100 protein-coding genes and 2 pseudogenes (2 of these 102 cut by a window edge) are annotated in these 115,343 nt (G+C 34.9%); 56 read left to right on the top strand and 46 right to left on the bottom strand.

Features of this window, described 5'->3' with window-relative positions; genetic code table 11:
• From mnmA to A6B44_RS06605, 11 genes are all read left to right on the top strand, one after another.
• A protein-coding gene (mnmA, locus tag A6B44_RS06655; RefSeq protein ID WP_090919230.1) for a tRNA 2-thiouridine(34) synthase MnmA crosses the window boundary here: on the top strand, positions 1 to 1,139 show its 3' portion. The gene continues 13 nt to the left of window position 1, outside the view; only the last 1,139 of its 1,152 coding nucleotides appear in the window; its start codon lies beyond the left edge, outside the window; it ends in the stop codon at positions 1,137 to 1,139.
• Between the two features lie 55 nt (positions 1,140 to 1,194).
• Positions 1,195 to 2,055: an acyl-CoA thioesterase gene (locus A6B44_RS06650; RefSeq protein ID WP_090919233.1), complete on the top strand. Its 861-nt coding sequence runs from the start codon at positions 1,195 to 1,197 to the stop codon at positions 2,053 to 2,055.
• Between the two features lie 70 nt (positions 2,056 to 2,125).
• Entirely contained in the window at positions 2,126 to 2,998 is an 873-nt protein-coding gene (locus A6B44_RS06645) for a DMT family transporter (RefSeq protein WP_090919237.1), read from the top strand.
• A 519-nt stretch (positions 2,999 to 3,517) separates the two neighbouring features.
• Entirely contained in the window at positions 3,518 to 3,958 is a 441-nt protein-coding gene (locus A6B44_RS06640) for a hypothetical protein (protein ID WP_090919240.1), read from the top strand.
• A gap of 120 nt (positions 3,959 to 4,078) precedes the next feature.
• The gene (locus tag A6B44_RS06635; RefSeq protein ID WP_090919243.1) at positions 4,079 to 4,462 is read left to right on the top strand and encodes a hypothetical protein; all 384 of its coding nucleotides are present in this window, start codon (positions 4,079 to 4,081) and stop codon (positions 4,460 to 4,462) included.
• A gap of 370 nt (positions 4,463 to 4,832) precedes the next feature.
• Positions 4,833 to 5,084 carry a hypothetical protein gene (locus A6B44_RS06630; protein WP_090919245.1) on the top strand — a complete coding sequence of 84 codons (252 nt, stop codon included), beginning with the start codon at positions 4,833 to 4,835 and terminating at the stop codon, positions 5,082 to 5,084.
• Positions 5,047 to 5,778, top strand: coding sequence for a barstar family protein (locus tag A6B44_RS06625; RefSeq protein WP_090919247.1), 732 nt, complete (start codon positions 5,047 to 5,049; stop codon positions 5,776 to 5,778). Before A6B44_RS06630 ends, A6B44_RS06625 begins: the two co-directional genes overlap by 38 nt.
• 106 nt (positions 5,779 to 5,884) lie before the next feature.
• A complete protein-coding gene (locus A6B44_RS06620; protein ID WP_090919252.1) occupies positions 5,885 to 6,352 on the top strand; it encodes a hypothetical protein in 468 nt (155 codons plus the stop codon).
• A 79-nt stretch (positions 6,353 to 6,431) separates the two neighbouring features.
• Positions 6,432 to 6,794 carry a hypothetical protein gene (locus tag A6B44_RS06615; RefSeq protein ID WP_090919255.1) on the top strand — a complete coding sequence of 121 codons (363 nt, stop codon included), beginning with the start codon at positions 6,432 to 6,434 and terminating at the stop codon, positions 6,792 to 6,794.
• A 21-nt stretch (positions 6,795 to 6,815) separates the two neighbouring features.
• Positions 6,816 to 7,190, top strand: coding sequence for a ribonuclease toxin immunity protein CdiI (gene cdiI / locus A6B44_RS06610; RefSeq protein WP_090919258.1), 375 nt, complete (start codon positions 6,816 to 6,818; stop codon positions 7,188 to 7,190).
• Positions 7,191 to 7,227: 37 nt separating this feature from the next.
• Positions 7,228 to 7,629 carry an Imm7 family immunity protein gene (locus tag A6B44_RS06605; protein ID WP_090919261.1) on the top strand — a complete coding sequence of 134 codons (402 nt, stop codon included), beginning with the start codon at positions 7,228 to 7,230 and terminating at the stop codon, positions 7,627 to 7,629.
• 508 nt (positions 7,630 to 8,137) lie between these two features.
• On the opposite strand, the gene A6B44_RS06600 is transcribed toward A6B44_RS06605, so the two are convergent.
• From A6B44_RS06600 to A6B44_RS06580, 5 genes are all read right to left on the bottom strand, one after another.
• A complete protein-coding gene (locus tag A6B44_RS06600) occupies positions 8,138 to 9,187 on the bottom strand; it encodes a GMP reductase (protein WP_090919264.1) in 1,050 nt (349 codons plus the stop codon).
• 279 nt (positions 9,188 to 9,466) lie between these two features.
• Complete coding sequence (locus A6B44_RS06595; RefSeq protein WP_090919267.1) at positions 9,467 to 12,283, bottom strand: M16 family metallopeptidase; 2,817 nt, start codon at positions 12,281 to 12,283, stop codon at positions 9,467 to 9,469.
• A 98-nt stretch (positions 12,284 to 12,381) separates the two neighbouring features.
• Positions 12,382 to 15,093 carry a TonB-dependent receptor plug domain-containing protein gene (locus tag A6B44_RS06590; RefSeq protein WP_090919269.1) on the bottom strand — a complete coding sequence of 904 codons (2,712 nt, stop codon included), beginning with the start codon at positions 15,091 to 15,093 and terminating at the stop codon, positions 12,382 to 12,384.
• A gap of 194 nt (positions 15,094 to 15,287) precedes the next feature.
• Complete coding sequence (locus tag A6B44_RS06585; protein WP_090919274.1) at positions 15,288 to 16,679, bottom strand: pyridoxal phosphate-dependent decarboxylase family protein; 1,392 nt, start codon at positions 16,677 to 16,679, stop codon at positions 15,288 to 15,290.
• Positions 16,680 to 16,910: 231 nt separating this feature from the next.
• Positions 16,911 to 18,386, bottom strand: a complete 1,476-nt coding sequence (locus A6B44_RS06580) for a leucyl aminopeptidase (protein ID WP_090919277.1) — start codon at positions 18,384 to 18,386, stop codon at positions 16,911 to 16,913.
• A gap of 210 nt (positions 18,387 to 18,596) precedes the next feature.
• Here A6B44_RS06580 and lptF point away from each other — a divergent pair, with 210 nt between their 5' ends.
• The 3 genes from lptF to dnaE all read left to right on the top strand — a co-directional run bounded on the left by lptF (position 18,597) and on the right by dnaE (position 24,304).
• Positions 18,597 to 19,685, top strand: coding sequence for an LPS export ABC transporter permease LptF (lptF, locus tag A6B44_RS06575; RefSeq protein ID WP_090919641.1), 1,089 nt, complete (start codon positions 18,597 to 18,599; stop codon positions 19,683 to 19,685).
• A 4-nt stretch (positions 19,686 to 19,689) separates the two neighbouring features.
• Positions 19,690 to 20,757: an LPS export ABC transporter permease LptG gene (gene lptG / locus A6B44_RS06570; RefSeq protein ID WP_090919280.1), complete on the top strand. Its 1,068-nt coding sequence runs from the start codon at positions 19,690 to 19,692 to the stop codon at positions 20,755 to 20,757.
• Between the two features lie 73 nt (positions 20,758 to 20,830).
• Positions 20,831 to 24,304: a DNA polymerase III subunit alpha gene (dnaE, locus tag A6B44_RS06565; RefSeq protein ID WP_090919283.1), complete on the top strand. Its 3,474-nt coding sequence runs from the start codon at positions 20,831 to 20,833 to the stop codon at positions 24,302 to 24,304.
• A gap of 44 nt (positions 24,305 to 24,348) precedes the next feature.
• On the opposite strand, the gene A6B44_RS06560 is transcribed toward dnaE, so the two are convergent.
• The 4 genes and pseudogenes from A6B44_RS06560 to A6B44_RS06545 all read right to left on the bottom strand — a co-directional run bounded on the left by A6B44_RS06560 (position 24,349) and on the right by A6B44_RS06545 (position 27,691).
• The gene (locus A6B44_RS06560) at positions 24,349 to 25,194 is read right to left on the bottom strand and encodes a metal ABC transporter permease (protein ID WP_090919285.1); all 846 of its coding nucleotides are present in this window, start codon (positions 25,192 to 25,194) and stop codon (positions 24,349 to 24,351) included.
• Positions 25,187 to 26,038: a metal ABC transporter permease gene (locus A6B44_RS06555; RefSeq protein ID WP_090919288.1), complete on the bottom strand. Its 852-nt coding sequence runs from the start codon at positions 26,036 to 26,038 to the stop codon at positions 25,187 to 25,189. The genes A6B44_RS06560 and A6B44_RS06555 overlap by 8 nt, the downstream gene beginning before the upstream one ends.
• 38 nt (positions 26,039 to 26,076) lie before the next feature.
• Positions 26,077 to 26,808: pseudogene (locus A6B44_RS06550) on the bottom strand (metal ABC transporter ATP-binding protein); the annotation flags it as partial.
• A 1-nt stretch (position 26,809) separates the two neighbouring features.
• Positions 26,810 to 27,691: a metal ABC transporter substrate-binding protein gene (locus tag A6B44_RS06545; protein ID WP_090919296.1), complete on the bottom strand. Its 882-nt coding sequence runs from the start codon at positions 27,689 to 27,691 to the stop codon at positions 26,810 to 26,812.
• A 193-nt stretch (positions 27,692 to 27,884) separates the two neighbouring features.
• Between A6B44_RS06545 and hinT the strand changes: the two genes are divergently transcribed.
• The 5 genes from hinT to tdeA all read left to right on the top strand — a co-directional run bounded on the left by hinT (position 27,885) and on the right by tdeA (position 32,204).
• Entirely contained in the window at positions 27,885 to 28,244 is a 360-nt protein-coding gene (gene hinT / locus A6B44_RS06540) for a purine nucleoside phosphoramidase (RefSeq protein WP_090919299.1), read from the top strand.
• Positions 28,245 to 28,256: 12 nt separating this feature from the next.
• Positions 28,257 to 28,637, top strand: coding sequence for a DUF1425 domain-containing protein (locus A6B44_RS06535; protein ID WP_090919302.1), 381 nt, complete (start codon positions 28,257 to 28,259; stop codon positions 28,635 to 28,637).
• 12 nt (positions 28,638 to 28,649) lie between these two features.
• Positions 28,650 to 29,435 carry a phosphotransferase gene (locus A6B44_RS06530; RefSeq protein WP_090919305.1) on the top strand — a complete coding sequence of 262 codons (786 nt, stop codon included), beginning with the start codon at positions 28,650 to 28,652 and terminating at the stop codon, positions 29,433 to 29,435.
• Positions 29,436 to 29,500: 65 nt separating this feature from the next.
• Positions 29,501 to 30,427, top strand: coding sequence for a tRNA 2-thiocytidine(32) synthetase TtcA (ttcA, locus tag A6B44_RS06525; protein ID WP_090919308.1), 927 nt, complete (start codon positions 29,501 to 29,503; stop codon positions 30,425 to 30,427).
• Positions 30,428 to 30,809: 382 nt separating this feature from the next.
• Complete coding sequence (tdeA, locus tag A6B44_RS06520; RefSeq protein WP_090919311.1) at positions 30,810 to 32,204, top strand: toxin/drug exporter TdeA; 1,395 nt, start codon at positions 30,810 to 30,812, stop codon at positions 32,202 to 32,204.
• A gap of 95 nt (positions 32,205 to 32,299) precedes the next feature.
• On the opposite strand, the gene A6B44_RS06515 is transcribed toward tdeA, so the two are convergent.
• From A6B44_RS06515 to A6B44_RS06495, 5 genes are all read right to left on the bottom strand, one after another.
• Positions 32,300 to 33,298 carry a hypothetical protein gene (locus A6B44_RS06515; protein WP_090919314.1) on the bottom strand — a complete coding sequence of 333 codons (999 nt, stop codon included), beginning with the start codon at positions 33,296 to 33,298 and terminating at the stop codon, positions 32,300 to 32,302.
• A gap of 1 nt (position 33,299) precedes the next feature.
• A complete protein-coding gene (locus tag A6B44_RS06510) occupies positions 33,300 to 34,784 on the bottom strand; it encodes a YeeR family protein (RefSeq protein ID WP_218061363.1) in 1,485 nt (494 codons plus the stop codon).
• Positions 34,785 to 34,850: 66 nt separating this feature from the next.
• The gene (locus A6B44_RS06505) at positions 34,851 to 35,558 is read right to left on the bottom strand and encodes a DUF3944 domain-containing protein (protein WP_090919317.1); all 708 of its coding nucleotides are present in this window, start codon (positions 35,556 to 35,558) and stop codon (positions 34,851 to 34,853) included.
• 27 nt (positions 35,559 to 35,585) lie between these two features.
• Complete coding sequence (locus A6B44_RS06500) at positions 35,586 to 35,909, bottom strand: hypothetical protein (protein ID WP_090919320.1); 324 nt, start codon at positions 35,907 to 35,909, stop codon at positions 35,586 to 35,588.
• An 8-nt stretch (positions 35,910 to 35,917) separates the two neighbouring features.
• Entirely contained in the window at positions 35,918 to 36,814 is an 897-nt protein-coding gene (locus tag A6B44_RS06495; RefSeq protein WP_090919323.1) for a helix-turn-helix transcriptional regulator, read from the bottom strand.
• A 353-nt stretch (positions 36,815 to 37,167) separates the two neighbouring features.
• Here A6B44_RS06495 and A6B44_RS06490 point away from each other — a divergent pair, with 353 nt between their 5' ends.
• The 4 genes from A6B44_RS06490 to A6B44_RS06475 all read left to right on the top strand — a co-directional run bounded on the left by A6B44_RS06490 (position 37,168) and on the right by A6B44_RS06475 (position 41,682).
• Complete coding sequence (locus A6B44_RS06490; protein WP_090919326.1) at positions 37,168 to 38,481, top strand: NCS2 family permease; 1,314 nt, start codon at positions 37,168 to 37,170, stop codon at positions 38,479 to 38,481.
• A 748-nt stretch (positions 38,482 to 39,229) separates the two neighbouring features.
• Positions 39,230 to 40,339: a PhoH family protein gene (locus A6B44_RS06485; protein ID WP_090919329.1), complete on the top strand. Its 1,110-nt coding sequence runs from the start codon at positions 39,230 to 39,232 to the stop codon at positions 40,337 to 40,339.
• Between the two features lie 26 nt (positions 40,340 to 40,365).
• Positions 40,366 to 41,451, top strand: coding sequence for a DNA polymerase IV (gene dinB / locus A6B44_RS06480; RefSeq protein ID WP_090919332.1), 1,086 nt, complete (start codon positions 40,366 to 40,368; stop codon positions 41,449 to 41,451).
• A gap of 15 nt (positions 41,452 to 41,466) precedes the next feature.
• Entirely contained in the window at positions 41,467 to 41,682 is a 216-nt protein-coding gene (locus A6B44_RS06475; protein ID WP_090919335.1) for a tautomerase family protein, read from the top strand.
• 80 nt (positions 41,683 to 41,762) lie between these two features.
• Here A6B44_RS06475 and A6B44_RS06470 read toward each other — a convergent pair whose 3' ends face one another.
• Positions 41,763 to 43,802 (bottom strand): autotransporter domain-containing protein, encoded by a 2,040-nt coding sequence (locus A6B44_RS06470; protein ID WP_090919338.1) that lies wholly within the window; start codon positions 43,800 to 43,802, stop codon positions 41,763 to 41,765.
• Between the two features lie 224 nt (positions 43,803 to 44,026).
• Here A6B44_RS06470 and htpX point away from each other — a divergent pair, with 224 nt between their 5' ends.
• Complete coding sequence (gene htpX, locus A6B44_RS06465) at positions 44,027 to 44,866, top strand: protease HtpX (RefSeq protein ID WP_090919342.1); 840 nt, start codon at positions 44,027 to 44,029, stop codon at positions 44,864 to 44,866.
• A gap of 688 nt (positions 44,867 to 45,554) precedes the next feature.
• On the opposite strand, the gene A6B44_RS06460 is transcribed toward htpX, so the two are convergent.
• The 3 genes from A6B44_RS06460 to A6B44_RS06450 form a co-directional block, all read right to left on the bottom strand.
• Positions 45,555 to 46,040 carry a redoxin family protein gene (locus A6B44_RS06460; RefSeq protein ID WP_090919345.1) on the bottom strand — a complete coding sequence of 162 codons (486 nt, stop codon included), beginning with the start codon at positions 46,038 to 46,040 and terminating at the stop codon, positions 45,555 to 45,557.
• 98 nt (positions 46,041 to 46,138) lie between these two features.
• On the bottom strand, positions 46,139 to 47,209 hold the full coding sequence (msrAB, locus tag A6B44_RS06455) for a bifunctional peptide-methionine (S)-S-oxide reductase MsrA/peptide-methionine (R)-S-oxide reductase MsrB (RefSeq protein ID WP_090919348.1): 1,071 nt from the start codon (positions 47,207 to 47,209) through the stop codon (positions 46,139 to 46,141).
• Between the two features lie 323 nt (positions 47,210 to 47,532).
• On the bottom strand, positions 47,533 to 48,216 hold the full coding sequence (locus tag A6B44_RS06450; RefSeq protein WP_090919351.1) for a 2,3-diphosphoglycerate-dependent phosphoglycerate mutase: 684 nt from the start codon (positions 48,214 to 48,216) through the stop codon (positions 47,533 to 47,535).
• 192 nt (positions 48,217 to 48,408) lie between these two features.
• Between A6B44_RS06450 and envC the strand changes: the two genes are divergently transcribed.
• Positions 48,409 to 49,569: a murein hydrolase activator EnvC gene (envC, locus tag A6B44_RS06445; protein WP_218061406.1), complete on the top strand. Its 1,161-nt coding sequence runs from the start codon at positions 48,409 to 48,411 to the stop codon at positions 49,567 to 49,569.
• A 53-nt stretch (positions 49,570 to 49,622) separates the two neighbouring features.
• A complete protein-coding gene (locus A6B44_RS06440; protein WP_090919652.1) occupies positions 49,623 to 50,438 on the top strand; it encodes a divergent polysaccharide deacetylase family protein in 816 nt (271 codons plus the stop codon).
• A 29-nt stretch (positions 50,439 to 50,467) separates the two neighbouring features.
• Here the strand turns inward: A6B44_RS06440 and cydC are convergent, their stop codons facing one another.
• The 8 genes from cydC to A6B44_RS06400 all read right to left on the bottom strand — a co-directional run bounded on the left by cydC (position 50,468) and on the right by A6B44_RS06400 (position 63,004).
• The gene (cydC, locus tag A6B44_RS06435) at positions 50,468 to 52,153 is read right to left on the bottom strand and encodes a heme ABC transporter ATP-binding protein/permease CydC (protein WP_090919354.1); all 1,686 of its coding nucleotides are present in this window, start codon (positions 52,151 to 52,153) and stop codon (positions 50,468 to 50,470) included.
• 1 nt (position 52,154) lies between these two features.
• A complete protein-coding gene (gene cydD / locus A6B44_RS06430) occupies positions 52,155 to 53,915 on the bottom strand; it encodes a heme ABC transporter permease/ATP-binding protein CydD (protein WP_090919357.1) in 1,761 nt (586 codons plus the stop codon).
• A gap of 47 nt (positions 53,916 to 53,962) precedes the next feature.
• On the bottom strand, positions 53,963 to 57,883 hold the full coding sequence (tamB, locus tag A6B44_RS06425; protein ID WP_090919362.1) for an autotransporter assembly complex protein TamB: 3,921 nt from the start codon (positions 57,881 to 57,883) through the stop codon (positions 53,963 to 53,965).
• A gap of 46 nt (positions 57,884 to 57,929) precedes the next feature.
• A complete protein-coding gene (gene tamA, locus A6B44_RS06420) occupies positions 57,930 to 59,618 on the bottom strand; it encodes an autotransporter assembly complex protein TamA (RefSeq protein WP_090919655.1) in 1,689 nt (562 codons plus the stop codon).
• A gap of 213 nt (positions 59,619 to 59,831) precedes the next feature.
• Positions 59,832 to 60,836 carry a type I glyceraldehyde-3-phosphate dehydrogenase gene (gene gap, locus A6B44_RS06415; protein ID WP_090919365.1) on the bottom strand — a complete coding sequence of 335 codons (1,005 nt, stop codon included), beginning with the start codon at positions 60,834 to 60,836 and terminating at the stop codon, positions 59,832 to 59,834.
• Positions 60,837 to 61,054: 218 nt separating this feature from the next.
• Positions 61,055 to 61,348 (bottom strand): RnfH family protein, encoded by a 294-nt coding sequence (locus A6B44_RS06410; RefSeq protein ID WP_090919368.1) that lies wholly within the window; start codon positions 61,346 to 61,348, stop codon positions 61,055 to 61,057.
• Positions 61,341 to 61,775, bottom strand: coding sequence for a type II toxin-antitoxin system RatA family toxin (locus A6B44_RS06405; protein ID WP_090919371.1), 435 nt, complete (start codon positions 61,773 to 61,775; stop codon positions 61,341 to 61,343). Before A6B44_RS06405 ends, A6B44_RS06410 begins: the two co-directional genes overlap by 8 nt.
• 131 nt (positions 61,776 to 61,906) lie before the next feature.
• Positions 61,907 to 63,004, bottom strand: a complete 1,098-nt coding sequence (locus tag A6B44_RS06400) for a TRAP transporter large permease (RefSeq protein ID WP_246253097.1) — start codon at positions 63,002 to 63,004, stop codon at positions 61,907 to 61,909.
• 16 nt (positions 63,005 to 63,020) lie between these two features.
• On the opposite strand from A6B44_RS06400, the pseudogene idnK reads away from it, so the two are divergent.
• Positions 63,021 to 63,239: pseudogene (idnK, locus tag A6B44_RS06395) on the top strand (gluconate kinase); the annotation flags it as partial.
• 7 nt (positions 63,240 to 63,246) lie between these two features.
• Here idnK and gntR read toward each other — a convergent pair.
• The 6 genes from gntR to znuC form a co-directional block, all read right to left on the bottom strand.
• Positions 63,247 to 64,245 carry a gluconate operon transcriptional repressor GntR gene (gntR, locus tag A6B44_RS06390; RefSeq protein WP_090919374.1) on the bottom strand — a complete coding sequence of 333 codons (999 nt, stop codon included), beginning with the start codon at positions 64,243 to 64,245 and terminating at the stop codon, positions 63,247 to 63,249.
• A gap of 36 nt (positions 64,246 to 64,281) precedes the next feature.
• Positions 64,282 to 65,025, bottom strand: a complete 744-nt coding sequence (gene pgeF, locus A6B44_RS06385) for a peptidoglycan editing factor PgeF (RefSeq protein ID WP_090919658.1) — start codon at positions 65,023 to 65,025, stop codon at positions 64,282 to 64,284.
• Positions 65,026 to 65,033: 8 nt separating this feature from the next.
• Complete coding sequence (locus A6B44_RS06380) at positions 65,034 to 65,423, bottom strand: RidA family protein (RefSeq protein ID WP_090919377.1); 390 nt, start codon at positions 65,421 to 65,423, stop codon at positions 65,034 to 65,036.
• A 41-nt stretch (positions 65,424 to 65,464) separates the two neighbouring features.
• Positions 65,465 to 66,265 carry a class II glutamine amidotransferase gene (locus A6B44_RS06375; protein WP_090919380.1) on the bottom strand — a complete coding sequence of 267 codons (801 nt, stop codon included), beginning with the start codon at positions 66,263 to 66,265 and terminating at the stop codon, positions 65,465 to 65,467.
• Between the two features lie 85 nt (positions 66,266 to 66,350).
• Complete coding sequence (znuB, locus tag A6B44_RS06370; protein ID WP_090919383.1) at positions 66,351 to 67,133, bottom strand: zinc ABC transporter permease subunit ZnuB; 783 nt, start codon at positions 67,131 to 67,133, stop codon at positions 66,351 to 66,353.
• Between the two features lie 10 nt (positions 67,134 to 67,143).
• Positions 67,144 to 67,899 (bottom strand): zinc ABC transporter ATP-binding protein ZnuC, encoded by a 756-nt coding sequence (gene znuC, locus A6B44_RS06365; protein WP_090919386.1) that lies wholly within the window; start codon positions 67,897 to 67,899, stop codon positions 67,144 to 67,146.
• Positions 67,900 to 68,154: 255 nt separating this feature from the next.
• Between znuC and A6B44_RS06360 the strand changes: the two genes are divergently transcribed.
• From A6B44_RS06360 to A6B44_RS06330, 7 genes are all read left to right on the top strand, one after another.
• The gene (locus tag A6B44_RS06360) at positions 68,155 to 69,855 is read left to right on the top strand and encodes a peptidoglycan DD-metalloendopeptidase family protein (protein ID WP_090919388.1); all 1,701 of its coding nucleotides are present in this window, start codon (positions 68,155 to 68,157) and stop codon (positions 69,853 to 69,855) included.
• A 17-nt stretch (positions 69,856 to 69,872) separates the two neighbouring features.
• The gene (gene dsbC, locus A6B44_RS06355; protein ID WP_090919391.1) at positions 69,873 to 70,562 is read left to right on the top strand and encodes a bifunctional protein-disulfide isomerase/oxidoreductase DsbC; all 690 of its coding nucleotides are present in this window, start codon (positions 69,873 to 69,875) and stop codon (positions 70,560 to 70,562) included.
• Between the two features lie 81 nt (positions 70,563 to 70,643).
• A complete protein-coding gene (gene recJ / locus A6B44_RS06350) occupies positions 70,644 to 72,362 on the top strand; it encodes a single-stranded-DNA-specific exonuclease RecJ (RefSeq protein WP_090919394.1) in 1,719 nt (572 codons plus the stop codon).
• A gap of 19 nt (positions 72,363 to 72,381) precedes the next feature.
• Complete coding sequence (locus tag A6B44_RS06345) at positions 72,382 to 73,200, top strand: pyridoxal phosphatase (protein ID WP_090919396.1); 819 nt, start codon at positions 72,382 to 72,384, stop codon at positions 73,198 to 73,200.
• 11 nt (positions 73,201 to 73,211) lie between these two features.
• A complete protein-coding gene (locus tag A6B44_RS06340) occupies positions 73,212 to 74,054 on the top strand; it encodes an undecaprenyl-diphosphate phosphatase (RefSeq protein ID WP_090919399.1) in 843 nt (280 codons plus the stop codon).
• A 12-nt stretch (positions 74,055 to 74,066) separates the two neighbouring features.
• Positions 74,067 to 74,900: a BPL-N domain-containing protein gene (locus A6B44_RS06335; protein WP_090919401.1), complete on the top strand. Its 834-nt coding sequence runs from the start codon at positions 74,067 to 74,069 to the stop codon at positions 74,898 to 74,900.
• Between the two features lie 3 nt (positions 74,901 to 74,903).
• On the top strand, positions 74,904 to 75,425 hold the full coding sequence (locus A6B44_RS06330) for a YcxB family protein (RefSeq protein ID WP_090919403.1): 522 nt from the start codon (positions 74,904 to 74,906) through the stop codon (positions 75,423 to 75,425).
• A gap of 92 nt (positions 75,426 to 75,517) precedes the next feature.
• Here A6B44_RS06330 and A6B44_RS06325 read toward each other — a convergent pair whose 3' ends face one another.
• Both A6B44_RS06325 and rph read right to left on the bottom strand, forming a co-directional pair.
• The gene (locus A6B44_RS06325; RefSeq protein WP_090919406.1) at positions 75,518 to 77,764 is read right to left on the bottom strand and encodes a WG repeat-containing protein; all 2,247 of its coding nucleotides are present in this window, start codon (positions 77,762 to 77,764) and stop codon (positions 75,518 to 75,520) included.
• Between the two features lie 124 nt (positions 77,765 to 77,888).
• Entirely contained in the window at positions 77,889 to 78,605 is a 717-nt protein-coding gene (gene rph / locus A6B44_RS06320; protein ID WP_090919409.1) for a ribonuclease PH, read from the bottom strand.
• A 153-nt stretch (positions 78,606 to 78,758) separates the two neighbouring features.
• On the opposite strand from rph, the gene A6B44_RS06315 reads away from it, so the two are divergent.
• From A6B44_RS06315 to A6B44_RS06295, 5 genes are read left to right on the top strand one after another with little or no spacing between them, the layout of a single operon-like run.
• Entirely contained in the window at positions 78,759 to 79,622 is an 864-nt protein-coding gene (locus A6B44_RS06315) for a YicC/YloC family endoribonuclease (protein WP_090919412.1), read from the top strand.
• A gap of 10 nt (positions 79,623 to 79,632) precedes the next feature.
• Complete coding sequence (gene ygfZ, locus A6B44_RS06310) at positions 79,633 to 80,475, top strand: CAF17-like 4Fe-4S cluster assembly/insertion protein YgfZ (protein ID WP_090919415.1); 843 nt, start codon at positions 79,633 to 79,635, stop codon at positions 80,473 to 80,475.
• 1 nt (position 80,476) lies between these two features.
• The gene (gene yjjG, locus A6B44_RS06305; RefSeq protein ID WP_090919419.1) at positions 80,477 to 81,148 is read left to right on the top strand and encodes a pyrimidine 5'-nucleotidase; all 672 of its coding nucleotides are present in this window, start codon (positions 80,477 to 80,479) and stop codon (positions 81,146 to 81,148) included.
• A gap of 9 nt (positions 81,149 to 81,157) precedes the next feature.
• Complete coding sequence (gene cysB, locus A6B44_RS06300; RefSeq protein ID WP_090919421.1) at positions 81,158 to 82,141, top strand: HTH-type transcriptional regulator CysB; 984 nt, start codon at positions 81,158 to 81,160, stop codon at positions 82,139 to 82,141.
• On the top strand, positions 82,142 to 82,789 hold the full coding sequence (locus A6B44_RS06295) for a hypothetical protein (RefSeq protein ID WP_090919424.1): 648 nt from the start codon (positions 82,142 to 82,144) through the stop codon (positions 82,787 to 82,789). It abuts the gene before it with no gap.
• Between the two features lie 288 nt (positions 82,790 to 83,077).
• On the opposite strand, the gene rsmA is transcribed toward A6B44_RS06295, so the two are convergent.
• The 11 genes from rsmA to A6B44_RS06240 all read right to left on the bottom strand — a co-directional run bounded on the left by rsmA (position 83,078) and on the right by A6B44_RS06240 (position 96,980).
• On the bottom strand, positions 83,078 to 83,926 hold the full coding sequence (gene rsmA / locus A6B44_RS06290) for a 16S rRNA (adenine(1518)-N(6)/adenine(1519)-N(6))-dimethyltransferase RsmA (protein WP_090919428.1): 849 nt from the start codon (positions 83,924 to 83,926) through the stop codon (positions 83,078 to 83,080).
• 90 nt (positions 83,927 to 84,016) lie between these two features.
• The gene (locus A6B44_RS06285; protein ID WP_090919430.1) at positions 84,017 to 84,955 is read right to left on the bottom strand and encodes a peptidylprolyl isomerase; all 939 of its coding nucleotides are present in this window, start codon (positions 84,953 to 84,955) and stop codon (positions 84,017 to 84,019) included.
• Positions 84,956 to 85,049: 94 nt separating this feature from the next.
• Positions 85,050 to 86,477, bottom strand: a complete 1,428-nt coding sequence (gene hldE, locus A6B44_RS06280; protein ID WP_090919433.1) for a bifunctional D-glycero-beta-D-manno-heptose-7-phosphate kinase/D-glycero-beta-D-manno-heptose 1-phosphate adenylyltransferase HldE — start codon at positions 86,475 to 86,477, stop codon at positions 85,050 to 85,052.
• A gap of 129 nt (positions 86,478 to 86,606) precedes the next feature.
• Positions 86,607 to 87,446, bottom strand: a complete 840-nt coding sequence (gene queF, locus A6B44_RS06275) for an NADPH-dependent 7-cyano-7-deazaguanine reductase QueF (protein ID WP_090919436.1) — start codon at positions 87,444 to 87,446, stop codon at positions 86,607 to 86,609.
• Positions 87,447 to 87,544: 98 nt separating this feature from the next.
• Positions 87,545 to 88,171 carry a uracil phosphoribosyltransferase gene (gene upp / locus A6B44_RS06270; RefSeq protein WP_090919439.1) on the bottom strand — a complete coding sequence of 209 codons (627 nt, stop codon included), beginning with the start codon at positions 88,169 to 88,171 and terminating at the stop codon, positions 87,545 to 87,547.
• 130 nt (positions 88,172 to 88,301) lie between these two features.
• Positions 88,302 to 88,694 carry a 30S ribosomal protein S9 gene (gene rpsI, locus A6B44_RS06265; protein ID WP_090919442.1) on the bottom strand — a complete coding sequence of 131 codons (393 nt, stop codon included), beginning with the start codon at positions 88,692 to 88,694 and terminating at the stop codon, positions 88,302 to 88,304.
• Positions 88,695 to 88,710: 16 nt separating this feature from the next.
• Positions 88,711 to 89,139 carry a 50S ribosomal protein L13 gene (rplM, locus tag A6B44_RS06260; protein ID WP_090919445.1) on the bottom strand — a complete coding sequence of 143 codons (429 nt, stop codon included), beginning with the start codon at positions 89,137 to 89,139 and terminating at the stop codon, positions 88,711 to 88,713.
• A 205-nt stretch (positions 89,140 to 89,344) separates the two neighbouring features.
• Entirely contained in the window at positions 89,345 to 90,514 is a 1,170-nt protein-coding gene (locus A6B44_RS06255; RefSeq protein ID WP_090919448.1) for a beta-barrel domain-containing protein, read from the bottom strand.
• A gap of 115 nt (positions 90,515 to 90,629) precedes the next feature.
• On the bottom strand, positions 90,630 to 92,747 hold the full coding sequence (locus A6B44_RS06250; protein ID WP_090919450.1) for an ATP-binding cassette domain-containing protein: 2,118 nt from the start codon (positions 92,745 to 92,747) through the stop codon (positions 90,630 to 90,632).
• Between the two features lie 78 nt (positions 92,748 to 92,825).
• Complete coding sequence (locus A6B44_RS06245; protein ID WP_090919453.1) at positions 92,826 to 94,259, bottom strand: TolC family protein; 1,434 nt, start codon at positions 94,257 to 94,259, stop codon at positions 92,826 to 92,828.
• Positions 94,260 to 94,574: 315 nt separating this feature from the next.
• Complete coding sequence (locus A6B44_RS06240; RefSeq protein ID WP_090919456.1) at positions 94,575 to 96,980, bottom strand: BapA/Bap/LapF family prefix-like domain-containing protein; 2,406 nt, start codon at positions 96,978 to 96,980, stop codon at positions 94,575 to 94,577.
• Between the two features lie 407 nt (positions 96,981 to 97,387).
• On the opposite strand from A6B44_RS06240, the gene A6B44_RS06235 reads away from it, so the two are divergent.
• The 15 genes from A6B44_RS06235 to lpxA all read left to right on the top strand — a co-directional run bounded on the left by A6B44_RS06235 (position 97,388) and on the right by lpxA (position 112,276).
• Positions 97,388 to 97,861: a Z-ring associated ZapG family protein gene (locus tag A6B44_RS06235; protein ID WP_246253096.1), complete on the top strand. Its 474-nt coding sequence runs from the start codon at positions 97,388 to 97,390 to the stop codon at positions 97,859 to 97,861.
• Between the two features lie 332 nt (positions 97,862 to 98,193).
• The gene (gene rpsB / locus A6B44_RS06230) at positions 98,194 to 98,931 is read left to right on the top strand and encodes a 30S ribosomal protein S2 (protein ID WP_090919459.1); all 738 of its coding nucleotides are present in this window, start codon (positions 98,194 to 98,196) and stop codon (positions 98,929 to 98,931) included.
• A 108-nt stretch (positions 98,932 to 99,039) separates the two neighbouring features.
• The gene (gene tsf / locus A6B44_RS06225; RefSeq protein ID WP_090919462.1) at positions 99,040 to 99,888 is read left to right on the top strand and encodes a translation elongation factor Ts; all 849 of its coding nucleotides are present in this window, start codon (positions 99,040 to 99,042) and stop codon (positions 99,886 to 99,888) included.
• A 203-nt stretch (positions 99,889 to 100,091) separates the two neighbouring features.
• Positions 100,092 to 100,805 (top strand): UMP kinase, encoded by a 714-nt coding sequence (gene pyrH, locus A6B44_RS06220; protein WP_090919465.1) that lies wholly within the window; start codon positions 100,092 to 100,094, stop codon positions 100,803 to 100,805.
• Positions 100,806 to 101,125: 320 nt separating this feature from the next.
• Entirely contained in the window at positions 101,126 to 101,761 is a 636-nt protein-coding gene (locus A6B44_RS06215; protein WP_090919468.1) for a LysE/ArgO family amino acid transporter, read from the top strand.
• Positions 101,762 to 101,857: 96 nt separating this feature from the next.
• Complete coding sequence (gene frr, locus A6B44_RS06210) at positions 101,858 to 102,415, top strand: ribosome recycling factor (protein ID WP_090919471.1); 558 nt, start codon at positions 101,858 to 101,860, stop codon at positions 102,413 to 102,415.
• Between the two features lie 197 nt (positions 102,416 to 102,612).
• Positions 102,613 to 103,803, top strand: a complete 1,191-nt coding sequence (ispC, locus tag A6B44_RS06205; protein ID WP_090919474.1) for a 1-deoxy-D-xylulose-5-phosphate reductoisomerase — start codon at positions 102,613 to 102,615, stop codon at positions 103,801 to 103,803.
• Positions 103,803 to 104,531: an undecaprenyl pyrophosphate synthase gene (gene uppS, locus A6B44_RS06200; protein ID WP_090919476.1), complete on the top strand. Its 729-nt coding sequence runs from the start codon at positions 103,803 to 103,805 to the stop codon at positions 104,529 to 104,531. Before ispC ends, uppS begins: the two co-directional genes overlap by 1 nt.
• A gap of 37 nt (positions 104,532 to 104,568) precedes the next feature.
• Positions 104,569 to 105,435, top strand: coding sequence for a phosphatidate cytidylyltransferase (locus A6B44_RS06195; protein ID WP_090919479.1), 867 nt, complete (start codon positions 104,569 to 104,571; stop codon positions 105,433 to 105,435).
• 18 nt (positions 105,436 to 105,453) lie between these two features.
• Positions 105,454 to 106,767 (top strand): RIP metalloprotease RseP, encoded by a 1,314-nt coding sequence (gene rseP / locus A6B44_RS06190; RefSeq protein ID WP_090919482.1) that lies wholly within the window; start codon positions 105,454 to 105,456, stop codon positions 106,765 to 106,767.
• Between the two features lie 51 nt (positions 106,768 to 106,818).
• Positions 106,819 to 109,194: an outer membrane protein assembly factor BamA gene (gene bamA / locus A6B44_RS06185; RefSeq protein ID WP_090919485.1), complete on the top strand. Its 2,376-nt coding sequence runs from the start codon at positions 106,819 to 106,821 to the stop codon at positions 109,192 to 109,194.
• Positions 109,195 to 109,280: 86 nt separating this feature from the next.
• Positions 109,281 to 109,952 (top strand): OmpH/Skp family outer membrane protein, encoded by a 672-nt coding sequence (locus tag A6B44_RS06180; protein ID WP_090919488.1) that lies wholly within the window; start codon positions 109,281 to 109,283, stop codon positions 109,950 to 109,952.
• 21 nt (positions 109,953 to 109,973) lie between these two features.
• Positions 109,974 to 111,014 carry a UDP-3-O-(3-hydroxymyristoyl)glucosamine N-acyltransferase gene (gene lpxD / locus A6B44_RS06175; protein ID WP_090919491.1) on the top strand — a complete coding sequence of 347 codons (1,041 nt, stop codon included), beginning with the start codon at positions 109,974 to 109,976 and terminating at the stop codon, positions 111,012 to 111,014.
• Positions 111,015 to 111,016: 2 nt separating this feature from the next.
• Positions 111,017 to 111,472 (top strand): 3-hydroxyacyl-ACP dehydratase FabZ, encoded by a 456-nt coding sequence (gene fabZ / locus A6B44_RS06170; RefSeq protein WP_090919665.1) that lies wholly within the window; start codon positions 111,017 to 111,019, stop codon positions 111,470 to 111,472.
• Positions 111,473 to 111,481: 9 nt separating this feature from the next.
• Entirely contained in the window at positions 111,482 to 112,276 is a 795-nt protein-coding gene (lpxA, locus tag A6B44_RS06165; protein ID WP_090919494.1) for an acyl-ACP--UDP-N-acetylglucosamine O-acyltransferase, read from the top strand.
• An 88-nt stretch (positions 112,277 to 112,364) separates the two neighbouring features.
• Here the strand turns inward: lpxA and A6B44_RS06160 are convergent, their stop codons facing one another.
• Positions 112,365 to 113,609 (bottom strand): uracil-xanthine permease family protein, encoded by a 1,245-nt coding sequence (locus A6B44_RS06160; protein ID WP_090919497.1) that lies wholly within the window; start codon positions 113,607 to 113,609, stop codon positions 112,365 to 112,367.
• 218 nt (positions 113,610 to 113,827) lie between these two features.
• On the opposite strand from A6B44_RS06160, the gene dapA reads away from it, so the two are divergent.
• Both dapA and guaB read left to right on the top strand, forming a co-directional pair.
• The gene (gene dapA, locus A6B44_RS06155; RefSeq protein WP_090919500.1) at positions 113,828 to 114,718 is read left to right on the top strand and encodes a 4-hydroxy-tetrahydrodipicolinate synthase; all 891 of its coding nucleotides are present in this window, start codon (positions 113,828 to 113,830) and stop codon (positions 114,716 to 114,718) included.
• A 182-nt stretch (positions 114,719 to 114,900) separates the two neighbouring features.
• A protein-coding gene (guaB, locus tag A6B44_RS06150; RefSeq protein ID WP_090919503.1) for an IMP dehydrogenase crosses the window boundary here: on the top strand, positions 114,901 to 115,343 show its 5' portion. Its footprint extends 1,021 nt past the window's final position; only the first 443 of its 1,464 coding nucleotides appear in the window; its start codon is at positions 114,901 to 114,903; its stop codon lies beyond the right edge, outside the window.

Below are 115,343 nucleotides of genomic sequence, written 5' to 3'. Positions count from 1 at the left end.
CATTTGTAAATAATTGCTCACAAGTGACCGCTTGCCAGTTAACTGAAAATGCGACGAAAAAGGTTATCTGTGGAATGTCTGGGGGAGTAGACTCATCGGTCTCTGCGTTTATTCTTCAACAACAAGGTTACCAAGTGGAAGGCTTGTTTATGAAGAATTGGGAAGAAGATGATGATACCGATTATTGTACCGCTGCGGCTGATTTAGCTGATGCTCAAGCGGTATGTGATAAATTAGGCATTAAGCTACATAAAATTAACTTTGCCGCAGAATATTGGGATAATGTCTTTGAGCACTTTTTAAGTGAATATAAAGCAGGACGAACACCAAATCCGGATATTTTATGCAATAAAGAGATCAAATTTAAAGCTTTTTTAGAATACGCTGCAGAAGATTTAGGTGCTGATTATATTGCAACAGGGCATTATGTACGTCGTCGTGATCTTGAGGGACAATCTCAGTTATTACGTGGTTTAGATGCGAATAAAGATCAAAGTTATTTTTTATATACTTTAAGTAAAGATCAAGTAGCTCAAAGTTTATTTCCCGTCGGTGAACTAGAAAAACCTATTGTTCGCCAAATTGCCGAGGATTTAGGTTTAGTCACTGCGGAGAAAAAAGATTCCACAGGGATCTGTTTTATAGGTGAGCGTAAGTTTAAAGACTTTTTAGCCCGCTATCTTCCTGCTCAAGTCGGTAATATCAAAACCATTGGTGGTGAAGTAATAGGTCAACATCAAGGCTTGATGTATCACACCTTGGGGCAACGCAAGGGCTTAGGTATTGGTGGTTTAAAAAATAAATCTGAAGAGCCTTGGTATGTGGTGGAGAAAGATTTAATCAATAATGAGTTGATTGTGGCACAGGGACACGATAACAGTGCATTACTTTCAACTGGTTTAATTGCTCAACAATTACATTGGGTCGATCGTCAACCTATTCGTAAAAATTTACGTTGTACTGTCAAAACACGTTATCGCCAAACTGATGTTGCTTGTGAAATTCAGCCTATTGATGATGATACCATTAAGGTCATTTTTGATGAGCCTCAAATTGCTGTAACTCCAGGTCAATCCGCTGTCTTTTATCTTGGTGAAGTTTGTTTAGGTGGCGGTGTTATTGAAGAGCAGTTAAAATAAATGATAACCTCTATCTGAGTAGATAGAGGTTTGTTTTATAAAAGGAAATATAAGAATGAAAGCATTGGAAAATTTAATTCAGTTATTAACATTAAAAAAAATTAATGAAAATACCTTTCAAGGGGAATCAGAAGATTTAGGTTTACTGAAGGTATTTGGTGGTCAATTGATGGCTCAATCATTAAGTGCTGCAATGGAGGTGGTTGAATTAGAGAGACATTTGCACTCTTTTCATACTTATTTTTTAAGGGCTGGAGATATTCATTCTCCCATTATTTATGAAACAGATATTTTACGAGAGGGAGTAAGCTTCACTGCTGTTAGTATATTAGCAAAACAAAATGATGAAATACTTTGTCGAATGATCGCGTCATTTCAACTGAAAGAAGAGGGATTTGAGTATCAATCCCCAATGCCAAAAGTGGAAGAACCTGCAGCTCTTTATTCAGAAAATGAATTAATTCAATCGATGGCATCATACTTGCCCGAGCATTTAAAAGAAAAATGCCAAGAAGAGCGGCCATTTGATGCCAGAATTAAATATGTGAATAATCCTTTTAAGGGAGTAAAACTTCCCCCAGAGCAGTTTGTGTGGGTAAAAGTAAATGGAAAAGTTGCTTCAGCTAATCAGCGCTTACAACAATGCTTATTTACTTATTTTTCAGATTTTCATTGCTTGCCAACGGCACTTCATCCTCATAAGAAAGGAATAATGCAGCAGGGAATGCGATTTGCCACTTTAGATCACGGTATTTGGTTTCATCGTGATATTGACTTAAATGATTGGATTTTATATGCGTTAGAGAGCAATAATAGCTCAGGAGGACGAGGATTGACGAGAGGACAAGTTTTTGATCAAACAGGTAATCTGTTGGCAACCGTTCAACAAGAAGGAATGCTTCGCTTTTCCTCTTAAAAAGTTACATAAAGTTGATGATTAGAGATTATTTTGTAGGTATTTGTGTTTATGATTAAGAAGTATTGATATGAATTATAAAATCCCCATTTATTTTGTGTTCCTTGCTGCAGTGTGGGGTGCATCTTTTATGTTTATGCGAGTAGGCGCCCCTGAATTGGGTGCTTACGCATTTAGTGGTTTACGAGTGGGGATTGCAGGGTTGATTTTATCTCCTATTTTATTAAAACCAAGCTGTTTCAAAGAATATAAAGAGCATTGGCTGAAATTGTCATTAATTGGTATTCTTAATACAGGTATTCCCTTTATGTTATTTACGCTTGCTACTTATCATTTGACTGCAGGAGTAACCTCAGTGATTAATGCATCCGTTCCTGTAATGACGGGAGTTATTTCTCATTTCTTTTTTAAATATTATTTGTCAAAACAACAGTTTTTGGGGTTGATTATTGGTATTTTAGGTGTTGCTTTATTAATGTTAGATGGATTGCAGGGAGAAGGAAGTATTTGGGCATTTATTTCCGCATTGGGAGCTTGCCTATGTTATGCAATGAGTAGTAATCTAGCAAAGCGATACTTATTTGCTATTAGTCCAATGACAATAGCGGCTTCAGGATTATTAGCCTCAGGGATAGTGATGTTACCGATAGTTATCTTATTTTTTCCTCAAAATACGATTAGTTGGACAGCATGGAGTTCTGTGTTTGCTATTGCGGTGTTATCAACTGCTATTGCAATGATCGTTTTTTATCAACTGATTCAACTATTAGATCCGACAAAGACGGCAATGGTGACACTATTTATTCCAATATTTGGTATTTTCTGGGGCGTATTGTTACTTGATGAAAAAGTATCACTTCAGATGTTATTAGGAACAGTGATAATTTTATTGGGTACTGCCTTAACTATTTTTCGCCGTAAGAGTATTAACGTAAAGAGCTAAAGATAAATATTTAGTGAGAAGATAAAAAATGATGGCTAAAGGAGCTAGTCTTAAAGATAAAATTCAAGAGACAAATGCTTGTGCAACACCACTTTGAGTCATTGCGATATAAGGTGTAATGGATATTTGATCCACGCAAGTCGCTGAAAAAGAATTACTTTTAAGCTGGCAAACCTATATCACTGCTCAGGGTTACATTGACAATAATTTATTATCACAAATGAGGTTAATCAACTCTCTGTTCGTTTATGGCGACCGTTATATAATGAATTTAATAATGTTATCGGTATTAGCTTAACCAGAAATCAGACCTTAAAAATAACCAATGGTGAAAAAACTCTTCATCGAGCAAGTCAAAAACAGCCTACATGTTTAAAGGTAATATTTTGACTCAGAAATAGGCTTGCACTACAATTGCTATAGCAATTATGCTCCGAACCCCAGATGCTAATCACTGCTGACTCAATGGGAGTAGGGGCTTGTATAGGGGAATATTTTTTTGAGCTTGGATTGAGCATAATGAAAAAACAAAATAAAGCACATTTTAATATTAACTTTTTAGATCTGCCAACAACAGATAGCAATGACAAGTTAATGTATATAGATTATTTTTTAAATTATGATCCAAATAAGTGGAAAAAAGGATCTGGTGGGGCTTCATTCGTTTATATTGAAATGGATAAAATATATTCATTGGTTATAAATGAACACTCTAAATATGGCTTCAATTTAATGTATGAACCTTCACATAATGGTAATGGTTGTTACTCATTGGGTGATAGCAGTCTATTAAATGAGTTTATTGAAGATAATGAAGAGAATTTTATGCCAGTTGGGACATATATTTCAGCAGATAAGGCTTGGCTTGTTGTTGAAGATTTTCTTAATAATCCTAAGATAGCATCAAATCGGATTCAATGGGTGAGTGATGATGATATTGAATGGAATTATGATTATTAGTTAATAGAGGGCAATTTTGATCCCCCATTTAAAGAAGTAACACACTACCCCACATTGGATGAACTGGATACTATGAAATAGATTACTAACTATAATCATATTGAATTTCTGGAATAGAGTATGTTAATTAAAAAAGTATATACTGAATCACCAATTGATACATTTAGATTAGAATACAGGCTGTGTAAATATCAAAAGAGAAATGGTTATCTATTATTTTATATAAATAGATTTCAGCCACTAATAAATTCTATACATACTAAGCGGTTGGATCATACTTTGTATGTATTAAAAGGTAGCATAGCATACCAAGAGGATATTGGTGTAGAACACGTTTGCAAAGAAACAGCACTGAATATTAACGAAGGAGAATGTGTGTTTTTACCTCGTGGTAGCTATTACTATTGGGTAGGAGAAGAAGGCGTAGAATTTGTTACAGTAACGGATAATGTACCTCAAAAAATTTATGACGCTATTCAGGTAGAGGACATAATAGTTTTTTAACTTTGTAAACATTATTTTTTAACATCACTAATGAAAAGGGTGAGTGCGATATCATTGATTATTATCCTAGTAGCTTAGTGCAACATGAGTGCACCTTTGATAGTTGGAAGCTTCATTATCAATACGACTTAAAGGGTAAGCTCACAATATATCACTGCTGACTCAATTGGACTTGTGAGCGGCTTGAACAATTTCAGTATGTGACCAATTCGACGAGGTTTGTTGATCCTTTGGGGTTGGCAGGTAAAAATGGACACTGTCCAAAGAAAAAGAAAGTTGAACCAACTAAAGAAAAAAACTCTCTTCACCAAATCCTGTACAAATCCCTGATCTTGCGAGAGCATATGAGGATATCATTTCAGGAAGAGGAATGCCCAACCCTGATGAATTTGGTAATCCCAAAATTTTTAGAGGAGATGGTAAACTTTCTCAATGGGCTGGGGCAACTGAATGGTATGTTCCTAACAAACAGGGACAAAGGCACCCCGAAATGAGGATACTAAGAAAGCCAAACGGTCAAATGGGCTATTCATTGAAACATTATAGAGATGGCGTAAAACTGTTGCTAAGCCCATGGTATCCCGATGGTGGAAAAGCAACAAAACCAATTAGGTTACCGTAACATGTACAAAATTACTTTATTTTTAAAATATGACGATGATGATGGCTATCCAATATATGCACAAAGGATAGTCCAAGAAGATACTATCATTTTGAGGCTGATTGGCTATAAGGGAGATATCAACTTTAAGACGACATTTGAAAGATGCGTGATTGAAGTAAAAAATAATCAGGGAATGTATTCTGAAGTAGAAAGGTGTGTTCAAGTAGATAAACTGGTTGCCCATGAAGACAAAATGTTTTTATACCTTGATAATGATTTTCTATCTGCAGGCTGGCTTGAATATAATATTTTTGAGTACTTAGAAATTTTATCGGATTGTAAAGAAAAAAGATATTGGCTTAATTTAAACGAAGAAGAAAAAAGTAATTGGTGCGTAAGTTGTATGTGTTTTAATAGGCAGCCAGAACTATTCCATGAAGAAGTTGTTATCGATGGTCGTTTCATCGATTCAAAATTAAGCTTTTTATGTGAATTTGCAGAAAGCATTATTGGCATTGGCGGCTATTTTGGAAGTACTTTAGATGGGTTTGAAGATTGTCTAGCTTTTGGCTACTACATGGATCATCCTTTACGAGATACGCTAAAAAATATTACTGTCATATGGAAGCATTTTGATACATGTGAATTTGAAGGTAAAGATGTTGTATTAGAAATATTGGAAGAGCGTGGGGTGACGCTAATAGCAGAGTAGCTTACGTAGATATCATTGCATGCTACAGAGAAAGTTTTAGGTCATAATTAAATAATCCTTATGAGAATATCCGTATATAAATATTAAAAGAACCAGAAGAAAAGCCATGAATATTTTTGTAAATAATACTGAAGTAAGAATAAGTGAAGTATCGTATAGAGAATTAAATTTTGGGCAACTAAGAAATTACACAAAATTATATCCATATAAAGTAAAAATACCAAATAATGAGTTTATTAAAGTATTTAATAATTATTATAATAAATTTGTAGAAGAATTAAGGATAGATGATGCTATGTATGATGACTTTGAACCTCCGTATAAAGGAGCAACAGATTATCCCCAAATAGAAGAGCTACTTTATTTAAATAGTCAACAATTAACAGAGTGGCTTGATTTTTTACAGGATGAGTTGTTTATTTTTTACCTAGCAAAAAAAAATTACAATAATGTAAAATATTTTTTACTTACTTGGGATAAGGTAGAGTTTATTGATGGTGTTTTTGTAGTATCTGGTTTTGCTGATTGTCCTACTCGTACAGTAGCTTATGATGGAAGCATAGGATTGAACTAACACTTTCTCCAAACCTTATAATTCATAGTTTTCCAGCGTCCCCTGAGCAAGTAAAAAAATATATAAAAGGAATAAAAGAATGAGCGATATGTGGCAAAATATTCAAGCTTTAAGAGTAGCCCCCAGCTGGCTAATTGAATACAATGTTTTTTTTGATTATGAACCTATTTCCGAAAATATGGAATGGTTTTATGCATCTTGTCTTTTATCAGCTTCTAGCCAAAGAGACAAAAAGTGTTTTGAACTTGTTTATGAACCCGAAGGTGACCCTGATGGACAGTTTGTAATATACTTTTTTTCCTTTGATGGCAAGAATTATGCCAATACGACCCTTTTGGATATCAAAAAAACAAAAAGTAAAAAGAAAGTAACAACCTTAATTGAAGAGTTTATGTGGGGCACAAAAAAACTAAACACAACAAATAACGCTTACTTTAAGTAAGCTACCAAGAAGAGGACGATAATGAAATATTTGTACGAATTAAAAAATAATTTTGAAAATAAGAAAGCTTTTGACCTTTACTATGCTTTAAAAGAAATCTTGAAAGAAAAAAGAATGAGCTTTAATGAAATAATATTCGAATTTAGTCAAGGTCTTAGTGTTATTTCGGGAGCCTATACTATCTTATTAGATGAAGATTGGGATACGCCTAGTGATTATGGAACAGTGGAAATTTATATTGGAGAAACATCGACCATATTAGATATAGAGACCTATGTATTATTAGTTGAGAGTGTTTGTGAAAATTATCTTAACTACCATCCTGAAGATAAAGAAAGGATAGATAAATACATAGACAAAATTAATGAGCGTTATGCAGAGTTTTTTGATAAGTAGATAAATATGATTAAATTGCAAAATAGAGAATAAAGATATGATTGAGTTTTATGGTTGGATAAAAATAAGAGAATCTTATGATGAGAAAAATGACTCTGATGAGCTGTTATCTGATATTTATAAAAAATTAAATACTCGGCTTTCTGAAATCCAACACAATAATTTTTTTATAGAATTATTGTTCTTAAATGGTGAAGGACGTTTGATTTTTACAGGAGAGAGTAATCATAAATCACAAAGTTGGTATGATTGTTTGTCTTTATGTGAATGGGTGACAAAAAATGCAGTAGGATCCTATGGAGTTATCTATTTTTTTGATGATGAGGATACCGAGGGCTATAATAATCAATTTCAAGTTTTCTCAATAAAAAAAGGAAAATTATCATTAGAAGCAGATAAGCTACTTTCCCCTTTTTTTGAAGAGTTGGAAAATAGATAGCCATTCTAGTAAATCAATAGTTATTATGTGAACTATTAAGAAAAGTAAGCATAAAAATGGTAAATTTTAAACAAAATGTAACCGCTATATTTTATTGATTTTCATATAACCCATTGATATATAAATTGTAGCGACAGAGAATTCCCTGTCTATCTGTGAAATATGAAATGTGTAAATTTTGGCATGAAGGAAAAATAATGCTAAAAAGTCGTTTAAAACCTTATAGAATAAGGCTTTGAGTGGCTTTTTTTGAATGTATTTAAAAACTGTGAAAAATGCAGTAGTAAAAATCTAAAGAAAAATGGAAAATTTAAAGGTAAAAAAAAGTATAAATGTAATATTTGGCATAAAGGACAAAAGTAATGCTATTTTTTAGTACTACTTGAGTAAAGGACAAAAAATATTATTTTTAAACCTTAGAAAGAGTAATTATTTAGAAATAAGCTAAACAGGGAAGGGAAGCAAGGGAGAGATGCCTCCCTTGTTTATCAAGATAAATGATAGAGCATTAACTTTTTTCAAAGTTGTTATAAACCGTATTAATTTGACGGCTTACTTTGATAAAAGTCGTGCGTTTAGGTAAATGTTTTAGTTTGGCTGCACCAACATAAGTACAAGTAGAACGAATACCACCCAGAATTTCTTGAACGGTATGTTTTACTTCACCACGATAAGGAAGCAATACTTCTTTGCCTTCACTCGCACGGTATTCATTCACTTTTCCATAGTGTTTTTTCATTGCATTGCTCGAACTCATACCATAAAAAGTCATAAACTCTTTGCCATCTTTGATCACTACTTCGCCATTTGATTCTTTATGTGCTGAAAGCATTCCACCTAACATCACAAAATCCGCACCGCCACCAAATGCCTTAGATATATCACCGACATTAACACAGCCACCATCAGTACAAACTAACCCACCTAAACCGTGAGCAGCATCAGCACATTCAATAGTAGCAGAAAGTTGTGGCACACCAATACCAGTCATCTTACGAGTAGTACATACAGAACCTGGGCCAACCCCAATTTTGACAATATCAACACCACTTAAAATAAGTTCTTCAGTAATCTCATAAGTGACAACATTCCCTGCCATTAATACTTTATCAGGAAACAGTTGGCGAATTTTTTTGACTTGATTTAAAAAGTGTGCACTGTATCCGTTGGCAATATCGACACAAATCATCTTAAGTTCAGGCACCTTAGCAATAATTTGCTGTAATTTCTCTATTTCAGTATCGCTTGAACCAATTGTGACAAAAAGGTATTTTAGAATAGCTTGATTATTTTTGGCGAAAGCAACCCAATCATCGACATCATAGAATTTATGCACTGCTGTGAATATTTGAAATTGTGCTAAAGATTTCGCCATTTCAAAAGTTCCAACACTATCCATATTCGCCGCAATAATAGGAACACCTTCAATTTCTACTTTACTGTTTCTTGTAGTAAAAGCTCTGTTTAAAGTGACTTCTTTCCTAGAATTAAGAGTACTTCTCTTCGGTTTGATTAAGACATTATCAAAATCTAGGTATTCTTGTTCTTCAATTAGCATAGTTTATCCCAATAAAAAGTTAAAAAAAAATTGTTCTAGATTTGTAACGCAATGATACGATTGGATATGCATAAAATGATAGACATTCAAATTATGAATTGCTTGTATATCGACCGCAATTACTGAAAGAATTTAGCATAAAAAGATAATTAATCAAATAAAAAATATTGTAAATTTACAAATATTTACATTCTTATAAATTACGTTCACACTAAGATAGCAAACGATTACTATTTTAAAAAAGTGGCTACTATCACAACCTCTGAGTAAAGAAATAAATCAATTCTCAGGATCAATTTGTAAAATACAGAGATTATCATTATTCCATAATTTTTTACTTATTGCTTTTATTTGATCTAAAGTGACCGCTTGTTCTAAATGATACATTTCAGATAGATAGTTTGGATTACCATAATAAAGATAAGAGGCACGTAAGCGACTTAACCATATTTTAGGTTGTGTTAATTTTAGTTTTTCTTTTTTTCTAAAATTTATCAGCATTTGGTTTAATTCTGTTTGAGTAATTTTGTCAGGAAACTCCTTTAATACTTGCTGAGATTTTTTCCATAATAATTGAGTACGTGCACTCTCACTACTAAAGGAAAGCATTGAACGAATTCTGTTATTATATGGACTTACATTTGAACTAAAACGTACACTATAAACGCCTTGTTCATCATCTCGTAATGCAATTTGTAGATATTTATAGGTTAATTGATTCGCAAAATGCAGTTGTAAATTGGTTTCTGGTGTTGCAGTTTGCGGTTGCCACGTGATTGCTGCAAAATCAGTACGTTGTTCACTATTTTGATTTAATATGGCTTTACCTGTGCCAGAAATAGGTTCGTAAGGTGTGAATTTTACAGGTTGTTTATCTCTTGGAATACCTGCTAAATATTTTTTCACCAATGGTTTTATGTCTTTTGCTGGCATATCGGCAATAAGGTAATAAGTAACAGGGATTTTTTGTAATACTTTCCATTGAGCAAATAAATCATCCGCTGTTAGGGTATTGATATCCTGTGGCGTAGGTTGTTTATATTCTTGTTTACCATAAAGTAATTTTGCAAGGGCTTCACGTCTTTGGATATTTTTAGCATAAATTGGCGATTTTAACTTTTGTGCTGTTCTAATTTTAGACACCTTAAAACCTTCTTCATCTATTTGAGCAGAAAGTAGCTGTGACTGATACAAATGGAACAACTTATCGATTTTATCTTTTTTTCCTAAACCTTGAATTAACCAATATTTTGATTTCATTTTACGATGAAAAAGTGTAGTTTCATTTTGTTTATGCCAGTCTTTAAGACTGGTTTTATCAAAGCCTTTTGGTCCACTAAACCAAATAAATTTAACTGCTAATTTTGTTTTCCAAGGATTTAGTTGTTCTGCCATATAACCTATCGGTGCTTCAATGGTCATAGAAACATCATCTTTGGCAAGCTTACTTTCTAAATAAACAAATTTATCACCATTGTTTAAATGCCATTCCGTCACAGATTGTTTAGGATAAGTGATTTCTTTTGTTATATCGCCTGCTTGAATTGGTTTAGGCAGTTTAGTGAGTTCTTTTTTCTGTACTTTATAAAGATTAAAAGTATTCAATTTTGCTTTTGCTAAGTTTTGTACTTTTTGCTCTAACTCTTTTGTACTAGGCAACGCTACTTTGGTTAAAGCTGGGGCTTGAAGTTGTAAGATTTTATCTTGTGAATTTAGCCATTGAATTAATCGCTTATTAACGTCTGCTACTGTAATAGTTTTTAAGATAGCCTCCATTGATTTAGCTGATTGTGCAGGTGTACGAATGGGTAAATTGTCAAACAAAAAATAGTGTGCTGTTTCTAATACATTGGAAAATTCATCAGAAAAACCAGTTTTCTTTTTCTCTTGTTTAATTAAGTCTTTCACATCTTTAATGTAATCTTGCATTTCTGAGGCAGTGATAGGGGAGCGTAAAAATTGCTCTCTAATTGTCAGCAATTTATCTGTCGCAAGACTATGTATATTATCTGTAATTTCTGCATTTAGGATCATTCCAGCAGTGTGATGCCCTAAATAGGTTTTGCGTAAATAAATATTAACTAAATGTTCAGGAAACGTTTTTTTTAGTTTTTTTAATCGGTTATTCACTGTTGAAACAACAAAACCATCGACTAAACGCTCTCTCAGTTCATCATCTACACGAGCCAGTTGCTCTTTTTTAGGTTGTGTGATTTTATCTTTACCTGCTATATCTTGAGTATTACGGAAAATAATCGAAACACTGTTACCATTGCTGTCTTTTTCTTGAATTTGAGAAACCGTCCAGCCTGATTTCAATTTAGGTTCATAATAACTTTCATCTCGTTTAGGAAGAGAATGTTGCGGTTTTACAGAGAATTTCTGTTTAATTTGTTTTGCAATCGTTTGGATAGGAATATCACCCGCTACAACCAATAATTGCATATTATTCGGCTGATACCACCGCTTGTGGAATTGTTGCAACACTGCTACTTTTCTTGTCTTAATTCCTTTCTCCGAGCCAATAATTTCAGAGTGAGTATAACGGGAGCCACTACGTAAACTATTCAAATATTGCTTTCTTAAACGTTTAAAAGGACTACTTTGACTACGCCATTCTTCTAAGACAATTTTTCTTTCTTTATCCCAAGCCAGTGACGTGAGAGACGGGTAGAACATCATATCAGCTAAAATATCAAACAACTGATTTAATTGCGCTTTAGCTTTTGGCGGACTAAATGTATAAGTGGTATGTTCATAACCTGTACTTGCATTATATTGACGACCACGCTCCCAACCTTGTTTCATTAAATAATTCCAAGATCCCATAGGGAATTTTTTGCTGCCTTGAAAAACCAGATGTTCTAGCATATGAGCAGAGCCGTATTCATTTGGCATTTCATCAACTGATCCCACTTTTACTCGTAAACGAACATCAATACGATCCCCTGCATTTGGTACTTTAAAAATAAGATATTCTAAACCATTAGCCAATGTCCCTTTTTGATAGGTTATTTTCTCTTTACTTGATTCAGCATTGGCGAATTGCAAGCAACTAACTAAAAGTATACATACTAAATAAATTAATTTTTTCATTATGATTTTATCTTTCCTAATTCTTAAAAAATTCCCTCTTCTATTACAGAAGAGGGAAAAATTTGCAAAAAGATTAAAGAATCTTACCGCTTATTTTATTACCAAGAATACTTCGCACCAAGCCAGAATTGACGGCCAGCTTTGTAACTCACTTTTGTTGCATTAGAAGGACTTGCAGATTCAATGGTTGAATTAAGTACATTTAATACATCTAAGTTTAGTTCTAAATTCGTTTTGCCAATTGGCTGTGTGTATGCAAAGTGCCAATCAAGAGAGAAGCGTTTTTTGAAGTTTTGTTTTTCATAAACATCAATATCTTCACCTGCATATTTACCACATACTGAAGCATAATTATTATTTTCACAATTATCAGTAACATACATCTGATATGGTGCGGTATAATTTAAACGATTTGACCAATTTAAACGGATGCTAGGGAAGTCAAAATTGATGTTAGCAAATAAAGTCCAAGGTCTATTAAAATCAAGAGATGGCATATCTCCTTTATTAATTAATTTACCATCAAAAACAACCTTATCGATTTGTTGCTCTTTTGTTATAACATCATCATAATCTGCTTGCCTTGCTGATGAGTGGTCAATATCAAAATTAGATTTTGTTTTTGAATAGCTCGCTCCTAAATTCCAAGAAATCGTTGTATATTTCGTTTCAAATGGTTTCATTAATCGACCAGTTAAAGTGTAAGAATCAGAGGTGCTACTGCCTTCATTGGTTAAATTATACCAATTTTCTTTATAAGTTCTGATTTTTTTAGTTTTAGGATCAATATACTCAACTTTTTGTTTGCCTGCATATCTGCTAGAAAACTGATCTTTTGCTTTACGGTGTACCCATTTTGCAGTCCATTCAGTGTTTCCAAAACGCTGACTCATACCTAAATTAAATTCATCACTATACGGCGTTTTCAATTTATCTACACCAGATCTTGTCCAATTTGGATTGACTCTATTTGGCACTTTAAGCATAAAGTCATCTTGTGGCTTACTACGATAATAATATTTAATACTTTTTTGTAAATCATCACGTAATGCTGAACTTAACATACTATCAGCATAATATCGGTTTACACCGCCAAAAATACGGGTATTTTTATCGTTGAAAACATTATACGAAGCAGTAAGGCGTGGAGCAATATCAGTGTTACCTAAATATTGATCATAATCAATGCGAATTCCTGGAGTAATTTCAAATTGTTTATATTTAATATTATCTTCAAAATAAACACTATAATGGTTATTGTTTACGACCGTATTTTTTATAGGATAGAAATTTTTTATTTTAATAAATTGTTCACCTTCAATACATGTCGAATCCCCTTCTTTACAAGAATACTTTGGATCTGTAGGTTTCTTAATTTTAGAGGCAGTATAAGTATATAATTCTGTTTTGCGATTAAAGCCTGCTTTTGCAAGATCAGCTTTCCATCCCATACTAAAATTATGCTCAGTATTACCGAATTTAAACGTGTCTATTTGTAAATCTTGTTTTAAAACAAGGCTACGACGATATGTGTCATACTCGCCAAAACCACCTATATCACAATTTAGAGAAATATAATTGTAACTTTTTGGACAAGGAGAGTTTTTATACATTTCTAAAACTCTTTTTCTTTTATTTGTTACAGGATCTCTAACCCAAACATATTTGGCTTTTCCCCAAGAATAGTATTCGCTTCTATCGTGTTTAATTTTATTACCTGATTTTTTCCAAGTAATTTTGGTTGAAAGTGTTGAACTATCAAACAGGTGTTTCCAGTCTAAGGCAATTCGATTACCGCCACCAATATTTGTATAACCAGAATCAGCACGGCTATTGGCAAAATATTTAGAACTGTGGGGAGAGTGCATTAATGATAGTTTTAGCATATCTCTATTAGTAAGTTCATGAGAACCTTTAAGTAAGAAAGTCTCACTATCTCTCTTTTGCTCATTCCAATCTTGACTGCGTCTATTAAAAAATGGGATACGAGAACTTGCTTTATTATAAGAGAACATTACTGCGGTTCTATCATTAACTGGGATATTTACATTTACTGCATAATTATGTTTAGTAAATTTAGGTTGATAGTATAATTCGTCTGCTTTTTTAAAATTTTCTTCATTTTTTTCTTTTTCTTCAGCAGTGTTACCATAAGTATGGAATTTAGTCCAAGCATCACGGGTTGTTCGATAAGAAATGCTTCCTGATATTTTTTCATCAAAACTTGGATCTTTTAACTTGGCGTCAATAACCCCACCAGTAAATTGCCCATATTTAGCAGAAATATTACTATCATAAACCGTTACGCTATCAATAATATCCGAATTAATCCAAAATGACTGAGTACCTCCAGCAGGTAAAACAGCAGGGCTTCTACCATCAGGATTTGCAAGTAATCGACCATTTCCAGATCCAGGATGAATATTATCATTATTAGACATTCCATCAATTAACCAAGCATTATTATAAAAACGTTCTCCGTGAAAAGAGACATTTTCAGGGGAAATTTCCCCTTGAGTTTCTGATACATCTGCAAAATTTTGGAAACGAACATTAGGATTAGATTTTAATAAATCGCTGACTGTCCCATTTTTTGTAGGGAGGCGACTAATCTCAAGGCTATTTAGTTTTTGCGTTCCCATTTGTTGAGCAAAAGAACCGCCATAAACTAAAATAGGAGCAAGTTCAGTACTATTTTGTGCTGTGATTTTAGGGTGATTATCATTCCCTTCTGCACTTGAATTTTGAGCTATTGAGGCAATGGGAGACAATCCAATCATTATACAAATATAAATATTTGAAAATTTCATTAACAACTCCGATAGATTAAAATAAATAGCCTTTATTTTAATGCAAAAAAGAATTATTATCAATAACAAGAAATGTGAAATTAACGCAGGTAGGGTTCAAGGATAGCCTTGAACCCTATTGTTAAACTTATAGAGTTTATGGAATGGTGTCCGATGTTTTTAGCTTCAATGTCATACTTATTGACAAAAAGCTATTACTTCATAGAATCCAAAATTTTATCAATATGTTCTTTTTGAGTATGTTCATTTAAGAAGCAAAATCTTGTAATTGTTTCATCGTGCCAATGTGTTGGCATTACAAATCCTTTGCCTTGTTGATGTAAATTGATAGACCATTCTATATAATCTTTATCTTTCCAACCTATTCTACGGAGCATAACCACAGATAAACTTCTAGGACGAACCAGTTCAACGTAAGGAAGTTCTTTTATTTTTTCTTCGGCATATATGGCAAGATCAATCGCATAATCAACTTTTTTACCATAACTTTCCGTTCCATTGGTGGCTAAAGCAAACCAAAATGGTAAACCACGAACACGACGTGATAATTGAATTTGATAATCAGAAGGATTAAATCCTTTTTGTAATTCTTCAAAAATATCAAGATAAGGCGCTTGTTGAGTATGTGCAAATTTTGCTTGTTCCATATCTCTATAAACAATTGCGCCACAATCATAGGGTGTAAACATCCATTTGTGTGGATCGATGGTTAAACTGTTCGCCATTTCTACCCCGTTAAATAAAGGTCGCATACGAGGAGAGGCCATAGCGCCACCTCCATAAGCAGCATCTACGTGCATCCATATATTGTGAGTTGTACACCATCGTCCGACAGATTCTAGATCGTCAATTACACCTGCATTTGTCGTTCCTGCACTCGCAATAACACAAAAAACTCTTGCTTTATCTTCATCAGATAAAGCATCGAATGTTTCTTGAATCGTTTGAGCCGTTAATTTATCTTCTTCATTAAGATTTGCCATAACAATATCGCAATCAATCACTCTTGCCATAGATTTATTTGAAGAATGTGAACTGCTTGCTGTGATAAGTAATAATCTACTTTTAGCATATTGTGGATTTTTTCGACGGAAATTCTCACGAGCAGTGACAAGGGCAGATAAATTGGCAGCGGTTCCACCACTTGTAAACACGCCAAAAGCAGTTTTAGGCAAATTAGCTAAACTCACAATCCATCTCATTGCTTCATTTTCACAGAAAATGCCACCGCCTCCTAATAACCACTTACATCCATTAATACAAGATGATGAGGTGACTAGATCAAAAAGAGAGGCTGATGGAGAGGGAGATGAGGGAATAAAGGATAAGAATAGGGGATGATCTGTTGGAATGGTTGCTGGGATTAAGTGTTTTTTAAAAAGGGATAACGCATTTTCACTACCAATACCGTCCTTTGTTATTGTTTCGCCAACCAACGCTTTAAGATCTTCTTCTGATTTTGATTCCCCAATATTACGAACAGGAGATGTTGTACGGCGTACAGCAAAACGAGCAACATCCATCATTTCATCCATTAATTCGATATCAATACTATATTTGGATTTTAAATAGCTTTCTTCTTTCATTATTAAATTCCTTATGGATATAAGAATTAAAAGTGTACTAATAAAAAATTTAATTAAGAATTTTTTGGGAATTATATCTATACTCTTAAAGTAATCAATAGAAATATCTTAAAATTAATAACCAATTGATTTCCATTCAAGTATGATTTTGTATTGTTGAAGCGGGTAGATTATTGTTATTTTTTGCAAAATTTATTGAACATCTACCCGCTTAATATTGAACGCTAAGGACTAGCTAGATTTATTGATTAAGAATTGAGTTAATAATGGTACTGGACGTCCTGTTGCTCCTTTAGAAGCCCCCGTTTTCCAAGCAGTTCCTGCAATATCTAAATGCGCCCATTTATATTTTTCAGTAAAGTTGGAGAGGAATACTCCTGCAGTAATAGCGCCTCCAAAACGACTACCAACGTTAGCTAAATCGGCAAAGTTTGATTTTAAATCTTCCTGATATTCTTCATCCATTGGTAAACGCCACGTTTTGTCGTGCGCTTGTTTGGATGCTGTTAATAATTCATCAGCAAAGCTATTATCAGGAGAGAGTAAACCAGTATTTACTTGACCTAAAGCCACCACACAAGCTCCTGTTAAGGTTGCAATATCAATCACACATTCAGGATCAAAACGCTCTACATAAGTTAATGCATCGCAAAGTACTAAACGTCCTTCTGCATCGGTATTTAATACTTCTACGGTTTTACCAGACATTGTGGTTAAAATATCCCCTGGTCGATAAGCATTGCCATCAGGCATATTTTCACAGCCAGCTAAAACACCAATCACATTAAGTGGAAGTTGTAATTCAGCAAGGGCTTTCATTGTACCGTAAACAGAAGCGGCACCGCCCATATCATATTTCATTTCATCCATTGCAGCAGAAGGTTTAATTGAGATACCACCTGAGTCAAAAGTTAAGCCTTTACCCACTAAAACGATAGGTTTAGTATCTGGATTTGAGGCGTTTTTATATTCAATAATTGACATATAAGCAGGATTTTCAGAGCCACGAGATACCGCTAAATAACTGTTCATTTTAAGATCAGCCATCTGTTTTTCATCAATCACAGTGGTGCTGATTGTTGAGTATTCCGTATCAAGTTGTTTTGCCAATTCAGCAAGATAGGCAGGATTACAAATATTTGGAGGACAATTCGCCACATTTTTTGCAAATTTTACACCTAATGTTACCGCTTGAGCGTGAAAAATAGCACGATCGGCTTCTGTTGTGTTATCAGTATTAAAATAAAAGTGGTTTAAGCAGTAAGGATCGGTTTTTTTAGTTTTAAATTCATCATAAGTGTAAAGAGTATCGAGTATCGTTTCAACAGCGAAGCGGACAGCCCAATATTCATTACGATCTTGAATCTTGATATCATTTAAAAATAAGCTGATGGTTTGAACAGTCGTCTTTTTTAGAGTGTTAATTATGGTGCTAATGATCTGTTTATATTGCTTTTCATTCAGAGGATCTTGTTTACCATAGCCCACTAATAGTACACGAGAGGTGATATTTGGAATAAGGTGTAATAAGAAACTTTCACCGATTTTTCCTTTAAAATCGCCTTTTTTCAGTAATTCTGATAAGTAATGTTGTGCTGTATTATCGAGTTTTTCAGCATTAGTAGAAAGTATGCCATTTTCATATACACCGACAACAATACAATCTGCATTATGTTCAAAGTTTAAACATTTTGATTCAAATTTCATTTTATTTTCCTTATTTATTTTTATTGAGAAGATAAAACTATCTCTTTCACCATAAATTGCAAGTAAAAAATGAATTTTAGTGATTTTTTGTCTCTAAAACGGTATTATTACTCAATTATTAGCGGTGGGATTCTATAAAAAATTTGCAAAAAAGTATAACAATCTTACCGCTTATTTTATTTAATGATTTATTTAAACGAGATAATTATTGTGATTTTTAGTCGATATTTAACCAAAGAGATTTTTAAAAGCCAAATTGCGATTCTCTTTATTTTGCTGTTGATCTTTTTTTGTCAGCAATTGGTTAGAGTGTTAAGTTCTGCGGTGAGTGGAAAAATTCCTACCGATTTAGTGGTTCATTTACTGGGTTTGGGTATGCCAACAATGGCACAACTGATGTTGCCTCTTTCTCTTTTTGTGGCGTTATTACTGACATTAGGGCGTTTTTATGCCGAAAGTGAAATTACAGTGATGAGAGCCTGCGGAGTTGGGCAAGGTGTGTTAGTTAAAGTGGCGCTGTTTCTCTCTGTTTTTACTACAGCATTGGCGACTTATAATGCCTTTTGGGTTAACCCTTGGGCGATGAGTAAACAAAGTGAATTATTGGCAGAAGCAGAAACCAATCCTCGTTTTTCAGCCCTTTCTGCAGGGCAGTTTATGTCAACTGGGGGCTATGTACTTTATATTGATAATATTACAGGTAATAGTATTAATGATATCTTTGTTTTTCAACCTACTCAGAAAAAGAAAAATCGTCCGTCTGTGGTTACTGCTGAATCAGGGCAGTTAACAGGTCTTCCAAATGGCGATCAGGTATTGATGTTAAATAACAGTACTCGTTTTGAAGGTACTCCTCAAACAGTTGATTTTAAGGTTTCACATTTTGAAAAATATTCTGCATATTTAGGATATAAAAATGTGGATTCAACGGATAATCAGCTAGAGAAAGCTGGTTTTAGTGAGCTATTAAAAGATAAATCTACTTATGCTCAAGCAGAGTTACAATGGCGTTTAGCATTGATTCTTGCGGTGCCTTTAATGGCGTTATTAGCTGTTCCGATGAGCAGTGTTAATCCTCGTCAGGGACGTTTTGCAAAATTGTTACCTGCTTTGTTGTTATATTTGATTTATTTTTTATTACAGAGTGCTTTGAAATCAGCAGGTGCGTCTGGAAGGGTGAATGCTACGTTATTGATGCCATTGGTTTCTGTGGGATTTTTTGTGTTGGCTACAATATTGAGTAGTTGGGATACTCGGTGGTTTGTTGCATTGCGTCATCGTTTAAGTATTAAGAGGTAGGAAAATGAATGTATTAGAGCGTTATATAGGCAAAACCATTCTTTCTGCCATTATGTTAACCTTATTTGTTCTCGTGGGATTAGGCGCAATTATTAAGTTTGTAGAGGAGTTTCGTCAGGTTGGTAGAGGTACTTATGATGGATTACACGCCGCCTATTATACTTTTTTGATGATTCCTCGAGATATTGAAACCTTTTTTCCTATCGCAGCTTTATTAGGCTCTCTTGTAGGGTTGGGAGGGCTGGCAAGCCGTAGCGAGTTAGTGGTAATGCAGGCCTCAGGTTTTTCTCGTTTTAAGATTGGTGTCGCAGTAATGAAGACAGCATTACCTTTGGTGCTGATTACAATGGTAATGGGGGAATGGGGCGTGCCTCAAACAGAGCAGTTTGCTCGGAATATGCGATCGATTGCTCAAACGGGTGGTTCAATGCTTGCTACAACCAATGGTTTTTGGGCAAAAGATGGCAATAAGTTTGTTTATATTCAACGCATTAAAACAGATAAAGATTTGAGTAATATTTTAATTTATGAGTTTCAGGAAAGAGAATTAAAGTCAGTTTTGAAGTCACCAAAAGCGGTGTATGTGGATAATCACTGGCATTTACAAAATATTGAAAAAGCAGAAATTACACCAACAGGGGTAATAAGAGAGAAAAAGGCAACTCAAGAGTGGAAGACCAGTATTACGCCAAGTAAATTAGGTGTTGTGTCATTAAAAGCAGAGTCTCTTTCACTTTCAGAATTACAAGATTATGTCGCTTTTTTAAAGCAAACAGGACAAGATTCTAAACGTTTTGAAATTACGTTTTGGCGAAAACTTTTTGCACCACTTTCTACGGCTGTAATGATGTTACTTGCAATGTCATTTATTTTTGGACCTCTGAGAAGTAGTACAACAGGGGCTAAGATTGTTTTTGGTATCATTGCAGGATTTGCATTTTATGTTGCGAATATTGTTTTTGGTAACTTAAGTTTAGTGGCTCTGTGGCTACCTATTTCAGTCGGCGCATTGATACCAAGTATGCTGTGCTTATCAGTTGTATGGTGGCTATTGGTCAAAAAAAGAGAGTAGTTTTGATAGTATCTCAAGTGATTTTGTGGATAATTTTTTGATTTATAATTATATTTTTTAGTATAGGAATTTTATGTCTACCCCTCGTTTTGTACATTTACGTGTTCACAGTGATTTTTCAATGATTGATGGTTTAGCGAAAGTAAAATCATTGGTGAAAGAGTGTGTAAATAATAATATGGCTGCATTGGCACTGACCGATTTTTCTAATTTTTGTGGTTTAGTTAAATTTTATAGTGAAGCACAAGGTTCTGGTGTTAAACCTATTATTGGTGCAGATGTATTAGTGCGAGCAACGCCTGATAGTAACGAGTTTGATGAATTAACTTTATTGGCTAAGGACAATGTAGGCTATCAAAATATTACATTGCTTATTTCTAAAGCCTATCAACAAGGTTATGTTGAATTTCCTGTTATTGAACAAGCGTGGTTAGCAGAGCTTAATGACGGTATTATTTTGCTTTCAGGTGGGCGAAATGGGGATATAGGTAAAGCCTTACTTAAAGGAAATGAAGCAGATGCAGATAAAAAAATAGCATTTTATCAGCACTATTTTCCAAATCACTATTATTTATCTGTATGCCGAACTGGTCGAGCAGATGAGGAATATTATATTCAGCAGGTAGTGCAATTTTCACAAAAACATCAACTTCCATTGGTTGCAGTGAATGATGTTTGTTTTTTGAAAGAAGAAGATTTTGACGCTCACGAAATTCGTGTTGCTATTCACGATTCTTTTACTTTAGATGATCCTAAACGTCCTCAGAAATATTCTTCTAAACAATATTTTCGTAGTGAACAAGAGATGTGTGATCTTTTTGTTGATCTACCTCAAGCCATTGAAAATACCATTTATATTGCTCAGCGTTGTAATGTCACAATATGTTTGGGCGAGTATTTTTTACCGAATTTTCCAACGGGAGATCTAACGCCAGAAGATTTTTTAGTAAAAAAATCTCAAGAAGGACTGGAAGAACGTTTAGCATTTTTGTTTCCTGATCCACAAGAGCGTCAAAACAAGCGGTCAGAGTATGACGAACGTTTGCAAATTGAGCTTGATGTAATTAACCAAATGGGGTTTCCTGGTTACTTCTTGATTGTAATGGAGTTTATTCAGTGGTCAAAAGATAACGGTGTACCAGTTGGACCTGGTAGAGGATCTGGCGCAGGATCATTGGTTGCTTATGCGTTAAAAATTACGGATTTAGATCCCCTTAAATTTGATCTTCTTTTTGAGCGTTTTTTAAATCCTGAACGTGTGTCTATGCCCGATTTTGATGTTGACTTCTGTATGGAAGGACGGGATCGTGTGATCGAACACGTATCACAAATGTATGGAAGCAAAGCTGTATCTCAAATTATTACTTTTGGAACGATGGCAGCGAAGGCGGTTATTCGAGATGTGGGACGAGTATTAGGACACCCTTATAGTTTTGTGGATCGTATTTCTAAGCTCATTCCACCAGATCCTGGTATGACCTTAGCAAAAGCCTTTGAGGTAGAACCTAAATTACCTGAACTTTATGAAGCTGACGAAGAAGTGAAATCTTTAATTGATATGGCTCGTAAACTTGAGGGGGTGATCCGAAATGCAGGTAAACACGCAGGGGGAGTAGTGATCGCTCCAAATGCCATTACTGACTTTTCTCCTTTATATTGCGATAGTGAGGGGCTACATCCTGTTACTCATTTTGATAAAAATGATGTTGAATATGCGGGTTTGGTTAAATTTGACTTTTTAGGGTTACGTACGCTAACCATTATCAAATGGGCATTAGAGATGATTAATGCGCGTTTAGCGAAAGAAGGGAAAGAACCAGTTTGTATTGAAAGCATCCCACTTGATGATAAAGTGTCTTTTGATTTGTTGTTGAAATCAAAGACCACCGCAGTATTTCAGCTTGAATCTCGTGGTATGAAAGATCTTATTTCACGATTAAAACCAGACTGTTTTGAAGATATTATCGCACTAGTAGCCCTATTCCGTCCAGGTCCACTTGGATCTGGTATGGTAGAGAATTTTATTGATCGTAAACACGGTCGAGAAGAGGTTTCTTACCCAGATGTAAAATACCAACACGATAGTTTGAAAACGATCTTAGAACCTACTTATGGTGTTATTCTTTATCAAGAGCAAGTAATGCAGATTGCACAGGTACTGGCGGGTTATACTTTGGGTGGCGCAGATTTATTACGCCGAGCAATGGGTAAGAAAAAGCCAGAAGAAATGGCAAAGCAACGTTCGGTTTTCAAAGAGGGTGCAATCAACAACGGTATTGATGGTGACCTTGCAATGAAAATTTTTGATTTGGTAGAAAAATTTGCAGGTTATGGGTTTAATAAATCACACTCGGCTGCTTATGCATTGGTTTCCTATCAAACGCTTTGGTTAAAAGCACACTATCCAGCAGAATTTATGGCTGCTGTGATGAGTTCGGAATTAGATAATACGGAAAAGTTAGTCGGTTTTTATGATGAATGTATCAATATGGGCTTAACCGTGATTCCACCAGATGTAAATTCAGGACAACACCATTTTAGTGTGAATGAAAAAGGTGAAATAGTTTATGGTTTAGGTGCAATTAAAGGGGTTGGAGAAGGTCCTGTTGATGCTTTACTTGAAGCTCGTAAAAAAGGTATTTTTAAAGATTTATTCGATTTAACTGCTCGTATTGATTCAAAGAAAATCAATCGTCGTACGTTTGAAGCTTTAATTATGTCAGGTGCTTTTGATAATTTAGGCCCACATCGTGCTGCTATAATGAAAAATTTAGAGGATGCCCTGAAAGCGGCTGACCAACACAGTAAAATGGAGGCATTGGGTCAGGCAGATATGTTTGGTGTTCTTACTGAAACACCAGAAGAAGTACAAAAAGCTTATGCACACACGCCAAAATGGACTGAGAAAGTGATTTTAGAAGGGGAGAAGAAAACTCTTGGTTTATATATTAGTGGACACCCAGTAGGACGTTTTTTAAAAGAGCTTTCACATTATACTTCAATAAAATTAGGCGAGTTACAACCTACAGCTAAAGGTCAAACAGTTACAGTGGCAGGGTTAGTAATGGATTCTCGTGTGGCAGTAACGAGAAAAGGTAGCCGTATTGGGATTGCATCGATAGAAGATCGCTCAGGTAAATTAGATATTACACTTTTTTCTGACTCTTTAGAGAAATATGGAGATTTATTAGAGCAAGATAAAATTATTGTCGCAACAGGATCAGTACAGTTTGATAATTTTAATGGTGGCTATCGTATGCTCGTTCGTGAAATGATCTCTCTTGATGAAGCTCGTAGCCGTTACGCAAAAAATCTTGCATTAGTGATCGATCAAGAGCAAATTACTCCTCAATTTATCCAAAAACTCAGTGACATTATTACGCCAAATAAAGAAGGGACGTTACCATTACATTTTTATTATCAAAGTCCTCAAGCAAGAGCCTTGATAAAGAGTGGTGTAGAGTGGCGTATAACGCCAAAAAATGAAATGATTGAATCACTCAAACTCTTCTTAGGTGAAACCGCTGTTGAATTTGAGTTTGAGTGATGAATGATGTTTAGTTAGTTTTATTATCTTGCTTAATCATCAGTTTAGACTAACGCCGAAGCTGATACTGATGATTTAATTTTGGTCATTGCTAACACGACTAAAAAGACGATTGCTTGTAAAATCACGATACAAGGTCCTGTTGCACCATCAATATGGAAGCTGATAATGGTACCTAGAACACTGGTTACCATAGAAACCAAAATAGCAATAGTTAGCATTATTTCAAAACGCTTAGAAAGCGTGTAACCAATAATACCCGGTGAAATTAACATTGCGACCACTAAAATAATACCAACTACCTGCATTGCTGAAATAATACTGAATGCTAATAGACTCAGTAACGTGTAGTGTAAAACTCTTGGAGAGAGTCCTGCTACACGAGCATGGCTGGGATCGAAACAGTAAAGTAAAAAATCCTTTCTTTTGATATAGACAATTGCAAAAACCACACTACAAATAATAACGGTTTGTATGGTTTCTGAATAACTAATCCCCAATAAATTACCAAATAAAATATGAGTAAGATGTTGAGAGGTTTTTATTTTACTAAACATTACTAAACCGAGCGCAAACATTCCAGCAAAGACGATTCCCATTGCAGTATCTTCTTTAATACGGCAGTTTTCTTTTATAAACCCAATAGCTGTAGTACAAGCAATACCAGAAGCAAAAGCACCAATTGCGATAGGGAAACCAAAGAACGCTGCCAATACAATACCTGGTAATACTGCGTGAGAAATAGCATCTCCCATTAAAGAGCAGCCTTTTAGGACGAGATAGCAAGACAAAATAGCACATACAATAGAAACAAACAGCGCAGTAACTAAAGCGTGTTGCATAAATCCATATTGAAACGGTTCAATTAACCATTGGAATAAATCAGCCATTATCTACCTCAATTGTTTTATTTTTAGCAATATAGCCATATTTCGGTGAGAAAAAGAAAGCAAGGAGAAACACTAATGTTTGAAAACAAACAATTAAACCACCTGTTGTACCGTTTAAGTAATAACTGATATAAGCACCGATACCACTGGTAAAAATACCGAGTAAAACAGAAATAATCAGCATTGTTCTAAAACGATCTGTTAACAGGTAAGCTGTTGCTCCTGGTGTAATTACCATCGCAATGATCAAGACAGCACCAACAGTTTGTAGAGCTACCACAACGCAAGCACTTAATAAGCTAAAAAACATTATTTTGTAATGAAGCGGTTTTAATCCTACTGCAATCGCTTGTGTTTCATCAAAGAAAATGAGCAATAAATTTTTCCAGTACAATAGTAGAAAAACAAGGCTAACACTAATTACGATTAACATTTGTACAACATCTTCATCTGCAATCCCTAAAATATTACCTAAAATAATATCTTGGACATTTACAGCGGTTGGATTCATTGAAACAATGAGTAAACCAATAGCTAAAAATGTTGTAAAAATGAAACCAATAACGGCTTCTTCTTTTAATTTTGTGACGGATTTTATCCATAAAATGGCGAGGGTCGCTAATAAACCCGACGCAAAAGCACCAACAGCATAAGGAATGCCAAATGCATAAGCAATTGCCACACCTGGTACGACAGCGTGTGACAATGCATCACCAATTAATGACCAACCTTTAAGAATAAGATAAGCAGATAAAAAAGCACAAATCCCACCAGCGGCGGCACTTAAAAAAATGGCTTTTACCATAAACTCATATTGAAAAGGCTCTAATAATAATGTCATCATTTTTACGATCCTTTCTCTTGATTATGAGTCTCAAAAGAACGCAGAGTACCACCAAAAACACGCTGAATATTTTCAGAAATAAAGGTAGATTTTGTGGTTCCTGATGCAATGACCGTACGATCAATCATTACAATGTGGTCACAATAGTGAGGAATGCTTTCTAAGTGGTGGGTTGATACTAAAATTAAGCACCCCTCTTCACGCAATTCACCTAGTAATGCCATAATGGCATTTTCAGTACTGATATCAACACCAGTAAAAGGCTCATCAAGTAAAATAATTTTACTCTGTTGAACCAATGCCCTTGCGAGGAAAACACGTTTCTTTTGACCACCAGAAAGCTCTCCAATTTGACGATCCGCCAACTGCTCAATACCTAATCGTTCCATTGATTGTTGTACAATCTGTTTATCTTCTTTAGACGCTATTCGTAGGAAATTCATATAACCATAACGACCTTGCAACACAACATCATAAACAGAAATTGGAAATTCCCAATCGATTTCTTCTGTTTGAGGAACATAAGCAATTAAGTTTTGTTTTAATGCGTCATTGATAGGTAAATTACATAGGCTAACCGTACCTTGTTGTGGGGTAACTAGCCCCATCAAACTTTTAAATAAAGTTGATTTTCCACTACCATTAGCACCTACTAGTGCGCAGGTTGTTCCACCTTCTAGTTGGAAAGAAACATCATAAATGGCAGTGTGTCCGTTATTGTAACGAACGGCAATATTATCAACTGCAATAGAGGGAAGAGTAGTTTTCATCTTATTTTTCAAATCCTTCTACAATAGTCGTCACCGTTGTTTTTAATAAATCAATATAAGTTGGGACTGGACCATTCGGATTAGAAAGTGAATCTACATACAGAACGCCACCATATTTAGCACCATTTTCTTTGGCAACTTGTTTGGCAGGTTTTGGTGAAATAGTACTTTCACTAAATACAACTGGAATATTGTGTTTACGTACTTTATCAATTAAGTTTTTTACTTGATCTGGAGAACCTTGTTGTTCTGAATTGATTGGCCAAATGTAAGCTTCTTTATATCCATAATCCCTTGCTAAGTAGCTAAAGGCTCCTTCACTTGTTGCTAGCCAGCGTTGAGATTCAGGTACTTGTGATAATTTAGCTCGTAATGGTGCATCAAGCTGTCTAATTTTTTCTAGATACGCTTTCGCATTTTTTTCATAATTTTTGGCATTGTCTGGATCGTATTTTACAAACGCATTTTTAATATTTTCAATATAAACTTCAGCATTTTTTGGGGACATCCAAGTGTGTGGATTTGGTCTTCCTTTATATTCGCCTTCATAAATATCCATAGGTTCGATACCGTCTGTAATTACCACATTAGGTAAATCACCAATATCGTGAAGGAATTTTTCAAACCATTTTTCTAAATATAGACCATTCCATAAGATAAGATTTGCATCTTGTGCTTTCACAATGTCTTTAGGGGTTGGTTGATAGCCGTGAATATCAGCATTAGGTTTGGTAATTGAAACGACAGTAGCACTATCTCCTGCTACATTTTGAGCCATATCTTGAATAACCGTAAAAGTGGTTACTACTTTAAATTTGGCATAACTTAATGGACTAAATAGGCTACCAATAAGTAAACTGGTTAAGAGCAATTTATTTTTCATTTTTTCTCCTTGAATGTAATAAAATAAAACGCTCTTTCACTCTAGTGTAAGTAAAAATGATTGTCAATAAAAAAAGTAGGGGTTTTGTGTATATTTACAGCGCAGTTGTTTTTTTAGACAAGAATTACTTGCTAACTTTATATTTTCCTATGATACAATGTAGCATACACTAACAGCTTAAAAGGAACATAAAATGACAAAAGAATATCAAGAAACAATTTTTAGTAAAATTATCGGTAAAGAAATACCTGCTGATATTGTATATCAAGATGACTTGGTTACTGCATTTAGAGATATTTCACCTCAAGCAAAAACGCATATTTTGATTATTCCGAATAAGTTTATTCCTACGGTTAATCACGTTACAACAGAAGATGAAAAAGTATTAGGACGTTTAATTACAACAGCGGCTAAAATTGCGAAGCAAGAAGGTATTTCAGAGGATGGATACCGCTTAATTATGAATTGTAATCAGCACGGTGGACAAGAAGTATTTCATATTCATATGCATCTTGTTGGCGGTGAACCTTTAGGTAAAATGTTATCAAAATAGGTTGAATATATTATGAGATTAACGCAATTCGTCAAAATCATAGTGTATGTTACGACAGTTATCCTATTGAGTGGCTGTGTCAATAAGGCGAGTGATACATCACTGAGTAGTGAGACACCTTTAATTAATATTGAAGAGAGATTATCGCAATATATTGAGGTAGAATCTAATTTAGAGAGCGTGTTAGTTAAAAATAAGACGGCTGAACCACTTGGGATACTGTATAAGGTATTTTGGTATGGTGAACAGGGAACGACACAACAATCTAATGTAAAATGGCGATCTTTACGATTAATGCCAAAACAAACATCAGTGATTAAACTTAAAAAACCAACATTAGCTAGTGTCAATTATCGTATTTACTTACGTGAAAATGATACCAAAGGAATCTAGGGTAACCCATTGATGGAACAGCAATTATGGCTGAATAATTATTTTAAACAAGCGGTACGATTTGTGACAAATTTTGCAAATCTTACTGCTTGTAGTCAAATTATTGAACTTGAAAACCATCAACGATATATCATACATACCCAAACTGATAGAGCCACAAAGTTAGGCATTAATTATGCTTTGGAATCGCAAATTTTAACCGCAATTTCACCACTTAATATTGCACCTAAGGTGATTTATTGTGATGCTCCACATTTTATTCTGAGTTATATTGATGGCAAAATTCCTACGCAATATTCAGATAGTTTATTAAAAAAATTAGCAGTAAATTTAGTAAAATTACATCAATTTGATGGTTCACAAGCGGTCACATTGTCACAACATTTTGCACATTTAGATATTATTGAGCGTTGCTATTTTTTATATTATCAACTTCCTGTCACAGAGCAGCAACACATTGATTTATCTGTTTTGCAACCTATCAAACCTTTTAGTCAGAGTATTTGTCATCACGATTTACATTTAGCTAATTTTGTAGAAAGCAACAATCAATTATTTTTGATTGATTGGGAATATACCGCCGTGTCTGACCCTGCTTTAGATATTGCATTATTTTTTTATGGTAACAACCTTACTATCGAACAAAAGAAAGACTTTTTAACCCATTATCTGAATTTAATCCATTTTAATGAAGAGTTGTTTACTGCCAAAATAGCAGAGTATCAGCCATCAATTAACTTATTGAATATATTATGGAATAAATTAGCGACAAATGGCATAACTTCTTTGCAAATTTAACGCTCTCAGATTATGATCCACCATATTTTATTTTTTAGCAGAAAGAGTACGAGAAAATCAAACCAATGAGCAATCAAGCAAATAAAAAACAAACCTATAATTTTAATAAATTACAAAAACGCCTTCGCCGTAATGTGGGAAATGCAATCGCCGATTTTAATATGATTGAAGAGGGTGATAAAGTAATGGTATGTCTATCTGGTGGAAAAGACAGCTATACCTTGCTGGATATTTTATTAAACCTCCGCATTAATGCACCGATCCATTTTGATATTGTGGCGGTGAATTTAGATCAAAAACAGCCTGAATTTCCTGAACATATTTTACCTGAGTATTTAGAAGGTATTGGAGTTGAATATAAAATTGTACAAGAAGATACTTACGGTATTGTGAAAGAAAAGATTCCAGAGGGTAAAACTACGTGTTCCCTTTGCTCCCGTTTACGTCGAGGTATTTTATATCGCACTGCTACAGAGTTAGGGGCAACAAAAATCGCATTAGGACATCATCGTGATGATATGTTAGAAACTTTGTTTCTAAATATGTTTTATGGTGGAAAAATGAAGTCTATGCCACCTAAGTTGATGAGTGATGATGGTAAGCAAATTGTTATTCGTCCACTGGCTTATTGCAAAGAAAAAGATATTATTAAATATTCTGATGCAAAACAGTTCCCTATTATTCCGTGTAACCTATGTGGTTCACAACCTAATTTACAACGTCAAGTTATAAAAGAAATGCTACAAACTTGGGATCGCCAATATCCAGGTCGAATTGAAACAATGTTTAGTGCCTTGCAAAATATTACGCCCTCGCATTTGTGTGATACTTCATTGTTTGATTTTAAAGGGATTAAACACGGCGTAAGACTAGAGGGCATTGAAGGGGATATGGCGTTTGATAAAGAAGATGTTGTTACACCTATTTTTAATGAAGATGATGTTGAGCAGTATGTAGAAAGTGGTCTAATTCAATTTAAAGCGGTTTCTTAAGGGTTTTAGAATATTATTCAATAAGCTATAAAAATGGATTGTAGGGTGCGGATTAATAAACGTAGTTTGTGTATATCCGCCCGTTGCTCGATATCAAATTCTCACAACACATTATTAGACATAAATATAGCGGGTAGATCAAATTGAAAATTTACAAATTTAATTTTTTACGTGGATGCAGGGCATACCCTATCTCTATAATGTATTTATATATCAATGAGTTATGCGATAAGTTGACAAAGCATAGCGAGTAGATTAAAGCACAAATTTACACTGTTCAACACTACTGTGAACGTTCGTTCATTTTTCACTAGCCCTTTAAGTCATATTTGTTTAGAATATGCTTTAATTATTTTTAAATACGCTATTTAAAGGACAGATGATGAAAATATCCAAAATCACATTGAGCTTATTTGTTGCCGTTGCAATCACAGGTTGTGCGAATAAAATGAGCCAAGATGGTAGTCTTGAACAAGTTCAAAAAAATTATAACAGTTATAAAGAGATCGTAAAGCAGTATAAAATTGATACTCAATGGTGGCTTGGATATCAAGATCCGCAATTAAATCAATTAATTGAAACAGCTTTAGCTAATAATAAAAATTTGGCAAAAAGTGCAATTTTAGTTAATAAAGCCCTTTATAACGCAAACCTATTGGGAGCAAATTTAGTCCCTACTTTTAGTGCAACAGGGCAGTCTTCAGCCGTAAAAGGAGCAGGGCATTCTGCGAAAAATCCACGCTCAACAGGTACTTCTGTGGTGACACATAGTGCAAATCTCAATTTAAGTTATACCCTCGACCTATGGCAACGTTTATCAAACAGTGCCAGTGCGGCGGAGTGGGAAAAAAATGCAACAGCGGAAGATTTAGAAGCAACTCGTTTGGCTTTAATTAATGCCGTGATTAATACTTACTACAACTTAGCGTATTTTAATGAAGCTATTCGCATTACTCAACAAAGCATTAATAACTATACAAAAATCAGTCGAGTAATGAATAATAAATACAAATCAGGAATGATCACACAACTTAATGTTGATCAATCAATGCAAGCGGTATTACAAGCAAGAAACAGTTTAATTAATTTACAAACAGCACAAAAAACTGCTGAACAAACACTGCGTAATTTATTGAATTTAAAACCAAATGACAGTATTCCTGTTAAATATCCAAATTTATTAAAAGTGAAATTACAAGGTGTGAATACCGATGTACCTGTTTCGACTATTGCAAACCGTCCTGATCTAAAATCTGCTTTATTCCGTTTACAAAGCGGTTTTAAAAGCCTACAAGCAACGGAAAATAGTTGGTATCCAACCCTCAGTTTAGGGGCGAGTTTATCAGGCTCTGCTCCATTGGTGGGCGATATTGCAAATAATCAGCTACTAGGTGGTACGTTATCTTTTAATTTACCTTTCTTAGATTGGAATAGAGTAAAATTAAATATTAAAATTTCAGAACAGAATTATAAATTAGCGAAGTTAAATTATGAACAAATCGGTACTAAAGCATTAAATGAAATTAGCACCTACTACTACACTTATAAACAATCGAAAAAAAGCCTAAGCAATCTAAAAAAAACCTATTTCTACAACAAGAGAATTAGTCGCTACTATCAAAACCGCTATAAAGAAGGTGTTTCTGAACTACGAGATTGGTTAAATGCAATCAATACTGAAAATGGTTCAAAACTGGCAATTATTCAAGCCAAATATAATACCCTACAATATGAAAACCTTGTTTATCAGGCAATGGCAGGGAAGTATAGTAAGTAGTTGATTTTTAAGCGGTATGATCTTTTTATTTTTTTGCAAAAATGGAGTCATACCGTTGTGTTAATTAATTTTTTTAGATTTATTTATCATTTTATTTAACCAAAAGTACCACAATTTCGGCACTTTCTTTTTCTGCCTTCTGATGTATTAACAGTTAATTCATTATCAAAAAGAGTTATCCAATCGTGTTCCGCTGACCCTAAATATTCATCATCACATCGTCTGCAACGATAAATAATTCTACAATTACTACTGTCTTTTCCAATTTTTTCGTGACTATGAACTACTTTAAACTCATCGTGCTTACAATGAGAGCATTGTCTACGAGCATCACAGCGACCATAGTAGGTATATTCCCATTCGCTATAATTATGATGAATACCTGTGACATATTTATTACAACGCGGACAAGTTTTTTCTACATAACACAATGGCTTCCCTTCTTGGTGAGACCACTCGCCAGCGTGCCAACCAACAAGGCAAGAACCAGCCTTTGCCATCTTGCTTACTCCATCTGTTATTTTACCCAAAAAGCTCCGTTGTCTAACATTTTGATTTTCTTTTGGTGGATCTTCTTGTTCTATTTCATCTTCTAATTCCTGAGAAGATAAATGTTCATTTTCAATGATTTCCTTTAACCATTCTTTTCTTTCATCTATTACTTCATCTTCATCTTCATCTACAACATTAAACTCATTTATTTCTTTTAAGTAAATATTTATTCCACCAAAAAGTAACTCTAAATCATTATATTCAGGTTGTGATAAGTCAATAATACTTTTCTTATCATTAAGTATGAGGGAATTGGATAATGTATTCTTTTTAACGGTAATACTTTCAATATTAGATAAAGAAATAATAAAAGGATCTTTTAATAATTCCTTACAAAATAACATTTCATTTGTTATAACAATGCCTTCTTTAGCACTTCCAAATACAGTATTATCAATTAGAATTTCAATATCATCAGGTTCTATTTCAAAGCCAAAAGAGTTAATCACATTCTTCATTTTTGGCATAGGAATATAAGGTTTAAAATAAACCTTATTGGCATTTTGAAGTAAATCAACATCTACATAATCTAAAATATTCATTTTATGCTTCCCCTTTAATTAAATTATCATCTAAAATAATTTCTATCTCATCTTCTAACTTTTCAATAGTTGGTAGTTCAGCTATTTTTATTACCTTACGCTTTCTAACTTCATCAATAATTAACGGTTCAATTAAATCAATTGCAAAATTTCGTTTTGATTCTTGCTTAAACATATCTTGTAAAACTTCAATACTTAATTTTTCAGATAATCCGTCTAATACGCTTTCTGCTTCTTGTTGTGAAAGTAAATAATCTTCGGCTAAATGATTAAAATGAATGGCTAAAATTTCTTGCATTTCCACAATGTCATCTTTTGAAAAATAATCTAAAATTGTTTTGGTTAATGAAGATGAACTACTTCCAACAGCAACCGAACCAACTAATCCTGCAATAATTGGAGCTACGCCACCTGTTGTCACACCACTTACTAATGCCACACCTCCAATCCAGCCAGCTGTTCCACCTAACACACCAGCCGTTGTTGTCGTTACATTTTTAGCTACTTGTTTTCCTGATTGATACCCCATAAACATTTTATAAAAATCAGGAACAGATATCACAATCGTCGTAACCGCTCCTGTAATAATATTTCCACGTAATAATTTACTTGCACTATTCATTGCAGCTGCACCATAAATAGATGATTGCCCTACACGAGAGGAATTGGCAATAATACTGGCTGTTTTTGAACCCATTTTTTCAACAAGATAGCCAGTTGCTGGTTTTAGCCCTTTTACAATACCTGTTTTTGCAATTTGAGAGGTAATAATTGAACTGACCCAAGAAATTCCCCCTACTTTTAAACCTGTATAACAGGATTCTTTTAGTGCAATTTTATAATCCTTTCCTGACCACATCGCATAAGCAAAACTCACTAATGCACTGACACCCATTGTCGTGCCAGCCACTCTAATCCCATTAATTGCATCAAAAGTCAGGCTTTCTATTGTGCCAAATTTAGTAATGTTTTTAATTTGTTGATAAGTAAATGGGCTTTTTATTATTGTGTCTTTCGCTAACTGTTTAGCAAGATTTTCTATCTCTGATTTGCTCATTCCTGAAATATCAACAACTTGCCCTCGTCTTACTCGTTCTTCAAAAGATTTAATCGCATTATCATAAACATCTTTGGGAACTTCAATTTTCATAGGATTTCCATTTTGATCCCAATAGCGGAATTTACCTGTGGCTTTATCTATACAAGATTTAATGCAATCGCCCCCTTTTCTACAAAATTTTGTTTGAATTTCGACCCCATTTACTAATCTATCTGCACCATTTTTCGTATTATCATCGCCAATAATGTGTGCTTTTTTACCTGTTATTTTGTCAAAGAGATGATTTGTTTTTTCTGCTGCAAAACCGTGTCTACCTGTTGGGTTATCATAGATTTTTACGTTATCAGAATAATTTTGAGCTGATTGAATATTGCCCTGAGCAATGCCTATAAGCTCTGCATTGTTGTCACTTTTTTCTTTTTTCATAGTAAAATCTCAATAGATAATTTAATAAAAAAGCTGAACTATCATATTGATAATTCAGCTCGTTAATTAAGAATATTTTCTTCTTAAAAAGGCAATTTGAATAACTGCAGGAACAGTTACTCGCTTAGCAGGGCTTGCAATATCCATCAATGTCCAAGCCCCTGTTAATCCCCAACCAATAGGTCCTGTCGCAGCTCCTAAAATACGTCCAAATGTTGTACCCGCTAAAAGAGTTCCTACAGTAGATATACCAAATATTCCCCACCCTAATTCTAAAAAGACAGGTGTTGTCATCGTTTTTCTTATTCCAACTAAAACTGCTGATGTTAAAGCCTGTTTCCCCATATTTTCAGTAGGAATATTTAATTTCTCTGCAACCGCATTTAATTCTTCTTCCGATAATTCCTCAATCGATTTTTCTAGTACTTTATCAAGTAAATTTTTCTCAATTAAGGCTGTTGCAGACTCTTTATTAAAATTCACTTTTAAAGTATCACAAACATCACAAAGAATTTCTCGATAAGTAACTCCTTTACCTCCTCTTACTAATGTTACAAAAGTATTTGCTCCAAAAGTTTGCAAGTCAGCAATAATTTCTTTCCAATATTTTTGATGATCTGGATAGTACGTTTTATATTCTTTGGTTTTTGTTAACCCTTCTGTGTAACGCTTTTTACCATCTTTATCTTTAGTTAAAATATCAACTAGTGGTTGTAAATCTTCGTTTTCGCAGTTTGCTAAAAACTCTAAATCAGCATCATAACGATAAGCCATAATAATTCTCCTATAAAATTAAAAAATTTATCCCACCCAAACCACTTCTACACGATTATTCGCTAAATCACGAACAATCTCATAATCAGGATTAAGAGTGAGGATATTGTGAGCTACTATTGAAGCGAGGGATAACACACCCCAACGGTAATTAAGTACACCAGATAACCCTGTTACTAAACGGTTTTTGGTGTAAATTCGGCACTTTAAATATTTGTTTTCTATTGTCTGTTCTAAATCACTACATACTTGAAGCATATCGCTGATGTCTACACCACAAATTTCAAAACTGGTATGTGTATCAATCAAACCATTTATCAGTGACTTATACTCTGTTACATCAATTTTCATTTTTTCTCCTATTTGCTTTCTGCAATATATTGTTGTAATTTCTTAACCATTTCAGTTTGTAGTTCGGTTGGGCTAATGATGGTTAAGTGAGGAATCCAATATTGCACAATAGGTACAATATCTAAGGAATGCACATTTTTGCATACTAGTAATAATTCGCCGTTTTCCAATTTACGTACTAATTCTTGGTTGGGTAATAATTTACGTCTTGTAAAATAAGGGGCGGCAAAGGTGGATACTTGCACGACCACTTCGGATAATTGATTACCAAATGAAATACTGTCATTCTTTTTAATTTCATTTAATAATTGATTATTTGGTGTGAATGTATTATTTAGCCGTTGTAACGCGGTGATTTGAGTAAAACAGAATGTTTTTTGTTTGTCGTGATCGGTACCAATTAAATACCACACGCCATTTTTATTGATTAAGCTATAAGGTGCAATTTGGTAAAATTTGTTCTCGATCTGACCGCTTGGGTTACGTTTTGTGTATTTAAAACTCACAAAATGATGATTATCAATGGCTTGTTTTAGTAAATTAAATTCTTTTTCAAGATGATTGATTTGTTCATATTGAAAGCCTTTAATTTGTACACTTTGGGTTAATTTTTCTTGAAAAAAATCACGATCAATTTTAGGAAATAGGTTAGAAATACTGGCAAATAATGAAAAACGGTCAATATCTTCATCACTTAACACGCCCATTTTATTACGGTTAATTTTATAATAACCATTGCCACACTCTTCCCACTCCAAAAAACTCAAACGTTCAAAATCTCGCTGAATAGTACGAGGTGTTATATCAAATTCACTCGCCATTTCATCAATATTAAGACGTTTACCTTGATTAAGGTAAACGAGAATTTTGCTAATTCTTCGTGCTAATTTTTCTGTTTTATTCATAATATAATCACTATGTTGTAAATCAATGAAGATAATTTAACAAAGGCGAATAACCTAATCACGTCAGGTTGTGTCGCATTGAAAAATTTTTCAAAATAACCCAGTAAATGAAAAATAATGTATTGACAATAAACAGTATTATATGTTACCCCCCCCTGCACGATGTCAAGGGTTTTTTGTTTAAAAATCAGTATATTGAAGAAGATTTATGTATTTTTTTATAGCGGTATGATCTTGATCAAAATTTGCAAAAAAGAGGATGTTAATTTTTTATTACGACACAAAGCAACCGTTTGCCTTTGTGTTTATTATCCAGTAGAATTGACCCTTCATTTTTATTTTAGGAATTTTTTATGTCTTTATCTTCTCTTTTTCAAATGAAAGAGCGTGGCTCATCTATTCGTCAAGAGGTTATCGCAGGTTTAACGACTTTTCTTGCGATGGTTTATTCGGTTATTGTTGTACCAAGTATGTTGAGTCAAGCAGGCTTTCCAGCAGACTCTGTTTTTGTGGCGACCTGTTTGGTGACTGGATTAGGTTCCGTTATTATTGGAGTGTGGGCTAATATGCCAATGGCAATTGGCTGTGCAATTTCTTTAACTGCGTTTACGGCGTTTAGCTTAGTGTTAGGGCAAGGGGTTTCTATACCCGTTGCATTAGGGGCTATTTTCTTAATGGGGGTGGTGTTTACCCTTATTTCAGTGACAGGTGTTCGTGCTTGGATTTTGCGTAATCTTCCAATTAGTATTGCACACGGAGCAGGTATTGGCATTGGATTATTTTTATTACTTATCGCTGCTAACGGAGTGGGATTAGTTGTGGGGAATCAAGCGGGTCTTCCTGTAAAAATGGGAGATTTTAGTTCGTTTCCTGTGGTGATGTCATTGCTTGGTTTAGTGGCAATTATTGGTTTAGAGCGTTTACAGGTTAAGGGAAGCATCCTTTGGGTAATTATTGCGATTACTGTGATTGGCTTGCTCTTTGATTCAAATGTCACATTTAGTGGTGAAATTTTTAAACTTCCAACCTTTGGTGAAAACTCGCAACTGTTTAATTTAGATATTATGGGAGCGTTAGATACTAAAATTTTACCTGTGGTTTTTGCCTTAGTAATGACAGCTATTTTTGATGCAACAGGAACTATTCGAGCCGTTGCAGGGCAAGCGGAATTATTAGACAGAGAGAACCAAATTATCAATGGCGGAAAAGCCCTAACTTCTGATTCTTTTAGTAGTATTTTGGCAGGTTTATTTGGAACAGCCCCAGCAGCGGTTTATATTGAATCTGCGGCAGGTACTGCGGTAGGCGGTAAAACAGGTTTAACGGCAGTGGTTGTCGGTATTGGATTTTTAGTGGTTCTCTTTTTCCAACCTTTAGCTTTCTTAGTGCCGAATTATGCAACTGCACCAGCGTTGATGTATGTCGGTTTATTAATGTTGGGTAATGTCTCAAAGTTAGATTTTGATGATTTTATTGGGGCAATGTCTGGTTTAGTTTGTGCGGTGTTTATTGTCTTAACTGCGAATATTGTAACAGGTATTATGTTAGGTTTTGCCACCTTAGTTTTAGGTCGTCTTGTGGCAGGGGAATATAAAAAACTGAATATTGGCACGGTGATTATTGCAGTAATTTTAGTGGCATTTTACGCCTTTGGTTGGGCAATTTAGTTTTATTTTTAAAACGTTAATCAGTTATTTTTATATTTTATGTAAGGGCGGAATTAGTAAACAGAGTTTGCGTATATCCGCCCTTTTCTCGATGTCTCCGTTCTCGGTTATTGAGCCTGTCGAAATATCGAAATATAAGAGAATGTTTACAGAACGAATTCAGTGCATAGACACCTAATGCTTCGATACTTCGACAAGCTCAGTAACCGAAGCTCAGCAAGCGGTGTCTTTCGATGGTTCGACAATATTCCTCGTTTCGATGTCCCTGTTCTCGGTTATTGAGCTTGTCGAAATATAAGAGAACGCTCACTGAACAAGATTGGTGCCAAAACACCTAACACTTCGACAGGCTCAGTGATCGGTGTTTGGTTGATTTTGTAGTCTAAATCTAGCTTACGAGAGGATATTCCATTGCTCGATGTCTCCGTTCTCGGTTATTGAGCCTGTCGAAATATAAGAGAACGCTCACTGAACAAGATTAGTGCCAAAACACCTAACACTTCGACGGGCTCAGTGATTGGTGTTTGGTTATTTTTGTAGTTTCAAGCTAGCTTGCGGAAGGATATTCCATTCGCTTTGCTTATTAAATCTTCCTATACGGAATAATTATTATTAATCAATATGTTATGTAAAATAATTTTAAAATCAATAGCTAAAAGTATGTAGTTATCCTGACTGCTTATTTTTATTTGTAAATTTGTGTTAAAATCATACCGCTTATTTTTCTCTTTTTTATTAAGGATAACATTTGGAACAGGTGACTTTACTATTAGAACCACAGGATAATGTTCGTTTACAGTCTTTATGTGGGGCGTTTGATGATCATTTAGATTTAATTGAAGACAGTTTTAATGTGATTATTAGTCGTAATGGCTTTGAATTTGTGATTGAACCTGATGACGAAGATCCAGTGGCAGACTTTGTACTACAAAATACTGCAAAATTATTGCAAAAACTCTATAACGAAACTGCACCTATTAGAGGTAAAGTAAAACTGTTAGATCTGGAAGATGTGCATTTGATGATTCAAGAAAGCCGAATGTTACTTCAAAAAGATACCAGTAAAAATAGTGATAAAGAGAGCAGTATTGGTAATATTGCAATAAAAACCAAACGAGGGGTAATTCGTCCACGAGGTCAGCATCAACAGCGCTATTTACATAATATTTTAACTCACGATATCAGTTTTGGAATTGGCCCTGCGGGAACGGGGAAAACTTTTTTAGCGGTGGCGGCAGCGGTGGAATCTTTAGAACGTCAAGAAGTGCGCCGTATTCTTTTAACTCGTCCTGCGGTGGAAGCAGGGGAAAAGTTAGGCTTTCTTCCAGGTGATTTAGGGCAAAAAATTGAGCCTTATTTACGCCCTCTTTATGACGCTTTGTTTGAAATGTTAGGTTTTGAAAAAGCCCAAAAGTTGATGGAACGTAATGTGATTGAAATCGCACCTCTGGCTTATATGCGAGGACGTACGTTAAATGATGCTTTTATTATTCTTGATGAAAGCCAAAATACCACTATTGAACAAATGAAAATGTTATTAACTCGTATCGGTTTTAACTCAAAAGCGGTGATTACTGGTGATGTAACACAAGTCGATTTACCTCGTTCGCAAAAATCAGGCTTAAAACACGCTCAAGAAGTATTAAGTAAAGTCCCTGATTTAAGTTTTAATTTCTTTGATAGTCACGATGTGGTTCGTCACCCAGTAGTGGCAAAAGTCGTACGTGCTTATGAAGAGTGGGAAGTTGAAGATGAACAGCGTAAGGCAGATTATCGAGCGGAAAAACAACGAGAAAAATTGGCTATTGAGCAAGAGAAGTTAATGGCAGAACAAGAGAAATTAATAAAAGCGGTGTAGTTGGTTAAAAGCGAAATATAGTTATTATGGCAGAGGTATTAGCAACACCTATAAAAAAAATTATTCATATTGATATGGATTGTTTTTATGCGTCTGTTGAAATGCGAGAAAATCCATCATTGGTTGGTAAGCCTGTTGCCGTAGGGGGAAGCCCTGATAAGCGAGGAGTCTTAGCAACTTGTAATTATGAAGCGAGAAAGTTTGGTTTACACAGTGCAATGTCAAGCCAACAGGCTCTTAAAAAATGCCCTAATTTAGTTTTAATTTCTGGAAATATGGAATTATATAAATCTGTTTCACAACAAATTCGAGAAATTTTTCAACGTTATACCTCCATTATTGAACCCCTTTCCCTCGATGAAGCCTTTCTTGATGTGACGGATTGTGATCAATATTTTAATTCTGCGACTTGGATTGCAGAAGCAATTCGTAACAGTATTTGGGAAGAGTTGCATTTAACCGCTTCAGCTGGTGTGGCGCCCTTAAAATTTTTAGCCAAAATTGCTTCAGATATCAATAAACCCAATGGACAATTTGTGATTCCGCCTGAAGAGGTTACCGACTTTATTCATCAATTAGATTTGAAAAAAATACCAGGGGTAGGGAAAGTAACCTATCAGAAGTTATTAGATTTAGGTTTTAAAACCTGTGCAGATATTAAGCGGTCAGATCAACAAACAATTTTGCAAAATTTTGGTAAGTTTGGGCATCGTTTGTGGGATTTTAGTCACGCTATTGATAATCGAAAAATTGAAGTAAATCGTATTCGTAAGTCAATTGGCGTTGAGAATACGCTTATTACTGATATTGATGATTTGGCTGATGCTCACATTATTTTAGATGGATTATTTAGAAAACTATTGTTTAGAATTGAACGTAATTTTGGAAATAAACCTTTAACGGATTTTAAAAAATTAGGGATAAAATTAAAATTTGATGATTTCACTCAAACCACTTTAGAGAAAACTACAGAGGGTGCCACAAAAGAGTATTTTGTTGAATTATTACATCAAATTTGGAAAAGGCGAGGGGAACACAAGATTCGCCTTATTGGTATTAATGTTCAGGTTCCTGAACAAAAAGCGACTAAACAGCTAGATTTATGGGATTAAAAGAGGAGAAGAGCAATGCCAGTAATAAATGTCACAATGACCAGTGAAGAGGGCGGTGCAACGCAACAGCAGAAAGAGGCCTTAGCTAAAGGGTTAACGGATGTGTTTGCCAAAGTGTTTAATGGCAGAGGGGCTGACAGTTGTGTGGTGATTATTAATGAAGTTGCAACGGATAATTATGCGATAGGTGGGAAAACTGTTACTCATATTAGAGAGAATCATAAAAGTTAAATGTTATTTGTGATTATGGATAAAAAACTGGGTTAAAAGCTGAATTAATCAGGTTTTAACCCACTTTCTTATTAATGATATTAAAACTCTAAGCCGATTTCTGCTTGAAATGAGGTTTTAGAGAAATTGTCTTTACGTCCAATATCACGACTCACGGCAACATTCGCATACCAATTATGATTGGCTGGTTTAAAGCGTAGCCCTGCCATCATATTTACCCAGCTGGTATCAAGAGGAATGATCGTTTTAAATGTACTACCGTTTAAAGTTGAATTAAGAGTTGTTATGTCACTGTTCCATTCTTTTATCCAACGTGCTGTTAGATAAGGTTGCCAATTTGTAGCTTGATAACGTAAATCAAAACCAAGCCCTGTTTTTAAACTGTGATCAACATTTGGTGTAAATTGCATTTGAGTAATCCCTTGATTACGTTCACCTAGTGCTTTAATTTGTGTTTTTATGCTGTGGATGTCTGCAATTAGGGAGAGTTTAGTTTCTTTAATTTTCCATTCATAGCCGCCGAAGACTGAAAGACCTACACTGTTTGCATTGGTACTGGCAGATTGCTTATGCACAGACTCTCCGATATAAGCAGTACGTTGAGTATTTAATTTTGTGAGATTAAGTTGTAGACTAGAACCCAGATACCAACGATCAGCATCATAGCGAAGAGCAGTACTAAATACACGATTTCGAGTGTTAATATTTACTAAACCACTTTTTTGATTTTGCTTTTGAGTATGTGCCAAAACGGTTAATTGCCAGTTTGGATTAAACTGTATTTTTGCTCCTAAATGTAAGCTATCACCACCTTTTTGATTTTGATAGGCAATTACAGGGCTTACGGTGTTTTCGGTTTGTCTATGTTGGCGATTAAGATTACTCTGAGTACGAGTAAAGTCAAAGGCTAACTCATTTTGTTGTTGTAGTATTGGGGTTAAAACAGCCATATCTTTAGGCGTTTGTAACACATTTAGAATATAGTCCGCCATTGTTTTATGAGCCTTTGGACCAGGGTGAAAACTATCTGCAAAGAGACGATTTTTTGCCACTTTTTGCTCTGCAGGAGAGCAAGGCTGAGGATCTTTGGCAGTGCTTCCTTTACAGGCAACTGCAACGGTATTATCAATACCGTATCGAGTAGGTTGAGTTAACATTTCATTTACTAAAGCATCTGCATCAACTCGTACGATATTTCCACCTACTTGATTGAGTGCTGCTGTGACTTGTTGATTGAGTATGGTAGTAGCTAACTTGGCAGAAGAGGTTGTCTTTTTGTATATATCTGTTAATTCTTTTTCTATGCCTTCAGCATCATAACCATATCTTGATAGTGCTGCTCGAGTAAACCAATAACGAGAGTTATAAAATTTAGTTGCTGTTTCTTTAAAAACTTGTTGACGATATTCTTCAAACTCTTCGATATTTTGAGTTGGTTTTTGGGATAATGTATCAACAGTTTCATTAAAAATATCAATAAAATCTTGAGCTGATATCAATCCCCAAGATGCTGTAGATATTTGTTTACCTGCAGCCATTCCAAATTGATTAAAAAACTCAGGGGAATAGGTAATATTAGGCACGGTAGGTATGATAATGGTGTTTACGCCAGCCTGTTTTAGTTTACCCCATTGTTCTGCCATTGTTTGTGACATTGCTTTAATATTTTGAAGTAGGTAAGCTTTTTTTTCTTCATCGGTATTTTTTGTTGCTGCAGTGGCTAAAACTGTTGCCATATCGTTACCACCCGCCCAAAGTATATGCAGCGCCTCTTTTTTTACAGGATTTTGTAAATAATCATTAATCTGATTTTTTATGGCTAAATTAGGTTGTATGGCAATGGCTTGTGGATCTTGATTTTGAGCCATAATTACCCCTCCGCTATAGGCATAATTAGTGCCACCTTGTGTTGATGGGCTTAATTCACCGCCAAGTGTTTGTGTAAGATGTTCATCATAAAGGGAGTGGTAGTCTGTACCATTTTTTAAGTATGAGGCTTTACGGTACCAATTATCTTGTCCTGTATCACTTAAACTATCCCCGAATACAACCAGATTTTGAGCCATAGAGAATGAACTAGATAAGCATAAAAGTGCTAGTATTGATTTTTTTATTTGCATAGGAATCTCCTACAAGTTATTAAAAAGTGGGGGTATGCTATATGACTTAGGTGTAATAATCCCTTTTTTTCTGTATTTTTATGATGTGGTCGGATTTCTTTAAATGTTATAGAATAGAGTGATTTGTTAATTTTTTATGAATTTATTGAAATAATAAAATGCACCCCCATATTAGGGGTTAGATTACTTTATTGTTTATTTTTAATTAAGTTGGAGTGTTATTTATGATGAGAATGTTTTTATTCCTTGCGACCAATATTGGTGTAATGATCGTTTTAGGAATTATTTTAAGTTTAACAGGTATTGAGCGCAGTAGCTTATCTGGTTTATTACTGATGGCGGCATTATTTGGTTTTTCAGGCTCTTTGATCTCCTTATTTTTATCTAAAAAAATGGCATTACGTTCAGTGGGTGCGGAAATCATTACAACACCTCGTAATAATGCAGAGCAGTGGTTGATGGAAACAGTACAACGTCAAACCCAACAGGCTGGTATTCCTATGGCAGATGTCGCAATTTATCATTCTTCTGATGTGAATGCATTTGCAACAGGTGCAACTAAAAGTAACTCTCTTGTTGCAGTGAGTACAGGTTTATTGAATACAATGACTCAAGATGAAGCAGAGGCTGTTATTGCTCACGAGGTCTCGCATATTGCGAATGGTGATATGGTGACAATGACGTTATTACAGGGTGTTTTGAATACTTTTGTTATTTTTATTTCCAGAATTATTGCGAGTGCAATTTCTCGAGGAGAAAATGGTCAAAGCCGTTCAGGAATGTATTTTTTGGTTTCAATGGTGTTAGAGTTTGCGTTAGGTATTTTGGCCAGTATGATTGCAATGTGGTTTTCTCGTTACCGTGAATTCCGAGCAGATGCAGGTTCAGCGAGTTTAGTCGGTAAAGAAAAAATGATCGCAGCATTACAACGTTTACAATCTATTAATGAACCACAGGAAATGCAAGGATCATTATCAGCCTTTATGATCAATATGAAAAGTAAGGCAATTTTTAGTAGCCATCCTCCATTGGAAAAACGTATTGAGGCATTGAGAAGTTTGTAATATCTAGCGGTGTTTTATGGAGTGTTTTCGTTCTCGGCTACAGAGCTCAGTGATCGGTGTTTGATTGGTTTTGTGATTTTAATCTAGCTTACGAGAGGATATTCCACTCGCTTTGCTCATTAAATCCTCCCCTACAAAACCATTTATAAATCAAAAAGTTAAAAAGATCGACCGTAGGGGAGGATTAGCAAACTTGTTTGCGTATATCCTCCCGCTGCTCGATATAAAAATCTCCACAAAGCATCATAAGACATAATCATAGCGGTCACATTTCAATAGAAATTTACAAATTAGATCAATAATCATACTATGTCTCCGTTCTTGACTGACCTCCGTGATCGATATTCCCGCTTCGGCTCCCTGAGCCTGTCAAAGGGTCGAGAAGCGTTCACCGAACAACTCCGAGCACAAACACCTAACACTTCGACAGGCTCAGTGATCGGTGTTTGGCTAGTTCCGTGATCGATATCCCTCGCTTCGATGTCCCATTTCGATATTTCCCCGCTTTGGTTCCCTGAGCTAGGTTATTGAGCTTGTCGAAATATCGAAGGGTCGAGAAGCGTTCACTGAACAACTTCCGAGCTCAAACACCTAACACTTCGACAAGCTCAGTGATTGGTGTTTGGTTCGTTTTGTGGTTCAAAGAAACATAGCGGGTAGATTGTAGTAAAAATTTGCAAATTGATCTCTAGTGACTTTTTGCAAACTTTTTAATTGACTCATCGATTTGAGATATTGTTAAATGACCTGCAATCACTTTTTGGATATTGAGATTTTGATCTACAAACACGCTAGACGGATAACCTCTGACTTTTGCCTCTTTGACTATTTTCGCATTTTCATCTAACAAAACGGTGATGTTTTGGTAGTTTAAGCCTTTGTACCATTTGATAAATTTAGCAGTTTCTTTTTCACCACGATAATCTGGTGAAACAATAGTGATCACTTCATAATCCTTATTAGGATCGGCACTTAACTGATCAATTTCGTCTAGCCCTGCTAAGCAAATGGAACACCAAGATGCCCACATTTTTATATATACGCTTTTACCCTTATATTGTTCAAGAGTTACTTGATTGCCATTAAGATCCTTAAGGGGGGTATTTGCTAAATTCGTTTCAGCATATAAATTAAAGGATAAAACCAATAATAATAGAGAAAAATATTTTTTCATTTTTTAAACCTTAATTTATTACATAAAAATACAAGGAGATAAATATGGAATTAAACCTGCTAAAAACACTCTTGATCACTAATTGTTGTTCAATCATTTTATTTGCCTTGTACTAGATTAATTAAATAACCATAACCTTGTTTTTCCATTTGATTTAAAGGAATAAATTTAATTGAAGCACTGTTAATACAATAACGTAAGCCCCCTTTATCCTTAGGACCATCATCAAAAACGTGTCCTAGATGAGCTTGACCACTGCGGCTTAATACTTCAGTTCTTACCATATTAAAGCTTTTATCATCATCATAATTGACAACTTCTTTATTAATTGGTTTTGTAAAACTCGGCCAGCCACAACCTGAATCATATTTATCAGCTGAAGAAAATAAGGGTTCACCAGTTGTTACATCAACATAAATACCTGCTTCAAAATTATCCCAATATTCATTACTAAATGAATGTTCGGTATTTTTCTTTTGAGTCACACTGTATTGTAGTGGTGTTAATTTTTCTTTGAGTTCCGCATCACTTGGTTTTGGATAATCCGTAGGATCAATAATAACATTATCTGCTTTGTTCAAATCAATATGGCAATACCCATTTGGATTTTTCATTAAATAATCCTGATGATACTCTTCTGCTAAAATGTAGTGTTTTAGCGGTTCGATCTCAACTTGGATCTTCTCTTCATATTTTTGTTGTTGCTGCTTGATAGCATTTAGAATTATCTCCTTATCTTTATGATCTAAGAAATAGATCCCTGTACGATATTGTCGACCACGATCTTCTCCTTGTTTATTGATACTGGTTGGATCTATGACTCTAAAATAGTACTGTAGTAACTTGTCTAGTGAGATTTTGTTTGCATCATAAGTGACTTGTACGGTCTCTGCATGATCTGTTTGAGAAAGTATCTGATAGTTTGTGTCTTCTGTTTTGCCATTGGCATAGCCTGATGTTGCATTTTTAACACCATATATTTTTTCCATATAGGCTTCAATACCCCAAAAACAGCCACCAGCTAAGTAGATCTCTTTAATTTCTTCTTGAGTTTGAGTATTTGTGTTTTCTGTCATATTTGTACTCCTTATAAGATTAACATCCTTAGCAATAGTTGGATTTGCAAAAATTGCTACAGTAAAAAATAGAGCTAATTTTAAAATTTTCATTTATTTTCCTTTTTCCAATGAAGGTTATATTGTTTTTTATAAATGATTAAATTGTGTTTTGATATGCTATTTATAACATAAGATACTCGTTTAAAACATAATTTTAAGTGAAAATTACTTTTCTCTATAAGATGAGTCGAGGAATTGGTGGAATCTTAACCATTTTTTAAAAATAAAATGGTTGTAGAAAATACGATAAGCGAGGTTGTTTCAGATCAGTATGTAAGCGACATTCGAGAGCAAATATTAAAGTTTGTGCAATTATAGTGAAAAGATAAAAAAAGAGCAGATTAAAATCTGCTCTTATGTATTATAGGTATAGATTAAAGATAGCGTTTACTTACTACTTTTAAGTCTTTATCTAAAGTATAAACTAAAGGCTGACCAGTAGGGATTTCTAAGTCCATAATATCTTCATCAGAGATGCCTTCAATATGTTTTGCTAAAGCACGTAACGAATTACCGTGAGCAGCAACTAATACACGTTTGCCTGAGATAATTGCTGGTGCAATTTGATCTTCCCAGAATGGTAGAACACGCTCTAATGTCACTTTTAAGTTTTCACCATCAGGAATAACATCACTTGGAAGATGGTTATAGCGACGGTCATTATGTGCTGAATTTGGATCATTACGGTCTTGTAATGGTGGTAAAGTATCATAAGAACGACGCCAGATGTGTACTTGCTCTTCACCGTATTTTTCAGCAGTTTCTTTTTTGTTTAAACCTTGAAGCTCACCATAGTGACGTTCATTTAAACGCCAAGATTTTACTTGTGGTACAAATAATTGATCAGATTCTTCTAAAACATAATTACAAGTTTTAATTGCACGTTTTAAAACAGAGGTGAAAGCAATATCAAACTCAAAACCTGCCGCTTTTAATTTACGACCTGCTTCTTTTGCTTCTTCAATTCCTTTTTCTGCTAAATTCACATCGTGCCAACCAGTAAAAAGGTTTAATTGGTTCCATTCACTTAGACCGTGACGAATAAATACTAATTCCATTGAGGACTCCTATATTGTTTATATTTAAATTAAAAACTTCGCTATTTTACAACAAAAATACCTATTTTTTAAAATATAAAGTGAGAATTATGAGAGAAAAGCTGATTTTTCTCAAATAACAGATTAAAATAGTCTCTTTTTTGAGAAGATTAAGGTTTTTTTGTGAAGTTTTCCTTTTTATGTAGAGTATTAATGCTTTCTCTTTGTTTTTGTGTAGTGACTGTTCAGCCAGTGATGGGGAATGAATTGTCTCAAATTAAACAAAAAATTAGAAAACAGCAAGATAAAATATATCAACAACGTAAGCAACGTAATGCTTTACAGGCAAAGTTAAAAAAGCAAGAGCTTAAAATGAATGTTGTGATTAAACAATTACAAAAAACACAAGATGCATTAGAGCAGATACGTCATAGTATTAAAAAAACCGAAAAACAAATTGTTCAGCTTCAAAAACAAGAAAAAGCACAAAAAGAACTTCTTAGAGAGCAATTAGATTCTGCTTATCGATCTGGTATTCATCCCTCAGTGATTGAAAAATTGCTCTCAAAAAATGCCAAAGAGGCAGATAGAATGTCGAAATATTATCAACATATGAATCAAGCTCGGATTGATTTGATTCAAGATATTCGAAAAACACAAAATAAATTAACACAACAGCAAGAGCTTCTAGAAGCACAACAGAAAACGAAATTAACGCAATTATCAGCACAACAAGTGCAAGAAAAGGAGTTACAACAAGTTACTTCACAGAGAGCAAAAACCATTTCATCAATTAATAAAATGATTGAAAAGGATAAAACTCAATTAGTACGTTTAAAACGAAATGCAAAAGCATTACAGGATAAAATTGCGAAAGCAAGACGTGATGCAAGAAATCAGGAAAATCAAGAACTTGCTAAGTTAGAGGCAAAGAAAGAACAACAAGGGAAGGGAAAACTGACTCAAGCTGAAATTCAACAAGTTCGAGCAGGTAATGGTTTAGGTTCTGCAAGGAAACAATATGCTAAGCCAGTGCGTGGTAGAATCATACAATATTTTAATCCAGAACAAAGTTGGAAAGGTGTTGTGATCAGCGCTGCTACGGGTAAGAATGTCAAGGCTATTGCTGCTGGAAGGGTTATTTTATCCGATTGGTTACAAGGGTATGGTAATGTAGTTTTTATTGATCACGGTAAAGATTTTACTTCTATTTATGGTTATAATAGTACGGTTTTGGTTCAAAAAGGAGACAGAGTAAAAGCTGGTGAAGTGATTGCAAAAGTAGGGAGCTCTGGAGGACAGAATCAATCAGGTCTATATTTTGGTATTACTTATAAAGGACTCGCAAAGAATCCGTTACGTTGGGTAAAATAGTTTTGGATAAAATGAATAATAACAATAAATATATAATAAAATATAAACGATTAATGGCAAAATTTGTGCTTCCTATTCTGATAGGAAGTAGTTCTATGGTGCAAGCGGGTAAGTTAGCCATTGTGATTGATGATATTGGTTATCGCCAAAATGATCTTGCTATTTATAATTTGCCAAAAGAGATTTCTGTTTCCATTATTCCTTCTTCTCCTTATGCTATATCAAGAGCAGAGCTAGCATTTCAACAGCAAAGAGATATTTTAATTCATTTGCCTATGCAACCCCTTAATTCATCAATTTCCAAAGGTGAAAAAATGTTGCGAGTGGGAATGTCCAAAGAGAAAATTAAAGACTTGGTTATTAGTGCCAAAGAGGGAATTCCTTATGCAATTGGTTTAAATAATCATATGGGTAGTGCTGCAACCAAAGATGAAACATCAATGCGTTACTTAATGGAAGTGTTATCAGAAAATAAATTATTTTTTCTGGATAGTAAAACAATTGGTTCAAGTGTTGCCGCAGATATTGCTAAGGAGTTTAATATTCCCACATTAGTAAGAAATGTATTTTTAGATAACAGTAATAAGTTATCAGATCTACAACATCAATTTAATTATGCGATTCGGTATGCCCGTAAAAAAGGGGTAGCAATATTAATTGCTCACCCTCGTACACATAGTATTCAAGTATTAAAGCAGAAGTTAAGAAATTTGCCAAAAGATATACAGTTGGTCAATATCGGACATTTATGGAGACAGGAGAAAATTTTAACAGAGAAACCTTTAAATCTCTTTTTTAATATTAATTCGCAAACTTCACAAAGTACATCTCGTTTTGTACCTTTGTTAAGAGGTGTACCGAAAGAATAGTACATACACTACTCATTATAAAATAAACTTTATAATGAGTATGTTATAGTGCCATTGTCAAGATGATAAATACGATCAAAACGAGAAAGTTGGCTTAATCTGTGAGTAATCATTAATATTGTTTTATCTCGGCATTGTTCAAGTATTAAATTTAATATTTGTTGCTCCGTTTCACGATCTAACCCCTCTGTTGGTTCGTCTAGTAATATAATTTGCGCAGGGTGGAGCAGTACTCGTGCTAAACCTAAACGACGTTGCTCGCCACCAGAAAGAGGGCGACCACCATCACCAAGCCATAAGTCCAATCCTTCTTTTTGTTCAATTAAGTGAGACAGTCCGACTTTATTGAGTTGATTACAAAGTACTTCATCAGATGCTTTTTGATTAGCAATCAGTAAGTTATCTCGTAATGTACTACTGAAGATGTGTACTTTTTGATTTAAGGTGATCATATTTTGGCGTAAAGCATTTTCACTGTATTCTTCAATTTTGCAATTATTTAATGTAATGTGACCGCTTGTTGGCGCATAGTTACGGTTTAGTAGTTGAAATAAGGTAGTTTTTCCACTACCTGTTGCACCTAAAATAGCTACTTTTTCACCTTTGTAAACCTCAAAAGAGAGAGCATTGAATAGGTTTTGTTGTGTAGAGTAGCTAAATTGAATTTTTTCAAATTGAATAAGCGGTGACTTTCGATCATCTTTTTGCAAAAAATGTGTTTCATTCCATTCTTGGTGACCACATGCAATTGCAGTTTGGTTTGTAATATTTGTTAAACGTTGCGCAGCAGTAATCACTTGTCCTAAATGTAAAAAAGCAGCGCCTATAGGAGTGAGAATCTCTAAAGAGGCAAGGGTACAAAATACAACAAGTGCGATTAAGGCTCCCGCATTATCAATATTGGGTAATTGAATAATAGTAGCAGAAAGCAATACGACTAAAGTAACTAAAATACCATTGAGAGCAATCAGTAGTGCATTGGATAAGCCACCCAGTTTGCCTTGTTGTGACTGGCTATTGAACCACTGCTGTTCTGTTTGTTGTAATTTTTCAGTGGCTTGTTGTTGTACGCCAAATAATAGAAATTCAGATTGTAGCTGAATCCATTCTACAAATTGTGAACGATAAGTACTTCGAGATTGAATAATGGTTTGTCCTGTTTTTTTTCCTAAGTGATAAAAAACGGTTGGAAATATGAGTAACAATGTCAATAAAGAGCCACAAATAATAAAGGTAAAGAGTGGTGAGATAAACCATAATCCAAAACCCATAAATAAAATGACTGCAATGGCACTGATAAAAGGCGAAATTAAATTTAGGTAGAGGGTATCGAGAGTATCGACATCAGCAACCATAATATTGAGTAATTCACTGTTTCGGTATTGATTAAGTTCAGCAGGGCTCAGTGGAATAAGTTTTTTGAAAACACTCATTCTTAAGGTGGCTAATACTCTAAAAGTAGCATCGTGGGATACGATACGCTCAAAATAGCGAGATACTGTTCGTCCAATAGCGAGTCCTCTTACCCCAGATGAAGGGTAAAAGAAATTAAAGAAAATCACTGAGCCAACAAGAGAAGAAGCAGCAAGAAACCAACCAGATAAACTGAGTAAGCCAATACTAGCACTCAAACTTGTGATGGCTAAAATAACACCTAAAGCAAGGCGTGCCGTATGAGTGTGTAAAAGAGCAAGAAAGGGAAAAAGTGATCGCATATTATTCCTTATCTATAATTTGAGCGTGGATCAATTGGCTAAAGTAACCTTGATTTTCTAATTCTGTAAATAAACCTTGTTGTATGATTTCCCCTTTTTTCATTACCAAAATAGTATCACACTGTTTTAGATCCTCTACTCGATGGGTAATCATTAGGGTGGTGTGTTGTTCACTTAAATACTGTAAAGCTTGTAATACGTGTTGTTCTGATTGTCCATCTAAGCTAGCCGTTGGCTCATCTAAGAGTAATAATTTGGCAGGGCGCAGTATGGCTCTAGCGATGGCAATACGTTGTGCTTGCCCTCCTGACAGTCCAATGCTGTTTTCTTTAATTTGATGATCTAAACCTAACTGATTGACAAATTCGTCTGCTTTGGAAAGAGTGAGAGCATCATTAAGTTGTGCTTTACTAATATGAGTATTACCCAGTACAATATTTTCTTTGAGAGAACCTTGCATTAATTGTGGATTTTGTCCTACCCAAGCCAGCTGATTACGCCAGTCACCAATATCTATTTCTTTTAATTCAATACCATTGATGGTTACTGAGCCTTTATAAGGTAGAAAACCAAGAAACATATTCATTAAGGAGGTTTTTCCTGCACCACTTTGTCCTACAATAGCGATATGCTGTTTGGGCTTAATTTCAAATGTAAGTGATTGAGTGAGAGCTGTTCCTTGTGGAGAGAGAATAACACAATCTTTCACTTTGATATGAATATCATCATTGCTATTGAGTAATTTTGAGCCATATTGTTGTGTTATAACATCAGTATTTAGAAAGGTTTCAATACTATCGGCAGCACCAATAGCGGTTGCTTTATCGTGATAGTAAGTACCAAGTTCACGCAATGGCTGGTAAAATTCTGGAGCAAGCATTAAACAGAAAAATCCGATAAATAAGCTAACGGTAGTGCCATAACCTCCAAAATGAAGCTGTCCTAAGTAAGTAAAACCAAAATAAACAGCGGTTACTGCAATAGAGATAGCAGTAAAAAATTCTAATACTGCAGAGGAGAGGAAAGCCAGTTTTAACACATCCATTGTACTAATTCGAAAATCCTCAGTACTTTGATAAATTTGTTTAGTTTGTTGCTTACCTTGTCCAAATAAACGAATGGTATCTAAACCTTTCAGGCGATCAAGGAATTGTCCACTTAAACGAGATAATATCCCAATATGGCGTTGGTTTGCTTCTGCGGCTTTCATACCTGCTAGAGCCATAAATAGGGGAAGAAGAGGTAAGGTTGCAAATAAAATGATCCCAGCAGCCCAGTTTAAAGAAAAGACAACACAAAGTATGGCAATAGGAATTAATACTGCGATAAATTGCTGAGGTAGATAGCGAGCATAAAAATTATGTAAATTTTCAACCTGTTCTAACATTAAGCTTGCCCAACTACCTGTTGGTCTTTGTGATGTTGTCATAGGTCCAACGTCATTGAGTTTGGCAATAATTTGTTTGCGTAAGTGTATCCTTAGTTGAGAACCTGCTTTAAAGCCAACTCGTTCACGTAGCCAAACTAAGAGAGCTTTTACTATAAAGCAACAAATTAGTATAACTAATAGAGTATAAAAATGAGGAGGAAGCTGTTTTTCACTGATTAAATTATGCAATATAAATGCAAGAATAGCCATTTGAACAATAACGAATAAACCCATAGTGAATCCGAGCAGTACGTTAATGTATACCCATTTTTTTATTACAGACTGTTGTTGATTTAACCACTTTTTTAGTTGCTTTTGGCGTTGTTTATCCATTATAAAACCTATAATAAAAAGCACATATTATGCTTTTAATAAAAAAATTAATCAAACTCAAACTTATACATTAAATCAACCGTTTGATTGATACTCGAAATCCACTGCAAATAAAGTTGTGGAGCAAGGCGATAACGTAATGTTAATTCAGTTAAAGACGCAAAAAGTCCTTTTCCATATTTTATTTTAAATCTTGAGTTTAAATTACCACTGATCACTACTTTGGTGTTATCTCCAATTCCTGCGGTTGTAAGGCTAAGATCGTGAATACCTAATGTATCTCCTACATTACCCACTATCTTGCTACTTTGTGAGAGACCTAATCCAATTGCAGCTGCGGCTATAGAGTTTTGAGACCCTGTTTCACTACTATTTTCTAAACCTCTTCCTGTTAATATATAGGAGAGCGCTTGTGCTTTAGGCATAGCTGGTTCACCAAACACGGTTACTTTTGGAGAGTTCTCCGATCCTGTTACTCGAATACCTGCTGTCACACTGCTGTCTTCAATAGCTTCAGGGTTACGGATTGCTTCAATATTTAGTCTTGGTTGAGAAGGGATACCAGAGAAAATAATACTGCCTTTACGTATGATAAGATTTTGTCCAAAAGAAGCATAAGTTCCTTTTTTCAGATATATTTGTCCATAAAGTCCCAGCCCTCTTTCACCTTGAGAGACTTTGATTAAACCATATAATTGTGTTTTTAATCCATAGGCGGAAAGTTTGACGTTATCTTCTGCAATACGGATATTGATATTAGCCTCGATAGCCATATTATTATTTTTATTTGCTTTTGGTAGCGTTTTAAGAAGGTTGCGTTTTTTCTTTGCTGAACCATCCATAATTACTTCATCGCTACTCACACTTACCGTGTTTTTTGGTAGTTCTTCCACGTCAATTCTTGCCCAAGGAATATCTATATCACCACCTAATATTAATTTCTGAGGTGTAGCGGTTACTTCAATATTAGGGCTAATATTTAATTTTGCTATATTAGGTATTTTTAAGCGAAAGTTTTTACCTTGTGCTTTGATGTGAGTATGCCACGCCTTTAGATCTTGCCAATTTGCATCACCAGTAAGTGTTAATTTGCCATCAGGAGCTTGAATATGCCCTGTTAGAGTAGAATTTGTACCATTGAATTTAATATTTAATGCACCATCAGTGACATCAAATGGCATAGTATAAGCTTGAGCTTTCAGTTGAGTGATGTTTAAATCCCCATTTAGTAATGGTGCTGTTGCCGTTCCACCGATCTTCAAATTCGCATTAATATTTCCATTGACCTTTTCACTTTTTGAAATCAGTGGCTTGAGTAATGTCATATCAATATTTTTAATTTGTAGAGAACCAGACAGTGCTCTTTTATGTGTAATATCGGACAATATTAATTCACTGACTAATTGACCATTATTTTGGATTTGAACCGATGAATTTAATTTTAAATTATTATTAATTAATTTTGCCGTGAGTTTAACGGGTTCTAGGGTAAGTGGGAATGTACGATAATCAATTTTTTGTTTGAATTTGATTGTATCGGAGTAAGCGTCTAAATCCAGTTGTGGAGCTTTATTCTTAGCCCACTCCGCGTGACCTTTAAGATTAACGAGTCCATCTAGTTGCGTTTTTTTATTTAAAAATGGTTTTAAGAGTGCAAGATTAAGTTGTTGTATATCAAAAGGTACTTTGCCTGTTTTTCCTGCTTTAAAAGCAGTAGGAAAGCACGTAGAGGCATTCGGATTTTTCCAGCAATGAGCCGAAATATCGGCTTCAATTTTTTTATTGTTATAGCTAATATGAATATTTTTATTGTTTTTCCATTCACCAATAGGGGATTGTAGTGTGGCGTTGCTTAATTGCCCCGTCCATTTTTCTAACAAGCGGTCAAATTTTCCAGAAATTTGCAAATTTGCTGCAACAGGTTCACCAGAAGAGATCAGTTTTAGGGTATGATTTTTTTCATTGCCAGTAGCAGTTAAATGAGCTTTTTGTACTTTAATATCCCCATAGGCGAGTTGAGAAAGATTGACTTTTATATCACCTTTAATTTGTTTATCGGTTGACACCATACCTTTGGCGGTCAGATGCTGTAAGCTTAAATCTTGGTAGTGGACGTTATTGGCAGTAATATCCATATCTAAATTAGGCTTAGCAATATCTCCGTTTAAATTTACTTTTCCATTAATGCTAGCACTTAAATGAGGAACTAGTCCTTTTAAATTAGGGGCTTTTATATCTGCATTAAAGTTTGATTTATCACCAATAATACCTTGCATTATAATGGTGTTATTACCATAAATAAGGCGTGTATTTTCGACGTTAAGCAATGTTTGATTATTGGCGGTGAGCTTTCCTTTTAGTTGGAGAGTTTTATGAAAGAGGGTTCCTTTCAAATCAAGTTGACTAAGATCTACCGCCCACTCATCACCAGTGTCACCACGTCCGATATAGCCAGTAGATTGAAGATCGCCTGATAGTATTGCTTTCCATTCAGGTAGTAAAGAGCGTGTATTTACATTGGTTAAGTTTGCTTTAGATTGCCATTCAATACCATTTTCCCAATCGATATTACCAGATAGTTGTGTTTTTCCATCAAGGGCATTGAGATCTAATTTTTTAATATTGAAATGAGTTAAGCCTCCTTCTCCTATAATATTTAAAGCACTTTTTGGCAATCCCATTCCAGAAGCATTAACTTTAGTATTTAATTTATAATCTAATAGATTACCAGAGAGAGAAAGATCGATATCTTTTAAGGTTAATACTTTTTGATTTTTTTCAGGTATAAATGGATAGTGAACTTTACCGCTTGTTAAAGTGAGTTTAAAAGGCGTTTTCGCTTCAGCCAGTTTTACTTCTCCATTCAAATGCGCATTAACAGCCCCTTGCGTGGAAAGATCTAATTGGGTTAATCCTAAGAGTTCTCCAGAAAGTTTTAGTTGTGCATTGGAAGCTGGGATTTTTAAATGTTTAAATAATGGTAATTCAGCATTAAAATTTCCCTCAAGAGGTAAATTATCTATGACATCTAACATTGCTGAACCAGTAATATTGCCTTTATCACTTAAAACAGCCAATTTGGCTAATTGTATTTTTTGATCTTTTAATTCGCCTTTTTCTATTAAAAGTGAAGAAATGGTCAATATAGGTTTGGTAGAAAGTGGTGTTCCTGTTTTTAACTTTTGTTTGATCACAATATGTTGTGCACTTAATTGAGGAATAGCCAAATTAAAAGGCAGTATTAAATCTTTTGGTGATGTTAATAATGGTTGGCTAAGCCTTTCTTTAATGGCAGTCCAATCTACACGATGACGTTTTGTAGCGGTTACATTTTTTGAAGAATTTGCATTTTTTTCATCGGAAGTGACCGCTTGTGGAGGTAATATGATCTCTAGGTGATGAATTTCAGTTGGATCAAGTTGTAAATGTTTACCTTCTCCTTGAATACCTGAGTGTAGTTTTTGTAAAGAGATGGATGTTTCATCAATATTTAATTGTAAATTGTCGACCGATAATTTATTGGCGGAGATCGCAATAGGTAGTTTAAATGGTGTTGGCGAATGTTTTGGCTGATCCTTATTTGTAAATTGCGAAGTATCAATATTAATTTGTGAATTTTTTAATGCAACATTGTCAACACACAGTTTGCCTTTTAAAATACATCCCATCTTAATATGCAAACGAGCATCTTCAAGGCTAACATTGACCCCTTTCATATTAAAACGAGTATTTTTAAGATCCAGTCCGTCTTGTAAACTACCAGAAACACTTTCAACAGATAACTCATCGAGATATTTATCAGCAAGATGAATAATAGAACGTTGTCCATAGCCCGTTGCTAAAAAAACGACAAGACTAATCAACAAAGCAACTACAGTGCCAGTAATATAATAAAGCCAGCGCCATTTATGCTTATTCTGTGATTTTATCTTTGTTGTCGTTTGTTCTGTTTCTGCTATGTTCTTCATTGTATTTTATTTTGTCTAATTGAGTATCTTTGGGCTCTGTTTTTGATTAAAGTTCCGAACCTAATCCAATATAAAAATGGATACCCTTTTCATTATTAGGCGATTTTACAGGGGTTGCAATGTCAAATTTTATTGCTCCGATTGGAGATGCCCAACGAACACCGATTCCAGCACCAGAATGTAAATTCTTTTTACTAAAGCTGTTATCCGCTAACCCTGTATCATAAAAAGTGGCACCCCACCAATTTGGATAAAATTGATATTGATATTCGACCGTTGCAGTAGCTAGGCGTGAAGCACCGATTAATTTACCTGTTTCATCTTTAGGAGAAATTTGTTTATAACCAAAGCCTCGAATACTTGAATCACCCCCTGCGAAGTAGCGAAGTGCGGAAGGGATCCGATCAAAATTATTACTATGTATGTAACCTAGTTCTGCCCGTAAATAAAGACGATGGTTAATACGATAAGTTCTAATCCAAGCTGTAGAGGCTTTAATGCTATAAAAAGAAGCATCTGATCTCCAAGCTTTATCACCATAATTTACGGTAATTTTTTGAGAATCTCCCCACTCTGGAAATCGTTTTCCATCAAAGCGAATACGATTAAATGAAGCTGTGGGATAAATAAGTAAAGTGGAGTGCTTATCTGCTCCTTGTTCAAAATCATCATAACGTGCTTTTAAGCCAACAGAGTAAGACCAGCTGTCGATTTTATTCCAAAAACGTTGTAATCCTATTGTTGCTGCCGTGTACTTTGTATCATTTTGATCTTCGTGTTCAAGGGTGGTAGCAAGCTGGTAATAATAAGATAAAGGATTTTCCTTTATTGGCATATTATAAGCAAAATCAAGGGTTTGCTTAGGTTTTGAAATATAAAAATTACTTTCAATTCTCTGTCCAGAGCTATTTATCCAAGGTTTTTTCCAACCTAATTGTAAATGTGGACCCACATTCGTTTCATAACCAACACCAATTTCAATTTTATTTTTTTTCTTTGGTAGTAGTAAAACATCAAGGTTAACCAATTTAGATGATTTAATAATGGTTGGTTCAACTAACACGGTTGAAAACCACTTACTTGAGGATAAATCATTTGATAATGTAGACAGATCAGACATCAGATAAGGTTCACCTGATTTTATTTTTAAAATATTATCGAGATAAGTTTGTTTTATTTGACTGTCTTTAAACGTAATGTTGCCATAATGATAGCGAACTCCGCTATCATAGCCTAATTGCCAATTCGCTAAAGCTTTTATTGGATATACTTCTAAACGGTGATAAAGCCAGCGACCGTCAAAATAACCTTTAGTTTGGGTAAGATTTTCAAGATGGTTTTTAAAATTATCGTATACGCTATGATTCAGTGGAGTCCCTTTTTTTGGAACATTTTTATCAATCAGTTCAATAAAATCAGGATCTTTTTTAGCTTCTCCTGATATGTTGATATTTCTTTTATCTAATCTAACAACTTTATTGAGAGTAATATTAAGCTGTAATTTATTATTTTTTTTAGGAGTAAAGGTAAATTTAGAGTTGTAATATCCCTCTGCTCTCAAGGCTTTGTCTACTGTTTGAGTAACTAAATATTTATAACGATCAGAACCATCAGCCTCTTCATCTTCAATCTGAGATAAGTAGAGTTTGATATTATGTAATAATTCAGAATTTCTAATTCCTGTTACTTCAGTCTTAATTAATTGTCTAGCGCCCCATAAAGATGTAGATAGCATTAAACAACAAAAAGCGAGTAAACGAATTTTTATTTTCAAAGTAAAAAACCTCTAGAGTTCTGTAAACGGTATAGTAATGGACTATGATAGCGTGAAATATGGAAATTTAAAATATGAATGTGTTATTTTTGAGAAGTAAGTTATATTTTTGATCAATTTGTTGATAAAAAAACACCGCTAACAAGCGGTGCTTTTTAAAACAAAATTTACAAATTAACCTTTGTAATTATGAACGTGAGCAATTAAATCACACACTTTGTTTGAATAACCTACTTCGTTATCATACCAAGATACTAATTTAACGAAAGTGTCAGTTAATGCGATACCTGCTGCTGCATCAAATACTGACGTTTCAGTTGCACCGTTAAAGTCAGTAGAAACTACTGCATCTTCAGTATAACCTAGCACACCTTTCATTTCGTTTTCTGAAGCACGTTTTAATTCTGCACAAATTTCTTCATAGCTTGCTGGTTTTTCTAAGTTTACTGTTAAGTCAACAACAGAAACGTTAGTAGTAGGTACACGGAAAGCCATACCTGTTAATTTACCGTTTAATGCAGGTAATACTTTACCTACAGCTTTCGCTGCACCTGTTGATGAAGGAATGATGTTTTGAGAAGCACCACGACCACCACGCCAGTCTTTAGATGAAGGACCATCTACAGTTTTTTGAGTTGCTGTTGTTGCGTGAACAGTTGTCATTAAACCGTCTTTGATACCAAATTTGTCGTTAATTACTTTAGCTAAAGGTGCTAAACAGTTAGTTGTACAAGATGCGTTAGAAACGATATCTTGACCAGCGTACTCATTGAAGTTAACACCGTTAACAAACATAGGAGTTGCATCTTTAGAAGGACCAGTTAAAACAACTTTTTTCGCACCTGCTTGAATATGTTTACGAGCTGTTTCATCAGTTAAGAAGATACCAGTTGCTTCAGCAACCACTTCAACACCTGCTTCATCCCATTTTAGGTTTGCAGGATCACGCTCAGCAGTTACACGGATAGCTTTACCGTTTACCACTAATTTACCGTCTTTAACTTCAACAGTTCCATTGAAACGACCGTGAGTTGAATCATATTTCAACATATATGCCATATAATCAACATCAATTAAGTCGTTGATTGCAACAACTTCGATATCATCACGAAGTTGAGCTGCACGGAATACGATACGTCCAATACGACCGAAGCCGTTAATACCAATTTTAATAGCCATAGATTTTTTTACCTATATTAAGTTAAACAAAATTTTACTTTTACACCTAAAATGTAAAAGATACTGTGAATTATATCACACTTTTTCACATTTCTAAGTCTAAAAGTTCGAAAAGAGAGAGGTCAGATTAAAATTGGCTGATCTATATCAAATTTTTTGTTATTCATTGATTTGTATAAATATGTCAATTTTGTCTAGTATCTAACCAATTATTTTATTTATTTATTTTTTCTTTGCTGTTCAGCACGTTTGCGGCGAATTTCTTTAGGGTCGGCGAGAAGTGGGCGATAAATTTCAATACGATCACCATCATTAACAAGATCGTTCAACTTAGCAGGGCGACTAAAAATACCTACTTTATTGACCTTAAGATCAATTTCAGGATACTTACTTAAAACACCAGATTGCAGAATAACTTGCTCAATAGTAAGCGGTAACTTTAATTCTATTTTTTTCAAAAAATAATGTTCAGGGTAAGCATAAAGTATTTCAATATTGATTGCTTCAGACACCGTAGATCTCCTTCGCTCGTTTTTTAAATGAATTAATCATTTTATGAGTAAGTTCATTAAATACTTTTCCAAATACCATTGCAATGACTGGGTTTGAAAATTCAAATTCTAAATATAGTGCGATTTTACAACTTTGCTCATCAAGGGAGGTAAATGTCCAAGCACCCTTTAAATATCGAAAAGGTCCATTTAATAATATCATTTCAATTTTTTGATTTTTAATCATTGTGTTATGAGTACTAAAACGCTGACTAATCCCTAATTTTTGAATATGTAATTCCGCTTCTAATTCATTTTTAGCAGTGGTGAGGGTTTTTGTTCCTACACAGCCAGAAAGAAATTCAGGATAGCGTTCATAGTCATTAACAAGATCATACATCTGTTTTGCACTGTAAGGCACTAAAGTGGATTGATTGATTATTGGCATAGTTTTTATATTAAAATTATAAGCGGTATGATTGTACCAAAAATTTGCAAAAAATTAATAGAAAGTTACCGCTTGTACCCATAAAAAAACAGCGAGGGAATAATCGCTGTTTTTTTATTCGGTTATTTTAACTATTTCCACCAAATTGCTAAATCTGGGAAGACAATTAACAATGATAGGGCAATAATTTGTAGTACGATAAAAGGTACTAATGAACGGAAAATTAGTCCTAATGAAATATCTGGCGGTGCTACAGATTTTAAGTAAAATGCAGCTGGTCCAAATGGTGGTGATAAGAATGAGACTTGCATATTCATACAGAATACCACACCAAACCATACTGGGTCATAACCTAAACCTGTAATGATTGGTACGAAAATTGGCATAGTTAAAAGCGCCACGCCCACCCAATCAAGGAACATTCCAAGAACAAGTAAGATAACCATCATAATCAATAATGTACCAATTGGGCTACCATTACTTAATGTTAGAATAGTTTGTTCAACAAATTTGATTCCACCCATTAGGTTGTAGACTCCAACAAGTGCAGTTGCACCAATACCAATCCAGATGATCATTCCACAAGTTCGCATTGTGGCTAATGCACTTTCTTTTAGCATTTCCCAACTTAATTCGCCACGAATTAATGCGCTGATCATAATACCCACGACACCAAGTGCAGAGGCCTCAGTTACTGAAGCAACGCCACCATAGATACTTCCTAATACAACAACAACTGACAGAACTGGGAAGAATAAGGCTTTAAAATAATTAACAGGTTTTTCTTCGTTTGCTTTTAATTCTTCTGCTGATGGAAGTGGAGCAAGCTCTGGTTTTAAGTAAGAGAGTACTAAAACATAAACAATATAGAATGAGGCTAAAATTAATGCTGGAATAAATGCCCCTTTAAAGAGATCGCCGATAGAAACACTAGCAGTTAAACCGTAAATAATGAGTACGATACTTGGTGGTAACATCGTACCTAACGCACCACCTGAACAGCACGTGCCAATCGCTAATTTTTTGTCGTAGCCTAAACGTAACATTTGTGGAAGTGCAAGCATACCAAGTAAGACAGTTTCTCCGCCTACAACGCCTGACATTGAGGCTAAAATCACAGCAACCACTAAGGTTTGAACGGCTAAGCCACCACGTAAGCGTTTGGCAAATAATCGCATTGCATCAAAAAGATCGTGAGCAATTCCTGAACGATCCAGCATTGCCGCCATTAACACAAACATCGGGAATGTAAAATTTATCTTCTTATCGGGCAGCTTTGATCTTATTTTGGAGAGAATGCAACAGAGGGAAGGACATTTTATGAAAACGGATATGCTAAAAAGCCAGTTTGCAACCTTAGAAGTACCACAAGCGGATGAAGATGATGTTTTTCATATTAGTATTGATTGTACATTTGAAGAAGTTGTTGAAAATTGTATTGCTCAGATAAAACCTCTGATTTAACAACTGGTTAAATGCTTTCTCCTAAATGAATACGATATCCTAAATTAATAATATGGCTTTGCTGGGGTTGGTTATTTAATCGTTCTAATAGCTGTGTCGCAGCTACTTTTCCTATTTCCAAACGAGGTGTAATGACTGTTGCTAGCTGTGGCGTCATTGACTGACCGACATTGTGACCGTGAAATCCTGCAATAGCAATTTGTTCTGGTACTTTAATTCCTAAACGCTGACACTCAAATAATGCACCAATAGCAAGGTCATCATTGGTACAAAATATACCATTAGTATCTGGATATTTTCCTAAAGTTTGATGTAACTGTTTTGCTCCAAGACTAAAAGAAGAAGATTCTTCAGTTGTAATACAATGTGGAGTTAAACCGTGTTTTTGCATTGCTTTTGTATAGCCTTGCATTTTTAGTTGGGTGCGTTTATCCATTCGAGCAGAGAAGTAAACAATCTGTTTATGTCCTCGATTTATCATTGTTTCTGTCATAGATTGTGCCGCAGCTACATTATCAAACCCAATTGCTTGATAAGAGCCAATTTCACTGCATTCCATAATTTCTATAATAGGAATATTTGCCACTTTAAGCATTTTCAAAGTACGAGGGCTATGATGATTTTCAGACAAAATTAACGCATCCACATTATAAGAGAGCAAACTCTCAATACGTTGTTCTTCCTTTTTTATACTATAACCATAGTGAGCAAGCATTGTTTGATAGCCCGCAGGATCAGTGACTGTTTCAATGCCTTTGATTACATTAGCAAAAACTTGGTTGGTTAAAGAAGGCACCAGTACACCAATAGCGTGACTTTTGGCATTGGAAAGAATATCAGGAGCACGATTTGGAATATAACCAAATTCCTCAAGTGCAGTAGCAATTTTTTGTTGAGTTGCCACCGCAACAGAGTTTGGATTTCGTAAATAACGGCTTACGGTCATCTTCGTAATACCAAGATGAGAGGCAATGTCTTGTAGTGTTGGGCGTTTATTTTTCATAATATTTGCAAATTTTTAAGATGATCTTACCGCTTGTTGTTATTTATTGGGGTTAATCCAAATGAGTGTTGCTATTCTACCTGTTTTCCCATCACGGCGATAAGAGAAAAATTTGTCTTTTTCTGTGTAGGTACAATGCTTTCCACCTGAAATTTGAGTAATGCCTAATTTATTTAAACGCTGGGCAGCAAGTTGATAAAGATCAGCATAGTATTTATCTTTTGTATGAGGATCATTTGTAAATGCTATTACAGCATTAGGATCGATATTACAAAATTGCTCCACTACTTCTTTACCTACTTGAAAGGCTTTCTGGCTAATTGCAGGAGCAAACCAAACATTTATTTCTGAAGCTGGGCAGTGAAATTTTTTCACCGTTTCTTCCAAAATACCATCACATAACCCTCGCCATCCTGCGTGGGCAGCAGCAACTTCGGTTCCGTCTTTATTACAAAATAACACTGGCAGGCAATCAGCCGTCATTACAAGGCATACTTGATTGATTTGATTAGTATAAACTGCATCGGCTTCTAAATTATTATCTGAATAGGGGAGTGTAATCACTCGAGTACTATGGGTTTGGGTTAAATAAAGAGGAGAATTTGGTAAATTTTGTGTAATAACTAACCGCTTGCGATTATTGGCTACGGCAACAGGATCGTCGCCAACGTGATCCCCTAAATTGAAACTATCAAAAGGAAAGAGGCTTTCGCCACCTTTTCGTAAGGTAGTGAAAGCCTGAATGTGTTTCGGTATATCCCAATTTGGTTGGATAACGTCAATTTTTGTCATTATTTTCTAACAGCAATGGCTTCAATCTCAATACCTGCATCTTTTGGTAAACGAGCCACTTCAACACAAGAGCGAGCAGGGAATTGAGGATGATTATTTTCTTTGAAGAAAGCATCATATTCTGCATTTACTGCTGCAAAATCATTCAAGTCTTTTACAAAGATAGTGGTTTTTACAATATCTGCAACAGTTAAACCAGCTTGTTCCACAATCGCTTTCACGTTTTCAAGTGATTGACGTGCTTGTTTTACAATATCAGTTGGAAATTCACCTGTTGCAGGATCAATAGGAAGCTGACCAGAGGTAATGATCATATTACCTAAGTCTACCGCCTGTACATAAGGACCAATTGCAGCTGGTGCTTTTTCAGTATGGATAAATTGAGTCATTAAAATTCTCCTTATTTGAATAATTGTTGATAATTTACTGCTTAAACATGGGACTTACAAGGTGGTAATGTCCCAATAATTTCGAATATTTTATCACCATCTTTAAAGAAAACATAGCCACCATTTTTCATTTCTGTCCAATCTTCATTTTTAGTGAGTGGCTGTGTGGTGATAATGGTAACTTTATCTTTTTCTGTTGTATATTGACTAAAATCAATAACTTCATCATCTTCACGAAAAACCGTACAGAATGGATATTTGCGTGTCACATAATGTAATTTAGTGGCACAACGTGCGATCATCCATTCACCATTAGAAAGAATAAAATTAAACACCCCATTTTCTGCAATTTTTTCTGAAATTTCAACAATAGCATTAAAAATTTCCATTTCAGATGGTTTACTGGAAAAGCGTTTTTTAAGGGAGGCTGCCATACAACAAAACGCTCTTTCAGAATCTGTTGTGCCAATAGGTTGATAGTGGTTATTTTTACAAACTTCTAAATTTTCTACCGTACCATTGTGAGCAAATACCCAGTTTTCACCCCAAATTTCACGAATAAAGGGGTGTGTATTTTCTATATTTACTGCGCCTTCCGTTGCTTTTCGAATATGAGCAATCACATTAAAAGATTTGATTCGATAATTTTTTACGACATCACCAACAGGCGAAAAAGCTGCAGGCTGGTTGTCTCGAAAAATTCTGACTCCCTTTCCTTCAAAAAAAGCGATACCAAAACCATCGGAGTGTTGATCCGTTAAACCAGCTCTTCGCCGAAAGCCCTCGAAAGAAAATGAAATATCTGTGGGGCTATTACAGTTCATTCCTAATAATTGACACATTGTTTTTTTACATCCATTGTTAAAGTTTTTAGTATTTTAATTATATTAATCCAAAATACAAATTATATTAATTTGCAGTGATAAATTATCTCTCTTTTTTCCATAAAGAAAGTGCGAAAAGGCAAGTTGCACAAATGACGACAGATGGCCCTGCTGGAGTATCTTTAAAACCAGATAAAAGTAATCCACCTGTTACTGATAAAATACTAAATATAATAGCATAAGCGGTCATTTGTTCAGGACTTTTTGCAAATCTTCTTGCTGTTGCAGAAGGAATGATCAGTAATGATGTAATGATTAATGCTCCGACAAATTTCATACTCAATGCAATAGTGAGTGCGGTTAATAGCATTAAGATTAATCGTAATCGAGAAACATTGATTCCTTCAATTTGGGCTAATTCTGGATTGATAGTAATATAGAGTAATTTTTTCCAGAAGAAAGCGAGTACGAGAGAAATGATGACTACGCCTACAGCAATAATTTTAATATCATAAAAATCGATAGCAAGAAGATCGCCAAAAAGATAAGCCATTAAATCAACACGGACATTATCGAGTAAAGTAATGGTAATGACCCCTAAAGATAAGCAGCTGTGGGCAATGATCCCTAGCATAGTATCCACTGCAAAATTAGTATTATTTTCAAACCATACAAGAAGAAGTGCGAGAAGGATTGTGATAATAATAACAGCAAGATAAGGATCAATGTCTAAAAAAATACCAAGAGCGACCCCCAGTAGTGCTGAATGAGAGAGGGTATCTCCAAAATATGCCATTTTGCGCCATACAACGAATGAGCCAAGTGGAGCAGTGATAAATGCGAGTAGTGTTCCTGCAAGCCAAGCTGGGAATAAAATTTCAAACATAAACAGCTCCTTAATGATTGCAATTTGTACAAACATCACCGTGTAAATTATGGTGATGATTGTGATCGTGTGAATAAACGGCAATATTTTTTGAGAACTGATCACCAAATAGATGAATGAATTTAGGATCATTTGTGATCTTTTCAGGTGTGCCAGAGCAACAAATATGATGATTTATACATAGTACTTCATCTGTGTTAGCCATTACGATATTGAGATCGTGGGAGACCATTAAAATAGCACAATTTAGCATATCTCTCATTGTATTTAATAGCTGATAAAGCTCTGCTTGTCCTGTAATATCAACCCCTTGCATAGGTTCATCTAACACTAATAATTGTGGTTTGTTTAACATTGCACGGGCTAACAATACACGTTGCATTTCACCACCAGATAATTGTTGTAAGTGACTTTTTGCAAGGTGCTGAATAGAAAAAAGAGAAAGTGCCTCTTCAATCATTTGATTAGAACTATTCGGTTTTAATGCAAGAAATCTTTGTACGTTAATAGGTATGGAGTTTTCAATATGTAATTTTTGTGGTACGTACCCAATTCTTAAGTCTTTAGTGTGAATGACCTCTCCTGTTGTTGGAGTGATCAGCTTTAACAATATTTTGAGTAGTGTTGATTTTCCTCCACCATTTGGACCTACAATGGTAGTAATAGAATTTGGATAAATATCTAAGTGAATATCTTGCAATATATGCAATGTATTGAAATAGATATTAATATCTTTAAGTGAAACGAGAGGTTCTATTGGCTTCATATTCTCTTTATTTTAAATAAAATATTTGTTGTTTTAGATTGAGAAGTTAAAAGTAACGGATTTTGGGTAAAGTCGCAACAATTTATCGAAGAAAGTACTAAAATAATTAGAAAAAATTATGCTATAATTCCAAGTCGCATTTTTTTAAAAAAACCATTAAATAGTAATTGTTAGTTTAATTACATTTGTAACAATAAAAATTCTATACAAAAAATAGGGATATAGAATATACAGTTTGAAGTAGGGAAAATAAGTTTGAAACGTGTAATTTTAGCAGCAGATCGTAGAAAAAAGAGACGGCAAATTCAGTGGCTTCTTTTTTCTATAGCTTTTTTGTTCTTAATGATAGGCATTGTTTTAGCACTACAGGGTCAAAATACTATTGCAAAAAAGCGTTATCAAGAGCAGCATTTGCTTAGTAGTGATGATATTGTAGTAAGTGATCATTTTATTGGATTAGCAATAGAAGTATCAGATATTTTAGTCAGTGATCAAGAATCATCAGAGGAGTCTTTCGATGAACTAGCGGAAGAGTCGCTAGAAAACTCACAAGAAGATGTTGAGCAAGATTTATCTGATGATTCGATAGAAGAGTCATCAGAAGATTCTCAAGAAGATGTTACAGAGCACTTAAATAATGTGGATGAAGATTCAGTAGAAGAAGATTTAACAGAAGAAGGCTCTGCAGAAGAGGGCTTAGCGGAAGAAGGTTCAACAACAGAAGAGGATTCAGCAGAGGATGGTTCAATAGAAAAGTCATCAGAAAATTTACAAAATGATTCACAAATAGAATCAACCGCCACTTCATCAAATGTGCAACATCCATCAGATGATAAAACAGTCGACCTAGTATCGAAAAATAAGCCTACGGATACAAAAACAGAGACAGCAAAGGTTGATACAAAATTTAGTTATACTATCAAGAAAGATGACACCTTAGTCAATATTTTTGAACAACACAATTTAGATACCAAAGTCGCAACGTTTTTAGTCGAAAATTATCCAATTTTGGAAAAATTAAAGGAAAAACAACAGCTTAATTTTGTTATAGATAATACAAGTAAATTAAAGCAAATGAGCTGGATTCTTTCTAAAAAAGAACAGCATATTTTTCGAACTGATGAAAAAACACAATATTCGCATCAAGAGGTATTGAAAAAGGGTATTTGGAAAAAAGAGGTTTTACAAGGACAAATTGATACCAATTTAAGTGTGAGTCTAGCAAAATTAGGTGTATCTATTCAAAAAACCTATAAATTGGCAGCTGGTTTGAAACCTCAAATGTCACTAAAAACGTTACGACAAGGTGATGAATTTGCGATTTTGGCTGATTGTGAATATATCGATAATGAAAGGGTAGCAGTAGGAAAAATAGACGGTTTTCGCATTATGCGAGGTCATGAGAAGTACTATGCGATTTTGGCAGCAAATGGGCACTATTATGCTCGTGGTGGAGCAGTACAAAATAAAACCAAATTCTCTCGTTATCCTTTGCGTTTTAGACCTCGTATAACATCAAGATTTAACCCATATCGTCGTCATCCAATTACTCGTAGGGTAAGACCTCATAAAGGGGTAGATTTTGGTGTTAAAACAGGTACAGTGGTAATTGCTCCTGCTGATGGTATTGTTTCAACGGTAGCTTATCAGCGTCGAGGAGCAGGTAAATATATCAAGATTCAACACGGTAAAAAATATGCTACAGTCTATATGCATTTAAGCCGTCAATTAGTGAAAAGAGGACAGCGAGTTAAGAAAGGACAGCGTATCGGCTATTCTGGAAATACAGGGCGTTCAACAGGTCCTCATTTACATTATGAGTTTCATATTAATGGACGAGCGGTTAATCCGATGACGGTTAAATTACCAGGAGTAAATACTCACTCAGTAATGTCATTAAAAGAACGTAAGGCATTTTTAATAAAAGCAAAAAATGTTGTAAATAAACTAAAATAAGCTGAAAGGATAGTGTAATGAAAAAGTATTTAATGAGTGTAATTATTGGGTTATCTGTATTCACTCAAAGTGTTTGGGCAAACGACGCTCAATTACAAACGCAGCTAGAAGAAATGGGTGCTAAAAATGTGCAAATTAGTGATTCTGCATTACCCAATTTTAAATCTGTTATTTCAGATCAAGGGGTGATACAAATTAGTAATGATGGACGTTTTATTATTCAGGGTTCTATTTTAGAGTTTAAGAATGATAAGGTAACAGATATTACCTATAAGCCATTAATGCCAGAGCTGGAAAACTTAAAAAATGAAATGATTACTTTTCCCGCTAAAAATCAGAAATATGTAGTTTCTGTATTTACAGATATAAGCTGCGGTTACTGTCGATTACTTCATTCAGAAATGCAGGAATATAATGATTTAGGTATAACTATTCGTTATCTAGCATTTCCTCGTGCTGGGTTAAAAAGCCAAACCGCTCGTCAAATGGAAGCCATTTGGTCAGCAAAAGATAAAAATTATGCGTTAACTCAAGCAAAAAATGGAAAATTACCTCAAACATTAGCCACACCTAAAATGATTAACAAGCAATATGATTTAGGTGTGAAGTTTGGCATTAGAGGAACACCAAATATGATTACGTCTAAAGGTGAAGTCATAGCAGGTTATGTCGCACCAAAAGAATTACTCAAAATGTTACAAGAATAATCCCTTTTAAAGCGGTATGATTTAATTAAAAATTTGCAAATTTTTTATAAGATCGTACCGCTTACTTTTAAATAAGAAATTATGTCATTAAATAAAATCATACAACAACGCTTTCCCCTTACAACAGAAAAACTATCTGATAATCCATTACTTAATCGTCTTTATCAAGCTCGAGGTATTACTTTACCTCAACAATTAGAATATGGGTTAAAAAATCTACATTCTCCAATGCAATTTGCCAATATTGAAAAAATGCTCGATCTATTGATTGAAATTTATCATCAACAGAAAAAAATTATTATTGTGGGCGATTTTGATGCCGATGGAGCAACTAGTACAGCATTAACATTATTAGCATTAAAGCAGCTTGGCTTTTTAGATGTGGATTATTTGATCCCTGATCGTTTTTCACAAGGTTATGGATTGAGTAGCAGTGTCGCTCAAATGGTAATAGATAGGGGAGCAGAAGTTGTTATTACAGTAGATAACGGTATTTCTTCAGTAGAAGGGGTGGCATTATTAAAACAGCATCATATTCAAGTATTGATTACGGATCACCATTTACCCCCAGATGAATTGCCTTGTGCTGATGTGATTATCAATCCAAATTTAGTTGACTGTAGCTTTCCTTCTAAATCATTGGCGGGTGTGGGCGTTATTTTTTATGTAATGTTAGCGTTACGTAGCCGAATGCGAGAGCAAGGTTTATTTAAGGAAAAAGAACCAAATTTAGCTGAGTTATTGGATTTAGTTGCATTAGGGACGGTAGCTGATGTTGTGCCTTTAGATCACAATAATCGAATTTTAGTGCATCAAGGCATTAATCGTATTCGTTCTGGTTATTGCCGAGCAGGAATTAAAGCCTTAGTTGAAATTGCAAAACGAAATATTAACCAGTTAAAAGCCAGTGATTTAGGATTTTCGATTGCCCCTCGTTTAAATGCTGCAGGGCGTTTAGAAAATATGGCGTTAGGTGTGGAATTATTGATTTGTGATGATATGAGCAAAGCACGTCAAATTGCGTTTGAATTGGATAGTTTAAATCAAACACGTAAAGAATTTGAGCAAGATATGAAAACGGAAGCTCTTTCAATTTGTGCAAAACTGCCTAATTTAATGCAAAATTTAAAAGCATACGGTATTGTGCTTTATCAACCTGATTGGCATCAAGGTGTGATTGGTATTTTAGCTTCTCGTATCAAAGATCAGTTTAATCGCCCTGTGATTGCGTTTGCTCAAGAAAGCGAAGACAGTGAGTTTATTAAAGGATCAGCACGTTCTATTTCTGGTTTACATATGCGAGATCTATTAGAATTGATTGATCAAAAACATCCGGATCTCATTTTGAAATTTGGCGGTCACGCAATGGCGGCGGGATTAACTATTCATCAAGATAATTTTGTGCATTTTCAAAAAGTCTTTGATGAAATCATTAACCAAACAGTCAGTGCGGAACAGTTACAAAATATTATTTATACCGATGGTGAGTTACAACAGAATGAATTTAATTTAGAAACAGCACGTTTAATTCAAGAAAGTGGACCTTGGGGACAAACTTTTCCTGAACCACTTTTTGAAGGTGAATTTAAAATTATTCAACAACGTTTAGTGGGTGGTAAGCACCTTAAAATGATGGTTGAAATTCACAATCAACTATTTGATGCGATTTTATTTAATGCAGATTTAACACTGTTTCCAGATTTGTCGATTAAAACGGCTCGGTTAGTATATAGTTTAGATATTAATGAATTTAGAGGGAATACCAGTTTACAGCTACTGGTCAGAGAAATTTTTGTTTAATTTTTAAAAAGGAAAAAATATGTTATATCAAGCAGTTGCGTTTGATTTAGATGGTACGCTATTAAGTAGTAATGCGACTATTTTAGAATCCAGTAAACAAGCCATTCAAAAAATACGTGAAAAAGGAATTAAAGTCTATATTGTAACAGGACGTCATCATACTGCAGTACGCCCTTATTATGCAGAATTAGGTTTAGATACTCCTGTGATTTGTTGTAATGGCACCTATTTGTATGATTTTCATCAAAATAAAGTGCTAGTGTCAAAACCATTACCACCCGCATTAGCGTCTGATTTAATTAATTCAGCACAGGCTGAAGGTATTCACGTGTCAGTTTATTTCCATAATGCAATGACCTATGAAGCACTTAATCCACATTTTGAACGTTTTTTAAAATGGGTAAACTCTTGTGATGAAAGTGTTCGTCCAGATGTACATCAAGTTGAAAAATATCAAGATCTGATTGATCAAGGTGTAACGGTTTGGAAAGTGTTAATTAGCGATCCTGATCTCCAAAAAATGCAAAATTTTGTGAATAAGTTACCGCTTGATCAAGTTAGTCCTGAATGGTCTTGGGCGGATCGTGTCGATATTACTCATCAAGGCAATACCAAAGGAAATTGTTTAAAAGAATTATTAAAAATTGAAGGGATTGAACCACAAAAAGTGGTGGCATTTGGGGATAACTTCAATGATATTAGTATGCTTGAATTTGCAGGCTTAGGTATTGCAATGGGAGGCTGTGAACAAGAGGTTCAAGATAAAGCCGATAAAACCATTGGTTCAAATAATGAAGATAGTATTGCGACTGAGTTAAGTCAGTTGTTTAATTTATAAAAGTAGGGATTATGGATTTTTTATTAATAATCAAAACCTTAATAATGGGCATTGTTGAGGGAATTACAGAATTTTTACCGATTTCAAGTACGGGGTATTTGATTTTATCATCAGATCTTATGAATTTCTGGACGCCTGAAAAATCGGATCTTTTTATTGTAGTTATTCAGCTAGGAGCAATTTTAGCCGTAATTTATGATTACTGGGGACGTTTATGGCACGCTTTTATTGGTTTGATTACTGGTAAAGCCGAGGGATTAAGTAATCCACGTCAATTAGGCTTTAGCTTAATTGTGGCAACGATCCCTGTGATGATTGTCGGCTTTACCTTTGCGGATCAAATTAAAGCTTATTTATTCCACCCTGTTGTTGTGGCGGTAATGCTAATTATTGGCGGTTTATTGATTTTTTATGTAGAAAAATTACCGAAACAAATTATCGCCACAGAAGCGGAAGAAGTAAATATTAAAACGGCATTAAAAATTGGATTATTTCAGTGTTTAGCTTTAATTCCGGGGACATCTCGCTCAGGCTCAACCATTATTGGGGCGTTATGGCTTGGTGTTTCTCGTAAAGCGGCAGCTGAATTTTCTTTTTTCTTAGGCATTCCTGTGTTAATTGGTGCAGGTTTATTAGATCTATTAAAACATAAAGATCTATTACAATCTTCTCAAGATATGATGGTATTAGGTTTAGGCACACTGATTTCTTTTATTGTGGCATTACTTTGTATTCGCTGGTTAGTGGCTTGGGTGAGTCGTCGAGATTTTACGATTTTTGCGTGGCTACGTATTATTACTGGTGTCACTGTGCTAATTGCAAGCTGGGTGTTTAATTATAATATTCAAGGCTAATTTATTGTTTTAATGAACACGCTAAAAATTGCTATTTATAATGATGAAGGTGTCGGATTGATTGGCTATCAATCCTTGCTTTCATCGTTTGTTTCAAAACTGCAACCTTTTCTTTCTTTTTCCATTCAACTTTATCCTATTAATGCTCAACAAATTATTAATAATCACCTTATTTTAGAAAATTTTGATGCACTGATAATTGGCGGTGGAGCTGACTTACCTTATTGCCAAAAATTAAATGGCATTGGTAATCAAAATATTAAAAATTTTATTGCAAGAGGAAATTTGTATATAGGGATTTGTGCAGGGGCTTATTATGGTGCTAAAAGTATTCATTTTACGGGATATGATGTTAAAAGTAGCGAAAAGTATAAGATTGTTGGTGAAAGAGAATTGGGGTTGTTTCAAGGGCAAGCGGTAGGATCAATCAAAGAATTTACAAATAATGGCTATTATGATGACAGTGTAAATACCAAAGCCATAGTACAATTATCCTCAAATAATCAACCTCTATTTCAGCCATTCTATTATCACGGAGGCTGCTATTTTATTCCTGAAAATAACAGTGAAAAGGACGTTTTATTTTATTATCCAAATTTAAAAGAGAACGAGTTTTTACCTGCTGTAATCAGTGGTAAATATGGGAAAGGGCGATATTTGCTCTCAGGTGTCCATTTTGAATTATGTGATAAAGTCTATCAGACTGAAATCATTGATAAAATCACAGATAGCATTGAGCTAAAAAAAGAGCAGAGCATTCTCAATTGTTTAAAACAACAAAATTATGGTAAAGTTATTTACAAAGACATTGCAAAGCTATTAGATGCCCTAAATAAAGGAGTATAAAGAATGAATATTCAATATCAAATTACAGAACAAGATTATATAAATGCAAATAGCATAAGTATAAGAAACCGTAAGAAAAATTGGCATAGCGTAGTATGTGGTTTGTCATTTTTCTTTATATTAGGAATATTAGGTGCATCTTTCAATGATTATTATCCAAATCAAAGTTATTTTCTTTTTATAGTAATTATTTTATTAGTAGGCTATGCGAGGTTTATTGGAAAACAGACGGTGAAGTTTGAGTATGCAAATAATGCCTTTATTAAGCAACCGATGAATTTAGCGGTAAATGAAGAGGGATGTTTATTTGTTGGTGAGTTTTCTCAAGAAAGGGTACATTGGAATCATATTTATCAGTATATTGAAAGTAAACAATACTGGTTAATTCATCTTTCACCATATCTTATGCATATTGTACCTAAAACTGGATTATCAGAAGAGGAGCAACAACAATTCTCGACTATTTTACAGCAGAACATTGGAGAGCGTGGGAAAATAGATAAAACGAAGTGGAGTAAAAAGTAATATAAAAAAAGAAGGTACATAATAAATATTACCTTCTTTTTTTAGTTTTGTATTTGAGAGTGTAAAAGTTAAAGTAGGAAACATCAATGTCATTAATCTTGCTTAAACACAACATTTCCTTTTTTATCATACACTTTCCAACCACTACGAGTGTATGCTGTAATTAGAGAAGAGCGTTGTCTCATTGCATTATTTCCTCTGCTTATCATTTCTGGATAGTGTGATGATACCTTGCCATATTTTGCCATATCAAAAGGATTTGCTCTTTTTAAGGTATCAACTAATTTTCCCAATACGACCCCTTGGTTATTTAATAATGCTTTGGGATAGTCGGTTCCTCTTGTTTTTCTATTTATTGTTTCAGCTACAAGCAAATCATTACTGATTTCTGTTACGTATGAATAATTTGTAGGAATTAATTTTTTGGAATTAATATCATATATGTTCACTCGTCTGTGTTTGTAAATACGCAATCTCTTAGGACTTAAAGTAGAAATTTTGGAATAGCGTGGTTTTAATAAAATATTTCCATTCAGATCCATTAAGCCAACTTTACCGCGATAATTTCTAATTTCATAAAATGAGTTATTATCTTTTACAAACTGAATATCATCGATCTTTTTCATCGGTTTTATTAAAACATTACCATATAAATCAATTAAACCTGTTGAATAATCACGGGTAGTGACAATAAAATACTTATCAGAATTAAGAAAAATATCAGAAATATATAAGTATTTTTTGTCATAAACGGTTATATTTCCGTGTAGATCACCTAATCCAGTTATGCCATCTTTTTCAAAAATAACATAGTTTTTACGTATATATAATCTGTCATAAATAGGTGGATAAATTATGTTGAAATTAGGATCTAAAGCCCCTTTTTTGCTACCTTTTTCAATATAAATATAACCAGAACGATCACGACTAATATGGTCGTATTTGTAATCTACTACTTGTTCTGCATTTACATTAAAAAGACCATATAAACCATTTTTAGATACAGCAAGATAATTATCGAATGATTTAGCATTATCATAATCTGTGACAAATACTTTACCTTGGCTATTCATTATTCCTTTGACTTTATCTTTTTCAAAAAGAAGGTAATGTTCAGATAATGCTTTTAAATTATCATAAATGGGTGCTAATAATGGCTCTATTTTATTATGTTGGAAGAGATAAGCACCATATTTATTTTGTGGTGTTTTAACTGTAATAATATTCACTTTTTCAGTTGCTTTCGGTGAATCAATCTCTGTATATTTCAGTGGAATAATATCATTACCATTAAAATCTATAACACCTGAAAGTAATGTATCATCTTTATATTGTTTTATCTTTATATAGTTCTTCCAATCTTTACTAAATTTTATATTCTCAAATGTACGAAGAATGTTATGTTTATCATCCATTAAATATACTTTATTATTTCTGCTATAGACAAAAAAACAGTTTGATGAAAGAGAATAAAAATAATCACCATATTTGACAGAAAAAATATCTTCTCCAAGAGTATTAATAATACCATTACCTAAATTTGGTTTTGTAACTGAAAAAAGATGTTTTCCTTCAAATTCAAAACTAGTCAAATAAGAAAATTGTGTGTTGACTATAATTTCACCTTTATTATTACCAAAGCCCCATAGCTTGCCTTTCCTGAATGCAACAAAATCTGAATAAAAGATCTTAATATCATCATATTCTACGGGATAAATAAGTGTTCCATTAGCATCCAACACTCCTTTTTTACTCGTATAATGGTCAACATTACTTATTATAAAAAGGTCTTCGATACGCCGTATTCTAGGATATTTGAAGCCTGTTATTTCCTTATAATACTTATTTAAAAAGCCTTTTTTATCGCTTTTTGTCACTTCGGCAAAATCACCACGAAAATACTCAATTTTATCGTAGATAAATTCTGTCAATTTTTTACCTGTTTTATCAATAAGCCCTAATTTTCCATTCATTACGGCTTTTAATACATTTTTATTCAAATCACTTTCATTGCTACAGCCACACGAGAGTATCCGTATCTTGTCATACTTAAATGCTGATAATTCCTTTCCTTTTATATCAAGCAATCCCCAAAATTTTGCTTTTTTAACAGCTAATAGATCTTCAGAAATCCAATAAAAATCATCATATTTAACCTCAGTTAAAGGCTTCCCTTGCATATCCATTAAACCATATTTATGATCTTTTTGAACAATAGCAACCTTATCCCAATAAAAATCCACATCATCATAAGGCAATGAAATAGGCTCAGCGAGCACTGTGGTTGCCATTACTAACCAGAGTAATAATAATTTAGGTATAAGTAGATATTTTTTCATTGTTTTTCTCTTTGGTGAATTTTGTTGAAATATTACCACTAATGGGATCTACAAGATTTATTTAGCACTATTTTATTCGTAGGAACGTATTGCATACGCTCCTACATACAAGAAATTAAATGAATTAACCCGCTAACGCTTGCTTTTGAGCTTCAAATAATTGCTCGATTCCATCTTTAGCTAAATCTAATAGTGTTAATAATTCGCTATGAGAAAATGGTTCACCTTCTGCGGTGCCTTGCACCTCGACAAATTTTCCACTTTCAACCATTACAACATTCATATCGGTTTCTGCATTAGAATCTTCAATATATTCTAAATCGCAAACAGCTTTATCATTGACTACACCAACAGAAATTGCAGCTACAAGGCTCTTCATTGGGTTGGTTTTCAATTTTTTTTCTTCAATTAATTTATTTAACGCATCTTGTAATGCAACTGCGGCACCTGTAATTGCAGCAGTGCGAGTTCCACCGTCTGCTTGAATAACATCACAATCAACGGTAATAGTACGCTCACCTAAGGCTTTTAAATCCACAACAGCACGTAATGAACGACCAATTAGACGTTGAATTTCAAGGGTACGACCACCTTGTTTACCTTTTGAGGCTTCTCGCTGAGTACGAGAGTGAGTGGCTCGAGGAAGCATTGCATATTCAGCTGTTACCCAACCTTGCCCTTTGCCTCGTAAAAAACGAGGAACGCTTTCATCAATAGAGGCATTACATAATACTTTGGTTTCACCAAATTCAATTAATACCGAACCTTCTGCATATTTGGTATAATGACGTGTGATTTTGACTGGACGGGTTTGATTTGCTTCACGATTATTCGGACGCATAAATTCTCCTAAAAACTAAAAAAGTTGACCCATTTTAGCAAATAACCAGTACAATGTACGATAATTCTAGATAAATAATCGAAGCGGTACGATTTAAGTGAAATTTTGCAAATTTTTAAAAGAATCTAACCGCTTATATAAAGGAAATTAGCAATGATTTATAGTATGACAGCATTCGCACACCTTGAAATTAAAAAAGAATGGGGCAGTGCAGTATGGGAACTTCGTTCCGTCAATCAGCGTTTTTTAGATACTTATTTCCGTTTACCTGATGCATTTCGCCATTTAGAAATGACGTTGCGTGAGCGTTTAAAAGCCAGTTTAACACGTGGTAAAGTGGAATGTAGTTTAAAAATTGAATTAAATAATAGTCAGAATAATGAACTGGCACTGAATCAAGACTATGCGATCCAAGTGATCAATTCATTAAAATGGCTTAAAGAAACGGTTAATGAAGGTGATATTAATCTTGTTGATATACTACGCTATCCTGGTGTTGTAGATAATACGAATCAAGATTTTGATCAAATTGCTGATGATTTATTAGTTGGATTTGAACAAATTTTAGTTGAGTTTATTGCAATGCGAGGACGTGAGGGTGAGAATTTACATCAGTTGATTCAACAGCGTTTAGAAGCGATTTCAGTTGAAGCTGAAAAAGTACAACAGCAAATGCCAACGGTATTACAGTGGCAAAAAGATCGTTTACAGCAGAAATTTGATGAGTTAAATTTGCAACTCGATCCACAACGTTTAGAACAAGAAATGGTATTAATGGCACAAAAATCTGATGTGGCTGAGGAGTTGGATCGTTTACAACTTCACGTAAAAGAAACAACAGCAGTGTTAAATAAAGGTGGCGCAGTAGGGCGTAAGCTTGATTTTATGATGCAAGAATTAAACCGAGAAGCGAATACGTTAGCCTCTAAATCTATTAATGCAGACATTACCAATTCAGCAGTTGAATTAAAAGTATTGATTGAGCAAATGCGTGAGCAAATCCAAAATTTAGAATAGAGTTAAGCTTATGATTTATTTGAAACAGTATAAAGTGATTGAAATTGAAGGGATCGATGGAGAGAAATTTCTTCAAGGTCAACTAACTTGTGATATAGCAAAATTAGATGTTGGCAAACAAACGTTAACCGCACATTGTGATCCTAAAGGAAAAATCAGTGGATTATTCCGTTTGTATCGAGTGTCAGAGCATACATTTTGGGTGATTATTCATCAAAGTTTGTTACCTGAAGCTTTAGAGCAGTTAAAAAAATATGCAATTTTTTCAAAAGTGACGTTTACAGAAAAAACAATGTTTATTTATGGTGTAATAAATACGGAGAATTTTGCAAAAATTGCACAAAATCATACCGCTTGTACTCTTGAAGAAAAGACACCTCGTCATATGATTTTAAGTGAGCAACCACTTGAGGCAGAAGAGAATAGTGAACAATGGGAATTATTGGATATTCAAAATGGCGTTCCTATTTTATTACAACAAAATCGACTGACTTTTATTCCTCAAGCCTTAAATTTGCAATGTATTGAGCAAGCAATCTCTTTTAAAAAAGGGTGTTATATTGGTCAAGAGATGGTGGCACGGGCAAAGTATCGAGGTGCCAATAAAAGGGCTATGTTTACTTTAGTTGGAACGGCTTCTTCCACAACAGAATTACCAGAGATTGGGACTGCGGTTGAAATGCAATTAGGTGAAAACTGGAGAGCAACAGGAACGATCTTACAAGGAATAATTGTAGAAAATCAACTTTGGATACAGGCAGTTTTAAATAAAGATATTGATTCTGAAACGCTGTTTAGAGTTAATGGTGTGGAATTAACCCTATTCCCACAACCTTATTTATTAGAGAATTAATATGAAATATAAATGGATTTTATTTGATGCAGATGAAACACTGTTTTCGTTTAATTCTTATTTGGGATTAAGCAGGGTACTGAAGCGCTATGATATTGATTTTACAAAACAAGATTATGAGGCGTTTCAAGCTATCAATAAACCACTATGGATTGCTTATCAAAATAAAGAAATTCAAGCTCAAGATATTCAAACTCGTCGTTTTGAAGCTTTATCAAAACAGACTGGGCAACCTGCGTTACAGTTAAATAAAGAACTGATGAATGAAATGGCAAAAGTAAGTGTGCCTTTACCAAATGTGGAGTCAATGCTTAATCATTTTTATGGAAAAGTAAAAATGGGTATTGTCACAAATGGTTTTACACAGTTGCAGGAGACTCGTTTAACCAATACCAATACTAAGCATTTTTTTGATTTATTAGTGGTTTCAGAGGAAGTGGGTACGCCTAAACCAGATGTGAAAATTTTTGATTATACCTTATCTAAAATAGGTAAAATCGATCATTCAGATGTGTTGATGGTGGGAGATACGCTTGCTTCAGATATTTTAGGAGGATATAACGCAGGATTTGATACTTGTTGGTTTAATCCTCATAATCATATCAATGATACGCAAATTAAACCCACCTATGAAATCAATGATATGCTACACCTCATTGATATTGTGAAATAAGAGCTTAAAATGAAACTCATACAGCTTCGCTATATTGTTGAAATTGTAAATCAGAACTTGAATATTTCCGATACAGCCAAAGCACTTTATACTTCACAACCAGGTATTAGTAAACAAGTACGTTTGTTAGAGCAGGAATTGGGTATTAATATTTTTGAACGCAATGGTAAGCATTTGAAAGGCTTGACGGTTGAAGGGGAAAAAATAGTAAAAATTGCACGGGAAGTATTGGTTAAATCTGAAGGCATTAAATTAATTGCAGAAGAGAAAACGCAACCGAATAAAGGTGTGATTAGAATTGCGGCGTCTAATACTCAAGCTCGTTATGTATTACCTAATGTGATTACCGCTTTTAAACAGAAATACCCTAATATTAGTATTCACCTTCATCAAGGTTCTCCTATCCAAATTTATAGTGCACTGCTTGAGAATGAAGTTGATTTAGTGATTGTAACTGAATCTCAGAATCTATTTGATGGGGTTATTTTATTGCCTTGTTACCTTTGGAATCGCTCTGTAATAGTAAAAAAAGATCATCCTCTTGCAAAATTTGTGAACCAACCGAGTGCTTTGACAGTCAAAGAGCTCAGTAAGTATGATTTAATTACTTATACCTTTGGTTTTTCAGAAAATTCTGATCTTGATAATGCCTTTAATCAAGCGGGAGTTTTACCTAAAATTGTATTTAGTGCAACGGATGCTGATGTGATTAAAACCTATGTTCGTTTAGGAATGGGAGTGGGAATTATGGCATCAATGGCATATACTGAGCTTGATAAAGATTTAGTGGCAATTAATGTACAACATTTATTTCAAGCTAGTATGACGCATATAGCATTTAAAAGAGGAATGTTTTTACGTCACTATTTATATGATTTTATTACTGAATTTTCACCACACTTAACTCGCACTGTGGTAGAAAAGGCAGAACAATTACGAGATAATAATAGTATTACTCGATTATTTGAACACACTCAATTAGAGGAAAAATAAATGAAACTATGGACGACAATTAAATATATTGCACTTGGAAGTGTTGCCTTTAGTTCAATCGCAATGGCAGAAGATTTTCGTATTAAGTATACTTCAAATTATTTAATGCCAGCTTATGTTCATTTTCAAAATGATGATAACCAGTATAGTATTAATGCAAAAATTAATATTCCACTATATAGCATTGTTTTTTCATCCAGTGGTTTAAAACATCAAGATCGTTTTGATATGCTCAGTTATCGAGATTTACGCAATGGTAGTATTTATGCTATCAGTGAAATTGATTCAAAAACCGTTACTTATGGTAGGGTAAAAGAGGGAAGAGAGTTAAATGTTGTTCCATTAGCATTGCCTATTTTTGACTTATTTACAATGGCCTACCAATTAAGTTATTTTGATAAATTACCTAATAGTTTTCAAATTACGAATGGTAAGAAAATTTATCCAATGAAAAATATATCGGTTAAAAAAACAGTTAACAATATCACTAAAAATAAATCTATTTTTAAAGAGATTACTTATAAATTTAAGACGGGTAACAAAGATATCACTGTAAAAAAATATGCGAATGAAAAATTCCCTCGTTATATTTCTTATAATAGAGATGGTGATAACTATAAATTAGAATTTGATGGATTGGTAAAATAAAGAGTTATACAGCTAAGTCATTGAATTATAGCGGTAACATTTGTTAAAGAATTTGCAAATTTTCAGTCATTATTTTTTAAGCCTCTTCCTGTAAATAGGAAGAGGTTTTGACTTTTTATACTCCCTTAAATTGAAACTAGCACTAAAATAGTATTGTACCGTTGGTTAGCTTGTTAAAGCACGGTTACTGAGCTTGTCGAAGTATAAGTGCTTTTTTCCTACATCTCACCCACCTTTCGACAGGCTCAGGAACGGAGTAACAATCTTATTCTAGATTTAATTGATTACTTATAAAGAAAGTTGATTTTCTGATGCGTTATCGTACAACCAGTTAGCCAGTAATACATAATCCGCCAAACTCAGGTTTTCTGCACGAGCCTGTAAATTCATTCCTAGAGATTCTAATTGTTCTGCTGTAAATAATTGAGAAAGCGAATTTCTTAATGTTTTACGGCGTTGATTAAATGCCTGCGTTACTACTCGACTTAAATAACGAACGTCTTTTGCAGGGTAGGGTAGTACAGTGTAAGGAACAAGACGTACCACCGCAGAATCCACTTTTGGAGCAGGTTTAAAGGCAGAAGGTGGCACTTCTAAAACTGGCATAATTTGGCAGTAATATTGTGCCATTACCGTTAAACGACCATAGGCTTTGCTATTTGGAGCAGCACATAAGCGTTTAACAACCTCTTTTTGCAACATAAAGTGCATATCTTGAATTAAATCGTGAAAAGTTAAGAGGTGAAAAATCAAAGGAGTAGAAATATTATAAGGTAAATTACCAAATACTCGAATGCCACAGCTTTCTTCTAAATTTAACGATTTAAAATAGTCACGAAAATTAAAATTTAAGGCATCTTGCTCAATCACCGTCAGTTTTTGATTAAGAAATGGATGATGACGTAAACGTTCTGCTAAATCACGATCAAGTTCGATAACTGTTAATTTATCGACTCTTTCAGCCACAGGTTCAGTTAATGCTCCTAATCCAGGGCCAATCTCTAATAAGAAATCACTGTTTTGAGGGTGAATCGCTGAAACGATATTGTGAATAACATTTTGATCCTGTAGAAAATTCTGCCCAAAGCGTTTTCGAGCAGTATGACCTAAGTGTTTTTTTGAATGAGATGATGACATTATGTTCCTAAAATCGAATAAATAAAGATAAATTAAAGCTATTATAACGTACTAGATAAAAAAAGCCTCTGAAAACAGAGGCGTTTAATATTATTTATCACTAATATATTCAATTCTCGCATTCTTTCTTAACGCTTTAACCCAATCTTTGGAATACTCTCTTGCTTGTTTTTCAAAAAGTTGTCTATAGGCTTTTTGTAAATAGACTTCTTTAGTCGTATCTTTTTGACGAGTATCCGTTACTTTTAAGATATGCCAACCAAATTTAGATTGAAAAGGTGCCGAAATCACGCCTAATTTACTTGATTTGATACGCTTAGCAAAACGAGGATCGTAAACATCAGGGAAATTCCAACCTAAGTCACCACCATCGGCAGCAGAAATATAATCTAGCGAGTTTTCTTCCGCCGCTTTTTCAAAAGTGATACTTCCAGCATTGATTTGTGCTTTGAGATCCATCAGTTTTTGCTTAGCTTGAGCATCGTTTAAAATAGGATTTGCTTTGATCAATATATGGCTGATGCGATACTGTTTCGCAGTCGCATTTTTTAATGATCCCTTTGTTTTCGCTTTTTCTAGCATTTGTTTGGCTAGTGCTTGAACATCTTTAGGATCGACTTTGACAGATTTACCAATGGTGACTTGACGTACTTGATCCATCAACATTTGATCCGAAATTTTTTGCGCATAGTCAGTGAAAGAAATTCCTTGATAGTCTAATGCATCGAGTAATTGACCATAAGTAATACCATTCTGCGCAATAATATTTTCAATGACTTGATTTACTTGTTGATACTCAATATGCACACCAGAGTCTTTTACTGCTTTTTGGATGAGATAATCATCGATAGTCGCTTCAAGTGCTTTTTGGTGATTTGAGTGTCTATTCATATGACGCTTGACTTGACTCTCCATAATCATATGATCATCTACTAATGCAACAACACGTTCTTGCGCCATTGCAAACTGATTAGTGGCAAGTAGCGTTACAAGTGTTACAAGAGACGATTTTACAAAACTAAATTTCATTATAAATTCCTTTCATTATTCTTTTTTTAATTAAGCTGAACCATTGGAGTGATATACAGCTAAAAAGTTCATTAATCTTTATGTTTTATCAAGATTAAGACGCTTGGATCTTTTTAATAATATTTGAGGTAGAGCAACCATCTTCAAAATTAAGCACTTTAACGTCGCCTCCATTTGCCCATACTTCTTTACTACCCGCAATATCTTCTGGGCGATAATCTCCCCCTTTTACTAATAAATCAGGTAAAATTTCACTAATTAAGCGTTGAGGGGTATCTTCCTCAAAGGGAACGACCCAGTCTACAGAGGAAAGTCCTGCAAGTACTGCCATTCGAGCATTCAAATCGTTGATAGGACGATCTTCGCCTTTCAAACGTTTAACGGATTCATCGCTATTTACAGCTACAATTAAACGATCGCCTAGCTTACGTGCATTTTCTAAATAAGAGACGTGACCTGGGTGAAGAATATCAAAACAGCCATTGGTCATTATAATTACTTCACCACGTCGTTTGATTTGAGAAATAGTGGATTTCAACTCTTGTTCTGTCATTATTCCGAAACCTGTTTCACTGCGATGATGAATAGCGTGTTCCAATTCCGTTGGTGTGAGAGTTGATGTTCCTAATTTACCGACTACTACACCCGCAGCGGCATTAGCCAGATAACAGGCTTCTTCATAAGAGCGTCCGTCAGCAAGGGCGGTGGCGAGGACACTAATCACCGTATCTCCCGCACCTGTTACATCAAAAACTTCTTTAGCAAGGGTTGGTAAATGATAGGCCTCTTGATTTGGACGAAGTAGTGTCATTCCTTTTTCGGAGCGAGTAACAAGCAGAGCAGCAAGATCGTAATTGGCAATTAATTGTAACCCTTTTTCAACGAGCTCTTCATCAGTTTTACATTGCCCCATAACAGCTTCAAATTCCGTCATATTTGGAGTTAACAGAGTAGCGCCTCGATAGCGTTCAAAGTTTGTACCTTTAGGATCAACCAATATTGGAATATTAACTTTACGAGCAATTTGAATCATATTTTGAACATCATCTAAGGTACCTTTACCATAATCCGATAAAATTAATGCACCATATTCAGCAACCTCATTAGTCAGTTTTTCTAATAGGTGTTGACTGGATAGATTGTGAAAATTTTCTTCAAAATCTAAACGTAACAGTTGTTGATGACGAGAAAGCACACGTAATTTAGTAATGGTTGGGTGAGTATCTAATGTAACACAGTGATTTTGAATATGATGTTTATTGAGTAGTTTATCTAAGATACTACCTGCCTCATCATCACCTACTAAACCGTGCAGAGTAACGGGAACATTTAACGCAGCAATATTCATTGCGACGTTAGCTGCCCCTCCCGCGCGTTCTTCAAGGTTTTGAACTTTGACAACGGGAACAGGGGCTTCAGGAGAAATTCGGTTGGTTGCACCAAACCAATAACGATCTAACATAACATCACCAAGGACTAAAACCTTAGCATTTTTAAACTGAGAAGAGCATTGCATCATCATAATAATTATTACTTATATCTAAAAAAACAACGTTGGATTTTATCATATTACTTAATAGAGTGAAAACAAGCGGTATCATTGTAGTAAAAATTTGCAAATTTTATACAAGATCGTACTGCTTCATTCACACTATTGTCTAGCTAACCTGTAATTTTCAGGAACAGCTTCAAAATTAGAACGGAATGGATTAATGTCTAAACCACCTCGTCGTGTATAGCGAGCGTACACCGTTAATTTTTCAGGTTGCGCAAATTGCATTAAATCACAAAAAATACGTTCTACACACTGTTCGTGGAACTCATTATGTTCACGAAATGAAATAATATAACGTAATAATTTTTCACGATTTAATTTTTTACCTACATAACGAATTTGTAAGCTACCCCAATCAGGTTGGTTGGTAATCAGGCAGTTTGATTTTAATAAATGGCTCACTAAAGTTTCTTCACAAACCTCACCTTCAGCAATATCTTTTAAATAAAGATTAGAGAATTGATAGTCACTGACTTCAATGGATTGTTCATCAATATTCTCGCCTTCAAATTGAGCGATTTGTTGTTGATTATAATCGGATAATTTGCGAATTTTAACTAAGATCTTACCGCTTGCACATTGACTAAGATCTGTTTGCAACCTTTGTTCAACCTGTTCAATAGAATCAAATTTAGTTTGATTAAAACTATTTAGATAGAGTTTAAAACTTTTTGATTCAATTAAATTTTCACTCTTAAAATCAAGCCAAACATCGGCAATTGCAACCTGTGGAATGCCATTGCTATTTAACCAAGAAAGTTCATAAAGCGTCCAGATATCAGATCCTTCAGTGAAAGGTTGTTTTTCAGTGATCCCAAGCTGATCACGATTTAGCTGTCGAGGTACAGCGTGAAGTAAGTTAGGATCGTAACAACTTTTATAGTCAGTGTCTTGACCAAGAGTTAAAGCAGAAAGTGATTTATCATTATAGTTCATTTATTATTATAATTTTACCTAAAAAGAAAAATACCCTCTTCCATTTGAAGAAAGAGGGGAGAGTGAAAGATATTACACTGTAGAAGAGAAAGTGTATATTATTTTGTACCAAAAATTTTATCACCAGCATCACCAAGACCTGGGATGATATAGCCTTGTTCATTCAAGTGACTATCAATAGAGGCGGTATATAATTCAATATCTGGATGAGCTTCTTCGAGGGCTTTAAGTCCTTCTGGAACCGCAACAAGTACTAATACTTTAATATTTTTACAACCAGCAGCTTTTAAAAGATCGATAGTCGCAATCATTGAGCCACCTGTTGCTAACATTGGATCAACAACGATAGCAAGGCGTTCAGCAACATCATTTGTTAATTTTTGGAAATAAGGGACTGGTTCTAATGTTTCTTCATTACGATACATACCCACAACACTGATTCTAGCACTTGGCATATGCTCAAGTACTCCATCCATCATACCTAAACCAGCACGTAAGATTGGCACAACTGTGACTTTTTTACCTTTGATGCGATCAACTTCAACATCACCATTCCAACCAGAGATAGTCACTTTTTCTGTTTCTAAATCAGAGGTGGCTTCATAAGTAAGCAGGCTTCCAATTTCTGTTGCAAGCTCACGGAAATGCTTAGTATTAACGTCAGCAGCACGCATTAAGCCTAATTTATGTTTTATAAGTGGATGTTTTACTTCAACGATTTTCATATGAACCCCTTTGGTTAGAAATTAAATAATACTCGATCGGATATTTTAACAGATTTTTTGATACAGAGGGGAATAAAAAATATAAAAAAAGCAGAGATTTCTCTCTGCTTTTGAAAACGAAAATATAGAATTAACGTTTTGAGAATTGTGGACGACGACGTGCTTTGCGGAAACCCACTTTTTTACGTTCAACGCAACGAGCATCGCGAGTAACGAAGCCTGCTGCACGTAATGTTGGGCGTAAAGACTCATCATATTCCATCAATGCACGAGTGATACCATGACGGATCGCACCTGCTTGACCAGAAATACCACCACCTTTAACAGTAATGTAAAGGTCTAATTTATCAGTTAATTCAACTAACTCTAAAGGTTGACGAACAACCATACGTGCGGTTTCACGACCAAAATACACGTCTAAAGAACGGTTGTTGATCTCAATTTTACCGCTGCCCGGTTTGATAAATACACGAGCTGAAGAGCTTTTGCGGCGACCTGTGCCGTAGTTTTGATTCTCTGCCATTTTCTTTGCTCCGTGATTAAATGTCTAAAACTTGAGGTTGTTGTGCTGCGTGGTTATGTTCTGACCCTGCATACACTTTTAATTTACGATACATTGCACGACCTAAAGGTCCTTTTGGCAACATACCCTTAACCGCAATTTCAATCACAGCTTCTGGACGACGTTGAATCATCTCTTTAAAGGTAGCTTGTTTGATGCCACCAATATAGCCAGTGTGCCAGTAATAGATTTTGTCGCTTGCTTTCTTACCTGTTACAGCCACTTTTTCTGCATTGATTACTACAATGTAATCGCCTGTATCCACGTGTGGAGTATATTCAGGTTTGTGTTTACCACGAAGACGGCTAGCTATTTCAGTCGCTAAGCGACCTAAAGTTTTACCTTCCGCATCTACTACATACCAGTCACGTTGTACTGTTTCTGGTTTTGCTACAAAAGTTTTCATTAATTTAATACCAATATTTAATAGTTATTAACCCAATACTCAAAATGAGTATTACCTAGTAGTTCAAATATAACCCCTTCGAGCTCATTTAAACAAAACTTGCTTGGCGGGAAAACCAAGCAAAAACAGGGTTTGCTAATTGTACAGATGTTAGGTGTAAAACTCAATAAGTATTTTAGTTTGTGGAGGTGATTAGATTTAATGATTAAATCGTCGCTAACGCATCACGGGTTTTTAATAGTGGACGTAAAATATAATCAATAATTCTCATACTTCCTGCTTCTAACTCTGCTTCCACCACCATCCCTGTACGAATGTCTAATTTTCTGGCTCGCCATTTGGCTAAGGAATCAGGGTTAATTGCAATGGTTACGACGTAGCTTAATTGTCTGTCGCGTCGGTTTTGATCTGGTACAGTATCTGCCCCTATCTTTGTGACTTTTCCTAATAAGGTACCGTAAATACTATAATCATAAGCTGTTAATTTTAATGAGGTTTTCATATTTAACACCACATAACCAATATCTTTCGGTGCCACTCGGGTTTCCACTAAAATTGTGCCATCATTAGGGACGATTTCTAAAATAGTTTGTCCTGGGCGTACCACGGCACCTACCGTAGAGAAAAAGATTTGGTTAACTGTGCCTGATGACGGTGCTCTTACAATGGTGCGTTTTAATTGATCTTTCGCTGTTTTAATTCTTTCTTTTAATAAAGAAATTTCAGAAACAGCTTTTGACATTGTTTCTGCCTGCTCTTTATAACGAGTGCTCAAAAAATTATCTAAATCGGCTTGTAATTTGGCGAGACTTTGTTGTGTATTGAGAAGTTCTACGGAAGACACCGCCCCACCTCGATTAAATTTTTTCAACTTATTATATTCTTGTTTTTTTAATGCAATTAAATGTTTCAAGTTGCGCTGTCTAGATTGTAACTCTTTTAAGCGAGAGGATAACAATGCCTGTTCACTACTGACTAAATCAGGGTATTGTTTTAAGTATAATGCGGGTACGGTAAGTTTTTCCGTGCCATTAATTTCGTGCTCTAAGCGTAATTTTCTTAAGGTATAAGTGGCAATTTTCTTTTCCGATTCTTCCACTAAAATTTGAAAACGTGTTGGATCAAATTGTGCCAAAATTTGCCCTTTTTTAATATTATCTCCTTCTTTCACATAGAGAGCGGTTAGGATACCTCCTTCAAGGTTTTGTACAATCTGTGTTCTTGCTGCTGATACCACTTTGCCACTGGCTCTGACTACACGTGCAAATTGTGTTTCATAAGACCACATAAGCAAAGCAATTAAAAACAGGGAAATCAATAATAAGAAAATTTTACTTTTCTTTGGTTGATGTATTTCCTTACTTAAATCACGCATTTGTTTATCCTTTTTCGTCTTTTTTATTGTTGTGAAAATGTGTAAATTTTTAATCGAATGTAACCGCTTGTGTATATATTATTCTATCCCTAATACAGCATTACAAATCAATAGGTTATGAACCATTCTCTTTTTTCTGAACCTGTTGAATTCGCTGTAAAATCTCATCCCTTGAACCATCGGCAGTGATTCTGCTGTTGGAGATAACAATAATACGATCCACCAATTCCAATATCGGCATTCGGTGTGTCACTAAAATCAATGTTTTGTCCCTTGAGAATTGTTTTAAGCGTTGAATTAACCGTGCTTCAATATTCGGATCTAAACTGGCGGTGGGTTCATCTAACAGTAAAATGTTATGTTTACCCAATAACATTCTGGCGATTTGTACGCTCTGTTTTTGTCCTACGGATAATCCAATACCGCCATCTTTAATGGGTAAATCAAGACCGTGAGGGTGAGAGCTCAGCAATCCACCTAGCCCTGTTTGTTGTAATACATCAATAATCACATCATCGCTGATTTCAGTATCATCAAAGGTGATATTTTGGCGTAAGGTGCCATTAAAGAGATTCACTTCTTGGGTAAAATAATTAATGTTACGGCGCAAGTCTCTTTCTGAGATTTGTCGCATATCTAGTCCATCGCACTTAATTTCCCCTTTTTGAGTAAAATACAGTCCTGATAGAAGTTTTAATAAGGTGGATTTGCCTGAGCCATTAGGGCCTAAAATGGCGACTTTTTCCCCTGCTCGTATGGTTAATTTACCAATTTGAATTGCAGGATCGACCTCTTTTTCATAGCTATATTCGACATTTTGCAATGATAGATGTCCTTTTAATTGCGGACGGCGTAACTTTTTCTGAGTGATAGGATCGTCTTGCTCGCCTTGTGCGATCGATTCTAAGCCTTTTAACGAGGATTTTACTTGCGCCCAACGGATAAAGAGTGAGCTTAAGCGAGTCATTGGGGCAAGGGTACGAGAAACCAAAATATTTAAGGCAATAATGCCCCCCATTGTCATTTTACCTTCAAAGGCGGCATAGGTTGCAACGGTGATAGTAATCACATAAGCGAGTTGTTGCATACTCATTGCCCACTGGGTTAAGGCATTGACAAGGTAACGTTGGCGTGTGGAGACATTGGCATTAATCACATTAATATCGTTCCACTGTTTTTCAAAAAAGCCGTAAGATTGAGTGACTTTAACACTTTCTAAATTATAGGCAACTTCATTACACAGACGATTGGCCGCACCGTGTGCCCCTTGTGCGGATGCCACTATACGGCGCATTTTTCCTCGAAAAATAAAAGCCGGTAAAATCATTGCAATACTTGCGAGTATCGGTACCCAAACCACATTCCCCCCAATTGCATAAATCACAAATAAAAATAAAAACGCAAAAGGAATATCGACTAAAGAGCCAACTGCCGCTTCGGTAAAAAACTCTCGAACAGAAGCAAATTCTCGCATCATTTGGGTTAAATAATTAGGCGGTGGCGTGTTGGCTGATAGACGTAACCGCAGTAGATGACGTAATAAAAAGCCATTGGTGGTTAAATCGACACGTTTACCACTGTGATCTAATAACACTGAGCGTAACGTCCGTAACACCGCTTCCAATCCCATTGCTAATAACACACCAATCAATAATGCCCACAGGGTTTCCTCTGATTTATTCGGTATGACTCGGTCATACACTTGCAATGAAAACAGAGAGGCGACAATGGCTAATAAATTGGCAAAAAATGAGGCGATTAATACACGAGTAAAAATAGGGTATTCTTGATTAAAGACACGCCAAAACCAATGTTTTTTCTCTGAGTCGATCCCCTGTTCATTATACATTCGGTTGATGTTTTTACGGATCAGCAAGACCTCATCCTCACATACCGCTAAAAAGGTTTTTAGGGGTAAGGTGATATTAACCCCCGTATCACTGGCAACAATCACCTGTTTTTTGGTTATTTTAAGTACTGTGGCAAAGTGATTATTTTTAAGTTTCACGGTGACAGGACACTGCAACTGTTGAAAATGTGAGAGGGATAAGTGACGTATTTGTAAATTAAGTTGCAACTCTTCTGTCAGAAACGCCGTGTTGGCGAGAGCATCAAAGCTGTTTACACTTTGAATATCACTGAGTACTATCCCTACACCAATTTGAGCAGTTTGAAGAATTACTGCCTGTTGCAGGGGTAATTGCCAGTTGTGTTGTGTCTGTTTATCTTGCATTTTGTCATATGTTCCGTTGCTAGTTTACCGTGGAGACCTCGCCTATGAGCGGGTCTCCATTTTGAGGTAAATCATTGATTATTTGACTTGTTGGTTACCTGCGGTAATTTTGATTAATTTAGCGTTTAAGACCATCAGTTCTTTATCCACATTTACCAATTGTTCTTGTGCGTTTAATAGGGTGCGGTAGGCGCTGATCATATCGCTGATGGAGGCTTTAGCGACTCCAATTTTTTGACGGTATAACATTAAACTGCGCTGACTGGCGTTTTCCAATTGGCGCAACTGCAGTTGATTTTGTTTTAAGCGTTTGGTTTCTAGTTGAATACGTTCACGCTCAGTGGCTAAATTTAAGCGAGTTTGACTTAACCGCTTCCGTTTACTGCGATAATTTGCCTCTGCCACACTGATATTGGTATTACTGGCAAAAATAGAGGTTGGTGCGCTTAAGGTTAGATTGGCTTGATACACTTCTTCATTGTCACTGTTATACCCTGCACGTCCCTCTACGGCGATTTTAGGGTAACGTTCGGCTTTGGCTTTAAGTAATTGCTGTTTTGCCGTTTGTACTGCCAGTTCCGCCTGTTTGAGGGCAATTGGTTTTCCAACGGTGCTGAATACTCCTACCATTTTTGCTAATTTATCAATGGCAGGGATAGCGTTTAAGGTAATCGGGTCGCTTAATTTTGACGATAATAATTTTAAATTTAACTGAATTTCCACCTTTGTTGCATCTAGTTTAGTATTGAGCTCTGATAAACGTAAGTCTAATGCAAGGGGTTCTGATTCAGTAATTAGCCCTGCATTCAGACGGTTACTGGCATAATGCGCCAGTTGTTGCTGTTGTTTAATCGATCTGTGAATTAAGCGTTGTTTGGCTTGTAATGCGGCAATTTTACTAACGGAAATCAGGGTGTCAGCAATGGTGTTGCGTTGCTCTTGTAAAAGATCCAAACGGGATGAGAGGGTTTTCAGCTCGCCTTGTTGTTCAAGGGCGTTATTTAACCCAAAATCATACAGGGTGTAAGAGCCTGAAATACCTGCAAATTTATACCCATTTCCAGACACACTGGCCGTAGGACGAATATCGGGTAAATTACGGTTACGAATGGCTTCAGTTTCAAATTCTCGCTGTTCAATCACCGCTGGCAGAGGGGAATGCGCCATATTGTATTGTAATGCAGAGTGAATAATACGTTGCAACGCATTTTGAGAAGCAATAGGTGCAACGGGTTTGATTTTGGTAATGGCTTTCATTGTGGAAAGCAGTTTTTTAACCTCTTTTTTATTATTGGCGACCTGTGGTTGTGATTTAACGGTTAATTGTTTAGGGGGTTGTGTATGCGTTTTCTTCACCGACGCTGTGGTGGAAGAAGCAAACGAGAGTTTGCGAACAGTAAAGCCACCTTGTTTTTTAGGTAAGCTACAGGACGCTAACATAAAGACACACAGTCCATAGCTAAGTAATCGAATTAAAAGGTGATAACGAGATATTTTTTTAGTTGTTTTCATTTTGACAATCCCATAGAGTAAAAATGTGTAAATTTTTAATCACATCTACCCGCTTCATTGAAAGAATTTATGGTTGCATTCATTTTTGTTTAAGCTAATATGAAACTTGTATGCATAAACGCCGTTTATCCATACAAATCCAATAAAATTACGGTGGAAGAAATGACTGCTAAGAGAGAGGACTAGTAACCCTTAATAGATATCTCAACCACCGCAATAAGGGTAGGATAAAAAATCCGTTTTCTATCCTAAAGTTGGTATTATCCTAAAAGCAACGGCACAAATGTCGTTGCTTTTTTACTGTAAAACAGTGGGTTAGATAATATTAACAGTTACATCAGGGTCAACAATGAATGCATTTCCAACCTCATCCGTGTATTTCACATAGTCTTGACCTCCGCGACTTTCCGTTTCTATGGTTTTGGTGAAGTTACCCTCTAATCTTAATTCATCACCTGAGAGAGAGCTATCTACAAACACTTTATGACTATTTACATCATTAGCGATTTTATCTAGTGTGTCATCGGTGATAGTGAGTGTTACATCCTCTTTATTAAATCCGATACCGCTCATTCCAGATATATCAAATTTTGCCGATTCAGATACTGTATGATTTCCATAGATATTTACGTAATCTATATTTTCACCATCCGTGAGATTATCATAATAGCGAGCAACTTTTTCTTCAGAGTTATTGTATTCATAATGCGATATATTTGATACCTTATTATCTTCTATATGCCCATTATATACGGTTTCTTTTGTAAGTAGATCTGTTGAATTATCATACTCATAAAAATGCTCACTAGATACTTTATCAGTAGCTATATCTTTAACAGATGCATAATTAGAACGAACAGACATACGTCCTTCATCATTATATTCATATGTATTACCCTCTACTGAAATAGTATCCGTTCCTACCACATCTTTAATATCCGTAATATTTTCAAGCTCATCGTAATATTTTCCTCTACGTTGCTCTACAATTTGTTCTTTTTCATTATGAAGTGAGAAGTTATATGCATCCTTCTGACCATCGTTATTATAGTCATAGGTGTGTAAATACCATAACTTACCGTAAGTATCCTCATTTATTTGGTTGATATTCTCTTCGGTTCCATAACTATATACTCTACTGATGTTGTATTCGTTATTTTCATCCATAGTATAAACCTCAATAACTTCATCCTTATCAATTGTACCGTTACCATTACTATCCTCGAGATATTTTACTTGATGATTCTCTTCATCATGCTCAATTGTAGTAATACTATCAATTTTTCCATCACCCTGATAATCAGTTTCAATTCTTGTGGTGTGACCGTTTTTATCTACAACCTCTGTTCTGACCTCATTATTTTCGTCATTGGTATACTTGATAGCTTTTGAACCATCAGCTGCACGATAAAGAACTTCTCCTTTTTCTGTCGTTACAATACCAGCTCGACTAACATGAGTAACATCAATGGTTTTGTCTAATTCTCCATCATCATTAGAATCTCTTTCCACAGTATTGGTTGTTTTAGGGCTTACACCTGAATTTGGACTAAAAGAAGTTTCAACAGTGATTATTTCTTCAGGATTTCCATCACTATCTTGGTCTGTCGCAGTTTCTGTAGATGTAATTCTGCCTTTTGAGTCTTCAATGGTTGTAACTGTTTTTTCAGGATTTCCATCACTGTCTTTATCTTCTGCAATAGATTTAGTTTCTAACGTACCATTACCATTTGTATCTTCTTGAGTTGTGGTAATGGTAGAGCCGTCCGCATTTTTCACTATTTCAGTGACTTTTTCAGGTTTACCGTCTTCATTCATATCAACAGTTGTGGTGACCTTATCAATGGTACCATCATCATTAATATCTTCTGATACTGTCACTGTGTCGTCTTTACCGTCACCATCTGTGTCTGCAGTTGTTGTGGTTTTTTCAGGATTTCCGTCACCGTCTTTGTCTTCTGCTACAGTTGTGCTATCTACTGTACCATCGTCATTAGTGTCTTCTTTGGTTGTGGTTGTAGTAGAACCATCATCATTAGTCACTGTTTCTGTCACCAAATCAGGTTTTCCGTCGTCATTTTTATCCACTGTTACAGTTTCTTTGGTTGTTTTACCGCTTGGGTCTTTTTCAGTTACTGTTGTGGTATCTGCTACACCATCACCATCCGTATCTGTTTTGGTTGTTGTTGTAGTTGGACCATCTGGATTAGTCACTGTTTCTGTACTATTGGCTGAGTCATTATCTGAATTTGATCCTGAATCAGAACCAAATGCCCCAGTGGTACTGGCAATACCAACTGCAGCACCAAAAATGCCTAATCCTAATGCAGCACCACTGATTGCGTCATCCGTTGTCATTGCAGATGTTTCAGCAACACCTTTATATAAACCGTCTGACAACAATACATCTGATGATGCTTGTGAACTTAACATATGTAAATCATTGCCTAATAGGGCTGTTGCTTCACTTGATGTTAGGGTTTTAGTACTTAATATGCTACCTGAAACATCGTTTATATCGAGTAACTGGATATATTTGCCTTGTTCTGGGTTTAATAATAGGTGACGAGGCATATCGAAAAAGTCTTTCACTCTCACTACTTCGCCACTGCTTAGCTTGACCAATAAATCATCACCATTTCTGTTGGTAAAAGTGATTTCTTGTCTATTAAATGGAAGAACTATATATTTAGTTGCTCCTAAGTTGTTGATTACGTTCATAAGCTGTTCCTTCTTTGTTGAAAATTTAAGGTCTCACCGCATCAAATTTAAACTATACTCACACTTCGCAAATACTGTAAAATCCAGGTAAAACTTCCCTATTGTAAAAAAAAAAAAAAAAACGCAAGCGAAATCGTAGTAATGGAGGGCTTTTGGATGAAAAATGAGCAGGGTTATCAGTTTTTATGATGAAAGGAATTGATATTATTAAGAAAAATCTCTGCTTTAACAGGCTCAGCAAGCGCTATCCCTTGTTCTTTGAGTTTGTCAAAGATGGAGGAAGGATTACCTTGTGACCATCATCACAAAATCAATTATCAAACATACATTTTGGGAACAAATTATGTTATTGTGATGTCATCTTTATGGATTTTATTTTTTATATTTTTTAATTTTAGGAGAATGTTATGCAAAATATGCAGCAGTGGACAAATGAAATGTGGACAATTGCAGGGGTTGCTTTCGTACTTGGACTGATTGTGGGTTACTTTATATTGCGTTTAACCAAAGATAATGTCAAAAAACACGTTAAACTTGAAAAAGAGTTTAAAAAAGTTCAAGCAGAACAAGAGGTTCAGAAAAAACGTCTTGAAACACATTTTTCCGAAAGTGCCGTGTTGTTATCCACTCTTGCTCAAGATTACAAAAAATTGTATACCCATTTAGCTGATGGATCTGAAAAATTGTTGCCAGAGGCACATAGTATTGATCTTTTCAAACAGCTTCAGTTAGAAAATAGCAAGGAAGAGTCGCAATCAGAAGAAGAAAAAGTGGTTGTTGAACCTGTTATTGAAGTGGAAACAGTAAAAGAAGAAAGTGTTGCTGAAACAGATGTCACCGTTGAGACTGAGGAAAAGACGGAAGAAGAAGCTAAGTCATAGTATCTTATTTTTTAAGAGAAGCCTCGCTATTTGCGAGGCTTTGTTGTATTTATTCAAATTTATTTATGATAAGGATAGTGAAAATTGCTAGCAATTTATTTCAAATTTTGGTATAAATACGGCGTTTTTTGTGTGTAAAAAATTTACGTTCAAAAAACAAACAAAACAATTTAATTTTTAATTCGAAATCACACACATATTTGTTGTTAATAATTGGGGTGCTGAACAAGGTGATAGGTCACTTTTTAGGTCAAATTATTAGAATATGTGGAGGCTAAACCCCGCTCTATGATATATAAAGTAGAGCAAACAATTTAAAGGAAAAAAATCTTATGGCACAAGTTTCTATGCTAGATATGCTAAAAGCTGGCGTTCACTTCGGTCACCAAACTCGTTATTGGAATCCAAAAATGAAACCATTCATCTTTGGTGCACGTAATGGCGTTCATATCGTTAATCTTGAAAAAACAGTTCCAATGTTTAATGAAGCATTAAACGAATTAACTCGTATTTCTCATAATAACGGTAAGGTTCTTTTTGTTGGTACAAAACGTGCCGCAGGTGAAGCAGTTAAAGCAGCAGCACTAGATTGCCAACAGTTCTATGTAAATCACCGTTGGTTAGGTGGTATGCTTACTAACTGGAAAACAGTTCGTCAATCAATCAAACGCTTAAAAGAGCTAGAAGCTCAAACTCAAGACGGTACATTTGAAAAAATTACTAAGAAAGAGGCGCTAATGCGTACTCGTGAGCTTGAAAAGTTAGAATTAAGCTTAGGTGGTATCAAAAATATGGCTGGTCTTCCAGACGCAATTTTTGTTATCGGTGCAGATTATGAACACATCGCAGTAAAAGAAGCCAATAATCTTGGTATTCCTGTATTTGCAATTGTTGATACGAATGCAGATCCTGATGGTGTTGATTACATTATTCCTGGAAATGATGATGCGACTCGTGCGATCCAACTTTATTTAGCTGCAGCAGCAGAAGCGGTTAAAGAAGGTCGTGGTCAAGAAAAAGTAAGTGAAGAAACTTTCACCGCTGCAGCAGACGCTCCAGCAGCAGAGTAATTCATCGTTAGTTAAGACTAACTTCACTGATAGGTTAGTCTTTGAAACATTAGTGAAGCGGGGATATCCCTGCTTTATTTTAACTTATTTATAATCGAGGATTAAAAAATGGCTCAAATTACAGCATCATTAGTAAAAGAACTTCGTGATCGTACTGGCGCAGGTATGATGGAGTGTAAAAAAGCATTAGTTGAAGCAAATGGCGACATTGAATTAGCGATCGACAATATGCGTAAATCTGGTCAAGCAAAAGCGGCTAAAAAAGCAGGTCGTGTTGCAGCTGAAGGTGTAATCATCAACCGTATCGATGGTACTTTTGGTCTTTCACTTGAAATGAACTGTGAAACAGACTTCGTTGCAAAAGACGCTGGTTTCTTAAGCTTAGCAAATGAAATCGCTGATTATGCAATTGCAAATAAAGTATCTGATGTTGAAGTGTTAAAAGCAAAATTTGAAGATCAACGTGCAGCATTAGTGGCTAAAATTGGCGAAAATATGAATATTCGTCGTGTTGCTACCATCGAAGGTGATGTTTTAGGTTCATACTTACACGGTGCAAAAATCGGTGTTATCGTTGCAGCGCAAAATGCAGATGATGAGTTAGTTAAACACATCGCTATGCACGTGGCAGCAAGTCGTCCAGACTTTGTTAAACCTGAAGATGTGCCAGCAGCAGTGGTTGAAAAAGAGCGTCAAATTCAAATTGATATCGCAATGCAATCTGGTAAACCACAGCAAATTGCTGAGAAGATGGTTGAAGGTCGTATGAAGAAATTCACTGGTGAAGTGTCATTAACAGGACAACCTTTTGTTATGGATCCTTCTAAATCAGTTGGCGATTTATTAAAAGAGAAAGGTGCTGATGTTTCTAACTTTATCCGTTTTGAAGTGGGTGAAGGTATTGAGAAACAAGAAACTGACTTTGCAGCAGAAGTTGCCGCAATGTCTAAAGCATAATAGCTTAAAAAGAGGCGAACAAAATGTTCGCCTTTTATTTGGTTATCAGGTTGAGTATAACAGTAGAGTTTTATGATAAGCGGTAAGATTTAAGTAAGAATTTGCAAATTTTTGAAAAAATCGTACCGCTTGTTATAACATTTTCCGTAGAGACTTAGCATACTAGGTCTCTACAACTAGTAGATATGATAATAGAGGTAAGTATGAGCAAACCAATTTATAAAAGAATTTTATTAAAACTAAGTGGTGAAGCCCTACAAGGTGAAGAAGGTTTTGGTATTGATCCTTCCGTTTTGGATAGAATGGCAAGTGAAGTGAAAGAACTCGTTGCAATGGGTGTTGAAGTTGGGATTGTTCTTGGTGGTGGAAATCTATTTCGTGGTGCAAAATTGGCTCAAGCTGGTATGAACCGTGTAGTAGGCGATCATATGGGTATGCTTGCAACGGTGATGAATGGTTTAGCAATGCGTGATGCACTACACCGTGAAGATGTAAATGCAAAATTGATGTCTGCCTTTGATTTAACAGGTATTTGTGATAATTATAATTGGTCAGATGCTATTAAAATGTTGCGTGAAGGACGAGTCGTGATTTTTTCAGCAGGTACAGGTAATCCATTTTTTACGACAGATTCTGCTGCTTGTTTGCGTGGTATTGAAATTGAAGCGGATGTAGTGCTAAAAGCCACTAAAGTTGATGGTGTGTACGATTGTGATCCTGCCAAAAATTCTGATGCAAAATTACTGAATAAACTTACTTATGCAGAAGTGATTGATAAAGAATTAAAAGTAATGGATTTAGCTGCTTTTACTTTGGCTCGTGATCATAAAATGCCAATTCGTGTGTTTAATATGGGTAAAGTTGGCGCATTGAAAAAAGTGATTTTAGGTACAGAGGAAGGGACAACGATTTCTTAAATATCAATATCTTAACATTGATTAATACCCTCTTGTATTACAAAGAAAACCCTTCGACAAGCTCAGGGATCAAAAGATAGCGGTTGCTGATCTTGCGGTTGGTGAGCTTGTCGAACCATCGAAGTATAAGCTTTTCTTAATAGTGTCTATAATTAGTACAAATCAACACTTATATTACTATTAATTTATAAAAATCAATCACTAAAAGTTTACAGTTGACTTGTTTTTACAGTATTTCAACTATTAAATTACCTTGATCTTGTTATATATTCTTGTTACTTTCGAATTTGTTATTTATTTTTTAAAGGAGTGGTTGACCTATGTTTGATATATTTGTAACGGGGTTTTTAACTTCTGCGACCTTGATTATTGCTATTGGTGCTCAAAATGCGTTTGTTCTAAAACGTGCTATCAGCAATAGTCATATTTTTATTACGATTTCAGTCTGTTTTTTATGTGATTTTGTATTAATGAGTATGGGGGTTTTAGGGTTAGGGCAGTTAATTGTTGATAATACCATAGCAAAACTTGGGTTATCGTTATTAGGAGCGACGTTTTTGCTTTTTTATGGGATGTCTTCATTAAAAAGTGCGTTTCAAGATAATGTTATGCAGGTGACGATTGATAAATCGCATATCAGTAAAAAAGTGGCGGTTTTATCGATATTGGCTATTACATTGCTTAATCCTCACGTTTATTTGGATACGGTTGTGATTGTGGGGAGTGTTGCATCCAACCTTGATTTTTCACAAAAAATTTATTTTTTAATAGGCGCTCTTTTTGCCTCATTGATGTGGTTTGTAGGATTGGGATACGGTGGTAAGCAATTGGCGCCATTATTTGCTAAAGCTTATATGTGGAAGATTTTAGATGTGATTGTTGCAATGGTGATGTTTTTTATTGCTTATCAATTGTTTATGTTTGCTTATGATTTACTTAAGGCTTCTGGGTTATAAGCGTTATTATAGAGCTAAAATAACACTAGGAAAATTAAGGCAGATTCGGTACAATCTGCCTTAATTTTTTAGCTATTTATCAAAAAGGATTATTAAATGATTATTGAAATAAAAAAAGATGCAGAACAACGTATGGTTAAAAGTATTGATGCTTTTAAAGATCATATTTCAAAAGTACGTACGGGTCGTGCTCAACCTGCTTTATTAGATGGTATTCAAGTATCTTACTATGGTGCATTAACACCACTTCGTCAGTTGGCTAACGTGGTTGCTGAAGATGCAAGAACTCTTGCTGTAACAGTTTTTGATAAAAGTCTTATTGGTGATGTTGAAAAGGCAATTATGACATCAGATTTAGGTTTAAATCCAATGACTGCTGGTACAACAATTCGTGTACCACTTCCACCGTTAACAGAAGAGCGTCGCCGTGATTTAATTAAAATTGTGCGTGGTGAAGCAGAGCAAGGTAAGGTGGCAGTACGTAATGTACGTCGTGATGCAAATGATAAAATTAAAGCATTATTAAAAGATAAAGAAATCAGTGAAGATGAAGAGCGTAAGGCTCAAGATGAAATTCAAAAGCTAACAGATCAGTTTGTGAAACAGGTTGATGAAGTGTTAGCAGCAAAAGAAAAAGAATTATTAGATTTCTAATTTTGAAGCGGTTAGATTTTATTTGTTTTTTGCAAATTTTCTATAAAATCTTACCGCTTAATAAGAAAAGTTATTCCGTAGGGGAGGATTGAATGAGCGTAGCGAATGGAATATCCTCCCGAAAAATGTAGATTAACGAGCGGGAGCATATACGCAAACAAGTTTGCTAATGCTCCCCTACATTTAAAATTAACACGATGAAAACAATCACTATTTTAGGCTCAACAGGTTCAATCGGTACAAGTACCCTTTCTGTTATTGAACGAAATCCTGAACGCTATCAAATTTTTGCCCTTGTTGGGGGGCGAAATGTTGAGTTAATGCTGTCACAATGTTTAAAATTCCAACCTCAATTTGTCGCCTTAGATGATGAAAATGCTGCTCAACAATTGAAAATTGCATTACAATCTCATTCCATTAAAACCGAAGTGTTAGCAGGAAGCAAGGCGATCTGTGACTTATCGGCTCACGCTGATGTGGATATGGTAATGGCGGCGATTGTAGGGGCTGCGGGTTTATTACCGACTCTTGCTGCGGTGAAGGCAGGTAAGCAAGTGTTGTTAGCCAATAAAGAATCTTTGGTTACTTGTGGGCAGATTTTTATTGATGAAGCGAAAAAATCAGGGGCAAAATTGTTGCCTGTGGATAGTGAACATAATGCGATTTTTCAATCCTTACCGCCTGAAGCACAAAGTCAGATCGGATTTTGTCCGTTGGCAGAGTTGGGGATCAGCAAAATTGTTTTAACAGGATCGGGTGGCCCATTTAGAACTAAGCCATTAACTGAATTTTCAACCATTACACCTGCACAGGCTGTCGCACACCCTAATTGGTCTATGGGGCAGAAAATTTCTGTTGATTCAGCGACGATGATGAATAAAGGGTTGGAATATATTGAAGCACGTTGGTTGTTTAATGCCAGTGAAGATGAGATGGAAATTATTATCCATCCGCAATCCATTATTCACTCGATGGTGCGTTATGTTGATGGTAGTGTGATCGCTCAAATGGGTAATCCAGATATGCGAACTCCGATTGCACATACAATGGCGTATCCTGAACGAATTTATTCAAATGTTGAACCTCTAGATTTTTTTAAACTCAAAGAGTTAACTTTTATTGAGCCTGATTTTGCACGTTATCCAAACTTGAAATTAGCGATTGATGCCTTTAGAGAAGGGCAGTATGCCACAACAGCAATGAATGCAGCGAATGAAGTCGCTGTTGCTTCGTTCTTAAATAATCAAATTCGCTTTACGGATATTGAGCAGGTTAATCGCTTGGTGGTAGAGAATATTGCACCCGTAAAAATCAGTGAAATTGCGGATGTATTACATATAGATAAGTTAGCTAGAGAGCTGGCACAACAACAGATATTGCAAATATAATGAATGAATTAGATGTAAATTTTGATTTAGAGCGAATGCCGCAACACGTTGCCATTATTATGGATGGTAATGGGCGTTGGGCGAAACAGCAGGGTAAACTGCGTGTTTTTGGTCATCAAAATGCAATGAAAGCGGTTAGATCTGCAGTAAATTTTGCAGCTCGTCATCAAATTAAAGTACTAACACTTTATGCGTTTAGTAGTGAAAATTGGTGTCGTCCACAAGATGAAATTACTGCTTTGATGTCACTCTTTATGAAAGCCTTAAACAGCGAAGTGAAAAAATTACATAAAAATAATATCTGTTTAAAAGTGATTGGCGATAAATCTGCATTTAGTGATGAATTACAGCACAAAATTACCGAGTCAGAGCAATTAACGCAAAATAATGATGGTTTAATTCTTAATGTAGCGGCAAATTATGGTGGAATGTGGGATATTACACAATCGGCTAAAAAATTGGCATTACAAGTAAAATTAGGTGAAATTACGTTAAATGATATTACCGAGCAACAGTTACAACAAAATTTAGTCACCGAGCAACAACCGCAAGTGGATCTGTTGATCCGAACCAGTGGTGAGCAACGGATCAGTAATTTTTTATTATGGCAGATTGCCTACGCAGAATTGTTTTTTACACCTGTGTTATGGCCTGATTTTAACGATGAAATTTTTGCACAAGCGATAATGGCGTATCAGCAACGTGAACGCCGTTTTGGTGGTTGTTAATTACCATCAAAAATAAATAATTAATTAAGGAAACAAAATGCTTAAACAACGAATATTATCCGCACTGATTATGATTCCATTAGCTTTACTGGGATTATTTTTACTTTCTCCATTGCCTTTTTTTCTTGCTTTATCCGTTTTAGTGGTATTGGCAATGTGGGAATGGGCACAATTTGCTGGCATTAAACGTTCAATTGGACGAGTTATTGTTGCATTAGTGACTTTAGGTATTTTGTTATTTCCAATAATGGCAGGTACTTACTCTATTAAAAAAGCGGATTTTCTTAATGATGTCACTACGCCATTACTTTTTGTCGGTGTCATTTGGTGGTTAGTTGCGCTATTCTTAGTGATTGGTTATCCAAAAACAGCACGCTTTTGGGAAAAATCCATTAGTGCTAAATTTATTTTTGGTTTTTGTACCTTAGTACCATTTTTAATTGCAATGCCTGCACTGCGTTTTTATCATTATCATTCTAACCCTTATCAAGGGGCCTTTTTATTACTGTATGTTTTAGTGTTAGTTTGGTCTGCAGATTCAGGGGCGTATTTTTTTGGAAGAGCGTTTGGTAAACATAAATTGGCACCAAAAGTATCACCGAAAAAATCAATTGAAGGTGTAATAGGTGGGCTACTTACCGCAGGAGTTGTGGCATTTGCTTTCTTTAAATTTACGCCAAATGATATGTATGGAAATGTGGATTTAGTTCCATTTATTGTGATTTCAGTGTTGACAGTTGCGATCTCTATTTTAGGGGATCTTACTGAAAGTATGTTTAAGCGCCAAGCAGGTGTGAAAGATAGCAGTAATTTAATTCCTGGTCATGGGGGTATTTTGGATCGTATTGATAGTTTAACGGCTGCGGTGCCTTTCTTTGCAATGGCATTTTTCTTCTTTTTATAGTGGTTAAGTAGGTAAATTTTGATGGCAACATTTGCTTTTTTATTTCTCATTTGTGTACTGGTTGCGGTACACGAATATGGACATTTTCTTGCTGCCCGTATTTGCGGTGTAAGAGTATTGCGCTTTTCCATTGGTTTTGGAAAAGTATTGTGGCAAAGAGTTGATAAAAAAGGCACTGAGTGGGTGGTTTCTCTTATTCCACTGGGTGGTTATGTGAAAATGTTGAATGATGAAGAAGGATTTTCTGACGCAGAACGTTATGATACGAAAACAGTTTGGCAGCGAATGTTAATTATTTTAGCGGGGCCTGTCGCTAATTTTATCTTTGCTATTTTTGCTTATTGGGCAGTGTTTATTTCAGGTGTGCCAACCCTTAAACCAGTGGTTGGTGAGGTTATCCCTAATACTATTGTTGCACAAGCAAAGGTTCCATCAGAATTTGAAATTAAAGAAGTTAATGGCATCAATGTTCAAAGTTGGGAAGAGGTAGCACTTGCGCTTATTGGTAATGTAGGGTCTTCTCAAGTAACACTGTCAGGAAATATAATTGAGCAACACTATTCGCAAAATTTTACTCTCGATTTATCCCATTGGGTATTCAATGGCAATAAGGAAAATCCATTAACGTCTTTAGGTATTCGCCCCAAAGCAAGTGTGGTTGAACCAATTATAAAAACTGTCGTCAAAGATTCGGCGGCAGAACAAGCTGGTTTAAAAGAGGGTGATAAAATACTTCAAATTAATCAGTCTCCTTTTGATTGGCGTTATTTGGTTAAAGAGGTGCAAAAAGGTGATTCTGTACAGTTACAAATTGAGCGTAATCAACAGATTTTACGGTTTGATGTACAACCTTTAAAATCAGCTAAAGAAGCACGGTATGTTATTGGTATAGCACCAAAATATCAGCTATTATCAGAAAAGTATCGCACTAATTTAAAGTATGATATTATAACATCACTGTGGAAAAGTTTGGAAAAAGTCACTACCCTTATTCATACTGTTATTCAGTTTATAGGGAATTTAATTACAGGGGATCTTTCATTAAATAATATGGGCGGTCCTATTGCGATGGCAAAAGGAGCTGTTGCAAGTGCTGAGACAGGTTTGATTTATTATTTGAGCTTTATGGCGCTGATCAGTGTGAATCTTGGTGTAATGAACTTGTTTCCAATTTTACCTCTCGATGGTGGTCAATTTATTTTATTAAGTATTGAGGCTATTCGAGGTAAGCAAATATCATTATATTTACAACAGAAGTTCCAGCAAATAGGAATGCTGTTTGTGATGATGTTAATGGTTTTTGCGTTATATAATGATTTAATTCACTTTTAAGAATTACAAGCGGGTAGTTCTTATAAACATTTTGCAAAAATAGGCACTCTAATGAAAAAATTATTACTTTCAAGCATTTTATTAGCAAACGGTGTAATTGCTGCACCTTTTGTTGTAAAAGATATTCGTATTGATGGTGTTTCACCAGAAGCACAAAATTCAATTATTTCAACGCTTCCTGTGAAAATAGGGCAAAGAGCAACTGATAGAGATATTACTTATATTGTTCAGCAGTTGTTTGTACAAAAACGTTTTACTAATGTATCAGCACGACGAGAAGGGAATGTTCTTGTGGTTGATGTTGTCGAGAGACCTTTAATTGCTGATATAAAAATTGAAGGTAATAAAGCGGTACCAAAAGCAGCTTTACAAGATAACTTGAAAGCAAATCTAATTGCTAAAGGTGAGTTTTATGATGCCTTAAAATTAAAAGAATTTAAGCAAGGATTGTTAGATCATTATCATTCAGTAGGTCGTTATAATGCAACTATAGATACTATTATCACACCATTAAGTGATGGTCAAATAGATATTAAACTTAAGATCTCAGAAAATGATGTTGCTTATGTGAAAGAAATTCATTTTGAAGGCAATAAAGCTTTTGATGAAGATGATCTTATTGATAAATTGGATATTCAACCAAATGTGTCTTGGTGGAATATTTTTGAAAGCAGTAAATTTGAGCAACAGGCTTTCAAAAAAGATTTGGATACATTACGTAATTTTTACTTAAATAATGGTTATGTTAAGTTTGCCATTAATGATGTGAAAACTGACTTTAGTGATGATAAAAAAGAGGTAAAATTAACCTATAAAATTACAGAAGGTAAACAGTATAAAGTAAGTGGTGTTCGTGTTATTGGTGATACTGCTAATTTGGATAAAGAATTAAATAAAATTGTTGCTGAGTTTGAAACTGGCGATCTGTTTAGAGGCAAAGATTTAGATGATTTGAAAGGAAAAATTGAAAATCGTTTAGGTAAATCTGGTTATGGTTCAGCAAAAGTTCAGCTTTCATTAGCATTTGATGAAAAGAAAGATACTGTTAAAGTTACTTATATTACAGAAGCAGGCAAACGTCTTTATGTTCGTCATATCCGATTTGAAGGAAATGATGTTACTGCAGATTCAACCTTACGTCGTGAGATGCGCCAACAAGAAGGGGCGTGGTTATCAACAAGTGCACTTTCAACCGGTAAGGCTCGTTTAGAACGTACAGGTTTTTATGAATCTGTAGAGATGAAAACAGTGGCGGTTCCAAATACAACGGATCAGGTTGATGTGATCTATAGTATTAAAGAGCGTAATACTGGAAGTGTTAACTTTGGTATTAGTTATGGGACTGGTAGTGGTTTTGGCTATCAGGCAGGGATTCAACAAGATAACTTCTTAGGAATGGGATCATCAATTAGTTTAAATGGTGTGCGTAATAAATACAGTACAACATTTAAAATTGGTTATAACGAACCATATTTTACCAAAGATGGTGTGAGTTTAGGTGGTGAGTTGTATTATAGCAACTATGATTATTCAAAAGTAAGCTCATCTTCAGCCTATAAAAGAACCACTTTAGGGCTTGATGGAACGTTAGGTTTCCCTGTTGATGAATATAATAGCTACTATTTAGGTCTTGGCGTTGTGAATGATAAAATTCAAAATGTTCAGCGTGAATGGACTCGTCAGAAATATGTTAGTTCAATGGATATTAAATACGAACCAAATGCGTTATATTTTGATAAAATTAAAACAACTGATTTTAATTTTAGTTTTGGTTGGAATTATAACAGTTTAGATCGTGGATTTATGCCAACAGAAGGCTTGAGAGCAAGCTTAGGTGGTAATGTAACTGTTCCAGGATCGGATAATAAATATTATAAATTAAGTAGTAATTTTGCATATTATTATCCACTAAATAGAGAGCATAAATGGGTTATTAGTACTCGCCTAAAATTTGGTTATGCAAGTGGTTTTGGGGGTAAAGAATTACCATTCTTCCAAACATATAATGCGGGAGGTATTGGTTCGGTACGTGGTTTCTCATTTGGTACCATTGGACCAAATGCTATCTATTTAAATAAAAAGGGTGAATGGCAACCAGCAGGTGATGTTATTGGTGGTAATGCAAAAGCAATTGCTAATTTAGAACTGATTATGCCAACGCCATTTGTGGCTGAAAAATATCAACATAAAGTAAGAACAACCTTATTTGTTGATGCAGGAACAGTTTGGAATACTAAATGGGAACCTATGGCGGGCTGGAAAGGCATAGATTATGGTGATTATAAACGCTTTAGAGCATCAGTTGGGTTAGGATTACAATGGAACTCACCAATTGGACCATTGTTGCTTTCTTATGCAAAACCATTACGTAAACACCCAGAAGATAATATTGAACAATTCCAATTTAGTATTGGCGGTTCATTCTAATTTGTAAATTGGTAAGATATTGTAAATTTTTGACAATATCTTACCGCTATAAATGTTAATTTTAATTTTTAATAGGACGTCTATTTATGAAAAATGTATTTAAAGTTGCAACGTTAGTTGCTAGTTTAGCAATGGCATCAAATGTGGCAAATGCGACAGATAAAATTGGTTTTATTACACCTGAATTTGTTATTCAAAACCATCCTCTATTTTCAAGCTCTTCAGAACTTGCTAAAAAAGTACAAGAAGAAAGAAAATTTTTAGAAATAGAAGATAAAAGATTAGGTGAAGAAAATAAAGCATTAGTTGCTGAGGCTAAAGAGTTAAGAGCTGAAGATGAAAAGCTAGGCAAAGAAATTACAGCAAAAAAAGCTAAATTGGAAAAGGATGCACCAAGATTACGTAGTAAAGAAATCAAAAAGCGTCAAGATGCGATAATTGCATTAGCGGATAAATTCCAGAAAAAATTAAATGCGTTTCAGAAGAAAGAAATGGCATTTAAGCAGAAAGTGGCAAGTTTCCAGAAGAAATCACAGGAAGTTCAAAGAAAACTGGCTATAGAAGAAAATAAAGTTCGTAAAGAAGTTGTTGATCAAGTAAATGAAAAATTACAAAAAATTGCGAAATCAAAAGGTTATACAATGGTGTTAGATACTAATGCAATTGTTTTTGTATCAAGTAAAGAAAATGATTTAAGCAATGAGGTGCTTAAAGCGGTTGGAGGAAAAGTTCCTGAAGTACCAACTAAATCTAAATAAAACATAGCTAATGAGTAATTAATGGAAAAATTTTTATTAGGTGATTTAGCAAAACAAATCGGCGGTTCTCTTAGAGGGAACGCCGATTTGGCAATTTCAAAGATTGCTCCTTTTGCACAAGCGACAGGTAATGAAATTACATTTATTTCAAATGCAAAATTTCGTACACGATTAAAAGAGTGTCAAGCTGGTGCAATTATTGTGCATCAAAACGATGTTGAATTTTGTTTGGAAGAACAAAACTTAATTATTGTTGAAGATCCTTATGTTGCTTATGCATTATTGGCTCAATATATGGATAAAACACCAAAGTCTGCACAGGGAATTTCTCCAAGTGCGATCATTTCTGACAATGTGAAATTGGGAAAAAATGTTTCTGTGGGCGCAAATGCAGTGATTGAAAGTGGCGCAGAAATTGGTGATGAAGTGAGTATTGGTGCAGGCTGTTTTGTGGGTAAAAATACTAAAATAGGTGCGAAAACTCAGTTATGGGCAAATGTGTCTGTTTATCACAATGTTCAAATTGGTGAAAATTGTTTGATTCAATCGTCAGCTGTGATTGGAAGTGATGGTTTTGGTTATGCGAATGCTAAGGGACGTTGGGTGAAGATTCCTCAAACAGGTGGCGTTATTATTGGCAATAATGTTGAAATTGGGGCTTGTACTTGTATTGATCGAGGTGCTTTGGACGCAACGGTGATTGAAGATAATGTGATTATTGATAATTTATGTCAAATTGCACACAATGTTCATATTGGCACTGGTTCTGCTATTGCAGGTGGTGCTATATTAGCGGGTAGTTTAAAAGTGGGACGCTATTGCTTAATTGGTGGTGCGAGTGTGATTAATGGGCATATTGAAATTTGTGATGGTACTACTATTACAGGAATGAGTATGGTCATAAAGTCAATTACTGAAAAAGGAACTTATTCATCGGGTACTCCAGCACAGTCTAATAAAGTATGGCGTAAAGCAACGGCTCTTACAATGAATATTAATGAAATGAATAAGAGATTAAAACAGCTAGAACAGTATGTTAATAAAAAGGAGCAAGGGGAATAGTGTTGGAAACAGAATATCAATCTAGAATTATCGAAGTAACAGAGATAATGGAGCTTTTACCACATCGCTATCCATTCTTGTTGGTAGATAGAGTTATTGGTTTTGAAGAAGGTAAGTGGATTACTGCTATTAAAAATGTTAGTGTTAATGAACCTTGTTTTACAGGGCATTTTCCAGAGCAACCAGTTTTTCCTGGTGTTTTAATTTTGGAATCACTTGCTCAAGCAATGGGAATCTTGGCATTTAAGACACATAGTTTAAATAAAAAAGAAATTTTTTATTTTGCAGGCGTTGATAAAGCACGTTTCAAAAAACCTGTGTTACCTGGTGATCAAATGAAATTACACGTTGAAATTTTAAAAGAGCTTCGAGGTGTTATTCGTTTCACTGGCGTTGTAACTGTTGATGGAAAAGTGGTGTGTGAAGCAGAGTTGATGTGTGCACGTCGTCAATCTTAAGGAGTGTTTATGCAATTAATTCATTCAACTGCTAAAATTAGCCCCCTTGCTATTATTGAGGAAGGGGCTGTTATTGGCAAAGAAGTCGAAATTGGGGCATTTACTATCATTGGTAAAGATGTAGAAATTGGTGCAAGAACGAAAATTCATTCCCATGTTATCATTAACGGACGTACTCAAATTGGTAAGGATAATGAGATTTATCAATTTGCAAGTATTGGTGAAAAGAATCAAGATTTAAAGTATGGAAATGAACCTACTAAAACCATTATTGGCGATAGAAACCGTATTCGTGAGAGTGTCACTATTCATAGAGGTACAGTACAGGGAGGGAGCATAACAAAAATTGGTGATGATAATTTATTTATGATCAATGCCCATATTGCTCACGATTGCCAAATTGGTAATCGTTGTATTTTAGCCAATAATGCTACACTTGCAGGTCACGTATTATTAGAGGATTTTGTGATTGTTGGTGGAATGTCTGCGGTACATCAATTTGTTATTATTGGTGCTCATGTAATGTTAGGAGGAGGTTCCATTGTTTGTCAGGATATACCTCCTTATGTAATGGCTCAGGGGAATCACGCTCGTCCATTTGGTATAAATATTGAAGGACTAAAAAGACGTGGTTTTGAAAAACCAACAATGCGAGCGATTCGTAATATATACAAATTAATTTATCGTAGTGGTAAAACAATTGAGGAAATTATACCTGAAATAGAGCATTATGCTAAAACAGAAGTTGCGGTAAGTCTCTTTTTAAATTTCTTTAAGCGTTCAACTCGAGGAATTATTCGTTAAGATTTTGAGTGAATATTAGTAACTAGAACGGAAGCGGTAAGATTTTTGTAAAAAATATTAATAATCTTACCGCTTGTTTTTTTATGTTTTATTCTTGAATATCGTCTGATTCTTGTTTACTGCTGATTTCTTGTGGTAGCAGTAAGTTCATTGCAATAGCAATGACGGCACACAGAGCAATACCTTTGATGGCAAAGAAACCAACATCGATAAGCATTCCGCCAATACCAAATGTGAGAACTACGGATACAATACACAGGTTACGAGGTTGATTTAAATCAACGTTGTTTTTAATCAGAGAGTTAATACCCACGACAGCAATCGCACCAAATACGAGCATCATAATTCCACCCATTACAACTGCTGGAATAGTTTGTAAGAATGCACCGATTTTTCCTACGAAAGCCATTAAAATTGCAAACACGGCAGCCCAAGTCATAATTTTAGGATTGAAGTTTTTAGTCAGCATTACTGCGCCCGTTACTTCTGAATAAGTGGTATTAGGTGGACCACCTAAGAATGATGCTGCGATAGTTGCGACACCATCACCTAACAATGTACGGTTTAAACCTGGTTTTTTGAGGAAGTTTTTATTTGTTACTTGACTAATTGCCATCATATCACCGATATGTTCAATTGCTGGTGCAATTGCGATAGGAAGCATATATAAAATGGCTTCTAATTTAAATTCAGGTGTCGTGATTTGAGGCATTGCAAACCAAGGAGCTTCAATGATTTTGGTAAAATCAACAATTCCCATAAAGATTGAAAGAATGTAACCCACAGTAATGGCGCATAAAATTGGTATTAAACGTAAGATTCCTTTTGCAAATACTGATACGATAAGAGTTACTAGAAGGGTCGTCATTGAAATAATGATAGATGTATTATAATCTGTACCTGTTGCTTTTCCTGTTGCCATATTTACGGCGACAGGTGCTAAACTTAAACCAATAATAATAATGATAGGACCAACCACCACAGGAGGGAAGAGCTTCATCAATATATCATTGCCACGTAGTTTTACAAAAGTACTTAAGACTACATATACTAATCCAGAACAAGCAAGAGCACCTAATGTAACTGGGATTCCCCATGTTTGGACACCATATTGAATAGGGGCAATAAAGGCAAAACTAGAGGCCAAAAAAATTGGTACTTGTCGTTTCGTAATTAATTGAAATAACAAAGTACCAATTCCAGCGGTAAGCAGCGCAGTATTTGGATTAAGTCCAGTTAAGAGGGGGACCAAAACCAATGCTCCAAAGGCGACAAAGAGCATTTGGAGCCCCAGAAAAGCTTGCTTATGGGGCGTAATTTTTTCAGTATGCATAGAGTTCTCCATTAGTTAACAAAATCTGACGGATTATACTGAATAAAAAAAATAACGCAAACGTTTTCGTTATTTTTTTTACAATTTTTACCTTAATATAAAAGATAATCTAATAAATTTACAGAAAACACTTGCAAACCCCCCCTTCTTTTTGGCAAGCTAACCGTGATTTTATCTCTTATAAAATTCTTATATTAAAATAAAAAACAGGAGTAATTATGGAAGCACCTCTCTTTTATGGCAGTATAACTGCTTTGATCACCCCGATGATACAAGATGAGGTTAATTTTGAAGACTTAAAAAAATTAATTGAATATCACATTGAGTCTGGAACAAATGCGATTGTTGCAATGGGAACAACAGGTGAATCGGCGACGTCCACTTTTGAAGAAGATTTGAAAGTAATCACAAAATGTGTTGAGTTTGCAGATGGACGTATTCCAATTATTGCAGGAACAGGATCAAATTGTACAAGAGATGCGATTGAAATCACTAAGTTGGTTGCAGATGTAGGTGTAGTAGGATGTTTAACGGTTGTTCCTTATTATAATAGACCAACCCAAGAAGGTATATATCAGCATTATAAGGCGATTGCAGAGAGTACTGATTTGCCGCAAATACTCTATAATGTACCAAGTAGGACAGGAAGTGATTTATTACCTGAAACAGTAGGGCGACTTGCTAAAATTCCTAATATTGTTGCTATCAAAGAGGCAACAGGTGATTTAACTCGTGTGTCACAAATAAAAGCAGCCGCTGGCGATGATTTTATTTTCTTGAGTGGTGATGATTTAACAGGCTTTGAATCAATGAAATGTGGAGGACAAGGCGTTATTTCAGTAACCAATAATGTTGCAGCTAAAGATATGGCAATTATGTGTGATTTAGTGCGTCAAGGTCGTCTTGAGGAAGCTGAAGTCATTAATCAGCGTTTAATCCCACTACATAAAAATCTTTTTATAGAGTCAAATCCAAGTCCTGTAAAATGGGCTGCTTATAAATTAGGTTTAATTAGTGAACCAAGTTTACGCTTACCTTTATTAACACTCTCAGAAGAAGCACAACCTATAGTGCTAGAATCTTTAATGCAAGCTGGAGTGATTAAATAATTTTTAATCAGTAAAAATATAACATTAACTAAGAGCCTTTATCCTTCTCAGTAAAGGTTCTTTATTTTTCTGAAAAGCATTAAGAATTTTATTAATTGTCTTCTCATTTTATCGATTAATCTGTATAATCCTCTCGCAATCTTTCTTATCCAATTTTATATTTATTTCGAGGAATTATTGCAATGTTAAGAATCAAACAGGAAGCATTAACTTTTGATGATGTGTTACTTGTCCCAGCCCACTCAAAGGTATTACCTAATACCGCTAATCTTTCAACTCAATTAACCAAAGATATTCGCTTAAATATTCCAATGCTTAGTGCTGCAATGGATACGGTTACTGAAGCAAGACTGGCTATTTCCCTTGCTCAAGAAGGTGGCATTGGTTTTATTCATAAAAATATGTCGATTGAACGTCAGGCTTCACGTGTCAGAATTGTTAAAAAATTCGAAAGTGGTGTGGTTAAAGATCCCGTTACCGTCTCGCCAGATATAACCCTTGCAGAGTTAGCGGAAGTAGTGAAAAAAAATAAATTTGCAGGCTATCCTGTGGTTGATAGCAATAATGATCTCGTTGGTATTATTACTGGTCGTGATACTCGCTTTGTCTCAGATTTAACTCAAAA

Origin of the sequence: Pasteurella skyensis, from assembly GCF_013377295.1 — a bacterium.
Taxonomy (GTDB): domain Bacteria; phylum Pseudomonadota; class Gammaproteobacteria; order Enterobacterales; family Pasteurellaceae; genus Phocoenobacter; species Phocoenobacter skyensis.
Note: the sequence above shows the minus strand (reverse complement) of the source record. Positions and strands in the feature narration are given on the sequence as shown.

Coding starts and splice junctions, on each gene's coding strand:
- A6B44_RS06620 (WP_090919252.1), top strand. CDS start 5,885: ATGAATATTTTTGTAAATAATACTGAAGTAAGAATAAGTGAAGTATCG.
- A6B44_RS06560 (WP_090919285.1), bottom strand. CDS start 25,194: ATGGCTGATTTATTCCAATGGTTAATTGAACCGTTTCAATATGGATTT.
- A6B44_RS06450 (WP_090919351.1), bottom strand. CDS start 48,216: ATGGAATTAGTATTTATTCGTCACGGTCTAAGTGAATGGAACCAATTA.
- A6B44_RS06515 (WP_090919314.1), bottom strand. CDS start 33,298: ATGAATATTTTAGATTATGTAGATGTTGATTTACTTCAAAATGCCAAT.
- hldE (WP_090919433.1), bottom strand. CDS start 86,477: ATGATGATGCAATGCTCTTCTCAGTTTAAAAATGCTAAGGTTTTAGTC.
- tsf (WP_090919462.1), top strand. CDS start 99,040: ATGGCTCAAATTACAGCATCATTAGTAAAAGAACTTCGTGATCGTACT.
- A6B44_RS06160 (WP_090919497.1), bottom strand. CDS start 113,609: ATGCATACTGAAAAAATTACGCCCCATAAGCAAGCTTTTCTGGGGCTC.
- A6B44_RS06195 (WP_090919479.1), top strand. CDS start 104,569: ATGCTTAAACAACGAATATTATCCGCACTGATTATGATTCCATTAGCT.
- A6B44_RS06475 (WP_090919335.1), top strand. CDS start 41,467: ATGCCAGTAATAAATGTCACAATGACCAGTGAAGAGGGCGGTGCAACG.
- A6B44_RS06215 (WP_090919468.1), top strand. CDS start 101,126: ATGTTTGATATATTTGTAACGGGGTTTTTAACTTCTGCGACCTTGATT.
- hinT (WP_090919299.1), top strand. CDS start 27,885: ATGACAAAAGAATATCAAGAAACAATTTTTAGTAAAATTATCGGTAAA.
- ygfZ (WP_090919415.1), top strand. CDS start 79,633: ATGATTTATTTGAAACAGTATAAAGTGATTGAAATTGAAGGGATCGAT.
- A6B44_RS06460 (WP_090919345.1), bottom strand. CDS start 46,040: ATGAAAAAATATTTTTCTCTATTATTATTGGTTTTATCCTTTAATTTA.
- dapA (WP_090919500.1), top strand. CDS start 113,828: ATGGAAGCACCTCTCTTTTATGGCAGTATAACTGCTTTGATCACCCCG.
- envC (WP_218061406.1), top strand. CDS start 48,409: ATGCTTTCTCTTTGTTTTTGTGTAGTGACTGTTCAGCCAGTGATGGGG.
- A6B44_RS06405 (WP_090919371.1), bottom strand. CDS start 61,775: ATGCCAATAATCAATCAATCCACTTTAGTGCCTTACAGTGCAAAACAG.
- A6B44_RS06625 (WP_090919247.1), top strand. CDS start 5,047: ATGGTGGAAAAGCAACAAAACCAATTAGGTTACCGTAACATGTACAAA.
- frr (WP_090919471.1), top strand. CDS start 101,858: ATGATTATTGAAATAAAAAAAGATGCAGAACAACGTATGGTTAAAAGT.
- A6B44_RS06400 (WP_246253097.1), bottom strand. CDS start 63,004: ATGGCGGCAATGCTGGATCGTTCAGGAATTGCTCACGATCTTTTTGAT.
- rpsB (WP_090919459.1), top strand. CDS start 98,194: ATGGCACAAGTTTCTATGCTAGATATGCTAAAAGCTGGCGTTCACTTC.
- lpxD (WP_090919491.1), top strand. CDS start 109,974: ATGGAAAAATTTTTATTAGGTGATTTAGCAAAACAAATCGGCGGTTCT.
- ttcA (WP_090919308.1), top strand. CDS start 29,501: ATGAGCAATCAAGCAAATAAAAAACAAACCTATAATTTTAATAAATTA.
- A6B44_RS06505 (WP_090919317.1), bottom strand. CDS start 35,558: ATGGCTTATCGTTATGATGCTGATTTAGAGTTTTTAGCAAACTGCGAA.
- A6B44_RS06440 (WP_090919652.1), top strand. CDS start 49,623: ATGGCAAAATTTGTGCTTCCTATTCTGATAGGAAGTAGTTCTATGGTG.
- cysB (WP_090919421.1), top strand. CDS start 81,158: ATGAAACTCATACAGCTTCGCTATATTGTTGAAATTGTAAATCAGAAC.
- lptG (WP_090919280.1), top strand. CDS start 19,690: ATGAATGTATTAGAGCGTTATATAGGCAAAACCATTCTTTCTGCCATT.
- htpX (WP_090919342.1), top strand. CDS start 44,027: ATGATGAGAATGTTTTTATTCCTTGCGACCAATATTGGTGTAATGATC.
- tdeA (WP_090919311.1), top strand. CDS start 30,810: ATGAAAATATCCAAAATCACATTGAGCTTATTTGTTGCCGTTGCAATC.
- yjjG (WP_090919419.1), top strand. CDS start 80,477: ATGAAATATAAATGGATTTTATTTGATGCAGATGAAACACTGTTTTCG.
- cdiI (WP_090919258.1), top strand. CDS start 6,816: ATGAAATATTTGTACGAATTAAAAAATAATTTTGAAAATAAGAAAGCT.
- A6B44_RS06295 (WP_090919424.1), top strand. CDS start 82,142: ATGAAACTATGGACGACAATTAAATATATTGCACTTGGAAGTGTTGCC.
- A6B44_RS06510 (WP_218061363.1), bottom strand. CDS start 34,784: ATGAAAAAAGAAAAAAGTGACAACAATGCAGAGCTTATAGGCATTGCT.
- msrAB (WP_090919348.1), bottom strand. CDS start 47,209: ATGAAAATTTTAAAATTAGCTCTATTTTTTACTGTAGCAATTTTTGCA.
- dsbC (WP_090919391.1), top strand. CDS start 69,873: ATGAAAAAGTATTTAATGAGTGTAATTATTGGGTTATCTGTATTCACT.
- queF (WP_090919436.1), bottom strand. CDS start 87,446: ATGAACTATAATGATAAATCACTTTCTGCTTTAACTCTTGGTCAAGAC.
- rsmA (WP_090919428.1), bottom strand. CDS start 83,926: ATGTCATCATCTCATTCAAAAAAACACTTAGGTCATACTGCTCGAAAA.
- A6B44_RS06530 (WP_090919305.1), top strand. CDS start 28,650: ATGGAACAGCAATTATGGCTGAATAATTATTTTAAACAAGCGGTACGA.
- A6B44_RS06325 (WP_090919406.1), bottom strand. CDS start 77,764: ATGAAAAAATATCTACTTATACCTAAATTATTATTACTCTGGTTAGTA.
- A6B44_RS06250 (WP_090919450.1), bottom strand. CDS start 92,747: ATGCAAGATAAACAGACACAACACAACTGGCAATTACCCCTGCAACAG.
- A6B44_RS06595 (WP_090919267.1), bottom strand. CDS start 12,283: ATGAAAAAATTAATTTATTTAGTATGTATACTTTTAGTTAGTTGCTTG.
- A6B44_RS06630 (WP_090919245.1), top strand. CDS start 4,833: ATGCCCAACCCTGATGAATTTGGTAATCCCAAAATTTTTAGAGGAGAT.
- A6B44_RS06380 (WP_090919377.1), bottom strand. CDS start 65,423: ATGACTCAATTTATCCATACTGAAAAAGCACCAGCTGCAATTGGTCCT.
- A6B44_RS06255 (WP_090919448.1), bottom strand. CDS start 90,514: ATGCGTGATTTAAGTAAGGAAATACATCAACCAAAGAAAAGTAAAATT.
- A6B44_RS06640 (WP_090919240.1), top strand. CDS start 3,518: ATGAAAAAACAAAATAAAGCACATTTTAATATTAACTTTTTAGATCTG.
- tamB (WP_090919362.1), bottom strand. CDS start 57,883: ATGAAGAACATAGCAGAAACAGAACAAACGACAACAAAGATAAAATCA.
- znuB (WP_090919383.1), bottom strand. CDS start 67,133: ATGTTTGAAATTTTATTCCCAGCTTGGCTTGCAGGAACACTACTCGCA.
- A6B44_RS06240 (WP_090919456.1), bottom strand. CDS start 96,980: ATGAACGTAATCAACAACTTAGGAGCAACTAAATATATAGTTCTTCCA.
- A6B44_RS06335 (WP_090919401.1), top strand. CDS start 74,067: ATGAACACGCTAAAAATTGCTATTTATAATGATGAAGGTGTCGGATTG.
- recJ (WP_090919394.1), top strand. CDS start 70,644: ATGTCATTAAATAAAATCATACAACAACGCTTTCCCCTTACAACAGAA.
- cydD (WP_090919357.1), bottom strand. CDS start 53,915: ATGGATAAACAACGCCAAAAGCAACTAAAAAAGTGGTTAAATCAACAA.
- A6B44_RS06535 (WP_090919302.1), top strand. CDS start 28,257: ATGAGATTAACGCAATTCGTCAAAATCATAGTGTATGTTACGACAGTT.
- A6B44_RS06375 (WP_090919380.1), bottom strand. CDS start 66,265: ATGTGTCAATTATTAGGAATGAACTGTAATAGCCCCACAGATATTTCA.
- A6B44_RS06495 (WP_090919323.1), bottom strand. CDS start 36,814: ATGAATAAAACAGAAAAATTAGCACGAAGAATTAGCAAAATTCTCGTT.
- A6B44_RS06650 (WP_090919233.1), top strand. CDS start 1,195: ATGAAAGCATTGGAAAATTTAATTCAGTTATTAACATTAAAAAAAATT.
- A6B44_RS06585 (WP_090919274.1), bottom strand. CDS start 16,679: ATGAAAGAAGAAAGCTATTTAAAATCCAAATATAGTATTGATATCGAA.
- cydC (WP_090919354.1), bottom strand. CDS start 52,153: ATGCGATCACTTTTTCCCTTTCTTGCTCTTTTACACACTCATACGGCA.
- dinB (WP_090919332.1), top strand. CDS start 40,366: ATGGCAGAGGTATTAGCAACACCTATAAAAAAAATTATTCATATTGAT.
- A6B44_RS06180 (WP_090919488.1), top strand. CDS start 109,281: ATGAAAAATGTATTTAAAGTTGCAACGTTAGTTGCTAGTTTAGCAATG.
- A6B44_RS06340 (WP_090919399.1), top strand. CDS start 73,212: ATGGATTTTTTATTAATAATCAAAACCTTAATAATGGGCATTGTTGAG.
- A6B44_RS06645 (WP_090919237.1), top strand. CDS start 2,126: ATGAATTATAAAATCCCCATTTATTTTGTGTTCCTTGCTGCAGTGTGG.
- A6B44_RS06600 (WP_090919264.1), bottom strand. CDS start 9,187: ATGCTAATTGAAGAACAAGAATACCTAGATTTTGATAATGTCTTAATC.
- gap (WP_090919365.1), bottom strand. CDS start 60,836: ATGGCTATTAAAATTGGTATTAACGGCTTCGGTCGTATTGGACGTATC.
- lpxA (WP_090919494.1), top strand. CDS start 111,482: ATGCAATTAATTCATTCAACTGCTAAAATTAGCCCCCTTGCTATTATT.
- tamA (WP_090919655.1), bottom strand. CDS start 59,618: ATGCTATCTACATCTTTATGGGGCGCTAGACAATTAATTAAGACTGAA.
- rplM (WP_090919445.1), bottom strand. CDS start 89,139: ATGAAAACTTTTGTAGCAAAACCAGAAACAGTACAACGTGACTGGTAT.
- rpsI (WP_090919442.1), bottom strand. CDS start 88,694: ATGGCAGAGAATCAAAACTACGGCACAGGTCGCCGCAAAAGCTCTTCA.
- A6B44_RS06345 (WP_090919396.1), top strand. CDS start 72,382: ATGTTATATCAAGCAGTTGCGTTTGATTTAGATGGTACGCTATTAAGT.
- ispC (WP_090919474.1), top strand. CDS start 102,613: ATGAAAACAATCACTATTTTAGGCTCAACAGGTTCAATCGGTACAAGT.
- rph (WP_090919409.1), bottom strand. CDS start 78,605: ATGCGTCCGAATAATCGTGAAGCAAATCAAACCCGTCCAGTCAAAATC.
- A6B44_RS06315 (WP_090919412.1), top strand. CDS start 78,759: ATGATTTATAGTATGACAGCATTCGCACACCTTGAAATTAAAAAAGAA.
- A6B44_RS06605 (WP_090919261.1), top strand. CDS start 7,228: ATGATTGAGTTTTATGGTTGGATAAAAATAAGAGAATCTTATGATGAG.
- A6B44_RS06500 (WP_090919320.1), bottom strand. CDS start 35,909: ATGAAAATTGATGTAACAGAGTATAAGTCACTGATAAATGGTTTGATT.
- A6B44_RS06580 (WP_090919277.1), bottom strand. CDS start 18,386: ATGAAATTTGAATCAAAATGTTTAAACTTTGAACATAATGCAGATTGT.
- A6B44_RS06470 (WP_090919338.1), bottom strand. CDS start 43,802: ATGCAAATAAAAAAATCAATACTAGCACTTTTATGCTTATCTAGTTCA.
- A6B44_RS06615 (WP_090919255.1), top strand. CDS start 6,432: ATGAGCGATATGTGGCAAAATATTCAAGCTTTAAGAGTAGCCCCCAGC.
- A6B44_RS06590 (WP_090919269.1), bottom strand. CDS start 15,093: ATGAAATTTTCAAATATTTATATTTGTATAATGATTGGATTGTCTCCC.
- A6B44_RS06490 (WP_090919326.1), top strand. CDS start 37,168: ATGTCTTTATCTTCTCTTTTTCAAATGAAAGAGCGTGGCTCATCTATT.
- uppS (WP_090919476.1), top strand. CDS start 103,803: ATGAATGAATTAGATGTAAATTTTGATTTAGAGCGAATGCCGCAACAC.
- bamA (WP_090919485.1), top strand. CDS start 106,819: ATGAAAAAATTATTACTTTCAAGCATTTTATTAGCAAACGGTGTAATT.
- A6B44_RS06545 (WP_090919296.1), bottom strand. CDS start 27,691: ATGAAAAATAAATTGCTCTTAACCAGTTTACTTATTGGTAGCCTATTT.
- upp (WP_090919439.1), bottom strand. CDS start 88,171: ATGAAAATCGTTGAAGTAAAACATCCACTTATAAAACATAAATTAGGC.
- A6B44_RS06245 (WP_090919453.1), bottom strand. CDS start 94,259: ATGAAAACAACTAAAAAAATATCTCGTTATCACCTTTTAATTCGATTA.
- znuC (WP_090919386.1), bottom strand. CDS start 67,899: ATGAAGCCAATAGAACCTCTCGTTTCACTTAAAGATATTAATATCTAT.
- A6B44_RS06635 (WP_090919243.1), top strand. CDS start 4,079: ATGTTAATTAAAAAAGTATATACTGAATCACCAATTGATACATTTAGA.
- A6B44_RS06330 (WP_090919403.1), top strand. CDS start 74,904: ATGAATATTCAATATCAAATTACAGAACAAGATTATATAAATGCAAAT.
- A6B44_RS06555 (WP_090919288.1), bottom strand. CDS start 26,038: ATGATGACATTATTATTAGAGCCTTTTCAATATGAGTTTATGGTAAAA.
- pyrH (WP_090919465.1), top strand. CDS start 100,092: ATGAGCAAACCAATTTATAAAAGAATTTTATTAAAACTAAGTGGTGAA.
- A6B44_RS06285 (WP_090919430.1), bottom strand. CDS start 84,955: ATGAAATTTAGTTTTGTAAAATCGTCTCTTGTAACACTTGTAACGCTA.
- A6B44_RS06235 (WP_246253096.1), top strand. CDS start 97,388: ATGCAAAATATGCAGCAGTGGACAAATGAAATGTGGACAATTGCAGGG.
- dnaE (WP_090919283.1), top strand. CDS start 20,831: ATGTCTACCCCTCGTTTTGTACATTTACGTGTTCACAGTGATTTTTCA.